Origin of the sequence: Paenibacillus sp. MZ03-122A (genome assembly GCF_024213325.1) — a bacterium.
Lineage (GTDB): Bacteria > Bacillota > Bacilli > Paenibacillales > Paenibacillaceae > Paenibacillus > Paenibacillus polymyxa_B.
The window spans coordinates 115,343-224,018 of the sequence record NZ_JANAVI010000009.1; the positions used below are offsets into that span (position 1 = coordinate 115,343).

Here is a 108,676-nt window from a genome sequence, read left to right on the forward strand (position 1 = left end):
ATAGGCCGGGTTCGGCGTTATTTTGCAAGCTATTGTCAATACTCCTCACGCTTTGATGCTTTTAAGCAAGGTAAGGTATTGAATGCGTTTAATCCGGCCTTTTCCAATGGTTCCTTGATGGACCTTGGAGTGTATTGTTTGTATCCTATGGTGACTTTGTTCGGCAAACCTGAGGAGGTTCGAGCGGTTGGTGTACTTTTATCCTCTGGTGTCGATGGCGAGGGCAGTATCGTGATGAAGTATCCTGATATGGATGCTATCGTCATGTATTCCAAAATTACAGATTCTTATCTGCCTGCTGAAATTCAGGGTGAGAATGGAACGATGGTGATCGATAAAATCAGCCAGCCCTATGAGGTGAAAATTCATTATCGGGACGGCACAATTGAGGATCTAACCAAAGCTCAGACGCGTGAGCCAATGTATTATGAAATTCAGGAATTTATTGATTTGATCAAGAGTGGTGAACGCAACAGTTCCATTAACTCCTTGGAGTGTTCACTTACAGTCGCTGAAGTGATGGAGGAGGCAAGACAACAATTCGGCCTTCGTTATGAAGCAGATTTGAAAAATACTTCCTCACATTAGTTGGTTAGCGATTTAACAAATCCCTTAATAACTTTCTAAGACTCCGTCACTGCTTCTTATATGGGGTCAGTCTAATATTATATGTCAAGAGCACCTAGAACAGGAAGAAGGGCTGCCGGTTTCGCAAACTTTGCAAACATCCGGTAGGCCTTTTTTGGTTTATATACCTAAAGCATAATCTTCGGTGATCAAAGTAGGATAAAAACACACTCATAACTTCATTTTTACAAAGTACTATATTTCCAAAAACAACGTATTAACAATTGATTGTTATGATCATAATTATAACTTTTACATATTTAACCGCAAAGAGGAGTGTACACATGTTTAAGAAGTTTCAAAAATGGTCAGCAATATCTATGTCTATTGCTCTTATGCTAGGTTTGATTACTGGTCCGTCTGCTTCGGCTGTCTATGCTGAATCATCAGGGAACACAGATAGTATTAGTAAAATTACAGCTACATTTTATGGAGACACAAAAGGCTCCAAAGGGTTTACCTGGTATACTTCAAAACTGCTCACGAACAGCACTGTTCAAGTAATAAAGAAAACGGATTCAGAAGCTGATTTTACGAAAGCTATCGCATTTGAAGGCACTTCCTCTCCATCGACCAATTCTGCAGAAGAGCTTGTCCATAAAGCCGTAGCTACAGGTCTTCAAGCGGACACAGCTTATTATTATCGTGTGGGTGATGCAGCGCGCGGGATATGGAGCGAAACAGGTACGTTTCAAACGGCTCCTAAGAGCGGTGAATTTACCTTCATTGATCTAGCTGATACACAAGCAAAAAGCGAAGATGAAGCCATATTGTCTTCACAGACGCTCAAAAAAGCACTTCAAACTGTAGGTAATGCTCAGTTTGTAGTCCACAACGGAGATATTGTAGACACCGGTACCAAAGAAGAGCAGTGGGACTGGTTGTTGGGACATTCACAAAAAAGTCTTTTGAATACAACCATTGTTCCTTCAGCAGGTAATCACGAGGATGAGAACTACGCTTTTTATGATCACTTTAATATTAATGAACCAGCTGGTTCTGCTACTAAAACAGGAGCGTACTACTCCTTTGATTACAGCAATGCTCACTTTATTGTACTGAACTCCAATGAGGACTCAGAGAAATATGCCAATTTTTCTGAAGATCAAGTTGAATGGTTAAAGAAAGATGCTGCGGCAGCCAAAAGGGCAGGTGCAAAGTGGATCATTGTTAACATTCATAAAGGTCCCTATACTACCTCTAATCATGCAACAGACTCTGACATCATAGATAATAACGGAGTTCGTAACCAGATTGCACCTTTAATGGCTGAGCTGGATATCGACTTTGTTGTGCAAGGGCACGATCATATTTATGCACGTACGAAACCAATCAATCAAAAGGGTAAAGCAACAACGCCAACAAAAGTAAAAGATACATTAAATGAAAAGACGATTGAATACAGTGTGAATCCAGACGGAAGTATCTATGTCATCCCAGCAACCGCTGGCCCCAAAGTTTACTACAAGAACCCAAGCGAAAAACTTGGAGATAAGTACTATAATCTCTTTGAACTAGCTGAAGAGAATCATGCGGCAGTATATGGCCCAGATCCGAGTGACAATCGTAGACCTACACGAGGACAGGTACAGAATTTTGTTGGTATCACCATAGACGGAAACAAACTTACAGCCGTAACGTATGAAATTGATCAAAACAAAAATGATGCCAAACCTTTTATTGTGGATCAATTCGGAATCATCAAAAAAGATTGGTATAATTGATTTCATAGTTTCTAAATGATTATAAAAGGATATCCTACAGTCTGGTTGGCTGCATGGGTATCCTTTTTCATTTTCTTAGGGGATATCTACTATTGTACTTGTAATACTTACGCCCTGTTCGGAAGCTGGTAAAACGTACATAATGCAATTAACGACTTTATAAGTGTAATCATGGAGTGACTTACAGGAGGATGAAACGACGATGGCTTATCAAGAAATCAATGGAGTACGAGTATGGGGAGCACCTGATCCAGGGGCATTATCTCAAGCCCGTACATGTGCCGAAAACGGCAATGTGATTCAGGCGCTGCTGATGGCAGATCATCATAAAGGCTACAGTCAGCCGATTGGCGGTGTGATGGTGTATGACGGACAAATTTCGCCTTCAGGTGTCGGGTATGATATCGGTTGCGGGAATAAGGCGGTAAGAACGAAGCTGTTTGCAGCAGATATTATGCCGCGTATTTCAGCCGTGATGGATGAGATTGCACGTCATATTTCGTTTGGCGTAGGCCGTGTGAATGCAATTCAGGTAGACCATGAGCTGTTCGATGATCCGGACTGGGCGGTATATGCAGCGATTGGGAAACAAGAATATGACAAACTGAAGTCCTTGGCGAGAGAACAGCTGGGTACAGTAGGGAGTGGCAATCATTTTGTTGATGTATTCGTGGAGGAAGCGACAGGACAGGTCTGGATTGCCAATCATTTTGGCAGCCGGGGCTTTGGACACAAAACAGCAAGTGGGTTTCTAAACTTGGCCGCTGGACGAGAGTTTCTCGGAAAGGCGCCGGGAGAGCATATGGATCAGCCGCCTGTGCTGCTGGATATGAACAGTGAGCTGGGGGACATGTACTACCGTGCGATGCGCCTTGCTGGACGCTATGCGTATGCGGGACGTGACTATGTGATAGAACAAGTGCTTGGTATTATGGGGACCGAAGTAGACTTTACTGTGCATAACCACCATAATTACGCATGGAAAGAACAGCATGATGGGCGTGACACCATTGTGGTCCGTAAAGGCGCCACTCCCTCGGCACCTGGCCAGATGGGCTTTATTGGAGGAAGCATGGGCGATATTTCGGTAATTGTGCGTGGAAGAGATACGGTAGAAAATCGGGATTCCTACTATAGTACAGTCCATGGCGCAGGTCGTATTATGAGTCGTACCCAGGCAGCCGGTAAAATGAATTGGAAAACCCGAACACGGAGTGGTGGACAAATCACAGACGTACAGATGAAGGAGGCCGTTCGGAACTATGGTGTCGAGCTGCGCGGAGCCGGTACAGATGAAAGCCCGTTCGTCTACCGTAAACTGCGCGAGGTACTGGATGCTCATTCCGAGACTGTAGAAGTTATGCATGAACTGAAGCCTATTGGGGTATGCATGGCTGGGGCCAATGAATTTGACCCTTATAAGGATTAATCAAAAGACTATGCCCGGCAGAAGTGTTCATTCGCCGAGCATAGTCTTTTGAGTACATGCATGAGTATATAATAGAAGGAATTCATTGCTTAGTGCACTTGTTAGCAGCTCTATGTCTACAGCTTATCAGCAAAAAGCTGTTCTTTAATATAAGCGACCGGCATCTCTTGGCCTGTCCACAGTTCGAAGGCTAATGCGCCTTGCCACAGCATCATGCCCAGACCGTTAATGGCGGTTGCACCTACGGATTCTGCTTGCTCCATCAGCTTGGATTTAGCTGGGCTGTACACTACATCGGTTACGATCAGGTCGGAACGAAGCATGGACACATCTTCAATCACACTTTTGCCTTCCAGCGGTTTCATACCAACACCTGTACCGTTAGCGAGAATATGACTTGTGCGGATCTCTTCACGTAGCTGTTCTTGATTTTCCAATGGATAGATATTCGCCTTGACTTGGGTGTGTTTCATATCTTCATTAATAATACGGACATTCTCTTCTGCACGAGCAAAGAACTGATCGTTACGGGCAAAGATTGAAATTTCAGCCAGACCTGCTTGAGCCGCTTCAATAGCAATCGGTGTAGCTGCGCCGCCAGAGCCGACAAGTGTCATTTTCTTACCTTTTAGGTCAATGCCGTGTTCACGCAAGTTACGAACATAACCAGATCCATCTGTACTGTAGCCTTTCAGCTTACCATCTGTGTTTACGACGGTGTTGACGGCACCTGTAAATTTAGCGCTGTCGTCCAGCTCGTCAAGGTACTGTAATATAGCTGTTTTGTTAGGCATGGACACGTTATAACCACGTATGTTCAGAGCGCGCATCCCCCGTACCACTTCTTCAAGTTGTTCATTTCCTACTTCAAAGGCCATATACGCGTTATTTAGACCCAGCTTTTCAAACGCAAGATTATGCATAGCCGGGGACAAAGAGTGTCCGATTGGTGTAGCAAGCAGTCCAATTAATTGTGTTCTTCCGTCAATACGTCCAGCATTTTTCATAATATAAGCCTCCAAGTAATCTGTGTGGTTTAATGAAATACTTTTTTATATCGATAAGCAACAAACACGGCCAGCAAAATACTGACTACAGCAATCGCAATATCCAGAATGAATACCGAGGTAATTCCCAAACTTTTGGACATGCCCCCGGTAGCCAAAGGCATCAGGATGAACGAAAGACTGGCTGCTATGTTCACGAGAGAAGTCGTAGTGCCTTTGTTCTTGCGGAAAAATTCCGTCATAACCGTGAGGGCAATTTGGAATATGCCTGCGGTAGACAAGCCGATCAGGAACGAACTGATCAAAGTAGCGACAGGATTGTGCCATGTAATTAAAGCCAGTAAAGAAAGCAGGGCAATAAGCGGATATACAATCATGACAGTAATCGGTTTAATGAATCTACCAAGTACCACAGCTAACAAGATAACGGAAACCAATGAACCTATACTATAGTAGCTCAGCAATTTAATGGCGCTGGCTTTGTCCATGCCCAGGGCCTCTTGTCCAAAGGTAGGAAGCCATAGCTGCACGATCATGAACAATACAGTAGAAGTAAAACCGATAATAATCAGAGATAAACCTTCTTGCCAAAACTTAGGCTCGCTGCGGAAAGTATCTGTGGATTGGGCAGCCTCCGTTGAAGCCTTTTGTTCCTCTGCTTTGTGGTTGGGGAAAGCTGTTATCGACAAGAAGATACCGTTCAGCAGATAAATCCCTGCTGGAATAAAGAAGGAATAACCATAGAACATGTCGTGATTAATAAAGAAAGCAATCATGAATGGAATCACAATGGCACCGATCGAGATGGATGCTTTGACCAGCACCGTTGCAGACCCGGCTTTTTTTCCAAAGCCTTCAATTAATGCAGGATACGTTCCTGCATCCATCATAGAGTTGCAAAGCCCTGCGATAATAGCAAACACGAATGCCAACGTATAGTTGGGCGCAAGTGGAATGCCGATCAGGAAGATTAAATAAGCAAATGATGCAATAACAATGAGTGGTTTTCTTCCGTATTTGTCTGACATTTTTCCGGCTACCCCGAGAGCGAGCAGCTTACCGATCCCAATCGCGGACACCAGATAGCCGATGGCTGCTTTATCCGTGTTTAATTGAACGGTCAGGAAGCTCATATTCGACGATAGAATAACATTGATCATACCCAGAAGAAAATAGTTGATGTAAAGCCCTGCTGCCATTCTGATATAAGGATTTTTCATAAGTGTAACTCCCAACTTAAATTTTAGATCAATGGCCTAGGTAGGCATCGTCCAGCTGTATTACATTACGCCTACAGATAAGTGAAATTATTCACATTCTTTCTATGTCATTATTATATAAGGAGTGTTATTATAAATCCAATGCATATTTTTATCTTTTTTCATAGTTTGGGTCTATAATTTAAAATATGAATTAAAGAAGGAGAGTACATAATTATGAACCTGAAGCACTTACAATATTTTCGTGTACTTGCGGAGATGGAGCATTTTACCCAGGCAGCTGTGCGACTATGTATTACTCAACCCAGTTTAAGTCATGCGATTTCAGAATTAGAAAAGGATTTGGGAGTTCATCTGTTCGAGAAGCAGGGGAGAAATATTCGGTTAAACAAATACGGACGATTTTTCCTAAAGTATGTGGAGCACGCGATGGATGAATTAGAAAAGGGAGAACACAATTTACGGGAGTTAGTGAGTCCAAGCCATGGAAATATAGATTTGGCGTTCATTTACACGTTAGGATCACACTTCATTCCAGCGATCATTCAAGCCTTTTCAGCTCTAGATGCCCGTAAAGATATCTCCTTTTCGTTTCACCAAGGGAATACGAACGATATTATCCAGGGGCTGAAGCAGGAACATTATGATGTGGCGTTCTGCTCTCACATGGAAAATGAACCAGATGTGGAGTTTATTCCGTTGGCTCAGCAGGAACTGGTTGTCATTGTTTCGCCTGAACATCCACTGGCGACTCTAGACCAAATTGATCTCAAGGATACGGCAGATTATCCGGTGATCTTCTTTAACAAAAAGAGTGGGGTCCGGCCCATTATTGAAAATTTGTTCGCCAAAGCGGGCGTTACGCCACAGATTATTTGCGAGATTGAAGAGGATACAGCAATGGCAGGACTGGTGTCTGTCAATTACGGAATTGGGGTTATGCCTCGCATTTCATCGTTAGATTATTTTAACGTCAAAACAGTGCCTATTGTAAATCCAGAATACGAGCGTTTTATCTACCTAGCCAGCATCAAAAATAGATATTTATCCCCGGCAGTAGTGGACTTTCGGAACTTTGCACTAAGTTACGGCAAGGAGTTCTATCTGAAAACGCATCAGCGCGTCTAGGCTGAGGTCCCGCAATATTTAAACTTGATAAATCTTAAAATGTGTTCTATACTTCATCATCGACACAGGTAATGTGAAATGATTCACATTTTTAATACTACAAGACTTACTTACAAAAGCAGGTGAATTCATGATGAAACGTTCTTCTTTTCCAGTGGCGACAGGCCTTTATGTAAACTATCTTTTGTTCGGCATGTTTAATATTATGCTAGCGTCCCACATGTCTTTTTTAACAGAGCATTTGCATACAGATCAGGCGGGCATCAGTCTCTTGGTTTCTGCGATGGGATTTGGCAGGTTGTTTACGCTGTACATATCCGGGGTGCTCTCCGACCGTTATGGTCGTAAGCCGTTTATTGTGGCAGCAGGGCTACTGATGGCTGTATTCTTGGTCGGTATACCGCTGAGTCCCAGCTTTGAGATGGCGATCATACTGGCAGTGCTGGCAGGTGTAGCGAATTCTTTTCTTGATTCAGGTACTTATCCAGCGCTGATCGAAGCTTTCCCCCAATTCTCTGGTTCGGCTACAGTGTTGGTGAGAGGTTTTATATCCGTCGGGGCGGCATTTTTGCCGTTAATGATTATCTTTTTTATGAATCATGATATTTTCTATGGGTTCTCTTTCTTTTTACCAGCCCTCATATTTGCTTTAAATGCAATTTACTTGTTCAAGTTGAAGTTCCCAGACATGCGGGTTCAGTCACCCCAGGAGCCAGTTGGTGATACTTCTGTATCAAGCGTTGAGCAAACGGGAAAATTGGAGACAAATGACCGGAGTAAGCCGCGGTTTTGGCAGGAGGGGATATGCCTTATCTTGCTCGGATTTACGGGACCTACCTTGCTTTATATTGTGCAATTATGGCTGCCTACTTTTGGACAACAGTTTATCGGTATGACCGAATCAGAGTCTCTCAGATTATTAGTTTATTACAATGTCGGTTCACTGATTTCCGTGTTTGTATTGGTAATTGCGTTAAGAAAATGGGTTAAACCTGTTCACATTATTCTTATTTATCCATGTATTTCCTTGTTGGCTTTTGGAGCGCTTCTTCTTTTCAAGTCAGGGGCGGCGGCCATTATTTGTGCGAGTGTCATTGGGTTTTCAATATCGGGTGTACTCCAGCTGACGTTAACCGTAATGAGTGAATTTTTTAGTCAACGTAAAGGACAGATTACCGGGTTTGTTTATACAGCAACCTCGCTGTCATACACGGTCATTCCTGTGTTTACAGGCTTTCTTTTGAAACATTCTCAGATACCGAGTGTTTTTATGCTAGCTATTATTGTGAATGTGCTAGGGATCGTACTGGCGGTGTTTGTTAATTTTCGGTACAGTTTAGTTTTTCCAGCAAGTCGCAAATTGTCCCCTAAAATCGTACTGGATACCAAATAAATGACGACAGGACCTAATCATCTGCATGCTTATTCAGAATGCGTTATACTATGAATTATTGTACATGTTCGACTTGAAACTGTAATTTGGGAGTGAGATAGAGATGGCTAAAATCGTAAAGGTGAGAGATGTTCTGATCGGTGAAGGAGCGCCAAAAATTTGTGTGCCCATGGTGGGAGAAACGTTGGAGCAGTTGAAGGAAGAGGCTACTTATTTGCGTACGCTCGACCTGGATATCGTGGAGTGGAGAGTCGATTTTTTCGAGCATGTGGAGGATTTGGAAAAGGTGAAAGCTGCCTTACATGAAATTCGGTCTATTTTAGCAAATATTCCGCTCGTATTTACGTTCCGTAGCGCTCGGGAAGGCGGAGAAAAGGAAATCAGTGCGGCGAGTTATGTGGATTTGAACCGTACAGTAGCCGAAACGGGACAAGTTGAACTTATTGATGTAGAGCTTTTTAATGAGGAAGCTGATGTGAAGACGCTGGTAGAAGCAGCACATAAGCATAACGTATATGTGATTATATCTAATCATGATTTTCATAAGACGCCGTCGAAGGAGGAGATTGTGTCCCGGTTACGCAAGGCGCAGGAATTGGGAGGCGATCTGCCTAAGATAGCAGTGATGCCGACCAATACAGCCGATGTTCTCACTTTGCTGGATGCCACACGTACCATGGCAGAAGAGCATGCAGATCGGCCGATTATTACGATGTCGATGGCGGGGAAAGGTGTCGTGAGCCGCCTGACCGGAGAACTGTTTGGTTCGGCTCTGACCTTTGGTGCTGCTAAGAAAGCTTCCGCTCCGGGGCAGATTCCTGTCACTGAACTGAGAGAGATATTGACGGTGCTGCATAGCCATTCTTAAAAGATGGATAGCATTACTCGCCAGTCAGTAATATATCCGTAGTGAACCAAAAAGGAGGGCCCCATGCGGTAAGCATGCTGGAGCCCTCCTTTTTGGTGTAACTCTTAATTCAATCCGCGAGTAGGTTCATATAACTCCCAACCTAGATTCAGCGTTTGAATAATATAGTCTGCGACTTCTTCCGCATCCAACTGATCCGTATCGATCTTGGAGTGATTCACCGCGTAAATGTCCTGTCTGGAACGGAAAAGATCCTCAATTTCCCCTAAAGTCTTGTTTTGTAGATTGGGGCGGGTGTCAATCAGCATCTTAAGCCGATCTTTCCAGGAATCCCAATTCAAATCCAAGAAGAAAACAATCGATGAAGCCAAACAAGCTTGTTTCACCTCTTCCTGTAAAAATGCACCACCGCCAACGGAAATGATTTTAAGGCGTGTGTTGCTGCACAGCTTCAAAATATGCTCTTTTTCAATCTCACGGAAACGTTTCTCTCCATAAGTTTTGAAAATCTCGGTTGTTGGCATGTTGTACTCTTGTTCAATCTCCTGGTCAATATCCACGAAATCGCGATACAGCTTGCGAGCTAGATGGGAACCGATCGTCGTTTTGCCTACACCCATAAAGCCAATGAGCACAATATTTTGTTCTTTTAACGGAATCTCACTATTGTTTTGCACGATAACCACTCTTTTCTCACCAGTAATGTTGAGATGTAACGCTTCAAAGCACTAAATACATTATACGTTCATCAAACGTGTCATTCAATAGTATAGATCACATCAAAAATAAGGTATAGGACGGAAAAGAGCTTGTGAATACCATTATAGTGATCTAGAGTAAGTCAACGAGACTAGATATTCAAGTCTTGTGATGCATAAATTGCTGAAAAACAGCGTTGTACAAGTATAAAAAAGGCAAAATTGTGTACTTAATTGAAAAAGAGCACATATTTTGCCGAAAAAAATATTGAAATTACTGGAAGCAGGATTATAATAGAATTATACAAATTGTAAATGTAATCGCTCTATTTACAATTTGTGTGCACCTGAATTTATAGAATGAATTTACTTTGAACCAAAAACCAAGTATACATATGTAAATAGTATAATAACGCTTTATAGACATGTATCGGTTAATGGGTTCATTGTACGAAGGTGGTGATACGGTCTACGCGTTCTAGTCAACGAAGAATTGGAACAATAAAAAATATCTACGAGAGGGATGAATTGAAATGAAAACAAACACAGCTAAAGTATTGAAAAAGGGAATCAGTCTCGCTTTATCAGGAATGTTGGTCGCTTTATTTGTCGGCAATTATTCTGCACATGCAGCACCAGAAGTCGTTCATAAGACCATACTTGTTAAAGCTGGAGAAGTATACGATGGTAAAGGCAAGACTGTAGTGGCTGATCCCGATACCTTGGGAGACGGAAGCCAGAAAGAGGCTCAAAAGCCTATTTTCAAGCTTGAAAATAATGCAACACTAAAAAATGTGACCATCGCTGCCCCTGCTGCGGATGGTGTGCATGTATATGGCAACGGAACTATTTCCAACGTAACGTGGGAGGATGTAGGTGAAGATGCCTTGACGCTTAAAGAACCAGGCACGGTAAACATTACGGGCGGTGGAGCGTTCCATGCGTACGATAAAGTATTCCAAATTAATGCCGAAGGCACGATTAACATTAAAAACTTTAGAGCCGATGATATCGGAAAGTTGGTTCGCCAACTTGGGGGTTCTACATTCAGAGTGAATATGACTTTGGATAACTCGGATATTTCCAATGTAAAGGACTCGATCCTGAGATCGGATGGTCCTAACAGCAAAGCTAAAATTACGAACACTCGTTATCACAATGTGAAACAATTGTTCAAAGGCTTTAAGTCTGGTAATACGAGCGAGTCCGGCAATACTCAATATTAATCGGTATAGAATAGAGTAAGGATAGGAGTATGGATGTGATAAGGGGCTGCCAACAGGTCGCGTGATCTGCTTGGGCAAGCCCCTTTTTGGGTGCAGCGAGTTACCCCAAGATGATCTGGGCTTCGTTCGGAACGAGGACTGTGATATGATCGTGCTATTACATTTTATACAAAAAAGTTGGGTGGCTATGAATCCTTTTCATCAATATGTGAATGTTGACGGTACCTTAAATGATACGCTGGTGCGGAATCGTGAAATTTTATATACAGGTACGAATGGCCGGCATGTGGAACGTTTTTACGTGTCATCCTCTGAAAGTTATATATTTAAACCGCTAACCAACGATGGTCAGGAGGGGCGTGAGAGATGGGTGTATGAGCATGTGCTTCCTGCGTTATCACCGATCTATCCTCGATTGCTAGCCTGGTCTGATGCAGGTGCGGATGGCGGAGGAGAATGGATGGTTTTTGAGGACCTTGGTTCGTTACATCATCTACACGCAGACGAAACTTTATTGCGAGCTGTTGGCCTTGTTGCATGGTGGCATGCTTTGCCGACGGATCGTTTTGCTGGGATGCCGTTACGGGGACCCAAGCCACTTATTCAGGAGATGGTTTCCGAGCTATATACGCGCAAGCCGGATGTGTTAAAGCTTTGCAGCTCACTGGGTTTATCTAAGCAACAGATGCTGCGTATATATGTACAGCTGGAGCATGTATCTTTTTCACAGCAGGTTGTACTGTCTCATGGTGATCTTCATCCGGGGAACTATGCGCTGAGCGGGGAACGGCTTATGGTATTGGATTGGGAGCATGCTCATCTGAACACACCGCTGTGGGATGTATATCACCTGATCGATATGTCCCATCCGTTGTTTCCCCGACGCATGACGTCCGAATTGCGTATTCGTATGCTGGACACATACGTGGAGCAGCTGGAGCTGTTAGGGAAAAGAGTGGATCGAACGGCATTTATGCTGGAATATGGCATGTTTGCGGTGGTATTTTCGCTCTGGATGCTGTTGTTAATCACAAGTGATTTGCAAAGGATTGGAACGAACCTGCATAGAAACGCCGACAAATGGTCAAAAGAGCAATTAGAGTCCCAGTTGGATGAAACGTTAGCCTGTTTGAACCAATGTGCAGCAATGATGGATTGGGGACAAGCCCAACAATGTAGATAGTAGCTTAAGACATAGACTGTGTTTAGTTAGCCAAAGAAGGTAGGGAATATATTCATGAAAAAAGTCGGTTTAGTCATGAGAAAAATACAATTTGCTGAAGCGCAGGGTCCACGTATTTTTGCAGAACGCCTGAAGCAGATCGGGTTGGAATTGGGGGTGGACATCGTATTTGTATCACCGGAGCGCCATGTGAGCAGCCATGACTGGCTTCCGGGCTATGAGCACGAAAAGGGAGACCTGGTCAACTATGACATCGTACTGGACCAACTCCATGAGCAGCAGATTGAGCACGTTATTTATACGGTATCTGGCTTTACCTATTTGAACATGTTTTTTAAAAACAGCGTGCTTTTTCCGCATAGTTTTCCTGATCCGGCGCTTACAGGCTATGAGATGATGAAGCCTTTTTATCAGATCGTGGACAAGGCTATTGTACAGACTGCGTTTCTCAAGCAGGAGATGGCTTCGAAGTTTGGCGTTACCGATGTGACAGTCATCCCGATCGGATTTAATGAGCGTCTGGTGGAAAAGCATTTTGATCCCTCGCAAGTGGTAGAGAACCGGGTGATGTGGATTGGTAGAGATGAGGAGAACCGACGTCCGGATTTGGTGCTGGAGTATGCGAGGCATAATCCTGACAAGGATGTCTATATGGTATTTGGCGGTGAACGCTACAAGGAAAGTATGAAGAAGTACGATATCCCGGACAATGTTAAACTTCAATTTGCGTTGACGCAAGATGAGGTATTTGCACTGATGAACACGGCGAAGGTGTATTGGAGCTGCTCTAAATTCGATACATTCGCAATGCCGCTGACCGAAGCGCTCGCTATGGGGAAAATTGTCGTGAAGCCAGAGCATCCTTGCTATGGACATATCAGCTCTACGCATTCTTTTTCAGGGAATGAGAAAAACTGGTTCGAGCTGGTCAATATGGCTGCCGCCTCACCGCGTCGGGTTTCTACAGAAAATCAGGCATACGCCATGGAACAGTTTTCAAGTCAGGTGATGAAGCAGGGCTATCGGGACTTTTTTGATCATTGGTTAAGCTGAACGGCGAGGCAAAATACTATGGTTGCAACAAGCGTCTGAATGTCCAGAGTGAAATAAAAATAACCCGCAAGGGGGTCACTTTTTTAAAAAAATGTCCATCTTGCGGGTTGCGGTTCATTGTGTTTTTCAAAGGGGCTTTGTAGTGTTTGCAACCAGGTTGCGCCTTTTATTGGCGAATTCTTTGACTTATCGTTTGGACTTTACTGGAACTGGGGTTCCTTTTTTAAATCGAGTCGGTCTTCTCGGAATTCTGTTAATGCCGGAGTCCTCCGATTTGGAAGGTAACGCTCTGCGAGTTGTCTTTGTTGAGAGTAAGCTTTGGTTGGTTCTGCTAAACTCAACAGTGTAATTTTCTACAGATGAATCAATGGCAAGTCGGCGCATCCCCACTCGTCTGGATGATCCTCTGCTATCGTTCCAACACCAATGAAAATCATGGCTAGTATTTCTCGGAAGCCGTGTGCGGTACGTGCCACGCCATGTATTTCTGGAGTGATCTTCAGCATAATAATAGAATGTGGTTCCCCCTACAGACCCGCTCCATATTTCTCTCGTATCACCAGGCTCTAGCCGATACCAGCCCATTTTAGAATAATTCATGGGATGACAGTCGGAATCAGGATAAGCATAGGCAGCATAGATCGTGTTACTCGTGTTGTTTGTAAAAAAAAGGCTCATCATACACACTTCTTTCCTCGTAAATTTGTATTGCAATGCATACTATGAGGAATTTAGAAGAAGAGAGTGGACAATATCTCTCAATCTATGAAAAATGAACCAATCGTTTACGTCCAACTTGCTGTTTTTAGAGATATGCCGCCATTTATTGTTCTCCGGTTGATAGCTGTACACTGTCCAACAAACAGAACGATTCTATGACTGTATCTCCGCTGTTGCTTTAGTATGAGCCGTCTTACGATCCACAATGTAGCTAACTATCATGAGTAGCAGACCGCCGACAGTGATTAGCGATGCAACCCATGGAATAGCGGCTAACCCCATTTGATTAATAACGACTCCACCGATAAAAGCGCCGCCTGCGTTACCCAGATTCAATGCGGAATGACTGGAGGTAGAAGCAAGCAAAGGAGCCTCATAGGCCAGATTCATGATGCGAACCTGAATACCCGGCATGATGCCGAACGCAGCAATGCCCCAGATAAAGACGGTAATGACGGCCAATACCTGGCTTTGAAGCGTAAATGTCAGAATGGCCAAAATAATAGCCAGTACAGCATAGTTTGCGATCAGAGATGGAAGTAGTCTCCAATCCGCAAGCTTGCCGCCAACGATATTGCCGATCGTTACCCCTAGACCAAACAGGACGAGAATCCAGGTAATGCTATGTTCGGCAAAGCCACTAATGTCCGTAAGCAAAGGCGTAATGTACGTAAAGACAGTGAACAGACTACCACAACCGACTGCACCTGTGAGCAGCATCAGCAGCACTTTTGGATTCAACAGGCTTTTGACTTCTTGTTGGAGACTGGAAGGCTTGTCCTGGTGAATTACCGGAATGTAACGAATGATACCAAAGAGAGAAATCAAGCCGATGACCACAATAGCTCCAAAGGAAGCACGCCAGCCGAGTTGTTGTCCGATAAAGGTTCCAAAGGGCACACCAATAATGTTCGCCACGGTCAAACCGGTCAGCACCATAGAAATGGCACCCGCGCGCTTGTCAGGACGAACCAGTCGGGCAGCGATCAGGGAACCGGCTCCCAAAAAGGTTCCGTGCGATAATGCAGTAGCCATACGGGCCGCAATCAGAAATTCGTAACTGGGAGCAATGACGGAAAAAAGATTGCCTAAAATGAATATGGTCATGAGTAGGCATAGCAGCTTTTTCTGCGGAACCTTATGGGTTAATACAGTAAGCACAGGCGCACCAATGGCTACACCAAGCGCGTAACTGGTGATTAACTGCCCGGCTTGCGGAATCGTAACATGAAGATCATGGGCTACATTGGGCAGTAGTCCCATAATGACGAATTCGGTCATGCCGATGGCGAAGGCACCAAGGGTCAACCATAGCAAGGAGGGGGGAAAGCGATTTGCTGTCATATTTTCTTGATTACTCATAAGTGTCTTGTATCCTCCTGGAAAAATAGTAATGCGAGTATATCATTACAGGCGATATCTGGCGACCCATTTTGCAAGAATTTTACATACTAAGTTGATGAGTTTTATGTAATTTACAAAAGCGACAGGTAGGAAGGAGCCAAGTATGTTATTTTGGTAGTATGATATTAAGATCGTAAATGACGCTGTAAGGAACGATCTAAGGAGGATACAACGATGGCACCTAAAGTGGTACATAGTATTACAGATTTAATAGGAGATACACCTTGTGTAAGACTCCAACGGCTCACAGGGCCGCAGGATGCGGAAGTGTATGTGAAGCTGGAGTATTTTAATCCAAGCGGCAGTGTTAAAGATCGGGCGGCGGGCAACCTGATTGCCGAGGCTGAAAAGGCAGGACATCTAAAGCCGGGAGGCACCATTATTGAGCCGACGAGTGGCAACACGGGAATTGGTCTTGCGATGAATGCGGCAGCCCGAGGTTACCGTGCAATTTTGGTGATGCCCTCGAATATGACGAAGGAACGGATCAATATTCTGAAAGCCTACGGGGCTGAGGTCGTACTGACACCAGCGGAAGAACGGATGCCAGGAGCGATTCGCAAGGCACTCGAACTGGGGGCTGAAATTGAAGGGAGCTTTATCCCGCATCAATTTGAAAATGAGGCCAATCCCGATATCCACCGCACGACGACGGCACTGGAAATTTTGGAACAGACGGAAGGGAAGCTGGATGTGTTCGTCGCTTCTTCGGGAACGGGCGGTACCATTACGGGAACAGGTGAAATGCTACGTCAGCATTTGCCGGATCTGCGGATTGTTGTAGTTGAGCCGAAGGGTTCGCCAGTGCTATCTGGAGGAAAACCCGGTCCACATAAGCTGGTTGGCACCAGTCCAGGCTTTGTTCCCACTGTGCTGAATACGGAAGTGTATGACGAAATCGTGCAGGTTTCCGATGAGGATGCGATAGCAATGACACGAGCGATTGCTGCCCAGGAAGGGATTCTGGTTGGTCCCTCTAGCGGAGCTACGATATGGACGGCGATTCAGGAAGCGCGGCGTTTGGGAGCAGGCAAACGGGTACTTTGCATTGCCCCGGATACCGGAGAACGTTATCTGAGCATGGGGATATTCGGATAAAAGATGTGGATGGGGACCAAAGTGGAACACGACCGTAAGTAAGTGGTAAAATAGGTGTGTGATAGCGGTTCCACGAACTATTCATATGTGGATGAAGCAGAGAATATTTTGAGGGTTGAAGGAGGAGCAGCATGAAGATTATGCCTTTACAGAAACGTGGAATCTCCGATAGTCGGCTGGCGCTCGGTTGTATGCCTTTTGGTGGAGAATGGAGCCATGCACCGTTTACGCAGGAGCATGTCGTTGAAGCGGAAAGAGCTGTAGAAGCTGCACAATCCATTGGGATTACGATGTTCGATCATGCGGATATCTATCGTATGGGGAAAGCGGAAGAGATTTTCGGCCGGATTTTAAAGGGACAGCCGGGCTTGCGTGAACAAATCGTAATTCAGTCCAAATGCGGCATTTTTCTGCCAGATGGTACGCTCCCGGGCCGCTTTGATTTCTCATATGCTCATATTATGGAGTCCGTGGATGGTATCCTGAAGCGTCTGGGTACCGAATATTTGGACATCCTGCTGCTGCATCGCCCTGATCCGCTGGTAGAGCCGGAAGAAGTAGCGAAGGCGTTCAGCGAGCTTAAGACATCTGGCAAAGTACGGCATTTTGGCGTTTCCAATATGAATGTAAGCCAAATTCGGTTTCTGGAACGGAGCCTACCGGAGCCGCTAATCGCTAATCAGCTGGAAATGAGCCTGGCCCATCTGCATTTTGTAGATCAGACAGTACATGTGAACCAGCAGGCAGGGACAAATGTACATTTTGGCGAAGGTTTGATGGAATATTGCCAAACCGAGGATATTCAACTCCAAGCCTGGGGACCGCTGGCGCAGGGACGTTTTAGCGGAGGTCCTTTGGAAGGGCAGCCTGAGCATGTCGTTAAGACGGCAGAACGGGTGCAGAAGCTAGCTTCTGAAAAGGAAACGACACGTGAAGCGATCGTCCTTGGCTGGCTTATGAAACATCCGGCACGGATTCAGCCTGTCATTGGCAGCGCCAATCCTGAACGAATCAAGGCATGTCAGGATGCGGAACGCCAGAGCGAGCTGATGACCCGTGAGGAATGGTATGAATTGTATGTCAGTGCGCGCGGACAAGCCTTGCCATAAACTCGTACTTCGGACCCGTTTGTTACAGCAGGCGTATGTGGATGTAAGTGTATGACCTCGTTTATACGAACTGTAGTTTAATAAGGCCCTCCCTTCGTCTCATTAACAGACGGAGGGAGGGCCTATTTACATGGATACATCTCATATTGCCTCATTAGCTATTCCTCTTCGTAGCGTGCAAGGGCCTTGGACGTTGTTTCCTTCATTCGTGAAATCAGCCGGGAGCCTTGGACGACCTTGACACGTTTGCCAAGGAAACGGATTTTGGATAGCACATATTCACATTCGTCTGCCTGGAAGGTGAGCGTAATACGATAGGTATCTGCTTCCTGAACATATTCGACCTCTTTTTCAAAGCAGGAAAAAGCATATAAAATACGAGACATTTCACCGTTGTATATGGGAATAATTTCGATGATGCCCTGCTCTTTGCGCGACTCCAGTATGCCGAGTATACGTTGGGTGAATTTTTCGGTCTCTTCGGGTAGAAGCTCATCTTCCGTGATGCTCACGATATTAGACAGCTTGGTAGACATGAGCGCACGGTGTCTGCGGTTATACCACAGCAGGCTCCATTCTTTTTTGACCATGGAGAACTCCAGCTTATATGGAAAACCGGACATTCGCTCATGCATGCGTCCGTTGCGCAGTTTGTAGGTCATACAGATGCCTGAACGGGACCGCAGAATGGGACGCAATTCACGCAGGAGTGGATGATATACCGAGACAGCAGGGATACCTGCTTTTTCCCGCAAACTTCCATCGGCCTCCAGCGGCTCGTCGTCTGCGAGCATCTGCCGAAGCTTGTCAAGCGTAGACGGGGTGAAGGCCTCTATTGCTGCCGAGTCTGTCAGCATAGATTGGAGCCAGACTCTTTCCTGCGATGTGGTAGCAAAAGCGCCCGATTCATCCAGCCGAGAGACGATCTGATAGTTAAATATTTTCTCGAACAGGCTCATAATAGGCTTGCAGCTCCTTCCATTCCTGTCTGAATTCCTTACGCAGCTGCTGGGGCTCCAATACCTCACAGCTTGATCCAAAGCTACGAATCCACGGCTTAATCTCGGTGATTCCATTCACTGTGATTTCATAGATAAAGGATTCACTTTCTTCCTCCGCAATCATACCCCACTGTCCCTGTGACAGCACACGTTCCCGAATAAAGTTGCGCTTCGCGCCCTCAGGATTAAAAAAACGTACCCGTACCTTCACAGGACGACCGGTATCAACAAGCCAGCTGTACCGCATTTTTTCTTCCAACACCGCTAGCAGATCGGCATGAAACTGCTCTGGTACAGGCTTGCCCTCCACCAATTGAGTCATGCCCTCCATACGAAACTTCATGATTCCTTTACCGCCTACATGACCAAGAACATACCAACGTCCATATTGATGATCATAGATGACTTGCAGGGGCAGAATGGTATGTTCACGGCCCTCCGTCTCTTTTTCAAACAGCGGGTTTGTGTTCTGTGACCCGTACATGCTTCGTTTGGATGTCGAAAAATATAAAAAAGTTACACAGCGACGTTGCCGAATGGCATGCAGAAGCGGATGAATATGGGCTTCGTCCAGAATGCGTGAATAATAGTGGTATTTATATAAAAAAGGTTCAATCATATCCCGATCTCCGGCTTGACGGCGCATAGCTTTTTTTAGATGATCTCGCAACAGATATCCCTGAACAGAGGGAAGCTGGGTGTTGGCCATAATGTCTACAAAATCATATAAGTCCAGTAATTCCTCGTCCGTCAGTCCTGTCACCAGATCGTTGCGGACAGCATAGCGGTAAGGTCTGCCGCCGGGCTCCTTGCGAACCACGCCCACTTCGACCAGATATTTCAGATCGGAACGAATCGTTTTTTCATCTGGCAGCGAACTGTCGGAAGGCAGCCCGTTGCAGCAAGCATCCAGCAATTCCATAGTGGTCAGAGGCTGTGACTGTAGCGCTGTCAGCAGAAGAGATAAGCGGACGCTTTCTGATTCCTTGAGCGATTTGGCCCGAAACAGGAATAGTAGTAATGGATCAGCGGATTCGTAATAATTAAAGCGCAGCATCCCATTAAAATCATGTCCCTGGTCCTCAGGCAACTGCTGTTGTACGGATTGGACGATTTCCTTGAGACGCCGGATTGTTTTATCAAAGGTATGCACTGAAATGCCCAGTCTGTCTGCAAATTGCTGCCGATTATAAGCGCCGCTGGTCAGTGTGAGCATGCGCAGGAATTGAATTTCTTTATCAAAACTCTCTCTCGCCATGATGCATTCCCCGTTTCTGTTGCCGTTCTCCGAAAGCAAGTATCCCTTTATTCTAACAGGGAAGGGATGCAGGAAAAAGGGAATTTATTCATCTTTGTAATACTTTCACCATGTTCACGACATCCAAAATAAAGCATCATAGGAATATAACATAGCACGATGAAATAAGAAGCAATACATAACAGAAGGGTGATGCAACATGTTTGGACGGGAGAGGAAACGGCTATGCGTCTTCGCCGCTTATTAATAGGTGAAACGGATGAGTCGATTAGAGAACAGATTCGGGAAATACTTTAATGATAAGGGAGGGAACAACATGACAGATGTGAAGCATGGGCAGGGTTTCATTCAACCAGAAATGCGCGAAACGATTTTGCGTGAGCTGCGCGCGTTGGAGCAGGAGGAGCAAATACGTATTATATACGCCTGTGAATCAGGCAGTCGGGCATGGGGGTTTCCTTCACAGGACAGTGACTATGATATACGATTTATCTATGTAAGACCCATAGAATGGTATTTGTCTATTTTTGATAAGCGGGATGTGATTGAGCGGCCAATCAGCAATTTGCTGGATATGAACGGCTGGGATTTGAAAAAGGCACTCCATTTGTTTCGTAAATCCAATCCGCCTTTGCTGGAATGGCTGCAATCTCCGATTCCCTATCTGGAGCAGTATTCAGTGGCTGCCCAGATTCGTGCGATATCGCCGTTAACCTTCTCTCCGAAGTCCTGTATGTACCATTATCTGAATATGGCGCGAGGAAACTATCGGGATTATTTGCAAGGAGAACAGGTGAAAATTAAAAAGTACTTTTATGTACTACGCCCACTTTTGGCCTGTGGCTGGATTGAACGTTACAACAGCATGCCTCTGATTGAATTTGGAGACTTGCTAGAGGAATTAATTCCGTCAGATACAGAACTTTATCAGGTGATCGGGCATTTGCTGCAACGTAAAAAAGCGGGCGAGGAACTGGATATGGAGCCACAGCTTTCGGTGGTGAATGATTTTATCCAGCAGCAAATTGCTTATTTTGAACAAAAGGCGCCCTTGCTTCAGCATGTGGAGAGTGGACGGGATCAGCAGTTGGATGATTTGTTCCGCGCTGCGGTGAATGAAGTATGGAAAGCATAAGCTGGGAAGGAGAAGTCGAGTATGCACATCACGCTAAAAGCAACTGGAACCCATGCAGGGATGATTTCGCATTTGCTTGCTAAGAATCCTTACAATACGTATGATCGCACAGAAAAAGGCGCACGTGTACGCATGGTGTACACCGTTTTTACCGAGGAAGAGGCTGAGATCGTCATTCAGGCCTCGCCAGATTCGATAGATTTGGTCAAAAACAGTCCAGACAGCTATGACATTACACAATATATTAATGACCGGGAGTTTGTAACCAGCAGCTTATTTTGCACTTATATTCGTGGCTCGCTTGGCACGGCCCTGAACGGCAAACCCAAGGAAGACTATGTAGGATGGGTGACGCACCCTTTTGCGCTGGAGTTATCGTTTGGGCCCATTGCTTCGGATTTGCCGGATTCTGTGGTGGAAGGACTATTTGCTCCGCTGGGTTATCAAGTGGCTATAGAACGAGGGGAAGCGGACTATTCTTTTCAGCTGAAAAATCGAAGCACCGTCAGATATGTCACATTAAGTGGTCATCAGACAGTGCAGTATGCGCTTCGTCAGTTATTGCTGTTGATTCCGGTGCTGGATAATTATAAGCACTACTATATTAGTGAAGAAGAGTTTGACAAGCTGAGACGTTACGGAGAAGGCTGGCTGCCAGAGCATCCACTACGCGAGCTGATCATTCGACGCACGCTTCGTTTTACCAATTTGATTGAGCAATTTGAGCAATCTGATTCTGCTGAAACAACAGGTACAAAAAAACACATTGAAAAGGATACTGTCCAAGCTCAAAAGGATAAGCACGAACAGGTTCAACAGCAAGAACAGCCACAGGAGGAAGGGAAGCAGCAGCCTACTGTACGGCTGAATGAACTGCGATATCAAGCCATTATGGACGTGATTCGCAAGCTGCCTCGAAGACAGAAAATCGTAGATTTTGGTTCAGGGGAAGGGAAGCTATCGGCTCGGATGGCCCGAATGACGGGTATTGAAGAGATTTGGGCGGTCGAGCCGTCTGCGTATGCACAAGTGAGAGCCATGGAGCGTTTTGCCAAGCTGGAAAGGCATGCCGACGCGATCAGCCCTACACCCATGATGGGCTCTCTCTTTTATTATGACGAACAATTGCGGGGCAAAGATGTGATGATTCTATGTGAGGTCATTGAGCATGTGGATGAGCATCGTCTGAACCGGGTGATGAAGACAATTGTGACGGAGTATCAGCCGGGCGTGCTGATCGTGACGACTCCCAATCGTGAATATAATGAAGTGTATCGTATGAATCAGCAAGAGCTACGGCATGGCGATCACCGTTTTGAATGGAGTAGAAGCGAGTTTCAGGAACGATGTGAGCAGTGGATTGCGGAAGCTCCTTATTCGGTAGCGCTGAAGGGGATCGGAGAAGAGGTCGAAGGCTTTGGACAACCGACCCAAATGGCTATATTTACGCGCAGAAAGGAGCAGAAGGAAGCATGAGCAATTCATCCAAACATACGATTCATTTACCGCATGCTGGACTGGTTGTGTTGGTTGGGGCCTCCAACAGTGGCAAAACTACATTATTGGACAGGCTGGTGAGCGAAGGGATTCTACTGGAGACAGAAGTGGTATCCTCGGATCATTTTCGCAAGCTGGTCGGAGATACGGAATTTATAGACTGGAGTGGACTTCCAAGGCTGGAATCGGACGTACTGTTCTATGAGTATCAGCAAATGTCAGCTAAGGCGTTTGAGGCGATGGATACGATTCTGGCTATGCGCTGTCGCTTGAATAAACTGACGGTTGTGGATGCCACCCATTTGTATGCTGAGGACCGTCAAAAATATGTTCAGCTGGCAGCCAAGGCGCATGTTCCTGTGATGGCCTGGGTACTGGATGTACCCGAAGCTGTGCTGCTGGAACGGGATTTAGGCAGGGAGCATCCGCGTGGTCGCCAACGGGTCAAGCAGCAGGCACAGCTGTTAAAGCGGAACCTGCGTGGTATCGGTGAGGAAGGCTTTAACGCTTGCTATATCCTTGAGGATATAGAAGAAATGAATTTTGTTCGCCGTGCGCAGCCACTGTTTCATGAGATTGGCTCAGGTATTGACATCATTGGTGATATCCATGGGTGCTACCGTGAGATGCTGGAAGTGATAGAGCAGCTAGGATATACGGAAGATACGGAAGGACTATACCATCATCCAGATGGCAGAAGACTGGTATCTGTCGGGGACGTAATGAGCCGTGGCCCAGAATCGTTACAAGCGGTGCAGTTCTGGAAAAAGCACGTGGATGCCGGACTAGCGTATATGATTGACAGTAATCATGGCTGGAAAATCGGCCGTTATCTCGATGGAAGAAAGGTGACTCTCAGTCATGGGGATGAACGATTTGCAGAGGAACTGGCCCAGTATGAACAAAAAGCGGGCAAGGCAGCGGCGGAACAGCTTAGAAGTGAGTTGAGAGATTTTCTGCTACATGCACCTTCTCATCTTATTTTTGGCAGAAATGGATTGCGACATGTGGTCGTAGCTCATGCCGGGATTAAGGATCATTTTATTGGCAAACAGTCGGCACGTATTTCCGATTATTGCCGCTATGGAGATACGGAAGGGCAGGATGCTAACGGAAAACCGATCCGCAAGGATTGGTTCGTAGACCATGAATCGGGAGAAATAGTAGTATGGGGACATGATCCGAGACCGCAGCCTACCCTTGTGAACCAGACGGTGAATATTGATCAGGGTGTGGTATTTGGCGGTATGCTGACCGCTTATCGTTATCCAGAAAAGGAATTTGTCAGCGTTCCGGCACATGAGAACTATGCGAATGATCCCGATAGCCCACTTGTCCGGTGGCAGAGAAAACGGTTTTCCCCGCCGAATTTACGCAAGCTCATCGCTGGTTACAGTGTGCTGACGGAATCGTATGGCGAAGTGCGCGTACAAGGAGAATGGATCAAATCCGCTATAGATACCGTGTCACATGTGACTGTACCCATGGAGGAGCTGGTGTATATTCCACCGACGATGAGTCCTGCTCCAGCGGTGTCTGCAGAGGCAGGATATCTGGAGCATCCACGTGAGGCGCTGGCTTATTATCGTGGACAAGGAGTACAAACGATGGTTGCCGAGAAAAAACATATGGGTAGCCGGGCTATTTTGCTATTATTCAAAAACGAACAGGCTGCTGTTCAATATGTAGGCTACCCGACATTGGGAACGATCTACAGTCGGAGCGGGAGAGCTTTCTTTGAACAAAGCCTTGGGAAGCAAGTGCTGGAAAAGCTGAATGTGGATCTACAGACGGCTGGATATTTTGAACGGAACCAGACGGATTTTGTGTTGCTGGATGCGGAAATTGTACCGTGGAATCTCAAGGCTCGGGAACTGATTGCTGCACAGTATGCCCATGTGGGGGAAGCAGCTCTGCTGGATCGCAGTAAGCTGGTAGACAAGCTGAAGCAGGCGAAGGTTGCAGGTCGAGAGGTTGGAGACTGGTTGGAGGAAATGGAACAGAAGTACGCGAATGCTGTAACCTTTCAAGAGGCTTTTCAAAAATATTGCTGGGATGTGGACGGTCTGGATGAAATTCGTATCGCACCGTTCCATACGCTGGCACACAGCGGAAAGACTTTTTTCGACTATTCTCATATTTGGCATATGGAGCAAAACCGGGAGCTGGCTGGGCTGTCTTCCCTGTTTATGGAGACAGAGTATCGCGTGATTACGGACGAAGCAAGCGAGGAAGAGGTCATTCGCTGGTGGAACGAGATGACAGAGGATGGTCATGAGGGGATTGTGATCAAACCGGAACGATTTTTGATGAAAAATCGGGACAAGATGATTCAGCCTGCAATCAAGGTGAGAGGCCGGAAATATTTGCACATCATTTACGGTATGGATTATCTTGCCCCTGAGAATTTAAAGCGTCTGAAGCAGCGTCGAACGAACAAAAAGGAGCGTCATGCCCTGATGGAAGGAGCGCTTGGTGTGGAAGGCGTGGAACGTTTTGTCCGCAAGGATACGGTAGATCGTATTCATGAATGCGTCCTTGCCGCGCTATCTCTGGAATCGGAGCCGATTGATCCGAGATTGTAGTTTGCGAAGGAGGGATTGAGATGGAAAGGGGTACACCGTTAATTGATATTGGTGTGAACTTGATGCACCGTTCGTTTCATGCAGATCGGGAACAGGTGGTGGAGAGAGCCGCGGCTGTAGGGATTTCACCGCTGATTATTACCGGGACCAGTGTCCGCAGCAGTCGGGAGGCTTCTCAGTATGCAGCACGTTATCCGGGCAAGCTGTATGCGACAGCTGGCGTGCATCCCCATGATGCCAAAGACTGCAACGCAGACACGATTCAGCAGCTCCGCCAGTTGGCGGGTCAGCCGCAGGTTGTATCCATAGGGGAATGCGGATTGGACTATAACCGTGATTTTTCGCCACGTGATGTGCAGCGTCGATGGTTTGGCGAGCAAATCCAACTGGCGGGTGAGCTGAATATGCCGTTATTTCTGCATGAACGAGATGCACATGAGGACCTTGTCGCTATGCTTCGGGAGTATCAAGGGCTTGTGGATAAAGCGGTAGTGCATTGTTTTACTGGCACTGAACAGGAATTGCATACGTATGTAGAAATGGGACTGTATATCGGGATCACCGGCTGGATTTGCGACGAACGGCGTGGCAAACATCTGCGTGAACTGGTCAGAGATATTCCCTTGGACCGTCTGATGATTGAAACGGATGCTCCATTTTTGACCCCGCGTAATTTGCCCGTGAAGCCCAAAGAAGGGCGTAATGAGCCCGTGTATCTCGCTCATATTGCTGCTACGGTTGCCGAATGTACAGGTCGAAGCATGATGGAGATCGAAATCGCGACGACGGAGACAGCCAAACGTTTCTTCGGATTATAGGATTGTCAAAGCCATAGATGTGGTATATATTATAGTGAATTAAAAAAGCATTGTCGGGAGCTTGAGAAAGTCAGGCTGAGAGGGTGGCCCTTGCCACTGACCGTGAAATCTGATCTGGGTAATGCCAGCGTAGAGAAACCAAGAACACTATACAGGAATGCCGCTTGTTTTGCGGTTGTCGATAGATTCAATGTATGTCCTAACATTTTACCTTGACCCTGGCTTTGGCTTGGTATCAGTGTAGTAGCTTAGACTACTGGTTATATAAGGCATATCGACGAATGATGTTTTGTATGGTGCTTCACCTTTTACTGCGCATAAAGCTTGCCTGGAGATTCAGCTCCAGACAAGCTTTTTTTATGGCCAAGAGGCCAATTATAAGGAAAAAGGGGAGCACGCAATAATGAATACTGCTGTAAGAGCGTCCAAAGGGTTGAAGCTGACTGATATTTTGGTCACGATTGTGATATCTGTTGTGTTCGGGTTGGTCTACAAAATATGGGGACCTGCCTATGACTTGATGAAACCATTTGGTCTACACGCTGAGCAACTGATGTATGGCATGTGGTTTATGGCAGGCACGTTTGCTTATCTCATCATTCGCAAGCCGGGTGTTGCGATTTTGGCAGAGGTGGCAGCGGCAACGGTCAGCGCTTTTTTGGGAAGCGAATGGGGCATGTCCACCTTGTACTATGGCCTACTGCAAGGCCTGGGAGCGGAGCTGTTTTTTGCGGCTTTTCTATATCGGAACGCAAACCTGTGGGTTGCTTCGCTAGCTGCGGCTGGGGCGGCTGTCACTTCTCTGATTTTAGACTTCAGTTACGGGTATATTGATCAGCTATCGACCTGGAACTATGTTTTGTATATTGGATTTCGGATGATTGGCAGTATTGTGATTGCCGGGGTATTCGCGTTCTATCTGGCTAAGGCATTGGAGGTAACCGGAGTTACACGAAGTTTGAGACCTGCAACGGAACAAGATTATAAGGGGCTGGATTGATGAGCCGGGCAACCGAAGATGTGGTGGCTTCGATCACCCGTCTACGGTTGAAATTTCCCGGTGAGCAAGAGCTGCTTTTTCACAATATGTCTTTGTCTGTCCACAAGGGGGAAAAGCTGCTGCTACTGGGACCGAGTGGATGCGGTAAATCAACGCTGCTCCAAGTGTTAAGCGGTCTGATTCCACGCACGATAGAAGTGCCCATGAAATGCGATGCTGCTGTAATCCCAAGTGTCTCAGGTATTGTATTTCAAGATCCTGATACGCAGTTCTGTATGTCATATGCAGACGAGGAACTGGCTTTTGTGTTGGAAAATAATCAGATTCCCCGGGAACAGATGCAATCCCGTATTCGCGAGCGGCTGATACAGGTGGGTCTATCGACGGATGATATACACATGCCCATTGGCAACATGTCACAGGGAATGAAGCAGCGTTTGGCGATTGCGTCTGTGCTGGCTATGGAGCCAGAAGTGCTTTTTCTGGATGAGCCGACGGCTTTGTTGGACGAGGAAGGCACTACACAGGTGTGGGATACCATTCGCAATATTTCGGTAGACCAGACACTGGTGATCGTAGAGCATAAAATTAATGAAATCGTCCATGATGTGGATCGGATTGTGGTGCTTTCTGCTCAAGGGGAGATCATTGCGGATGGAAGGGCAGAAGAAGTATTTCGTGTGCATCGGCAGGCATTGTCTGAGTACGGGGTGTGGTACCCGGGAGTATGGAATGAATCGTCTTCGCCACGTTGGAGTGAATCAGTGACACAACAGAGTGGTGCGGGGACTGATTTGCTGGAGCTGGAACATTTTAGCGGCCTCCGCGGTTTAAGTCCAGTGATTTATGTGGAACATGCGCAGGTGAAGCCTGGCGACTGGATTGGCGTGGTCGGTGAAAACGGGGCTGGCAAAAGCTCGCTGCTGCTCTCCATGATGCGTTTACTTCGCACACAGGGACGTTATAGCGTGTGTGGGATTGAGGCAGGCAGTACGGAACAACTGGCAGAGCGTATCGGGTTTGCATTTCAAAATCCCGAGCTGCAATTCGTAGCGCATACCGTACGAAAGGAACTAGAGTATTCGTTACCCAAGAGCTTGTTTAGTGCTGAACAGTGCCGGGAGCGGGTGGATCGGATGCTCGTACAGTTCGGATTGGAGCGGCTGGACGAGCGTCATCCGTATCAGCTTTCGTTAGGCCAAAAAAGGCGGTTGAGTATTGCTACGGCCATGATCCGTGAGCCGGAAGTGCTGCTGCTGGATGAGCCGACTTTTGGTCAGGATGCGCGTAATACCTTTGTCATGCTGGATATGTTGGAGCAGTTGAGAGCGGCAGGCACGGCCATTGTGATGGTCACACATGACCCGGAAATTGTCCGTCGATATTGTACCGATATATGGCGGATTCAGAAAGGGGAACTACAGTATGAACCTGTCCTTTCCCCATCATAAAACATGGCTGCATCGCGTGAATCCGGGCTTAAAGCTCGTGATGTTTTCCATACTGTTTGTGGTCGTTATAGTCATTCATGATCCGAATGTCATGTTTAATGTTGCGTGTTCTATGCTGTTGCTGCTTGTCTGGTCAGGCCATCCATGGAAGAGGCTGCTGCTGTACGGATCTCCCTTTATATTGGTGTTTCTTTCAACTTCAACGGGCATGATGATGTTCGGCAAAGGGGGGACGACCTGGTGGACATGGGGCTTGATCCATGTGACGCAGGAAAGCTTTTACCGAGGCATGCATCTGGGCTTTCGTGCGCTGAGTATGGCTGCGGTAGGGTTGCTGTTTGGTTTAACGACTCGTCCGGTGGACCTTTTTTATTCACTGATGCAGCAATGGAGGCTCCCTCCGAAGTATGCGTACAGCTTCTTGGCAGCTATGCGGTTGATGCCCATGATGGTGGAGGAATTCCAGGCATTGAGACAAGCTCATCGCATTCGAGGCTTACATCAGCATGTGTCCAAATGGAATATGTATGCCACACTCCGCAGATATGCGATTCCGCTGCTCGCTCAAAGTATCCGGCGTGCGCAGCGCATTGCTATTGCTATGGAAGCTAAGGGTTTTGCTAATGAAACCAAGCGCACGTATTATTATGCGATTGGCTATTCGGCTGTAGATATTTTGTTTATTTTCTATTTTGTGGTGATGCTTACGCTGGCTTGGGGACTCGGTATCCGCTTTCCTTATGTAGGGGTATGGGATGTACGTTAATTGTTGTCAAAATGCTTTGCCCGTTTTCTGCTCTGTGGTATATTAATGCAATGGGAATTGACGGCTCGTACAGACCCGCCCGGGCTGGCGGGCTTATTACATTTTCCCGCAGAAATGGATCATCAGGAGGCCAAGTTTCATGATTACGCTGCATCAGGTAAGCAAGCATTATACCACCTCAAGCGGCCAATTTCATGCGGTTCAATCCGTGTCCCTTCAAGTGGAGGAGGGGGAAATTCACGGTATCATAGGTGCCAGCGGTGCCGGTAAGTCTACGTTGCTCCGGTTGATGAATGTATTGGAAAGGCCGGATGAGGGAAACGTGGTTGTAAACGGGGAAGATCTGACTCGCATGCCGGAAAAACGTCTCCGAGAAGCGCGGCGATCCATAGGGATGATTTTTCAGCATTATCATCTTGTTCACAATCGGACGGTCAGTGGAAATGTGGCAATGCCGTTAGAGCTGGCAGGTGTCGCGAAAAAAGAGAGAGCGGAACGTGTGCGCGAATGCCTGCAATTCGTCGGTTTAGCTGATAAAGTAGAACAGTATCCGGCACAACTGAGCGGAGGCCAAAAGCAACGCGTGGCGATAGCCAGAGCGCTGGCGAATCGACCTGCGGTGCTGCTGTGTGATGAGCCGACCTCGGCGCTTGATCCGCAGACGACCGCCGATATTTTGGGCGTGTTACGGGAGATCAACCGTGAACTGGGAGTTACCATTGTAATCGTAACGCACGATATGGATGTAGTACGCAATATTTGTACCCGTGTATCAGAAATGCGAGATGGGCAGCTACTTTCAACGCAGCGTGTAGCTGACACTGCGGTAGGTTCAACAGCGGGAGCAGGTGAAGCTGATGAATGAAATGCTGAGCATCATTGCGCAATATCAGTCTGAGATATGGAAAGCCATCGGAGAGACGTTTATCATGGTGGGGATTTCTATTGCAGCAGCTGTACTGTTAGGGCTTCCGGCAGGAACGATTTTGTATTTGTGTGGTAAAGGGCAAAAATATGAAAATCGACTGTTGTTCACCCTATTGAACAGTGTGGTCAATGTTATCCGCTCATTCCCGTTTTTGCTGCTCGTCGTGTTTATGATTCCATTTACACGTCTGGTCGTAGGGACGGCGCTGGGCACGATGGCTGCAACGGTTCCCTTGTCAGTGGTGGCCATCGCCTATTATTCGAGGCTGGTGGAGCAATCATTGCTCGAGGTGCCCAAGGGTGTAATTGAAGCCGCTACTTCTATGGGGGCATCCACCCTCCAGCTTATTTTTAAATTTCTGTACGTGGAGGCTCGTTCCGGGCTTGTACTGGGTTTGACCACGTCCACCATTAGCTTCATCTCCTACTCCACGGTGATGGGCATTGTGGGCGGCGGCGGGGTAGGCGATTTTGCCATCCGCTACGGTTACCAGCGTTTTGAAACAGGCTTGATGGCGTTCACCATCGTCGTCATGATTATTTTCGTACAAACAATCCAGTTCACCGGAAGCACCATATCCCGCCGGATCGACAAGCGGTGATGATAGGTTGTATGGTAATACACTTGCACCACCCACTATGGGAAATAAGAATGACTTTACAGTACCTCAAAAGCGGAGCGAAGAATTTGAATCTGAAGAAGCGTCAGCGTTCGCCTTTGAAATGGGATTCTAACCTATAAATTGTGTCATAAATTAGAGAGAATCCTATTTCAACAGCGATCGTAAGATCAAATCATTCGCGAAGCGGCTGTACTGTAACTCATTTTTTATCTTCCCAATCACAATTTACTTGGAGGTTCCTCATCAAATGAGTCGGAAAAACAACATGAAAACGAACTTGAAATTACTTACACTATTTGCTGTCGTTATGCTACTGGTTGCTGGATGCGGTGGTCAAAAGCAGGCTGCTCCAGAAACACAGTCTAAAGAAGCAAATTCCCAAAAAGAAGTGACCTTGAAAGTGGCAACGCTAATCCCACCGATGACAGATGTGCTGGATATCGTGAAGCCGCTGCTTAAACAGGACGGAGTCAATCTGGAAATCGTCGTGCTTTCAGACAATATCCAACCGAACAACGCATTGGCAAGCCGGGAAGTAGATGCTAACTTCTTTCAGCATGCTCCTTTTATGCAACAATATAATGAAAGCAACAAGTCTGATTTGGTGGCGATAAAACCTATTTACAACGCCATTTACGGCGCGTACTCCAAAAAATACAAGAACGTTAAAGACCTGCCGGAAGGTGCGACTATTGCCATTGCCAATGACCCGGCCAATACTGGACGTTCTTTAGTAATGATGGAGCAAAATGGTTTGATCAAGCTTAAAGAAGGTGTAGGCTATAATGCTACACAGGCCGATATTATTGAGAATAAGAAAAAGTTTGTGTTTAAAGAAGTGGATTTGTTGATGCTGGCGCGGTCACTGGATGATGTGGACATGGCTGCCATGTATCCCGCATATGCCAAGCCGCTCGGTCTGACACCGAAGAAGGACGCGCTGATTACCGAAAAAGACGATACGCACTTTGCCATTAATCTGGTAGCGCGTAAGGATAATGCAGATTCCGATGCTATTCAAAAGCTGGCAAAGCGAATGACTGGACCGGAAGTACGTAAATTTTTTGAGGACAATTACAAGGATAGCGTTGTTCCAGCATTTTAAATAAATAAGTATGTTGAAACATCGTTTTATGATGAAATACGACCTGTATAATGGAAGGAAGTCTGTGAAGAGCAGATGGTCTCCCTTGTGCAGGTCTTTTTTTCATCCTTAATATGGAAAGGAATTATCGAAAACAGGGTATAAAGTCTTACTTTTTAAGGTTTTAGGGTGTTGCACCGCTGCGAATTTTGGTCATAAAGGGCGATGGAGTAATGATAAGGAACATATTAAAATAAAAATACGAACAAACATTCGTTTTCGATTTTGTTAACGGTGTTTTTATATGGGTCGAAAAATTCAGCTGACAACGGGCCAAAAGCGTGAATAAAAAGGAAGGGGAACGACATGAAGCTGTTTGTAACTGTAAAAAGTTTGGGGAAGCGCAAGCCAGCACTCGCACGACAGGAAATAGAGCTGAGTCCTGCTCCAGAAACATTGCGAGATTTGATTACTGCAACCGTTGCTCTGAATGTTCAAAAGCTGCGGGAAAAGCAGGAGAGTGTCGCGCTGATTCCGTTCCTTACGGGAGAAGAAGTTCAGGCACAAGGCGAGATAGGCAAAGTGGGATTCGGTTCCATATATAATGATGGTGTCCCGGATATTAAGGATGCCGTGAACACGGCGATGCAGGCATTTGAAGATGGTTTATACAGAGTTTTTGTATGTGACGAGGAAACTATTGAACTCGATACTCCTTTGTCACTTAAGGATGGGAATGAGATTGTATTTATACGCTTCACAATGCTGGCTGGAGGCCTATGGTAGAGGGGGAAACGAAACATGCATCAAGAGAACAATGAGCAAGAATATTTCACCACACTGAAGGAGCGCGCGGCGCAACTGGATGTACCACAACAGGAGTTGGCTCAGTATGTTGTGGAACTAGGTAAGCTTCATTACATACAGGAGAATGAGGAGCCATTTAACGAATGTCAGCGAATATTAAAAGAACGGGCGACAGAAAGCGGAGAACCGCTGTTTAAGCCACTGACAGAGGTATTACATGCTCTAATTGGACAAACAGCGGGCGATGTATTCGCACATCTAACGGAGCATGTGACTGAATATCCATACAGCACAGGGTATGCGCGCAAACCGTTTCGCACTTCGGATATTACGGCCCATACTTCCCGGGTTTATAAAAGAATGGTGCAGTTGATCCGAATGGACTGTATCGGGTTCTCCGTAATGGATTATTTAACAAAAAAGGATTATGAACCAGGCAGAGATTACCGGATTCAGGAAACGATTGGTGACTGGATTGCTTATGAGCTGGATCACGGTAATTCACAGGTGCTTGAGGCGTTAAAAGCTATTATTTATGGGGATAATCAGGCGGCGTTACTTACGCGCAATATGATTAAAGGCATGCTCCTGAGTCATCAGGAGGAGAATTATCGCATGATCGGCGAGCTCTTGGCAGCCGCCAAACTCCAGGAGGGATTGCGCCAAAGTATCGTGGAACAAATGGATGAAGGAACCCCGGAGGCTCTAATATATCTGTTGAAGGTAATCATCGACCAAGGCTTCATTCGTTACAGTTCAGTGGTGCGGGCGCTTGCAGTATGGACGGGAATGGGCTTGGAATCCGCCAACCAGCGGGTCGTTCGTCAACTGATCGAGCAGGCATATGAAGCATTGATTCGTAGTGAACTGCGCCAGGAATGGCTGACCAGCTCAAATGCTAATGAAGTTTATATGAGTTTGTGGGCTACGGCAGTACATGAGGAACGTGATTTGTATGGACAGGTTCGGAAACTCATGGAACAAGGAGTAACTTACCAGAAGATCGTAGCACTGTATGTACTGTCTAACAGTGACAACAAGGATGTGCGCCTCGGAATTGCGAGAGAATATCTGGGTGAAACGGACCAAGAGCTTCAATATTGGATACTGACGAACTATACAAGCAATTATTTTTATGAATGGGTAGAAGGCGGGACGGTCGCGGATCGGATCGTTAAAGTGGTGCGTACTCCTTTGCTGGAGAGCAAAGAGGAGCGGCGTAAGGATTTTGAACGACTTCATAACCTGTTTGTACATATGAAAAAGGGTGAGTCCACCGAGCCCTCCAAGGTGCTGGATTTTGTTAATCTGTATCACCGCTCAGATGCACCTATTCAAAAAATGCTGTATCTCGCTGGTTATGATATGGATGCTTCCTGGATTGGGGAAATCATAGCCTTAAAGGAACAGATTAGCCCTAATCTGCGTGGCGAACTGTTGAACCATTTTGTGCAAAAACCTGAGGATGCGGTACAACGTGATTTTATTTTTTCCAGTTTGTCTGACAAAAGTATGAGTATCCGTGAGTTCGCTGTGGCCAAGGCGCGTAAGCTGACGCTGTCGGAACCAGAAATGCAACAAATGGAAGCCTTATTAAAGCTCAAGACGGGATCATTGCGCCAAAGTGTCATTGGTGTGTTGCTCTCACAATCGGAAGAGCCGCTCGCTGGCTCATTGGAACGCTTGCTGCGTGCTAAGGCGGAGCTGCAACGATTGGGTGGACTGGAAGTATTGACGAAGATATATGCAGACCCGGATCGTGCCGAACAGTATGAAAGCCTGCGGACTTTGGCGGATATCATTCAGCAACCTACAGCCAAAGAGGAGCAACTGCTGTCCAAGCTGGGACAGGAGGATGCTTTTACAGGGGCTAACGGTTTTGGACTGTACGATCCTAATGTCAAGGAAGCTTGGTTGGAAGAGAAAGTTGATCTGGGTGATTTTCGATTGGCCGATATTTTTGTTAGTCCATTGGAGAAGCTCAAGCAGTTCTTGAGTGGACTGGACGAGCTTGTTCATCATCATCGTGATGTGGAATATACTGCGGAGTATTATTCGGGCTACAAAGATACATTGCTTATTGGGACGAACCTTCGCCCTCTACGGCAGGTTCAGGTCGATGAAGAAGTAGATTCCAGACTGTCTTTATATCCTCTCTATGAGGAGTGGGACCGTTATTTGCAGGAAAGCGGCTTGGAAGCGCGTGAACTGCTGGAGCTTGTTTTTTATGACCGATTAGAGCCTATGGACCGAACGCTGGATCGCTATTATCGATACTTTTCTTTTAACATGGACTATTCAGAACAAAGCAAGCACAAGTTGCTGGAAGGATGGCGTAAAGATTTCGCTGAGCAAATGTATCCTTTGGATCGCATTAACGAGGTGCAGAAGTGGATGGCAGAGCTGACCTATTCCGATCAGGTAAGCACACTAGTTAATGCTTATTTTATGGACACATCCGGTGACCAAACATTTGACGTAATTGACCTTGCTTTAAATTCACTAATGCAAGGCATGCCTAAGGACAGACCTGAAGAGGATATGGGAATGCTCCATCTATTGTCTGGCCCGTGGGTGGCACTGGAGAAGGGGCAGGTCCATGATGATGAGTCCTTTAAGCGCTTTTTGCATACCTTTGTGAACTACGCAGAACTGCCAGGAGCGGAAAATCGTTTTTATTCTCCGCTGGATCTGGAGGATTACTTCAAAGCATATGAAAAAGGGTTGATTGGTGTAGGTGAAGTGTATCGGGAGCTGCTGGCTGGTAGTGAAAGCAGAAGACATATGAGTTCCTTAACCAATGCCCGCAATACATGGATTTCTAGCAAACCAGAATTTTTGGAGATACGTCGTACGGTTATTGATCGACTGCTAGAGGTTGAATTGGTTCGAGGTGATTTGCCTACCGAGGCTACGCCAAAGGTTATGGGCTTGAGCCAATTTGAAGGTATGGATTATTTCATCCGTATTCTGGAGGGTCTCGACAAGGAAACGTTTGTGCGTGGTTATGTGTACGGCTACGGTGATCGTATTACCAAAAAGGAATCGTTCAGCCACTTGCTCAAGGCATGTTATCCGAGTGATGGTGAGGATGCCACGTTGCTCAAGGAAAAGCTGAAGAACACTAAAATTACAGATAAACGTCTGCTGGAGGCGGCTATGTATGCCCCGCAGTGGATTGAGATTGTAGCAGACTATCTCGGTTGGGAAGGGCTTCGCAGTGCGGCATGGTATTTCCATGCGCATATCAATGAAGGTTTTTCGGCCGAGAAGGAAACGATTGTAGCTCATTACTCGCCGATTGCTCCGCAAGATTTTAATGATGGTGCCTTCGATATTCACTGGTTTCATGAGGCCTATGAGACGTTGGGCGAGGAACGTTTTGACCTGCTGTACGATTGTGCCAAGTATATTTCGGCTGGAGCCAATCATCGTCGATCCCAGTTGTTTGCAGATGCGACGCTGGGTAAGCTCAAACGGAGTGAAATGGAAAAATCAGTGGAGGACAAGCGAAACAAAGACCATTTGCTGACCTACAGTCTGATTCCACTTGCTCAGCCGCCTGAACCAGATATACGCGAACGTTATGATTTTATCCAGAGGTTTCTGGAACAAAGCAAAAAATTCGGCGCACAGCGTAAGGCCAGTGAGGCACTCGTTTCACGGATTGCGCTCGGGAATTTGGCACGTAACGCAGGCTATGATGACGTAACCCGTCTCGTATGGGATATGGAAGCTCGTAAGCTGGATGATCTTCGGTCTTATTTTGAGCCACATGCTTTGGACGAGACTACAACGGTGCAGCTCGTCATTGATACTGAAGGAGCGGCAGATATTGAAATTGTCAGCAAAGGCAAGACGCTGAAATCCATTCCGGCTCGTTTCAAGAAGGATGAGTATGTTACGTCGCTGAAGGAGCTTAAAGGAGATCTAGTGGATCAGTACCGCAGAGCTCGCAAAGAATTGGAACGCTCTATGGAGTCTGGTACGACCTTTATGGTGAAGGAATTGAGAGGATTGCTGGGTAATCCTGTGCTTGCTCCGTTGGTGCGGACACTGGTGTTCAAGGCTGATGATCACCTCGGATATTTTAATGAGGAAACGTTGGTATTGACGGCTCCTTTTGCTGAACAGCATACTATAGGAGAAGAGGATAAGCTGATTATTGCCCATCCCCTTCATTTGTTCGAAAGTGGTCGTTGGAGCGAATTCCAGAAGGACTTATTCGACCGCCAGATACGCCAGCCATTTAAGCAGGTGTTCCGTGAGCTGTACTTGCTGAATGCTGATGAACGTGCAAATGCGACCGTTTCCCGTCGATATGCAGGACACCAGGTACAGCCGAATAAAACGGTATCCCTATTGAAAGGTCGCCAATGGACAGTCAGCTATGAGGACGGACTTCAGAAGGTGTACTATGCTGAGAATCTGATTGCGAACCTGTATGCCATGGCGGATTGGTTCTCACCAGCGGATACCGAGGCTCCTACACTGGAGACAGTGCAGTTCTTTGATCGGACAACGTATAAGAGCGTACCGTTGAACGAAGTTCCTCCTGTTCTGTTCTCCGAAGTTATGCGGGATGTGGATCTGGTCGTCAGTGTTGCCCATGTAGGTGGCGTTGATCCAGAGGCCAGTCTGACGACCATTGAAATGCGTAGGGTTATTGTGCAGGAATCACTTCGCCTGCTGAAAATTAGCAATGTACGCTTGGATGGGAATTATGCACGTGTAGATGGGACTCTTGGCGAATATGCTGTGCATCTGGGAAGCGGGGGTGTCTACAAGCAAGCGAAGGGAGCACTGCATATTATCCCGGTGCATTCGCAGCATCGTGGACGCATCTTCCTGCCGTTTCTGGACGAGGACCCAAGAACAGCCGAGATTCTATCCAAAGTTGTGCTGTTGGCCGAGGATCAGAAGATCAAGGACCCGCAAATTATTACACAGCTTCAAGCGTAGAATAGAATTCTGATATATATAGATTCATAATTAACTCAACGTTCGCACCTAAACAATGATTTTGCATCCTCGACTGTGTAGGTGGAAACTTAGTTTAGTTGCGGAGGTTGAGTTATTTAATATTGAGCGTTTATCGAGCACGAATAAGGAGATATGGGTAATATTTTAGGTTCTGTGGTTTGATAGGAATCTAACAGTATAACAATCGACGATCATAGGAGAACACAGCGATGAATAATAGTATCTTTCTAAAAGAGTACTCAACCGAGTATCAATCACAAGTTGTCGATTTAATTTTACATATTCAAAAAGATGAATATAATATCGCCATAACCAAAGAAGATCAGCCGGATTTGCTTGATATTGAAAATTTTTATCAGCGTGGTAACGGCAACTTCTGGGTGGCTCTTAGTGAAGGAACCGTAGTAGGGACTATAGCTTTGTTAGATATTAGGAACCGTAAGACAGCACTCAGAAAGATGTTTGTAAAACATAACTATAGAGGTAAAACATTCAATGTTTCGAATCAATTATTGCATCATGCCATAGGATGGGCTAAGGAAAGGTCTATTGAAGAAATCTATCTTGGAACAACACCACAATTCGTAGCAGCTCATCGTTTTTATGAGAAGAACGGCTTTGTTAGTATAGCTCCTGGAGAATTGCCGATTGGTTTTCCAGTCATGAAAGTGGATAAAAAGTTTTACAGATACGTCATTCAATAATGGGTATAAATGAAGATGCTGCTAGGCCACAAAAGAAACCGTCGTCTAGCAAATGTTTCTTTTGTTTAGGACAGGCGTTTGCTAGAATAAAAGGGTATGTTGTAAGTCAACGTTAACCAAATTGCTGGGAGGGACACAAGTATGAGCAAAAAGATTAAATGGGGAATTGTCGGCACAGGCTGGATCTCAGATCAATTTGTGGCGGATTTGGCGCATGTTACGAATGGAGAAGGGTATGCTGTTGGATCACGCACTATTGAAAGCGCTACCGAATTTGCAGCTAAGCATCAAATATCAAGGGCTTACGGGAGCTATGAGGAATTAGCACAAGATCCCGAGATAGATGCTATTTACGTAGGGACTCCTCATCCTTTTCATAAAGAGAATGTTCTGATGGCTCTTCGGGCAGGCAAAGCAGTCTTGTGTGAGAAACCCTTCACCGTCAATAGCAAAGAATTGGAGGAAATGATCGGCTTTGCACGTGAGCGTAAGCTATTCCTGATGGAAGCAATGTGGACACGTTTTTTGCCTCCGATTCGCCAAGTGCGAGAGTGGATACATGCGGGTCTCATTGGCGAGGTAAAGCTGGTTAAGGCGGAATTTGGTTTTCGGGTAGATTGGAACCCGGAGGGGCGGCTTTTGAACCCTGAGCTGGGCGGAGGTGCTCTATTAGATGCAGGGATTTATCCGGTTTCTTTTGCTTCAATGGTCTTCGGCCCTGAACCTGAGCATGTATGGAGCACTGCTCATATCGGTGAGACAGGCGTTGACGAGACATTTTCGATCTTGCTGGATTATGGAAAAGGACGCACGGCTATGCTTAACGGGGCAGTCCGTCTCGGATTGACGAATGAGGCATACATCCATGGAACAAAGGGCTATATCCACATTCCGTCATTCTTGAACAGCACATCGGCTACTTTAGTTGTGGACGGTGAAGAGGCACAAAACTTTCAGGATGACCGATCCTCTACAGGCTATGCCTTTGAAGCAGAAGAAGTCGGGCGTTGCTTGCACGAAGGCTTGCTCGAAAGTTCTACTATTTCTTTGGATGAATCATTAGGAATTATGAAACTGATGGATCAGATTCGTTCACAGTGGGGGCTTCGGTATCCGTTTGAATAATCACGTTAATTCCAGGGACCTTTCAGGTTCTCTGGAATTTTTTGTTTGTGAGCGTTTTTTTATACCAGGATTTTGCAAAATTCGATTCCAATCGCTCCGAAGTGCAATATATAGACGAACTAAACCATTTCGATCATACATAATTATTTCCAATTCCCAAATAGCGACTTTGGTCGCACGGTAGGTAACGCCATATGAGTCAATCAAGAGTGGGACATATGAATCATTTTTTGTGATTTAAATTAGTTAAAAAATAGTCATTAAAAAGTTACAAAAGTGTAATTTTATTATCAGTTAAGTGAATTGTGAGCGCTCTCTTTTTATGGAGCAGAATGAAGGTCCTAGTGCTGTACTTCCAAAAACTTTCAATGAAATTTTCGAAAATGTACGGTAGGGTGGTAAACGTGTCACTTGAGCCATTGCGGCTTTTGCTGACTTGCTTGCTTATCCCGTGGCTCTCGATTCTTGTCGGAGCTCGCAGGATCGAGAGCCTTTGCAAGCCTGTGAGAGTTGAATAGGCATTCACCTCATGACCTAACATCAAGGAGGAGTTACAAACGTGAAAGTGAAATCTACATGGTTGTTCCGTATGGTGATGATGACAGTTATCGCGGCTGTTGTGATCGGACCTATGAATATTGCAGGAGCGGCAGGAAGCCAGACAGATCGGCCTTGGATGAACACGGCCCTGTCGGCTGAGAAACGGACAGCGTTGCTGCTGCAAGAAATGACGCTGGAAGAAAAAATAGATTTGGTGACTGGTAAGGTCAACAATTACTATGGATTTTATAATAATTCGATGGAGCGGTTGGGTATTCCGGCACTGACGATGGCAGATGGACCTGCGGGTGTGCGCATCGCCAATCCAGATGTGCAGGACAAGCAATCTACTGCGTTGCCTGCTCCAATTGCGTTGGCTGCAACGTGGGATACCCAAGCTGCCAAACAGTATGGTGATTTGATCGGAGACGAGGCTTTTAATACAACTCATAATGTTGCGCTTGGACCGGGGATGGATATTGCCCGTATTCCATGGGGATCGCGAAACTTTGAATCTATGGGTGAGGACCCGCTACTGCAATCGCAAATGGCGACCGCTTATGTCAAAGGTATACAAAGCCACCCTGTTTTGGCAACTGCGAAACATTACCTTATGAATAATCAGGAAACGGAGCGCTTCACGACGAATGTCAAAGTCAGTGACCGTGCGTTGCATGAGATTTACATACGCCCGTTCCAAGAAGTCATCGCCAAGGCAGATTTGGGAGGGGCCATGTGCTCCTTTAACAAGGTCAACGGCGAGTCTGCTTGTGAGAACAAAACTCTTTTGACGGACCTCTTGAAGAAGGAGCTGCAATTCAAGGGCTTTGTGATGAGTGATTACGGTGCGAACCTGAGTACAGTCGAATCAGCAAATAGCGGATTGGACCTGGAAACACCGGGTACACCATATGGTAAATGGGGAGATCAGCTGCTGGCGGCTGTTAAGAATGGCAAGGTAAGTGGAAAAACGATTGATGATAAGGCTGGGCGCATTCTGGTGCAAATGTTCAGCAAAGGTTTATTCGATCACCCGGCTCAAAATAATCAAATTGATATCCGTGACCATGGCAAAACAGCCCGTCAATTGGCTGAGGAAAGTATGGTACTGCTTCAAAATAAAAACAATGCATTACCGTTGTCTAAAGATAAACTCAAGTCCATTGCTGTGATTGGCCCCGATGCAGATAACGGCACTGTGGCAGGCGGAGGCAGTTCGTTGGTGAACCCGACGTATACCGTGAGTCCGTTAGAGGGCATCCGCAATCGTGTCGGCAAAGGAGTTACCGTCCAATATGCACCGGGCACAGACCCGATCTCTGCAGGAGACATTATGCCAGGGCCATCTGCTGTTCCGTCTTCACTGTTGACTACGTCTGATCAGAAAGAGGATATCAGTGTTGGATATGCGACTTATGGAGATGGCGAACAGGGGCTTCGAGGCGAATACTGGAAGAATAACAAGATGGAAGGCAATCCGATTCTTGTACGCAATGATGACCAAGTCAATATGAACCTTGGATTTTATAATTATCAGGGCTTCAATGCGAAGTCCCCTAAAGTTCCCAATACACCAACGACACTGAACGGCTTGATATCTGCACGCTGGACAGGGGCAATTGCAGCTCCCAAGGATGGTGACTATGCATTGTCATTAACCAGTTTGGGATCAAGCAAGCTGTATCTCGACGATAAGCTATTCGTGGATAATCAAGGTGAAAAGCTGGGCACTACGAAGAAAAACATCTCCCTTAAAGCGGGTGAAAAGCACAAGATACGTATTGAATACCGCGCTGATTATCCGACAAATGGTCGTGATTCCGGTGGTATGGTTCGTCTGGGCTGGGAACCTCCAGCAGATACGTCAGATAAGTTGATTGATAACGCTGTGAAATTGGCGAAAAAATCGGATGTTGCGATTGTTGTTACGCGTACGTATGAGAGTGAAGGATATGTTGAGCGTTCCGATATGGAACTGCCGAACAATCAGGATCGGCTGATCCGTGCGGTTGCGGCTGCAAATCCGAAAACCATTGTCGTACAAATGAGCGGCAGAGCCGTGCAGATGGATACCTGGCAGGACAAAGTCCCTTCCATCGTACAAGCATGGTTTGCTGGACAAGAGCAAGGAAATGCTATAGCGCGCGTCTTATTCGGTGATGTGAATCCTTCGGGTAAATTGCCGGTAACTTTCCCGGTTAACGAGCAGTCTACACCCGTGTCCTCACCAGAGAAGTTTCCAGGCGTGAACGGTATAGGTGACTATTCAGATGGTATTTTTGTAGGCTATCGTGGGTATGAGAAATCGGGTATTCAACCGGCGTTCTCCTTTGGACACGGTTTATCCTATACGACATTCGGATATAGTGATCTGAAAACAAAACAGCATGCGAGTGGAAAAAAATCCGATCGTACGAGTTCCGTCGAAGTTTCGCTAAAATTGAAGAACACTGGCAAAACAGCCGGAGCTGAGGTTGTACAGGTGTACAGCGGTAAGCTTCCGACAAACGTAGAGACTCCTTCCCGTCAACTGGCAGGCTGGTCCAAGGTCGAGTTGAAGCCGGGTCAAGAGAAGAAGGTACGCATTGAGCTCGACCCGAAAGCTTTCTCTTATTGGGATGAAAAGTCCAAAGCATGGGTTATGCCAGCGGGTGAAGTGCCCATTTATGTGGGTAGCTCCTCACAGGATTTACGACTGACAGGAAGTGTTACGATTCCGGCAACCTCTACAGAAAAAGCAAAAAAGTAATCCCGTTACATTTGTTTTAAAATGGTTATATTCAAGAGAGCGCGGGCACAAGCACCGGCTCTCTTTTTGCTATCGGTATGTAAACGTCCAACAGGTATGCAAAGGGAAACCCAAGTGAAAGCTGAAATAGTAGGGAGGATGGGGACAGGATAATGATGGGGAGAGGAGAATATAGATGAAAAAACTCCAAAAGCAACGACGTACTGACATCTGGCTGCTTATAGCTGCAGTAGCCATTTTGATCTGTGCGGTCCTGGCCAGTATGGTTATACGGAATGTTCCGGGGCCGAAAGCAGAAAATAACGTCAACATATGGCTAACAACCCCCGATCCGGCGAATCGCCTAACCCAACAAACCCCGATCCGTTGGGATAAGGATAACAGTAAAGAAAATGCAGCGAATGCGGATACACTGACGGTTGAGATTAAGCCAGATATTCATTATCAGACGATGGAGGGATTTGGCGCAGCGGTGTCCGGTTCGTCCGCATACCTGATGAATCATGGCATGTCTGCCAATCAGCGTGATCAGCTGCTAAATGATTTGTTTACAGCCAGTGGCATTCAACTAAGTTATATTCGCCATACCATTGGTGCCTCAGATTATTCCGTAGATGAACAGGGACAGCCTGGTAGCTATACCTATGACGATGTGGCAACAGGCAAGGACTATGAGCTGAATCATTTCTCCATCGCCAAGGATCGGGATGTGATCGATGTATTGAAGCAAATTCTGAGAAGAAACCAGGATTTAAAGATTATGGGAACCCCATGGACAGCTCCGCCCTGGATGAAATATGGGGAGCAGATTTATAACGGCTGGTATTTGGACTATACCGATCCGCGTGTCTACCAGGCGTATGCTGACTATTTTGTTCGTTATCTACAGGCTTATGCGAACGAGGGAATTCCGATTCAGGCGATTTCCATTCAAAATGAGCCAGAATTCACGACGCCCAAGTATCCCAGCATGAGTATGGGAGCAGCAGAACAGGCGAATTTTATTAAACAATATCTGGGTCCCACCCTAAATCGAAACCATTTATCTACTCACATTATTGCCTTTGACCATAACTGGGATACAGGGAGCGAATATGCCAAGACCGTGTTAGGAGATGAACAGGCTCGAAACTATACGCACGGAACGGCCTTTCATTGCTACAAAGGAGAGCCCACAGCGATGACAGATGTGCATAATGCATTCCCTGATAAGCCTGTATATATGACAGAATGTAGTGGGGGAGCGTGGAGTCCGGGCTTTGGAGATAATTTGAGCTGGGATATGTCCAAGCTGATCATTGGTGCACCCCGAAACTGGTCGCAAAATGTCCTCTTTTGGAATATCGCACTTGATCCGTCCGGGGGTCCGACCAATGGGGGTTGCGCCAACTGTAGAGGTGTAGTAACCATCGACCCGTTAAGCGGTGCAGTTACGAAAAATGTGGAGTACTATGCGATTGGGCACGCCAGCAAATTCGTCCGTCCAGGTGCGGTACGTATTGATTCTACACATTATAGTGGGAGTATTGAAACGGTCGCCTATCGCAACCCCGACGGTACGCTTGTCCTGATTGCCGCCAATACGGGAGAGAACACAAAGACATTTAAGGTTCGGCAGGGAAATAAGGTTTTCAAATCTACCCTTCCATCCAAGTCCGCGGCTACCTTTCAATGGAATCCTACGGCTTCCTGACACGGCCTGTACATCAACGTTTTAGAGCGCTTAGCCCATCTGGGTGAGCGCTCTTTTTTCATTTGCTACAAAACCCAGACTGCGAAAAAAATTTAATATTGTTCAGAATTGGTTCAGAGGCGGATGATAAGATCTTTTCACTAATAACAAGAATGAACCGTTTACGGGGGATAGTCTGATGAATCAAGAAACGAATAAAGAATGGCAAAAAGTGCTGATGGTGACGTTGCTGGCAGGTATGGCATGGGGACCCCATTATTTTACTTTTTTAAGAGTCCAGCTTAAGTAGGTCGTAGGAGTTGCTGGCAGAGCGACTATATTTCAGGTTCATCAAGAACCACAGGAGGCATCTCTTTTGTTTTTTTCACAATATGTCGATGGTGGAGACGGTCGCATCGTGCTGCAATTGTTTTACAACCGAGAATGTGACTTCTCTCATAAATTAGAAGGATATGAGCTGGAGGTTCACCAATTCATGAAAAACAGGAACCGTATGAACGTATCCAGCATAGCACTATATCCGGTTAATCCAGTAATACCGTATCTGATCATAAATAGCTCCTTTTACGATTTCATGGATGTGACGAATGTTGCCTATTTTAATCAAGAGGGTCATTTCTATAACCCAAATGAATTTAATACGGTCGCATATGTACTCAAATATCATGAAACTGTGGTAGATGTGCTTGGAGAACCTCATTCGCAGGATCAATTGTTTCCTCAAGGAGGGACATTTGTTCGTAAACAAGGTATATCGTGCGGCTCGCCCATTTTTAATCAGCAGGGTGAGTGGATTGCATACCCGAAAGGTACTTATCAATATGTAGGCAGGCATACACCTTAATCGGTGTGTTTGTCTGAGCTCGCTGTCTTTTGAAGACATGCCATAAATTCTTATAAAGGTGTAACCCATCAACTATCATGGGTTACACCTTTTTGTATACTGAGCATTTTGTATTCATCCAAGCCTTTACTGTACAAGGAGATTTTCAACATGAAACCAGGGGCGTGAGGAGTTCTTCCGCAGCAGTATCAATATGCTTGAACAATGTACCCAACTGAATTACAATACAATTGATAATGATTTTTAATATCAATTAGAATGAAAAGGGGGAGTTGGACTACATGTTTGGATTGACCAAAAAGCTACATATTTATACAGCACTTATTCTGTTGATATCGGTGCTGGCTGGTTGTGCCTCGGGTGGAACTACAGGGACAACAGACCCTTCAAGTAAGTCTGCAAGTGGTAATGAGAGCAATGCAGCAGGCAGTGGTGCGGACGAGCAGACCAGAGTTATCAAACATGCCATGGGTGAAACGACAGTTAAGGGAACTCCGAAGAGGATTGTAACCTTGTTCCAGGGTGCCAATGATGTTGTTGTTGCACTTGGTGTTAAGCCAACGGGTGTTGTGGAATCCTGGGTTCAGCAACCCGTATATAAATATTTGAGAGATGATCTGGATGGTGTGACGCAAGTAGGTCAGGAATCACAGCCGAATCTGGAAGAGATCAACAAGTTGAAGCCGGATCTAATCATTGCCACCAAAACAAGACATGAGGATATCTATGATCAACTGTCCCAGATTGCTCCAACGGTAGTTACCGAGACTTTGTTTGACTGGAAAGAGACGGTAAAGACGGCTGGTGAAGCGATGAATATGAAGGAACAGTCGGACAAGTTGCTTGCTGATTGGGATGCAAGGGTAGCGGATTTTAAAGGCAAAATGGGTGACCGTCTTCCCGTTGAAGCGACTATTACGAATTTTAGAGCCGATCAGGTTCGCATTTTCTATATGGGATACGCCGGAAAAATATTGAAAGAGCTTGGATTTACCAGACCGCCTGGACATGATGAAGACACCTGGGGGGTGGAGTTGACCTCGAAAGAGAACATCCCCGATATGAACGCAGATATGATCTTCAACTTTAATTCAGGCACGGAAACAGAAGCTATTGAGAAAAACTATAAGGATTGGACCAGCAGTCCGCTCTGGAAAAATCTCGATGCGGTGAAGAATAATAAGCTAGTACAGGTTGATGAGGTGGCCTGGAACATGGGGGGCGGATACACATCGGCCAACATGATGCTGGACGACCTATACAAGCAGTTCAATCTGAACTAATGGGAGCAAGACCTGCCATGTACCAGGACATTCGTATACGAAGCGTATGGGCAGGCAGGTCTTTTTGCATTTCACGGATGAAAGAGTGAGAATATGTTTCCCCTTTTTACGAAGGCAAGTACGAAAATTTATGGACTATCCGGCTTATTCATTTTGCTATTACTCGCCTGTGTAGCCAGCATGATACTGGGACGTACACACATAACATTTCAAATAGCAGTGAATGCACTACAACACTATGACGAAAGCTCAGTGGAGCACGTCGTACTTCTGACGGAACGTTTGCCACGCACAATTATTGCCGCTGTTGTTGGTGCAAGTTTGGCGGTGGCGGGAGGACTCATGCAAGCGCTAACTCGTAATCCGCTCGCTTCACCAAGTGTGTTTGGGATCAATGCGGGCGCCATCTTTTTTATCGTTATTGCCATCGTGGTGCTGTCGGTGTCCTCGCTCAGTACGATGATGTGGTTTGGTTTTGCCGGGGCAACCATCGCAACAGTGATTGTGTACGCGCTTGGGTCCATCGGTCGTGATGGTCTGACTCCCATCAAGATTGTGCTGGCGGGTACCGCTATCTCTGCACTTTTTGCTTCGTTCACACAGGCAATCCTGGTGCTAGATGGAACGGGATTACAGGACGTGTTGTTCTGGCTTGCAGGTTCAGTGAGCGGTCGAACACTTGACATGCTGTATCCTGTACTGCCATATATGACGGTTGCCGCTGTGATATCCCTGTTTATGGGCCGGGCAATCAATCTGCTTTTGACCGGTGATGATATCGCCAAAGGCATGGGGCAGAACGTGCTACTGGTTAAGGTACTTATGGGAGCCGTTACAGTATTGCTGGCCGGTGGTTCTGTTGCGGTGGCCGGTTCGATTGGTCTGGTAGGATTAGTCGTACCGCATATCATGCGGGCGTTTGTAGGCAACGACTACCGCTGGCTTGTTCCCTACTGTATTCTGGGCGGCGCCATTTTGTTATTGGCGGCGGATGTGGTTGCACGGCTGATCATCATGCCGCAGGAAGTTCCGCTTGGCGTTATGACTGCGCTCATTGGTGGTCCCTTCTTCGTCTATATTGCTCGCAAAGGGGGGACGAGGATATGAGGAAGATGATTACTTTTCGCAATAAAAAAGATACGTTATCCTTGCAAATGGAGCGCAAATCGCTGCTCATTATCGGAATCTGTATGGTTTTGGTATTGATTGCATCCATTGCAGGAACCAGTGTGGGTAATGATTTTATATCTCCGCTGAATGTGCTACAGACGATTTTCGGTCTGGGCACAGGTGATCATGACTTTGTCGTGTTGACGCTAAGGCTGCCGCGTGTGCTGTTATCGTTGCTTGTGGGTGCAGCACTAGGCATGTCCGGTGCCCTCTTGCAGGGGATTATCCGTAATCCGCTCGCTTCACCGGATGTGATCGGGATAACGGGAGGAGCTGCCGTTGCCGCTGTAGGTTTTGTCACCCTGCTGGGTGGAACCATCAGTATCAAGCTGTTGCCGTTGTTTGCCATTATGGGGGCGATGATTACCGCAATCATCATTTATCTTCTTGCCTGGAAAAAAGGAGTTAGCCCGATTCGACTAGTGTTGATCGGAATCGGAGTGTCAGCCATTACGGGGGCCGGGACGACCTTCATGCTGATCCTTAGTCCATTCTATACGGCTGGTCAGGCGTATATCTGGCTGACGGGGAGTGTGTATGGCGCATCGTGGACCGATGTTAGAACGATCATCCCGGTGATTGTAATCGTGCTTCCGTTGGCGATTTGGTTTGCCCGCAGTCTGAACGCACAGGAATTCGGGGATGATCTGGCCACCGGGCTGGGGGTCACTGTACAGCGTCATCGTTCAGCGCTGCTACTGTGCAGTGTACTGCTGGCCGGGGCTGCTGTAGCTGTCGCGGGGACGATTGGTTTTGTCGGTCTGATTGCGCCGCATATTGCCCGGAAGCTGGTAGGGCGCATGTTTGGCAGCATGCTCATCGTTTCGGGACTGGTCGGTGCCCTGCTTGTGTTTGCTGCTGATCTGATTGCCCGTACGGTATTTCTGCCGCTCGATGTTCCGGCAGGGGTATTTACCGCCGGGGTAGGAGCACCGTTTTTCCTGTATCTGTTGTTCAAGAATCGAAATCAGTTTTGAGGAGGAGAATGCTGTGAGTATTCTGGAAGCCAAGGACCTTACGATCGCCTATGGCGCAGAGCCTATTATTGAGAATTTGAACCTGACTATTCCCAAGGGGAAAACTACTGTCCTGATTGGCAGCAACGGTTGCGGGAAGTCCACCTTGCTGCGAACGATGGCGCGACTGCTGAAGTCCAGTTCAGGCTCGGTACTGCTGGATGGCGAGGAGATTGCAAAGTTGCCTACCAAGGAAATTTCAAGACGTATGTCCATTCTGCCGCAAGGTCCTTCTGCTCCAGAGGGACTGACGGTAAACCAACTGGTTCGGCAAGGGAGGTACCCACACCAGACATGGCTGAAACAGTGGTCCGGTGAGGACGAACGCATGGTCAGGCTTGCGCTGGAATCCACACATCTGACTGCTCTGGCTGATCGGCCCGTGGACGCATTATCTGGCGGACAACGCCAGCGCGCCTGGATTGCGATGACACTCGCACAGGGAACAGAAACCCTGCTGCTGGATGAACCAACGACTTATCTGGATATGACCCATCAGATTGATATTCTGGATCTGCTGTTTGATTTGAATGAACAGGAGGGGCGCACCATAGTGATGGTGCTTCATGATCTGAATCTTGCGTGTCGCTATGCTCACCATATTGTGGCTGTCCACAACAAGTCCATCTACGCGGAAGGAAAACCGGAAGACATTGTTACGCAGGACATGGTCCGCACGGTCTTCCAAATGGAGTGCGACATTGCGGTTGATCCGCTGTTTGGCACACCCATGTGCATTCCGCACGGGAAAGGAAGGATGTTAAATGAAACCACACGCTACAGCCACTTGGCTTGATGATCAAGAGATGCAGGCCTTGGCTGCCGAATATCGTCTGACCTGGGAGCTCTCGACAGATCGTACATTTTCGATGCCATTTACGGACTTGCTGGACCCGTCCAAAAGCCTGAACTATTTGCAAGGGGTGAGAGGCATCTTTGAGACGGACTCCGAAACGGCTACTGTATCTCTCTTTGCTAAACGATATGCTTACTTGATCACAGCTTCGGGTCTCTATGCCATGTCACGCTTCAACAAAGGCCTGAATTATGAGATTGCCAACGGCACGATTGAATCCAGTTATCACGGAGAAGCATGGCTTCCCAAGGCTCGGCTGACCGATTGGCAGACGACCTCACCAGAGGCGGATCAGCGTGACGTATGGAGAGATCAGGTGATTGAACAGATGTTCGCCGGCAATCTGGCCAAGGTATGGCAATCGCTGTCCAAGGCAACCCGGATTTCCCGTTCAGTCCTGTGGGAGAACACGGCCATTTACGTATACTGGCTCTATGAGAACAAGTTTGCCGAAGGAGCCACGCCTGAAGAAAAGCAGCGTGTCGAAGAGGACTTCCATTATCTAATTTGTGATGCACCTGCGCATCTCTTTGGTGAATCCCGTAACCCGCTCAAGCAGTTTAATACGCCCAAACGGGCAACAGCTGTCTCAGATACACCTATTCGTGTACGCAAAACTTGTTGTTTCTATTATCTCGCCGCAGATGATCCAGAAGATTACTGCCCCACCTGCCCCAAATTAAAGCATTAATACCGATGATTATCATCCACATCCGCAGCCTATACTTCATTGCATCTCAATACAGCGAATAGCACAGGCAAGCTTATGACATAACGAAATTCAGAGCTTGCCTTATTTGTTGTGTGGGGGTTATATCATCAATTGAGACTAAACCATGCCTAGAATAGCTGTTTTTATAACATTAACCAAAGATATTTATAACATCTAGTAGGATAAACGTACTTTTTCTATAAGATGCAGTGAGACATTATGATTACTTGTTTAATCTTATTTAAGGTATCTGGTAGATTTCGCCATGGAGCACCAATTGAGCCGCCCAAAGCATAGCATTTAGTATGTGTCGATTGTCCACGGAGGTATGTCCTATTTGTGGTTTTCTTTCAGGTGGAAACATCTTGGATTTCGTATCATGTATTCATCTAATTTTTTTAACCTATTTATTCCTCGTTGAGCAGTTTGAGGACACAGCCTAGTTTGAAATATAAAAAAACTTTTTAGGACTCTTATTTTCTCTCCAATAACTCACTATAGTAGTCGGATATTCGATTTACTCCCATTAATTTATGAGCTGGAATACCCGAAATTCTCATAACGGAAGATTTCGAAATAGCTATATCATGATTTTTCAAATATTCGATTGTTTTTTTTGAGTTTTTCTTTGTTCTCTATTGTGACTCAAATTGCTCAGTAGCTTTCCAACACTTAGATATTTTGAGCCTCGTCATCTTTCTCTTGAAAAGACTTTCTTGAAGCAGCAATCAAATGATTTAAACCAGAATCATGTAGTGTTCCAGGAGAAATACCACTCTGAACAAAGAAAACTTCCATAGAACACAATCTATTTTGTTTTTCACAGTCTTTTAGATATTTAGCTAGTAATGTATTTATGTTTTTATGGACGCGTGGTCCTCTCTCACGTTTCGGTAAGTTTATTAGCAAATGTTGAACTTCTTTTTGATAGTAACCGTTTAATTCCTATTTTACTAACGTCCCTGTTAGTTGAATAAGAGTACAATTTGTGATTTATTAGGAGGACAGGAATTGATGCATCAGCACAACGACTTTCGCACATAAGACTTATCGGAGGAATTTATGGATAATAAAAGGTGCTTTTCAATTGGGGAAGTTTCTAGATTAAAAAATGTTACGATAAAAGCCTTACGTTATTATCATAATATTGGCTTGTTGATACCTGCATACATTAATTCCAATAACGGTTATCGCTATTATACAATTGATCAATTCATCTATCTGGATATTATAAAAATTTGTAAGCAAAGTAATGTAAGTGTTAAAGAAATTAAAGCCTTATTTGCTAAAGCCGATACTAATTACCTTAAACTTTACTTAGAACAGAAAAAAGAAGAAATTCATAAAGAAATAAAGAAATTAGAACAACTTAATAAACGAATAGAACTATTAAGGGCAGCTATTCATTCATCTGAAGATGAACTTATGAACAATGGATTTAATATTCAGACATTTGAAGACAGATACTTTTTAAGTTTACCTACACAAGGTGGAGAACTTAATAAGATAAAGTCATTCGATAAATTAGATGAAAAATTAGGCGAATTTACAGCCCATACGTTTCAGTATGGATTAATTTTTTCATGTCACTATGATAATTGGGAAATCAGTGATGTATTTCGTCTAATAACATCAGATGATTATAGATTACTTAAAGATACCTCTAATGTACCTGAATTACCCAAGGGAGAATATTTAACTGTTAATTGTACGAGAGATACTGAAATTGAAACATTTCAATTAGTAAAAGAATATTTGAAGAAAAACAGTTTGACGTGTAATAAGGTTTATATGTTTTATTTAGTGACAGATGTTTTTAATCAATATAATCACTTCTCCCAATTTCAAATAAGTCTAAAGCCCACCCCATAAATGAAGTGGACTGACTTTTAGCTTAAAGTTTGTATTCATAAATAAAATTTGTATTTTCGAGTTTACCGATAGGTAGATTAAATACAGTTGCTTTTTCATCAAGACGGACAAACCCATTATGGTCATAGAATCCATAGTTACACATTGTGTCTGTATACAGATAAATTTTATTTGCTTTTGTATCTCTTAAGTAAGAGATGAGCTCATTAAATAATTTTTTTCCTACCTTTTTTCCTCTAGCTTCTTCAGAAACAGCAAAGAATTCTAAGCAACCCTGAAACTCATTTTCTTTTCCTCTAATTAACTTGCTGTTTGCCTCATTAGTCATGGAGGTGAGTTCAACAAATACTTTTCGTTCTATGTCATTTAGATTTAAGAGTTGTAGCAATTCACTTGTATAATCTTCTTGTAGCAATCTATAAGATGTTGCTTCACCAACTCTTGAACCAAAAATTACACCAATGACTTCTCCATCTAATGTAGCTACTCTTCCAAAAGTACTTCTGTTTAATATTGGACTTATGAACATCATTGTAACTGCTGCATTTATGATGCTCTCATCCTCGATAAAATCTTTTGCGTTCCAAGTATCTGCAATAATTGCTTTAATAGGTTCTATATCCTCTTTTCTAATGTCTCTAATATCTAAGTTCATTTTGACTTCCTCCTTTTAATTGATTAGCTTACAAATTGAGTTTAATGTCTCCTCTAATGGGGAGAGTCAAGTATTTATTGCAATGCTTTTTTTCAACTAACCGTTTATTGAATAAAAAGGCTCTCCTTATTTCAGGAAAGCCGCCGTAAGTATATTAAAAAAGAACAAAATTCTGCCGATGGTTAATACCACAAGTCGATACTCATCTTGTTAAAATATCTTTTTTTATTTTATTCCCGTCTTTACTCGCTTTACGGGCATTTGCGTTGTCTCATTTGGATGTTATAAGCTGTCTCATTCGATAATTTAATTAGTCTCCATTGATGTTATAACCCACATTGTGCCCATTGTTCCATGTACAATCCTTCATTTGGGGATTCTCTCCCTGCAAAAACATCTTTTTTTTCCTAAAAAGCTTATTATTGACAAGGTGAATGAAATTGCCATAAAATAGATTTTGTTTGAAACTGATAATCATTATCAATATTGTTTCTATCAAATCAATCCGATGAAAGCACAACCAGGAGCGAACGCCTTCATTCGGTCGGGGAGGATTTTCATTGTTTCCGAAAGGAATTCATAATCTGCAAAACCGACTCATCATAAGCAAAGCAAGAGAAATGGGAATAACCTGCGAGCCACTTCTCGCAGAATGTGAAGATTTTCTAGAATTGTCCTATGGGGACAAGCGCAGAGTCATTAATAAAACCAGATCGCATCGTCTACCCTTGATCGCTGGACTGCTCGCTAAGAACAAGCAGGTATGTAATATGCTACTGCATGAGCGGGGAATGCCTGTGCCGCCGTTTATCGTTATCGAGGCAATGGGTGACAAGGCAGCGCAGTTTCTGAAACTGCATCGTTCCATTGTAGTGAAGCCGCTGGACGCAAGCGGCAGTGCAGGTGTGACACTGGACGTTCGAACAAACGAGGAACTGGAAGCGGCTATTGCCCGGGCGGGTACCCATAGTAACAGCATCATGCTACAGCAATTCATAACGGGTTTGGATTATAGGGTACTGATCATTAACGGGGAAGTGGCAGCAGTAAATGAGTATCGGCCTGTCTTTGTAGAAGGGGACGGCACCTCAACCATCCGGGCGTTGATTCGAATGTTGAATCGGCAGCGAATCCAGCATACCCGTATAGGGAAGTTCGAGGCCTTTCCCAAGATTGATGAAGACGCAGAGCCTTTGCGAAAGGTTCTGCTTGGACAGGGAATCACGCTGGAGGAGGTACCTGCGGCAGGAAGAGAGATCGAGCTATATGATCTTCGCAATTCGGCCGCCGGAAACATTAGTGAGTTTTATGTGGACTGTACAGAAGCGATTTTTCCTGATAATGCACAAATGGCAATTAAAGCCGCAGAAGCTCTCCAGATTGATGTGGCTGGCATTGATATCCGTTGTGGGGATATCGGCCAGCCGCTGACAGCAGATCAGGGAGGCATTCTGGAAGTCAACGCATTGCCGGACCTGACGCACCATGTCTTTCCCTTTGGGGGAACCACACGTGATGTCGTCCGATTGTACCTGGAATATCTTTTTCAAATGGAACATCATTTCGAAAAGTCGATTACAGAATAAGGGCAATTCATTGCCTGTTATGGCTCAATGTCCCGCTTACTTTGTTCTCGCTCCTATGGTGTGGTCGGTACATTCGAATGTGTGTGCCCACCCGCCGCAAGCGGTGGCATCCATCCAGCATTCTGCTGCTGGTCACCAGTGCAGGTCTCTGGATGATAGGTCTGCTAAAGACTTGCCGGGGTCGGAACACCAGCGAATATGGCCCGATGGGCGGCACTGAAAGAGGTTAGTAGGCTCTCGGCTGTGCCATCCTGTTGGCCTTGTCCCTCGTTTTATTTATAACCCGAAAGAAGGTTGGCAACATTGTTCGAGATGGAAAACAGGCTCAGGTCTGAAGCAGAGCAGCAGGCGAATGTACACTCTTGTAAGCTGCTGCTCAATTGTTATCTCCGGGAGCTTGCGGTGGAGAAGGAAGGCGACATTCGGATTAATCCAGATGCGATGACGTACGCAGTTGCTTTTCAGGCCAGCGGGGTGACGATAACCGGACAATTCGCGTATTACTCGGCTATGGGTGAGCATGAGTACCGAAACATACAACAGCTTCACGGGCAAGCGGTGCATTATCAGGACCTGGTTCGCTGGATCACCCGGGAGCTGAGTGAAGACACGGCGTATGGAAACAGTCGGCATGAGCAAGGTGGGTTGACCCGTGCGGCTGCTGTGCGTGATTTTGTGGAAAAGGTAGATAACAGCGTGAATAATCTTGTGCTGTATATCGAGCAGGCTGCTGGACTTGGCATGTATGATTACTGTACTTCCGAACAGTCTCTGGTGTATGGTCATCCCTTTCACCCGTTTCCAAAAAACTCCAAAGGTTTCACTGAACACGACGTACGGATGTACAGCCCGGAACTGCGTACCTCGTTCCAACTCTGTTACGTTGCTGTGAGGAAGGATGTATACAGGCAGGAATGGGTAGATGATCCCACCAGGATCAATCTGCATGCCAGCCTGCACGGGCATGTGGAACAAGCTTGGGAAGCGGAGTGCGGTGAGCATGGGGATGAGTATGAACTGCTGCCTGTCCATCCCTGGCAGTATACGTACGTGTTGAGCTTGTCCGAGGTCCAGCAGTATATTCTGGACAAGAAACTCATTCCGATAGGCAGCTGTGGACCGAAGGCCTACCCAACCTCCTCGGTACGCACCGTCTATATTCCAGAGCTAAATTGCAATATCAAGCTGTCGCTGAACATACAGATTACCAACATGATTCGCACCAATAGTGCGGAGCAGATGCGAAGGACGCTGGACGCCTCCAGGTACGTCAGGCAGCAGAATTGCTTCGGTGCAGATCAGCATACGCAGATTGCCTATGAGACAGGTGTAGCCACTTGTGATTTTCAGGAGGAAGAATTAACGAGTTTGTTTACTGTCGCATACAGACCGATTGAGTTTGACCCGGAATGTACTTATGTCCTGTCGAGTCTGGTAGAAGCTCCCTTGCCGGGAATGCAATCACGACTCATGACGATGCTGGGTGGCGTACGTGCTGAAGCCGAGCACTGGTTTGCACGTTATCTGACCTTGTCTTTGCTGCCCATTGTACGAGCGGCCGGAGAGCGAGGCATTCACTTTGAAGCTCATTTGCAAAATACTCTCGTGACGCTAAGAGACGGAATGCCTGAGGCATTTATCGTGCGTGACTTGGAAGGAGTCAGTGTCGATGAGGAGCTGATGCATGAGGTGGATACCGATCCCTCTAGATTGTTGTTTTATCCACGGGACAAGGCTTGGGCGAGGACATCCTATTACTTTATCATCAATCATTTGGGTTCCCTCATTCATGCGATGGCAAGGGATGTGAACGTACCGGAGGAGCATTTCTGGACAAAGGTCCGCGAAGTGCTGGTGAAGGAACTAGACCGAACTGGAAACGTATATGTGCAGCATTTGCTGACCGCGGACAGTTTTCTGGCGAAACAAAATCTGGTGAGCTGTCTCAGGGGGATCAGTCAGACCCCGGCGTATGTGCCGGTGAGCAATATAATGAACCGAATAGGGAGTGAAGTGACGTGGGGTTCATAGGGTACAGGGCTGAGAAAGGTCACAAGACGGCAGTATACACGGATGTACAGGAACGGATCATGCGGCAGACGCTGGAAGCCATGTGGTTCGAGGGTATCCTTGACTGTAAGGTGGATGGGAACGAATGGCGCACTGTGGGGCGGAATACGTCAGGGCAGGCTGTGGCATACAGCTGTGAGGCAGAGCAGAAATTTTCATTTGGCCGAGTGAAGGTGGCGAAGGGCTCGATTCGAAGAGAGGGCGTGCCCTGCACTGATCTGGATCTGTTTCTGGAGGAAATGGTACTGAACCTTCTGGAGGGTGCGAATGTGACGGCCTTCATTCAGGAATTGCTGGAGACGATGGCGAAGGACAGTCAGTGCCGGGCTTTGCTGCCTGAGAAGATTCCGGATAAAGACCGACACTATGATGCCCTCGAAAGCCATATGAGCGACGGTCATCTCTACCATCCAAGCTACAAGTCGAGGCTTGGCTTCACCCTAAAAGACAATCTTGCTTACGGTCCAGAGTTTAACTCGGATGTGACCGTATTCTGGATTGCCGTGAAAGAAGAACTTGTGCAAACGGCTCTCTCCACAGGCTACACGTCAGAACAGTTGGTGAGGCAACATCTCACAGAGGCGGATATCAGCCGATTTGATCGGGTGCTTCAGTCGGAAGACACTGAGGGGAATCGCTATATATTCATTCCTGTTCATCCATGGCAATGGGAACACCAGCTGGAATCGGTATTTGCCCGGCAACGAATGAACAGAGATATCGTTTTTCTCGGCCCTTCGGCATCAGCTTATCGCGCCCAGCAGTCCATTCGTTCCCTGTCGAACCGAATGAATCCAGAAGCGCCTTATCTCAAGCTGGCACTGAGTATTACCAATACGTCCAGTACACGTATTCTCGCACAACACACGACCCAGAACGCACCGCTGATCAGCGACTGGCTGGAAGCACTGATTCGGGAGGATGAGTTGCTGCAACGGGAACAGTTTGCCATTCTGAAAGAAATCATGGGACTCTCGCTCCGGTACGAGAACTTGCCTGCAATCCAGTATGGACGAGCGTATGGCACAATCGGGGCGATCTGGCGTGAAAATGTATCTGTTCATCTGCAAGAAGGCGAGACAGCTTGGCCCTTAAATGCACTTATGCTAGTACAGTCGAACGGGGTACCGTTTATCCAGGGTGCAGTTGAGCGTCATGGCATTCAGAAGTGGAGTGAAGCCCTCGTTCGAACGGTATCGCTACCCATTATTCATCTGCTCTATGCACACGGCATTGCGCTGGAATCGCATGCCCAGAATATCATTCTGGTGCTGGAAAATGAACTACCGAAACGGATCATCATCAAGGATCTTCACGATGGTGTCCGCTATGTACCCGAGAAGTTGCTGAACCCAGAAAGAGCCCCGAAGCTGCACCCCGAACCGGAGATCCATCGCAAGTTCAATCGGTATTCCTTTATCTACGCAAGTGATGTGTCGGAAGTCCGGGACTATACGTATGATGCGTTCTTTTTTATCTGCATGACGGATATTGCGCTGACGCTGGAGAAGTTCGGTCTGACGGAAGAAGCGTTCTGGCAACTGTGCGCGGCTACGATTATGGACTACCAGCGGGAGCATCCAGAGTATGAGGAGCGGTTCGAGTGGTTTGATCTTTTTGCCGAGGATGCGCTGATTGAAGAGATGACCAAGCGCCGCCTGTATGGGGACGGAGAGCTGTATTTCCGTAAGGTCAGCAATCCGTTGAAGTTGGCGAAGGACGTTTTCGGATGAGAACCAACACGCTGAAGGAGAAAATTGAACGTAAACAGCCGGTGTTCGGCCTTTTTGTTTCTATCCCGCATCCGGTCATCATCGAGATGATTGGACATGCGGAGTATGATTTTGTAATTATCGACCTGGAACATGCCGCAACGAATATGGAATCGGTGGAAGAGCTGGTTCGTGCTGCGGAACTGGCAGGGATGACCCCGCTGGTACGCATCTCGAAGGTAGAGCGAGCAGAGATTCTAAAGGTATTGGACTGCGGCGCACAAGGCATCGTCATACCTCATGTGGAACAGCGGGAGCAGGTGGAGGAAGCGGTTCGTCATGCGTATTATCATCCGCTTGGCATGCGGAGTCTGAACAGTGGGCGTCCGGGGGTATTCGGCAAGTATCCACTCACTGGGTATATTCAGGAAGCGAATGAACAGGTGATGGTTGTACCGATGATCGAAAGTGTGGAGGGCGTCCGGCAAAGTGCGAGCATTCTATCTCATCCCCAGGTGAGCTGGGTCCTAGAGGGGGCGGCAGACCTGTCGCAATCACTTGGCGTACCGTGGCAGACGGAACATCCAGACGTGCAACGTTCGCTAGGTGCATTACATGAAGCCGCGAAGCAGTGCCAGGTACCGTATGCAACGGTGGCCAGAAGCAAGGAAGGCATGGCGCTGTGGGCGGAACGGGGGGTATACATATACGTGTTGGGCGATGACCGGAATACGGCTTTTCGGGCGTACGAACAGAAACGGAATGACTATGGAAATGCGGGTGGACTGATATGAAATCAAGCGTATGGAATATGATCCATGAACTGCAAAGAGATAGTGAAGACCCGGTATGTGCTTATGTCTACGATCTGGCTGGTATTCAGAAGCAGGTCCGTCACATGCTGCACACGCTGCCCGGAGGCATACGGTTGTTCTATGCCATAAAGGCCAATCCCGATTCTCGAATTATTGAGGCTTTGCTGCCCTGGGTTCACGGGTTCGAGGTAGCTTCCATTGGCGAGTTGCTCAAGGTGAGGAGCGTAAGTAGCGAGGTTCCAATCCTGTTTGGTGGTCCGGGGAAAAAGGAGAATGAGTTGAAGCAGGCTATCGAGCATAAGGTGCGTTTTATTCATGTGGAGAGCCTGCTGGAACTGCGGCGTGTCATCGCCATTGCTACAAGGAGAGGAGAGGAAGTTCGCATTCTGCTGCGGATCAATCTGAGAAGTAGCACATTGCCACGGACCCGGATTGTAATGGGCGGTGGTCCGAGTCCATTCGGCATGGATGAGGAGAGCGTGGAGGAAGCAGTCCGGGTCATTCGTGAGGAAGGTGCGGGTTCGGTGCATTTATGCGGATTTCATTTTCACTCGTTATCGAACAATGTGGACGCAAGACTGCACGCCGAGATGATCGAGCTGTATTTGCAAAAGGCGGAGATGTGGCAGCAGGCATATGACCTGCATCTTGAAGTAATTAACGCTGGAGGCGGGTTTGGTGTCACATATGATGGTAGCCCCGGGTTCGACTGGTCCCTGTTCACATCCCTGATTGAGCGAAGTGAAGCTAGAGGGCGCCTTGCTTCACGCGGCATACAGTTGTATTTCGAGCCGGGTCGCATGCTTGTCGCTGACCACGGTTATTATGCGGCAGAGGTTACGGATATCAAAACATCGCATGGTCAGCATTTTGCCGTGTTAAGAGGAGGTACACATCATAATCGTCTGCCCGCATCATGGGGACACAACCATCCATTTCACATTATGTCTACGGACCGTTGGGGACATTCGTTTGCAAGACCAGAGGTACGGGACAACAAAGTTCACGTGGTCGGAGAACTATGCACACCCAAGGATCGTATGCATTCAGATGCGGAAGTAGAGCGGCTATGTGTAGGCGATGTTGTTGTGTTCGAGAAGTCGGGAGCCTATTGCTGGACCATCTCGCATCATGATTTTCTGGGTCATCCGCACCCGGCATTCCATTATTTGACGGAGGACGACAACCATGTCAACAGTGATGAAGCGTGCCAGTCTGCAAGACGCTGAGCGGCGGATTATGGAGGATCTGATCAATGCATTTCTGGCCGAGCAATTGCTTCCGCTGGAAGGGCATCCGTTCATTGAACTCTCTACTTCACCAGAACCGTTCCGCCGAATGTTTCTGGGGGATGGTAATGGAGGTCCTCCGCAGAGTGGACGAAGAATAGCTGACGGACTCGACGGCAATGTCGCAGGCAAGGATAAGCAGGATGAGAATGGAACAGGTAGGCATAGTGGACAGCTTATGTTGCATCTGAAAGGGATTTTGTTTCTGGTGGAAGCAGGAAAAAGGCAGGGATATCAATGGGTACAAGGTTCACCTGTCTATGGAGAGACACCGGATGGAGGCTGGAAGCTTCTTGAATCTCCAGCAGTCGTAGGACAGGCTGTGCTTCGGATGACGCTTTCCGATGAAGCATACGCGCATCCCGGGGTTGCGGAATTCTTGGCAGGCGTGGAAATAGCCACCGAGCAATTGGCACTGGGACTCCAGCAAGTGCAAGGGCTGGGAGAACAAGTTCCGTTCAATGCCTACGATTGGTTTATCAAGGGAGAGCAGGTTGCAGCGCTACGAGATCGTCCATTTCACCCCACCTCTAAGGCCAAGGTGGGATTCACAGAAGCGGATGTGGCCCGGTATGCAGCGGAATTCAGGAAGGAGATCCCGCTGCGATGGGTGGCGGTGCGTTGGGATGCCGTACAACAGGGATGTGGGGAAGGGCTGTCCACACTGGATGTACTGGATGAAGAACAGCGGAGCAGGCTGGAAGCAGAATTGGCCCGGAAAGGCCTGAATCTGCAAGAATACATGCCCATGCCAGTACATCCATGGCAGATGGAGCATATCATCTTGCCGCGTTTTACTGGAGAGATCGCGGACGGCACCATCATTGTACTGGATATCGAATTGGGAGAGGTGCAGGCGACATCGTCCCTGCGCTCGATGGCTCCGATGGAGGAATCCACACAGATGCTCAAGCTTCCGGTCAGTGTGTTGTCTCTCGGGGCCGCCCGCTATCTCCCGGTGGTGAAGCTGCTGAATGGTTTGGCTGGGGAGAAGATATTACGACAGGCGGTGGCCTGTGATGAATCGCTCACAGGTAAAGTGTGGCTCTGCGAGGAACGGAACTGGTGGGGATACATGCCGGAATCCATGGGATTGTTCGATGATCATCCTCGCCATCTGGCCGCCCAGATTCGCATCTATCCGCCAAAGTTGCTGGAAGAAGGTGTGCAGGTCATTCCCATGGCTGCGCTTGGGGTGACGCTGGAAGGTCGCCATATGTTATCCGACCTGCTGGGCAGAGCGTTAACCAGTGAAGAGGTTATAGAATTCTACACCGATCTGACGGCGTTATTCTATGATGTGGTGATGCGGCTGTTCAAGGTAGGCGTTGTACCTGAAATTCACGGTCAGAACTGCTGCGTGGTCCTGCGGGACGGACAGGTGAACGGCCTGTTATTCCGTGACCACGATTCCGTACGTTTGCATCAGCCGTATCTGGACAAACACGGCATTGCGGATCCAGGTTATCATATCCGGCCAGGATACTCGAACAGCTTGTATAATGAGACGATCCGCAAGCTGATCTTCTACGTGCAGTCGCTGGGCACGCAGGTGAACCTGGCTGCAATTATGGAAGCGCTAAGCGAGGTGTATCCTATCCCGGAAGCGAAGTTATGGGATATTACCGAGCAGGCGTGGAAGGAAGCGCTACGGGTGGTGCCGCTTCCCGAAGCTGACCGGGCCGAGCTGTTCCAAGCGGTATTCGAGAGCAGGGAATGGCCGGTGAAGCTCATTGTCCGTCCGCTGCTTGAAGCGGACGGGGTGCCTGGGGCGATGCCATCGGGCAAAGGCACAGGTCATAATCCTTTTTACAAAGGATAGAGTTGTGGCTAGAATGTTAGTTTAGATAGGGTGAGCGATGACGGAGGTGACCCGGTGTAATCGGGTTGCCTTTTTTAGGTAAGAGTTCATTGATAGCAGTGAGTGCAGTCACATAGACACATACAAAAACATGACTATAATGAACACATAGTTAAAATTTAGTCTTTATGGAGCTGACGGTTCCAAACATCTCATTTACAAAGGAGAGAATTCATCTCATGAGCATACATTTAGAATTGGATTCCTTGTCCGTTGAAAGACTAGAATTGGCCCTTTCAGGACGACCGGGAATGTTCAAGTTGTTTTATGACACCGAGGATTGTGGATGCAATGGCGTACTCGTCATCTTGGTTGTCACTACACCGAATGCAACTGATAAAGTAGTTCAATCTGAGCCTTATTCTTTTTGGGTAGATCAGCAGCAGGAGCAGCAGTTCGATAGCAGAATGCGGCTTGAGGCAGACCCTAGTTACCCGTCATTCAAGCTAAGCAGTGATGCCGGTATGTTTAGTAGCAACATTAGAATTAAAGATGTCCGCATAAAATCGTCTGAGGAGTGATATGGAATGGAAAAGGATAATAGCGATGGGTAAACCATCCATTCAGAACTAGCACCAAACTCCAAAAGACGAACCTGATCCAGTCCAATTGGAAGAGGTTCGTCTTTTGCGTTATATACAATTCGTTCCTCCAAAAAACGAAGTGTTTAGTGGGCTGCTCTGAAGTGGTACAATAACCTTTATGATAATCGGAGAAGGACGTTGAGAAGATGAAAAACTTGCTCGTTTCGGGCTATCGTGCCCATGAGCTGAATATTTTCAGTCAGAAGCACGAAGGCATTCCATATATTAAAAAGGCGATTGCAGGCAGGCTTATTCCCCTGATTGAAGAAGGGCTGGAATGGGTGATTACCCCCGGTCAATACGGGGTGGATTTGTGGGCCTGTGAGGTCGTTACTGCACTAAAACAGCAATATCCCCACCTGAAATGCTCTATTATGATGGCTTATCAAAATATGGAAGAGAAATGGAAAGAGGACAAAAAGGAATATTTTCAGCAGATTTGTGCCGAAGTTGACTATGTGGGAGTAGTCAGCCGCCAGCCTTATCAGGGGATATGGCAACTTAAAGCACGGGATGAACTTCTTTTCCGCAAAACAGACGGTTTATTGCTTGTTTACGATGAGGATGCCGGAGAGGGCAGCCCACGTTTTATGAAGGAACTGGCATTGAAAAAACAACAGGCAGAGGGCTATCAGTATATCAGCATCAGCTCGGAGGATATCCAGAGCATCGCGGATGAAGAACGATTATTCATGGACCTCTGATTTTTAAAGCATTAGCCCGGATTTTTGAACAAAAAGGACGTGCTCGTCCCTTTACATTTATGTAAGCGCTATCATAAGATTTAAACAACAATAACTTATCAGTCACATAAAATAAATTTATTGAAAATACAAACCATGAAAGGAGCTAATGATTCAGATGAACAAAAGGTTTCGATATGCTGCGTTGCTCTGCCTCGGTGTCATGTTGAGTGGAGTGGTCACCCCGATGGATAGCCAGGTCTCTGCTGCCTCTACGAGGCAAATGGAAAAGCTAAACCGTGGAGCCGTCGCTGTTAAGGTGCCTGAGGGTGTACTGGTGAGCTGGCGCTTGCTGGGCACGGAAGCGGATTCGGTCGGCTTTAATTTGTACAGAGGGACAAGCAAGGTGAACGATGCGCCGATTACATCGAGAACCAACTTTTTGGACAAGGCAGGTACGACCTCATCTTCGTATACCGTTCGTGCCGTGGTCAATGGAGCAGAGCAGGCCGCTTCTCCTGCGGTGAAGGTATGGAACAACAACTATCTGGATGTTCCGATCCAGCAGCCCGCGGGAGGCACAACCCCGGATAATGTGAACTACACGTACCACGCCAATGATGCCAGCGTAGGGGATCTCGATGGAGATGGCGAGTATGAGATTGTGTTAAAATGGGACCCTTCCAATGCCAAGGATAATTCGCAATCCGGTTATACGGGAAATGTATTTTTGGATGGCTACGAGCTGGATGGAACACGCAAATGGCGGATCGACCTGGGACGGAACATACGGGCTGGAGCCCACTACACACAATTTCTCGTCTACGATTTTGATGGAGATGGCAAAGCAGAGATCGTATGTAAAACAGCAGACGGCACGGTAGATGGTACAGGTGTAAAGATTGGCGATGCTTCGGCTGATCATCGAAACACGAGCGGATATATTTTAAAAGGTCCCGAGTTTCTAACTGTGTTCTCAGGTGATACAGGCAAGGCTCTTAGTACGATTGACTATGTGCCACCGCGCGGAACGGTATCGAGCTGGGGAGATAATTATGGTAACCGTGTAGATCGTTTTCTCGCCGGGGTTGCTTATCTGGATGGCGTGAGACCCAGCATTGTGATGGCACGTGGTTATTACACCCGCACCGTTCTGGTCGCATATGATTGGCGGAACGGCAACCTGAGCCGACGCTGGACCTTTGACAGCAACAGCTCCACCAATGCTGGAACGGCTGGACAGGGGAACCACAGTTTGAGCGTGGCGGATGTGGATGGAGATGATAAGGATGAGATCGTGTATGGCTCGCTGGTTGTAGACGATAACGGAGCGAAGCTGGCTAACACGGGGATGGGACATGGAGATGCACTTCATGTTGGCGATCTGGACCCCGACCGTTCAGGTTATGAAGTGTTCAAGGTGAACGAGGACAAAAATGCCACCTACGGAGCTGCCATGTACGACCCGCGTAATGGAAATATTTTATGGGGCGTAAATACAGGCAAGGATACCGGAAGAGGCATGTCGGCAGACATTGACCCGCGGACTAAAGGGAATGAGCAGTGGGCACCGGGTATTGGTTTGCGTTCAGCCAAGGGACAGCTCATTACCAACACGCTACCGTCATCCATTAATTTTGGCATCTGGTGGGATGGGGATCTCCTCCGTGAACTGCTGGATCATACCTCATCAAGCGATGGAAAAATAGACAAGTGGAACTATACGAACTCGACTACTTCCAACTTGCTAACGGCAACAGGAACGAGTTCCAATAACGGAACCAAAGGAACGCCGTCCTTGCAGGCCGATCTGTTCGGTGACTGGCGTGAGGAAGTCATTTGGCGCAAAGGTGATAATTCGGCGCTGCGTATCTACACAACACCATACGAGTCAGAACACCGATTCTACACGCTTATGCATGATCCAGTGTATCGCCTGAGTGTTGCCTGGCAGAACGTAGCTTATAATCAGCCGCCGCACACCGGGTTTTATCTGGGAGAAGGGATGTCCAAGCCCCAGCAGCCGAATATATATACTCCTTGATATGTCGTTCGGTAGTGGTCTGAAAGCAGGTAGAATGAACAAGAACAGAGAGGGCTCCAAGCTAATTGGAGCTCTTTTTGTCATGACAGCCCACAAGATAACGTATGCTTTCCAAAAAAAACGGGAACATTAGTTCTTATTGATGGAACATATGTATGAAAAAGGAGGCGGAATCGGTGAGTTCTTTAACGACTGAAGCCATGATCGAGCTCGTAACTAATGTCGGATTCCCTGCTGCATTAAGTCTGATTCTGTTAAAATACATCCTTGTCACTTTGAGTCGCAGATTGGAGGAGCTGGACCGATCTGTTAAGCAACTGTCGCTATCCTTGGAAGAGATGGAGGCAAAGCAGTTGAAACAGTCAGAACAACCGTCCCCGGCAAATACGGACAAACTTCGTGCAGAATGAACAAAAAAAGGCAAATAGAAACAATTTAGCAACCCAATCGAGAAGCGAAATTCTTATAATAGAAACGTGTGCAGTTTATGCAGACATATGATTATGGAGGTGTATATGAGTATGAAAATAAATACGAAGCTATCCGCACTATGCATTGCGGCCACACTTATGAGCGTGGCGCAGGCCGCCGCTGCCGCGCCCGCCGTGACCGCTCCAGCGGAAGCGACGCAACCGAGCGTGGCCAGTCCGGCCGCATCCGTCCCAGCCCAGGTGCCAGCACCCGCAGCGTCTGCGCCGGCTACGATGCCAGCCCCGGCGCAAGCGCCGTCGGTTCCAGCCGCCTCGACCCCGGCCGCAGCCGCAGGTTCTGCCAAAGCCGCTACACCCGCAGCTCCGTCTGCACCAGCACAGCGTCCATCTACATCGGTAGCGCCAGCGGCTGCTCCGTCCGTACCGTCGACTGTGAAGCCGTCTAAGCCGCAACAGCCGTCCACTTCGGCGCCAGCAGCCGCGGCTTCCAGCGTGAAACCGACGCAGCTGGACAAGCTGAATCACGAGAGTGCGGTTCCGCTTGTGCTGGAGGCGCAGTCTCGTTATCAGTATGCGATCAGTGGTGGCAGCCCGGTGGGTGAGTCGTTCCAGTTGAACGGTAAAAGCTACCGCTATCTGTCCGAGGATATCGGCACGAAGACCAAGCTGATCAGCTATTTGACGCAGGCCTATACCAAACAGGCCAGTGAGCAATTTGTCGGCAAATTTTTCGTTGAAGTCAACGGCAGACTAGCTCAGTTGAACGCAGATGGTGGCAATTTGCTAGAGTTCAACCGGGCTACGGCGAAAATGGTGACCATGACTCCGGTGAAGCGCAGCTATCTGCTGACCGTGCCTTATCCGGCAGAAACCAAGCAGGCGAATGCGAAAATCACCGTGAATTTTGAAAAGGTCGGCAACTACTGGAAAATCAGCTCCGCACCGCATGTCATTTTCTAAATTAAGATTTTGCAACAGGCTTCATATGGGGTAATGTGATGTTAAGGCTTGTTTCGTAAGCCCTAATTCAATACAGGGGAGTGCTGTGCAATGATGACACCCATTAAGGTAAAAGACGTTAAGGATATTGAAAAAATCAATCAAATCGTTTCGAATTATACCTATGACATCTGGATTCATGGCAAAAGCGGCATGGCAGATGCCAAATCCATTTTAGGCATGTATGTGCTGAAGCTGGATGAACCGCTAACTCTGGTTGTACCTGACAATGTTAATCCCAAGAAGCTGTTCAAGGAGTTGGAGGAATTTATCCATTTTCCTGCTCAAGAAGAATAAAAGGCAAGAAAGCACCTGCTCTATTACTAAAATAACGCAAAGAAGCCGTGGAACCTAAGTCCCACGGCTTCTTTTTTTAGTGTTCTTCCTCGTCTAAAAACGGGAGATTCACCGAATAGTACATAACCCCCATAAGCAGCACGCCACCAACCAGATTTCCGAGCGTGACCGGAACGAGATTATGGATCACACCAGCGACAGAAACCGTACCCGGATGATCCAGCACGAGCGCAATGGCGAAAGTACACATATTAGCCACACTATGCTCATATCCCGAAATGAAAAAGCAGAACACAAACAGCATCATGGCGAACATCTTTGCGCCATTTTCCTTCATAAACATTGGAACAAAAAAGGCAAGACAGACCAGCCAATTACACAAAATAGCTCGGAAGAATAGCTGCATTGCAGGCGCTTCCATTTTATGCTCAACCACGCTCAGTAGAAAGCTGTTCACGCTGGAGGAGTCAAACAGCCCGGTCAAGTAAATAAGGAGCGCAAATACCCCCGCACCCAGCAAATTACCGCCATAGCTGGCAGCCCATAATCGAAGCACCTGCCCCCAGCGCAGCTTTTTACGGAGCGCAGCATAAGTGTAATAGAAGGTGTTACCTGTAAACAAATCCCCGCCGCCGTAAGCGATCAGAATGATGGCCGCTCCGAACGTGAGTGCCGCCATGGGATAAGTGAATGGAGAATGCTCCATGTAAAAAAAGTTGCCCGTCTTGAAGGCTACAATAACGCCGAACCCGATGAACATACTCGCCAGCATGGAACGTGCCAAATACCGGAGTAGGCTCTGCTTGTAAATTTTGTACTTCTTCATGGCTAGCTGTTCGACATTGCGTAAGCCTTCCGTCTCCATATTTAAGGACAACCTCCTATTTTCTCATATGTAAGTCTTTAAACAGACTTTATTTTTTCCGAAACATGTCCAGTCTGTCAGCAATCCTGTTAGCTTAACAAACCAAGTTTTTGCAGTCCGTACAAAATACCGTCTTCATCTGCGCGTTTTGTGACCATTTTAGCTGCGGCTTTGGCTTCATCACAGCCGTTGCCCATCGCGACGCTGTTATGTATAGCTGTCAGCATCTCCACATCATTTAAACCATCGCCAAAGGCGTATTGATTTTCATCGGCAATGCCCAGTCTGGACGTAATTTCGCGGATGCCCTTCGCTTTGGAGCCAGAATGAGGAACAACGTCCACAGAACTCGGATGCCAGCGCACAAAGTCAAACGCCTTGAATACCGCTTCATAGAAAGGCTCTTCTTCTGCTGTACACATCAACAGCGTCTGATAAATATCTCTTCCTTGGAAATAGAGCGGATCGTATCCAACCGAAATCTTGGCCTTCAGCGTTTGGACCGATCTCTCCACAAGCTCATCGTTAGGAATATTGGCCTTCATGTCCATATGATCCATGTATACGAGAGCATGATTATGTGTGAGAGCCAGATCGGTCATCGCTTGCAACGCTTCTCTGTTCAGCGGATTGGTAGCGACCACTTCCCCGCGAAGCACGACATATTGCCCATTAAAGCTAACGTAGGAATCAATTTCTAACTGCTCGCGAATATCTTTGAACATAAAAGGCGCACGGCCTGTTGCGATGGCCACCTCATGTCCCAGCTCTTTCAAAGCAAAGACGGCCTTTTCTGCCGTTAACGGCATTTTCTTGTCATCGTCCAGTAACGTACCGTCGATATCAAAAAAGATAATTTTTTTGTCTGACATGTCCATACACCTGACTTTCAATAATGTATTGTCGAAATGAACTCATATGGATTCATTATATCAAAGGAACTGCTTCTGAATACACAAATACGTATAAATCCTCATGAATGTCCGACCTCTATAGCTTACAATATGAAATAAGGATTACTGTAAAATATAATTTCTATCTCCTATTTTCTTAGATGGGATGTGATCACCATGACAAAAATCCAAGTCACACCGGAGCAGCTGGACAGCGTGGCTTCCCAATTTGCCAATGCCCACGGCACACTGTATAACCAGTTAAACGGCCTGGATAGCACAATGAACAGCCTTCACAGCCAGTGGGATGGTATGGAGAGGAACCGTTTTTATAATGACTATCGTACGGCTAAATATACACTTTCTTCTGTATTAAATAAGGTTCAATCCATTGAAATTGAGCTGAAAAGCATCGCTTCGAAGTTTAGAAATGTGGATGGTGAAAGCACACGTGGCTTCTGGACGGCCTTGGCAGCGGCGATGAACGCTAGCGCAGCGCTGGCGGGCAGTCGAGAGGCTGGGAATCATGGTGGAGATATCGCCAAGCCTCCAAAAAACATAGACGAATGGGATCAGGCAGACGCGGATAAATATCATCAATATGAGGAACTACTGAAAAACGCCGAGGCCATCGGCGACAAGCAGGTTATGCAGAAAATTCACGATCAGATGAATGTCCTGCGGCTGCAATATGAAGACTCAGTTACCCGTACAGATTACAATACAGGAGAAACCTCCAAGATCACATCCGATTCCCTTGTCGCCGTCACCGAACTGACAGGTAAAGACGGAAGCAAGACGGATATATCTATAGATAAAAAAGGGAATGTTGTGAGTTACGAGCAAAATACGGATAAATACGATTACTGGGTCCAGAAGCATACCCAATCCTCCGGAGAGCACGCTCTAGGTAAAACGGCCCAGACCGTCACCGGATATGGAATAGGTCTTATTTTGTCGCGTGGGGCTGGTGTTAGTGGAGCAGGTTCGGGCCTCGGTTCTGGCGTAGCCTCCGGCTGGGGGGAACACGTCGTCGGCATTGGTGGCGGCATGCTCAGTGACAAAGTACTTTTCTCTGTACCCGATGAGGGCGAAACCCGGACCATGATCTACCGAACGGATAAAGAAACGGGACATATTGAAAATATGGTCGTTGTCACCAAGGGTGAGAATGAAATGGAGTATCGCTATTGGGAGGATTATAACTAGGTCGTGAGCTGTGAACGATGATAACGTGAATAGGAGTATCTATAAAATCTACAGTCTTTTTTTCTGGAACAGGTGAGCGGCAGTTGGAAACTGTCAACTCGCTAGCTGGAGAAGTCTGTAGATTTTTTTGTTTACCAATTTTTTCGGAGTTGGTGAGAGGCACAGTGCTTCTGCTAAATCGGAAGGCTGTGCCTTTCTATCAACTCTACCATTTCACAGACTTGCAATTGGGGTACTAAATGATGGATGATGGAGGAGAGAGTTTTATGTAGAAAATAGGGCTAAAGATAGAGAGGATACCAATAATAAATAGATCGGATTTACCGTATTTTTGTATATTATTGTAGAAAAAGATCGTAATTCAGGTTATAGTAAAGGAAGAAATTAACTAGGATGCCTTTACCCAAATACGTAATTGTGGAGGGAAACATGAGTACATTTAAAAATTGGTTGAATACAACTAAAAAAGGACTTGGAGACCAAGTTAAGAAGTTTAAGAATAAAGATTTTATGGAAGCTGTTGTTGCAGGCTGTGCATTAGTAGCATTTGCTGACGGTACGATTAGTCCGGAAGAGAAAACAAAAATGGCCGGATACATAAATATCAGTGAAGAATTGAAAGTGTTTGATATGGGTGAGGTCATCAACCGTTTCAATCACTATGTAGCGAACTTTGAATTTTCACCTCAAATCGGTAAGCAGGAAGCACTGAAGGCGATTGGTAAATTGAATGGCAAGCCTGAAGTAGGCCGACTCGTCGTTGGCGTATGTAGTGCCATTGGTGCAGCTGATGGTGACTTTGATGCCAATGAGCAGCGAATTGTGGCTGAGATTTGCGGCGCGCTTGGTTTGAATCCGTCTGAATTTAGTCTGTAAATTTTACGGAAGGGAGGTGTGTTAATCAGTGGCTGTAATTAATCTGGTCAAGGGCCAGAAAATTGATTTGACCAAAGGCAACACAGGACTAACCAAGGTTATAGCTGGATTGGGATGGGACCCAGTGCAGTCCAAAGGATTTTTTGGCATCAAGAAGCAACCGAACATTGATTGTGATGCTTCTGCCATTTTGCTGGACGCAAACGGGAAACTGACTCAGTCGGACAATGTAATATGTTTCCACAATAAAAAAAGTCCATGCGGCTCTGTCGTGCATTCCGGTGATAATCTGACCGGACAAGGCGACGGTGATGATGAACAAATTGCGATTGACCTGGCACGTATTCCTGCCAATGTCGACAAAGTGCTTGTGGTTGTGAATATATATGATTGCGTAAACCGGAAACAGGATTTCGGCATGATCGAGAAGGCGTATATCCGTATTCTGGATGGTGCTAATTCCAAGGAACTGGTGACGTTTAATTTATCTGATAATTATGAGGGGCTGACCGCACTGGTCTGTGGAGAACTCTATCGTCATAACAACGAATGGAAGTTTGCTGCAATCGGTGAAGGAACCCATGCCGTACATATTGATGTGCTGGCTCAGCGTTATATGTAATTTTAGTTGCTCATACAAAACTTAATGTGAAAAGGGGTTCTTACTCATGGCAATTAACTTATCCAAAGGTCAAAAAATTGATTTGACGAAAACAAATCCAGGTTTGTCCAAAATCACGGTTGGTCTCGGTTGGGACACAAACAAATATGATGGTGGTAAAGATTTTGACCTGGACGTATCCGTATTTTTGGCTAATGCGGAAGGTAAAGTAGAATCCGATAAGAACTTTGTCTTTTTTAATAACCCACAAAATGAGAACGGTTCTGTCGTTCATACAGGGGATAACCGCACAGGTGATGGCGACGGAGATGACGAGCAAATTAAAATTGATTTGGGTAGCGTGCCAGCTAACGTTGAAAAGATCGCTTTTACGATTACAATCTATGAAGCACAAGAACGCAGCCAAAACTTTGGACAAGTGTCCCGTGCTTATGCTCGTATCGTAAACGAAGCAAACAATGAAGAATTGATCCGCTTTGATCTGGGAGAAGATTTCTCGATCGAAACAGGCGTTGTTGTAGGCGAACTGTATCGTCATAGCGGTGAGTGGAAGTTCAATGCCATTGGTAGCGGCTACCAAGATGGTCTCGCAGGATTGACGCGCGATTACGGTTTGGCATAAAAAAATCTATACAACGAAAGCAGGTATGCGGAATGACCATTAGCCTTTCCAAAGGACAACGTATTGATCTGACCAAAACGAATCCCGGCTTGACTCGTGTCGTTGTAGGTCTTGGATGGGATACGAATAAATACAGTGGTGGCGCAGACTTTGACCTGGATGCTTCGGCTTTCCTACTTTATGAAGACGGTAAAGCCAAAGCAGCGGATGATTTTGTATTTTACAATAACCCGACAGGCGGAGCAGGATCGGTTACTCATACGGGCGATAACCGCACAGGTGAGGGCGATGGGGATGACGAGCAAATCATCGTTGATTTCTCGAAGATTCCTGCGAACATCCACCGTATCGGGATCACGGTTACCATTTATGATTACGAGGCTCGCGCGCAAAACTTTGGTCAAGTGTCCAATGCTTTTGTACGTGTGGTAGATGCGGCAACAGATCGTGAAGTGCTGCGCTACGATTTGGGAGAAGATTTCTCCACCGAAACGGCCGTCGTATTCTGTGAATTTTACCGTCAGAATGCGGACTGGAAATTCCAGGCTATCGGTAGTGGCTTTGCTGGTGGATTGGGTGCGCTTGCTAAAAACTATGGCTTGGACGCTCAATAATATCCACTTGGGGTGGTGTCCATAGGGCGCTACCCTTTCTTTTTAAGCTATTACATTAGCGTACGCTGGCACATGACAAACCGACAGAAAGGTGACACAATCATGGCTGTTATCGTAGTAAAGGGACAGAAGGCGGATTTGACGAAAACAAATCCGGGCCTGACCCATGTCAACGTAGGGATTGGCTGGGAGTCCCCAGCGTCTCTGGAGCTGGATACTTCGGCATTTTTGCTGGGGCCTGGAGGAAAAGTATCGGGCGATGAGGACTTAATTTTTTATAACAATCCGACCACGCCCTTTATCACCTATTCAGACGGACAACAGTCCGGTGACAAAAAGCAATTTGCCCTTGATCTGACGCGAATTCCTGCAAATATTGAGAAGATTGCGTTTACGCTGACGATTTATGATGCGGATCAGAAACGGCAAAATTTTGGACAGGTTCAAGGTGGGTTCATTCGTTTTGCTCATCCGGTTAGCGGAGAGGTTTTGCGGTTTAATTTGGACAGTGGATTTACCGTGGAAACGGCGATTGTCATTGGTGAATTGTATCGTCATAACGGGGAATGGAAATTCAACGCGATTGGCGCAGGCTTTTCCGGTGGATTGGATGCGTTGTGCGTTAATTTTGGGATTGAAGTGGAAAATAATCCGGCTCCTCCCACGCCAGTGCCTACACCTCCGTCTCCAGCGCCTCGGCCAGCACCAACGCCGCCACCAGTACCACCTGCTCCGAAGCCAGAGCCATCTGCAACACCGGTGAATCTGAATCTGCGGAAAATTGAGCTGAAGAAGAAGGGCGATACCATCAACCTGAAAAAAGGCTCAGGCGGATTGGGTGAAATCCTGATCAATCTAAACTGGAACCAGGTGCAGCAAAGCAAGGGCTTTTTCAATCGCGGCTCCAAGGGTGTCGATCTGGATTTGGGCTGCTTGTATGAGATGAAGAACGGAGATAAAGGCGTTGTGCAGGCGCTCGGGGAAGTTTTCGGTTCTCTAGATCGCTTCCCGTACATTGCTTTGGATGGCGACGACCGTACAGGCTCTGTGAAAACAGGGGAAAATCTTCGCATTAATGGTGCTAAAATTTCTGAAATTAAGCGAATTTTGGTGTTTACCTTCATCTATGAAGGAGTCACGAACTGGTCACAAGCGGACGGGGTAGTCACGCTGTACCAGAAGGATGGGCCGGACATTATCGTTCACATGAATGAACATGACAATCGCAAAGGGATGTGTGCAATTGCCATGATTCAAAATGTAAACGATGAAACGTTCAGCATTGAAAGACTCGTGCAGTTCTATGGCGGTCATCGTGAGTTGGATCGGGCATATAACTGGGGCATGCGCTGGTCGCAGGGTAGCAAATAAATTGAATTATCGGAGGCACTCTTTTCATGTTGAATGATTTGTTTAAAAATATCAGCGAAAACTACGGCCATTTCTTTTCATGGAGTGATGTTGTAGCTACGCTTACTGATCCAGTGAGTTGGGGGATTATAGGAACTCTCATTTTGCTGGAAGGACTTTTATCGGCGGATAACGCCTTGGTTCTCGCAGTTATGGTTAAACACTTACCTAAGGAACAACAGAAGAGAGCCTTATTTTACGGGATTTTGGGTGCGTATATATTCAGGTTCTTGGCTATCGGTTTGGGTACATTCCTGATTAAGTTCACCCTGATTAAGGTACTGGGTGCGGCTTATCTGCTCTATATCGCTTATAAGGGCTTATTCAAGTCCGAAGGTGATGGAGAAGTGAAAAACAAACCTACTTCTTTTTGGAAAACCGTATTAATGGTCGAACTGATGGATATTGCCTTCAGTATTGACAGCGTCATTGCCGCTTTCGGTGTGAGCGAGAAAGTATGGGTTCTGTTCCTGGGTGGTATTCTCGGCGTTCTGATGATGCGTGGTGTTGCTCAAGTGTTCCTCAAGCTCATTGATAAATTTCCGGAACTGGAACAGACAGCCTTTATTATGATCGCCATTATCGGGGGTAAAATGCTGGCTGCTGCTTTTGGCTTTCATATGTCGCAGGTTTTATTCTTCGGCATTTTGATTGCTGTCTTTGTAGGCACAATGGTTATCAGCTCGGCGAAAAGAAAGAAAAAGGCCGACAAAGAGGCTTAATGTACAAAGTATAGCGAAATCCCTCCTGAAACTAAGGGGGGATTTCTTTTATACCCGAAGCACAGGGCTTCAGTCAGGCAAGAAAGAGCAAGAGGAGGGGAAGGGCCCTGAAATATTTTAATGATTTAACCTCTGAGGAAGTAGAAGCGATCTTTTATACTCCACCGTTGGAGTTTCATAACCGTTCTCCCAAAAGTATACTGGCTTATGCGATAGGAGCAGCTTTGTACATGCCCGCTACCCGCTCGGAAGTAGCAGAAGAGATCAAAAATGGAAAACATGAAGGGCTAACAACGGTCATTCTGGATCTGGAGGATGCTATAGGGGATCAGCAGGTCGGTCAGGCAGAACAATCGCTGGCACAGCAGCTGCTTCAACTATTGTCCTATGTACGGACGGGGATGATGAGTGAACAGCAATTACCTTTGTTATTTGTGCGTGTGCGCTCTGTGGAGCAGTTGGAACGGCTACTGAACGGTTTGGGTGAATCTTTGCCGCTGCTCACGGGCTTTGTTTTACCCAAGTTCTCTTCGGATAATGGACGGGCGTATTTTGCACTCATTGCCGAATATAACCGGAGTATGCATACAGGGGCAGGAAACGAAAGCAACATGCCTGTGCTGTACGGATTACCGATTCTTGAAAGCTCCAAAATCATTTATCGGGAAACCCGCTGGAAAGAGCTGCTGTCGATTAAGGAAATTTTAGACGAGTACCAGGAATATGTGCTCAATGTACGAATTGGGGCAACCGATTTCTCCAGTCTATATGGCTTGAGACGCAGCCCGGATATTACGATTTATGAAATTGCCGTCATTCGGGATTGCATCGCAGATATTATTAACTTGTTTGGACGCGTGGGCTCAAATTATGTCATTTCCGGTCCTGTATGGGAATATTTCTCTCACCGAGAACGTGTCTTTAAACCTCAATTAAGAGTGTCTCCTTTCGAAGATGCACTTGGAAAGCCGGGACGACACTTGCGGATGGACTTCATCTCAGATGCCGTAGACGGATTGATTCGAGAAGTCATGATGGACAAAGAGAATGGGATTATTGGCAAAACGATTATTCATCCCTCCCATATTAAACCGGTACAGGCCATGTATGCGGTGACACATGAAGAGTATATGGATGCACTTGAAATTGTTGAGCGTAACGACGGTAGTCTGGGTGTATTCAAAAGTACCTATGCCAACAAAATGAATGAAATTAAGCCGCATTTGAATTGGGCTCATCGTATTATCAATAGATCAAAAGTATACGGGGTGTTACATGAACAACAACATTTTGTCAGTCTCTTACCCAACCACGAAAACACATCTGCTGCCAATTTTGGAGCAGTTCAGCGTTAAAATTACGGAGACACATAATCCATTCCGCCTTCCTGTGGACAAGCTGTTTGCGATGGCGGCACGGGTCAACAAAAAACGTTCGTTTTTATTTGTCAGCAAGGTGCTGGGCAAGCATATTCCGGTAAACCCATACACCTCTCTGCTCAGTGGTGCGGCGCTGGCGATTCTACTATATAAGGAGCTTGTCCCACAAGCGGGACAACAAATGGATGAACTGATTGGAGAGGCCGTGAGAGGACTTCTTGACCCGGACTATGCGAAAGAGGCCTACCGAAAGCTGATGGATGAACGTTTAGCTTTTGCTTTTACGGAGCCGATCAAGTTTGTTGGTTTTGCCGAGACGGCTACAGCACTGGGACACAGCATGTATCGGTTGTTTGACGACGGAGCCTCGTATATTCATACGACGCGCGAGGATATTCCGGGCCTTCGGCCTATTATTCGGTTTGAAGAAGAGCATTCGCACGCTGTTGATCATCGTTGCTATGCACTGGATGAAGATGCTTTTGCGGGAGATGGCCCGATTGTGCTGGTAGATGATGAAATTACGACGGGAAAAACAACGCTTAATATCATACGGGATATTCAGGAGCATTTTCCGCGTAAACAGTATGTGATTGCTTCGTTATTGGATTGGCGGACAGACAGCGACGAACAGGCTTTCACTGATCTGGAGGCAGAGCTAGGCATTACCATTACGCCTTTAAGCTTGCTCAAAGGAAAGATTGAGGTACAGGGTGTACCGATCCTAGATCACGCAGCATATGCCGGACAGGCTGGGCACTCAGAACATGCAGCCACTAGCATGGCAGAGGTTAATAAAGACGCTTCTGGAATAATTGACCACCGTTTTGAAAAGGATACTTCCGGTTTTGAGCGGGTAGTACACAGTTCCATGTCAACAGACGGGTATGCCAATACAGCTCCTTATCTAAAATATACAGGCCGTTTTGGTCTACAATCCGCTGACAATTCAGCATTGGATGCAGAAATCACGCGTACAGCTGAACGACTGAACCAACTTCGTTCTGGGCAACGCACGCTGGTTATGGGCACGGGAGAATTCATGTACATCCCAATGCGGATTGCAGCAGAGCTAGGCCCGGATGTGTATTTTCAATCGACGACACGCAGCCCGGTGTATCCCCACAGAGAAGAAGGGTATGGCGTCGCTTGTGGGGTGACATATCCTTCGCCTGAGGACAGTACGGTACGCAATTTTATTTATAATGTAGACCCCGGCCAGTATGACGAAATATTCGTTTTGATGGAAAGGGAGTCAGACCCAGGGCGGATGAAACCCATGCAGGAAGCTTTGACCCGTCTGGGCTGCGATAAAGTGCATGTTGTTTATTTTAATGGGTTAACTAGTCAGGAGAGTAAAGGAGCGCGGATATGAAGCAAGCACTTATGGAGCAAATACAGCAGAAGAACATTCATCCGCCCGAACCGCTGGGCAGTTATCCTGCCTCGGATGTCACTTTTTTATTGAAGGATTTGAGCCGGGTTACGTTGGAAAAAGGGACGGAGGATCGTGAAGAGGCGATTCAGTCGGGAGTCCATTATTCAGAAATGCTGCCAGTGGAATATGAGCCGACAGCAGAGTATATTGCATTGTTTCACGAAACGCTTGCCCAATCTGCCAAAAAGGTTGCATTAGCGGCAGCTTCTGTGGCTGAGATGATTGTCAGGAAAAGAGGTCTGAACACGGCGATTGTTTCTCTGGCTAGAGCAGGGACGCCCATTGGTATCCTGATCAAGCGTTATATTGACTGGAAGTATAGCGTATCCTTGCCGCATTACAGCATTTCTATTATTCGTGGCAAAGGCATTGACCGGAATGCGATTTTATACATTTTACAGCAGCATGGGCTGGAGATTGAACTTCAGTTTGTCGATGGCTGGACGGGGAAAGGGGCGATTCGGCAGGTATTGATTGAGGCCTGTCGTGAGATGAACACGGATTATGGGTTGCGTCTAAATGATGATCTGGCGGTGTTGGCCGATCCGGGCAGATGTTCGGAGACCTTCGGTACACGAGAAGATTATTTGATCCCAAGTGCTTGTCTGAATTCGACTGTATCCGGTTTGATGAGTCGGACGGTATTACGCGACGATCTTATAGGCCCGGACGATTTCCATGGAGCCAAATATTATGAATCCTGGCGGTCAGTGGATCAGTCTAATACGTTTGTGGATACGATATCCGGGTACTTTCAAGACGTGGCTGAAACAGCAGTTGCATATGCAGAACAAATGACATTGAATCCGCCTGCGGTGACATGGCAGGGCTTACGGGATATAGAGGCGATTCAGCAAGCATTTGGTATTCGGGATATCAATCTGGTCAAGCCCGGAGTGGGGGAGACGACTCGTGTACTGCTGCGCAGGGTGCCGTGGAAAATTCTGATTGACCGCGAAGATAATCCGAATCTTCAGCATATTATGCTGCTGGCCAAGGACCGTGGAGTGCCTGTAGAGGTATTTGAAGGATTGACTTATTCCTGCTGCGGAATTATCAAGCCGCTCAAGGGGGGACAAGAATGATCTACGCAAGTGATTTGGATCAGACACTGATTTACTCCAAACGTTCGCTTGGCGTGCCGCTGGAGTCCCCTGGGCTGTTGCCTGCGGAACAGATAGACGGGGCAACGTCGGCTTTTATTTCTGAACAAGCCCTGCAATGGCTAAAGACACTGCCTGAAGATGTGATGTTTATGCCCGTGACGACTCGGACGATAGAACAGTATAGACGAATCACTGTGTTTCAGACGGAGTTGGTTCCTGCATATGCCGTGACGAGTAATGGTGGAAACATCATCGTCGGAGGCGAGGTGGATCGAGAGTGGAATCGGCGTATTCATGAACAAGTACGCCGTGATGGTGCTCATGCGGAAGAAGCACGTCAGGTGTTCGGACAGGTGCTGCATGAAGACTGGGTCGTAAACGAGCGCTTTTGCGATGAGTTATTCTATGCTTTCATGATAGAACGGGATCGTATGCCGCTGGAACAGGTGCTGGAGAAGGCGCGAATCATGCGTGAAATGGGCTGGGAGGTATCCATTCAAGGTCGTAAGGTGTATTTGGTACCTGCGGCCGTGAATAAACAGGCAGCCGTGGAGCACATCCGCAATCTCACGAATGGAGGGGCCGTGGTTGCGTCCGGTGACTCTTTGCTAGACCGTTGTTTGCTGGACTATGCCGATTATGCGATTGCTCCGCGTCATGGTGAATTGTATCGGGAACAGCTGCGGGATAAGCTGGAGGTCAATTACCGTTTTACAGAAGTGTCGGGGGTTTATGCAGCGGACGAAATCATGGCGTATGTTCATGCAATACACCAGAGTGTGTTCGCAGCTCAAACTTCATTTTCAGAATAGATAGGGGACGTGGCTCTGTGAAGAAGGTTAAGGTGTATTTTAACCGCTGGTTTTCAGTGGCGTATCATTATATGAATGCTATTCGTAACAATGAGGACGGTATTCCGTTCGATATCTATGCGACGCACTCTGATCCGCAGCACATGGCGCTACAGGCCAGTGATATAGCTGAAGTAGAGCCTCGCATCAGTGGTGTGGAGTACGCACGGTTTTGCGCTGATTTTTGCAGGCGGCACGGAATTGATGTCTTTATCCCACGGTGGAATATGCTCGATATTAGCAAGCATCTTTATTTGTTCGATGATATTGGGACAAAAGTAATGGTATGCCAAGATACCGAACTGCTGGAGCAACTGATGGAAAAGGATCTGTTTTATGAATCCATTCGTCAAAAGAATATTGTCACGATTCCCGACTATGCCATTGCCAGCAATGCCGAGCAGTTTAAACAGGCTTATGAGTCGTTAATAGCACTTGGGCATAAGGTATGCTTCAAGCCATGTAATGCAGAAGGTGGGATGGGCTTTCGTATCATTAACAATGAACGTAATCCGCTGGAGGAGCTGTTCGGCCATGCGCTGAATCATGTTTCGTTCGAGGAAGCACATCGCGTATTGTCATCCACAGAATCATTTCCCAATCTGATGGTGATGGAGCTGCTGGAGGGATACGAATACAGTATTGACTGCCTGGCTGACCGGAACGGAAAGCTGCTAGCGGCAGTTCCACGTAGGAAGGCAGGAGGACGATTACGGCTGCTGGAGCAGCATCCCGAGCTGTTGGAGGTGGCACAGAAGGTCGCTGAGGCGTATCACATTCCGTACAATTATAACATTCAGGTAAAATATAACGGCGAGCATGCCAAGTTGCTAGAGATCAATCCGCGGATGTCCGGAGGACTTCATGTATCATGTTTGTCGGGTATCAATTTTCCTTATCTAGCGGTGAAATCGGCTTTGGGTCATGAGATCTGTTCACTTCATCCACAATACGACATTTTAGCCAGTCATATCGAGCAGCCAATCACCATACGTAAATCCGTACATTGACACACACAAATATTGTTTTCTACAATATGGTAAGGGTTTACGTCAGGAGGTACAAGCTATGACGTCAAAAATGTGGGGTGCCACGATTGCTGTGGTTAGCTACCTGATTGCGCTTTTACTAAGTTTTTGGTTGCCATTGTTTGTGTGTTTGGCGATTCCAATCATTGGTTTGGGAGGATACAGCGCCATCATAGCTGTTCGCCATCCTCGCCCCAATCTGACCGGTTCCGTGATTCCGGTGGTGCAGGAGCAGGTCGGTGAGACACAGCAGCATGAAAAGGAAGCTGCCGTTCGACCGGAGTCTATGACAGGACAAGTTCGTCAACCAGATCAGGTGAGTAGTGAATTTGCTCAGGTGATGGAGTATTTAGAGGTACTGGAGGATATGGTGATCTCCGAGGGACAGAAGGATGCGCTTGATAACGAGATTGTCGAGAAGGCGCTGGCTCTATTTGCACGTTTGCAGCGGGTCATTCCGCTTTTGCATGAACTGAACAACAGCGAAGTGAATCATACGGTTCGGAGATTGATTTTGAAGGATTTGAACGGAATGATTAACCCGTTTCTTCGGCTCAGTGGCGATGCGAAGCGGACCAACCGGAGGACGTTATTAAACGGATTACGGGATGTAGACAGCAAAATATCGGTAATTGTGTCCACGGTGGAGCACAAGGATCTGCTGGAATTACAGAGCAAAGCGGAGCTTATTCACCAGCGATATAGCAGTTCCGAATTGTAGGCGATTTTTTGAGAAAATAAAAAAAGTAGCAGAATAGCTGCTCTGAATAACAACGATTAGACTTGGGTAACAGTTGTTTTCAGAATAGGAGGTAGCGTATGGTGACCCCATGGGCTGAATTGAAAAAAGAGGATGAACAAAAGGTGACTGAGGAGGCTTCACAGCTGATTCAGAAGGTATCACAAAGCGATGTCATGAGCCTGGATACCTTAATGGATGATATCGGTAAGCTGGGGGTTAAAACGCAGGAACGTGCGGGGCAGACCCTTAAAATGCTGGATCGTCCGGTAAACGACCTCATGTCCGGTGATCGGGCTGAGGTATCCAATATGATCTTAAAGCTACGTGATGAATGCGAAACGCTCCAGCAGAGCAAAAATATGAGTTTTTTTGGCAAGCTGCTGCGTAAAAGCCCGTTAAAAAACTACATTTACAAGTATCAGTCGGTGAAGACGAACATCGAGAGAATCATTACTGCCTTGAGAGATGGTAAGGATAATCTGGAAGAAAACATCGTCAGCATGAGACAGTTGAAGAAGGCTTCCATTGAAGAAATCTACAATTTACAGACGAAGATTGCCTTTGGTAATCGCTTGAAAGAACTGTTTGAGACCGAGATTGCCAAGCCGGAAAACGAAAACCGTAAGCCTCATCTGGAGCGGGGATTACGCAAGGTGGTTACTCGTACGCAGTCAATGACTGAAATGATTTTATTATACAATCAGGCGATTGCAGCAACGGATATTATTAATGATAATAATGATAAACTGATTGATTCTGTAAATAATGCGATTGATAAAACATCGAATCTGATCACTGTATCGGCTATGATCGCGATGGCGCTGGCAGATCAGGATAAAATCATTTCAGCCGTCGATGCGACCAACCGTACCATTGAAGATCAATTCAAGGAAAATGCGAAGCTTCTCAAAACGACGACCGAGAGAACGACAGATCTGCTTAGCAAGCCTTCTATGTCACTGGAGGCTGTGAATCAGGCGATTGGTGATTTGGTATCTGCTTTGGATCTGTCTGAAAAATCAAACCGTCGGATTATTGAAAGCTGCCACGATTATACAAGTAAAATGACAGCAATCAATGCCAACCTTAGCCAACGTCTGGGGATCGAAGGGAAAGAACCATCCAAACCGCTGAAGGATAGCAATTCCTCTGAGGGTCTAAGCTCGTTTTTGAACTGATGACAATGTAGAATAATAGACCCAATCTATGAAAAAGACGCCAGGATGACTCCGAAAGGCGTCTTTTTTTGGTTTGGCAGCAGCTAATAAAGGACATGATGAACATACATAGCATTCTCGTGCATAAACTCTTAAAAAGCGAATGACAAAAGGAGAGAGCGAGCGTATGATGTCCTTTATTTTAGGGTGTGTGATTGTCTATTTACTCGTGGCTGTCAGTAGCGAAAAAGCAGATTCAATTGTGGAGTTAAATGATTCTGTGAAATAAAATTTTTTATTGAAAATCATGCATTTTCTGATAGGATAGAGTTAAATATTGGAATCCCAAAGGAGAATGCATGCTGGAATTTTCATTTGAAATCATCGACGAATCGAAAATCAACATTGTATATCAGTATGGAAGCAGTAGCTTCAATTTTAATTTATTTTTTAACTACGGTGTGTGGACGCTGCATCCTTTTGACGGGATTCTACTGCAGAACAAGGAAATGTGCCGTCTGATCGTTACGGATCTGTTTAAGAACAAAGATTTTCATGTCATGCTGGCGCGCGAAAATATTTTATTATCAACCTTGCGTACCTCTATTGATCTCAATCCCGAAACTCGGGGAGATCGATATCAGGAACAGGAATTTGATGAGCTGTCTGATTTTGCTGAGACACACAGCTTTGAAGAGGTACTGCAAATCGAGCAGGATTCCGTCCGCGAGCGTATAGATTTCTTCCAAAACATCATTCAAAAAATGTATATGGAAGGATTCGGCCCGGAAGACAATGATTTTAACAAGGTACAAGCTATTCTTCGCATTTATAAGGCTGCACATGACCAACTCGGAGAATTGAGCGACTTTCCCCTGAGAGGCGACGAACGACGCAGATGGTAGACTAGACGGGCTAGGGTATACATCATAGAGGAGCGTGGGGAACATGAGCAGTATTTCTATAACAAAAAAAAGTATAAAAATCAGATTATCTGCATAAACACTGGATTTACAAATGCTATTCAAAGATTAGTTAATCCATTTTACCACTAATTTACTACTTTTGGATGAGTCTTGATACGACGAAATATCCTAGAAAAGTGAAGAACAGTAAAAGATACTTCCATTACGAAAATTGAATATGTAATAGATGGACACTTCAAAATTGGGGTGTCTATTTTTGTGTTCACCATTAAAACAAAGGAAAGGAGATTTGTTTCATTGAATGAACAGGAAATATACGAAGATAAGGTAATGGAATGGATTGACGATCATTTTGTACTAAATGAGATTGAAATTGAAGACTATCCATTTTTTCTTCATGGGAAATTAATTCGTGATAAAAAAGGAGAAACAATGATTGTGTTTTGGTGTGTGATTTATGGACGTGTCGATTATCGTTTTCAAGACACATAAGGAGTGATTGCTCAAGCAGATGTTTTACTCTCGTTCCGCTCTCTGCTACCTGTGTTTCTCTATTGATTTATAAGGAAAATTAAAAACAAGAAAAGAGGTCTGTATTATGGAATTAAAATATGTCATTCCCAACATGGAAAAAACATTTGGCAACTTAGAATATGCAGGAGAAGGAAAGGTTGAACAGCGACGAATCAATGGTCGCATGACGACACTATCTCGCAGTTATAATCTGTATTCTGATATTCAACGAGCAGATGATATTGAGGTCGTTCTCCCTAACGAAGCTGGCGAAAAATTTTTCGAGCATGAGGATAGAATTAAATTAGTTAATGCAAAAATTATCGCAGAAGGCTATAAAATTGGGGATCGTGGTTTTACAAATTATATCTTACATGCTGATGACATGGTAAAAGGATAGGAGGAAAAAAATATGAGATTGGCACAAGGCATTGTTATTGATAAAGCTCTGACATTTGGATTATTAAAGTTTTCCGCCTTACGAAGAGAAGTTTTTCTTCAAAATGAAGATGGTACGGTGTCAACAGAAGTGAAAGAACGAACCTATGATTTAAAATCAAGGGAACAAGGACGCATGATACAAGTAAGCATTCCTGCTTCTGTTCCACTAAAGGATTTTGATTATAACGCAGAAGTAGAATTAATTAATCCAGTGGCAGATACCGTATCTACCGCAACTTTTCGAGGGGCAGACGTAGACTGGTATATAAAGGCTGACGATGTTGTATTGAAAGGACAACAAAAAACCTCCTCAAAAGCCGAAAAAAGAGCCACTGGAAAATGAAAAATAGGAATCACTTATGAAAAAAATGCAGCTTATTATCAAAGAAGTATCGAAAGAAGAAGCCATTTGTTTTATTCGACAATATCATTACTCTAAAATTATCCCTAAGTTGTATAAATACTTCTTAGGGATTTTTTCAGAAGAAAAGCTGTTAGGTGTTGTGGAGTTAGGTTGGGGTACACAGCCCTTACAAACCATCCGCAAACTCTTTCCAAACACCAACCTGAAAACGAAAGATTATTTAGAGGTTGGCAAAATGTGTTTTCTACCTGAAATGAATCAAAATAATTATTTTGGCAGTCGCACTCTTTCGGCACCGATGAAGTGGTTGAAACAAACAACATATAGATTTATGTATACATGCCTTCGAAAACGATATATGCGAACAAAAAATCTTTACAGATAGTATGTCTGTTGATGAAATTGTCGAAACCATTTCTAAAATGTCTAACATAGGGCTTGAAAGCGATAAAAGAAAAAGGCTGAAAAAGTGGATTGATAGAACAGCAATCACAATTCGTCATATTCGGAAATAATACTATATTTTTAACGGAGGCTATAATGCAAAAAGTAGATTGGGTGTTATGTCCTGTTTGTAATAACAAGACCCGAATTAGGGTTCGCGATGATACGATACTTGAAAACTTCCCACTATTTTGCCCAAAGTGCAAACAGGAAACACTAATCAATATTAGACAATTAAATGTGTCAGTTATCAAAGAGCCAGACGCAAAGACGCAGAGCCGATAATTTGAGGTTAATATATCTCATATTATCGGCTCCTTTTATAAACAGTATTGCGATAGAAGTTTTTCTCATTCCTTTATAGTCGGCTTAAATTTGCTTCACTAATAATGCCTTTTTCTAGAACAGTAGCTTTATCGCCATACTCTTTAATTAAATGTTTTCCGCCCCAATCACATAGAGAATCTAAAATTGGCTTTAAGCTCCAGCCGTACTCACTTAACTCATATTCTACTTTGGGAGGAATTTGATTATAGATAATACGATTAATAATACCGTCATCCTCTAGTTCACGTAATTGCTGCGTAAGCATTTTCTGAGTAATTTTTGGCATAAGCCGTTTTAATTCACTAGTTCGTTTCTTCCCACGTACTAGGTGGGTTAAGATTACACATTTCCATTTACCGCCAATGACTTCTAATGTTGTCTCGATGGTTATATTGTAATTTTTTTCTTGCAATAGAATCATCTCCTTTTATAGGTGCTTTAAAGTACCTATAGTACTTTGAAGTGTCTATAGTACTTTGAAGTGTCTATATTACTTTAAAGTGCGTTCTTCCTTTTGGTGAACCTTTCTATCATAATAACATCTATAAATGGAAGTTCCCAGCATTCATTTTTCATTTATTTAATTATAGAAAATGGAAAGGAAGATATATCATGTCACAGAAAGAAAAAAATAAAAAAGGGAGTTTTATTACGTTATTGGCACTAGCTATTACCGCTTTTGCCATCGGAACAACAGAATTCATTAGTGTGGGGCTTCTACCACTTATATCAGAAGATTTGAATGTCCCTATTACAACTGCTGGGTTAACTGTTTCGCTATATGCTCTCGGAATTACAGTCGGTGCACCAATCCTTACTTCAATCACCTCAGGGATGTCTCGTAAAACGATACTCACTTGGGTGATGGTTGTATTCATTATTGGAAATTTAGTTGCAGGACTATCCACAAGTATTGGTATGTTATTAACAGCACGAATTATCACAGCATTTTCTCATGGGGTGTTTATGTCCATCGGTACATTAATTGCAGCCGACTTAGTAGCACCAAACCGTAAGGCAGGTGCGATTTCTATTGTATTAGCAGGTTTGTCCATTGCGACAGCAACAGGCGTACCTCTTGGAACATTTTTTGGACTTCAATTAGGTTGGAGAACCGCGTTCATGTTTATCGTCGTCATAGGGATTATTGCTTTAGTAGCAAACAGTATTCTTGTACCATCCAACATGGCAAAAGGTGAAAAAGCGAGTATGAAATCTCAATTTCAATTGATTACAAATCCAAGACTTATTTTGGTCTTTACAATCTCAATATTGGGATACGGTGGGACATTTGTTGCGTTTACTTATTTAACACCATTACTCACTGATATTACAGGCTATATGCCAGAAACTGTCGTCATTATCTTAATTATATACGGAATTGCGACTGCTATTGGAAATCTCATTGGTGGGAAATTAGCCAATCAAAATCAAATTAAAGCATTATTTTATATATTCTTGGTGCAATCTGTGATTTTACTTGTCATGTACTTTACCATTCCATTTAAAGTGGCTGGCTTAATCACTGTATTATGCATGGGGCTACTGGCTTTTATGAGTATTTCGGGGTTGCAATCTTATGTCATGATATTAGCCGAACGCTTTGTTCCGTCTGCTGTAAATGTTGCTTCAGCAATTAATATAGCAGCTTTTCAAGCAGGAATAGCTTTAGGTTCATACTTAGGCGGCGTAGTTACGGACTCGATTGGACTTGTTCATACAACTTGGATTGGTGCCGCTATGATTCTTTGTGGTGTTGTTTTATCTGCATGGGGACGTTCTTTGGAGAGTAAAGAAGGCAGGTTAAAAGCAACTTAATATCTTACTACTAGAGATTTTTATTCATAGATGTACTAACCTTGCTTACTAGAACAACCTTATATAGAAGATGTACTTCCATCTTTAAATAACCAATAAGAAGAAACAGCAAATAGTTTAGATAACTTTGATTAATAAGGATAAAAACAACTGAGACAACAAGAGTTTACAGTATGCTAAATATTAGATTTATCTCTATTATGATAGCTTCGACTGGTACATGATTCTTGATGTCTCAGTTAATCGTTCAGAATATACTGATATACAATTTCACTCCTAATATATTTATAATACTTGGAGTGGATTTCAATTAACTATTAAGCATTATATGTATGCAATTACAATCTTTCTTGCATTATTTATACGCTTTATTAAGAACTGGTATTTTGATATTACGTCATAAAAGAATAGTATGGATTGAAAAAATTAGTTATTCATTTCATTAGATTTCTTAATTCCGTCTGTTAAAGATTCTATTAATATTAAGTCTCTTTCTGTAAAGCTATCCATCTGTTCTTCTATCCATCTACGTCTTGCACCTTTAACTGTATTTTTATTAGGCAAGAAAAACTCATCAACAGAAACATTTAATAACGATACAAGATCGTATAATACCTGTATGCTAGGATGCTGCCCTTTATTCTCAATATTCGTTAAATAACGGGAGTCAATTTCTATCAATGTGCCCACCTGTTCTCGGGTTAAACCTTGTTTTTTACGAGCTTCTTTTATCGCAAGTCCGAACGCTCTAAAATCATATTTATCTTCTTTTTTACGCATAATAAATCACCTCTATACATTTTACTGTTCCTGTTAAACAAGAAACAGGTATAGAAAAACGTATAATGTGGTTAATTAATTCCTGTTATGAATATTATTCAAAGAAAATTTACTGGCAGATAGTTTAAAAAAACCGTTATCTGGCAGTACCCTTTTCATGCCTTTTTAAAAGTATATGTCATTCCCAGACGATGGTTTAAATAGCTGTCGTCTCTTTTTTTGTACAGAATTGATAGCTGGTGTATTAATCTTCATTTTTCAAAGAGATGACGGCTTCTAGGAGGTAGTCGTCATGCTACAATATATTATTCGGCAACAATATTTATTATTGGAGATTTTGTCAAAAAAGGTTATTCACTTATATTGGCTAAAAATAGTCTAAAATGTGGTTTTTTAGGACACATAAGGAGAATAAGTAAAACACATGTACAGATTGAACTATCTGTTTATGTGTTTTTTTGTTTACTTAAAAAGAATGCGCAACTAGTACTGACTAAAAAGAATCTAACAAATGTAACTGCAAGAGTTGGATTGGTGCTCGATATTTCAGGATCTATGAGAAGCTTGTACAAAAATGGTACTGTTCAAAAGGTGTTGGAACGAATTGTTGCAGTTGCGAGTTCTTTGGATGATGATGGTGTACTGGACGTATGGGTGTATGATCACCGTTTTTCGCGTTTGCCGTCCGTTACCGAAAATGACGTTGACAACTATGTTGAAAGACATATTCTGTCCAATGATTATTTGCCCAAGTTCGGTCGTAATGATGAGCCGCCTGTGATGCGCGATGTTATCGCCAAATACACCAAGGAAGAACCTTCTTCTGATCCGGCCTTTGTTATTTTTATTAATGATGGCGGTGTGAAGCGTGGAAAAGGAGATAATATCGACAACGCAGTCATTGATTCGTCAGGAGAGCCGATTTTCTGGCAATTTATCGGTGTGGGTGAATCCGATTTTGGCGTATTAAAGAAGCTGGACAATATAGAAGGCCGTGTGGTAGATAACGCCAACTTCTTCCAAATTCAAGATATCGAATCTATGAAAGACAATGAATTGTACGAACTATTGCTTAACGAGTTCCCATCATGGTTACAGGAAGCGAAGGAAAAGCAGATTTATTAAGGCTACTAAGTGTTGTACTATGAGCCCTTCTCAAAGCTTAATATATAAAAAATGCAAAAGAGAGAGTTCCGCTAGCAGACGCTTTGCGAAACTCTCTCTTTTCTTTACACACCTCTAAAACGTATAGAAGCTCTACGGCGGTTGCCAGCGGAGCGGGCAGAATTGTTCTGAAGAAGCGAAGCGTTCGCCTTTATCCCCGGATTTTACCCTTACAGGTTCTATTCAATAGAAATCCGGGGATAACAGCGATCGGAAGAACAATCTGCACGCGCAGCGCCCACCAACCGACCAAAGGCTTCTAATCGTTTTAACCTATCTCATCCCCATTAATATCATCGAGCAAAGGATAAGCCCCGTCCCGCACCCCGAAGTATATACCTTGAGGTGGCGGAACATGGATGTTTTCCAGGCTGACAGAGATTCATCGGAACGTAAACGTTCATTTTCCTCCCGTAATGCCTTGGATTGACGAATGAACAACTGTCTGATGTCGGCAAATCCCCGCAGGAAGAGGGTTAGAAAACCGCTTTGCAGAACGTGGAAGATTGCACCGATCACCAAGCCCAGCAACCCCAACAGGAATAGCAGATTTGCAGTAGCCATGTTTTCACGACCATACAAGAGATGGGGGATGGCGTACAGAAATCCTAAAGTACCGACAATCAGGGCAGTGAGCCCGAAACGTAAAATCATTATTTTTCGACCCGTTTCGCAAAGCGCAGGTCTGGGTTCGAACGAGCATCAAATACGATACCTTGAATCTTAGGGCTGATTAATGCAGTGTCCGCAGAGAACTGGATCGGAATAATCGGCAGATCTTCCATCAATACGTCTTCTGCCTGATGGAGCTGTTCAAAGCGTTTTGCCGGATCAAGCTCAAAGGTTGAGGATTCGATCAGTTTGTCATACTCCGGGTTGCTCCAGTTGGTAAAGTTGTTCGAATTTTTGGAAGTATAATGCCCCAATACGCCAAGTGGATCCAGGAAGTTTCCTTCCCAGCCCATACGGGCGATCTGGAAGTTCTTTTGTTTAAAGGTATCAATGTACGTTTTCCATTCCTGATTCTCCAGCGTCACTGCAACGCCCAGGTTCGTTTTCAGCATTTCCTGAATCGCTTCAGCTACTTTTTTATGCTTGTCCGAAGTGTTGTATTTAAAGGTGATCGGTGGCAGCTGGGTCAAACCTTCTTCTTTCAGACCTTCGGCCAGCAATTGTTTCGCTTTCGCAGCGTCAAACTCATAGTATTTTTTTTTCGGTGCTTCATCACGGAAGTCCTTGCCGGATGGCGTTGTTGTTCCGTATGGAACATAACCGTAAGCCGGAGTTTCGCCACCTTTGGTTACGCTTGTAGCCAGTGCTTCGCGGTCAATCGCGTAGGCAATAGCCTGTCTGATTTTTTTATTGTCAAACGGCTTTTGTTTTACGTTAAAAGAATAGGTATACACACTGAAAGATGGATGCGACAGGAATTCCTTGTTGCTCTTTTCCTGATCCAGGGTATCTACGGGAAGGCTCAAAATCAGATCCAGATCGCCCGTTTTGTACATTTGATAATAAGTTGTGGAGTCTTGAACCATTTTAAAATTAATTGTTGCCATTGTAATGGCATCTTTGTTCCAGAATTGATCATTTTTCGCCAGCGTAATTTGTTCGTTATGTTTCCATTCCTTGGCTACATATGCACCGTTGCCGACCATTGTGCCCGCTTCTGCTGCCCATTTGTCATTTTTCTCAACAACCGATTGGTTTACTGGCAGATAGGCATGACCCACTGCGATCGTTGGGAAGAAGCTCAGCGGTGATTTCAGCTCAACTACCAGAGTTTTATCATCTTTGGCTGTAACACCCACGTCTTCAATTTTACCTTTGCCTGTGTTGTAAGCTTCGGCACCTTTGATGTAGTAGAGGGCAGAAGGATCGTAGGCAGCTGTTTTCGGATTCAGTACCCGTTTCCAGGAGTATTCAAAATCCTTAGCTGTCAGTGGGTCACCATTCGACCATTTTGCGCCGTCACGGATCGTAAAGGTGTAGGTTTTACCGTCAGGAGATACGTCTACTTTGCTGGCAGCGCCTTCTACGATTTTACCGGCCTTATCGTATGTATATAGCCCTTCGTACAAGTTATCAATTACATAGTAGGACGTTGTATCTGATGCGAAAGCAGGGTCTAGCGTATAAGGCTCTCCACCTGCCAGGTTGGCAGTAATTTCTTGCGGGATATCTGCTTGAGGCGCAGCGGACGGGTCGTTGCTTGCTGTTTCGTCCGTGGTGCCAGAGCATCCAGCCAAAGCCGTTACGGCCAAAAGTAAGATGATCGTCATCCAATGCATTTTTTTCATCGTGGTTTTCCTCCATTACTGTGATTAGTTATGCCAAAAATAAGGTACACCGTACCGGGGGTTATTCATCCTCCTTTCCCGCAGGTATGCCGCGTGTGCGCACTTCGATAAAGGAATTGCCGTTTTTCCTGCGGTTAGGCAAGAAGCTGCGGATCATGGTGACACCCCTCCTTGTCCAATTTCGATCTCTACATTGTTAATGTTGTGAGCGCGGGTCAAGTGCATCCTGAAGCCCGTCTCCAAGTGTATTGAACGCCAGCATGGTGAGCGATATCATCAGCCCGGGGAAAAATAGGCGCCACCATTGACCGCTTAAAATAACGCCAAGTGAATCGTTAGCCATCGTCCCCCAGCTGGCCGAAGGAGACTGAATCCCCAGACCGAGAAAGCTCAGGAATGATTCGGCAAAAATAGCCGACGGAATAGTGAACGTCAAATTTACGATAATGATTGCCGCTGCGTTTGGTAGCAAATGTCTGAAGATAATACGCGAATGAGATGTCCCCAAGCTACGGGCTGCTAACACATATTCTTGCTGCTTCAGCTGTAAGATTTGCCCACGCACTACACGGGCCATACCGACCCAGCCAGTAATGGATAATGCAATAATCATTGTGAGCAGTCCCGGCTTCATAATGACCAGCAGCAGAATGATGACCAGCAGATAAGGAATGCTATACAAAATTTCAATAATACGCATGAGAATGCTGTCGATCCTGTCGCCCGTTTTGCCGTGCCCGGCACAATAGCCAGCAATGCAGCCGACGAGAATACCAAGTACCAAATCAATGGCGGCAGCGGCAAAGCCGATCATGAGTGAAATTCTAGCTCCGGCCCATGTCCGTGCCCATACGTCCCTCCCCAGATCATCCGTGCCAAACCAATGCTCTTTCGAAGGAGAGAGATTCGTTTTCAAAAGGGATTGATCACTGGGTGCATAGGGAACCATGGAGGGTCCAACAATCGCCAGCACAATAATCATGATCAGTAGGGAAAGCCCCAACAGAGCAAGCTTGTTGTTAAAAAGTCTGCGTAGCCGATCCCGCCAGGGTGATTCTTTGGGTCTGGTCAACGTGGGGGTGGGGATTTGGCTACGATCTACAAGACTGAACAGGCTGTCCTTTTCGACAGTAGGTGCTGCTTTCATGTTAATCTCCTTTGCTGACTAATTTAATTCGCGGATCGACAAGGCGATAGGAAATATCAATTAAAAATAAAGTGACGACCAGAATGGCACTGTAGAAAATAGTCGTACCCATAATCACTGGATAATCCCGGTTAAAGATACTATCTACGAAGTATTTACCGATGCCGGGAATGGCGAATATTTTTTCAACGACAAAGGTACCTGTAATGACGGAAGCGAATAGCGGTCCGATAAAGGAAAGCACCGGAATCAACGCATTGCGTAATCCGTGGCGAAGGACTACTGCCCAAGAGGACAACCCTTTCGCTTTGGCGGTGCGTATGTACTCCTCATGCATGACTTCCAGCATACTCGTCCGCATAAAGCGGGCGATAACGGCAAGCGGTGAAACAGCGAGAGCCAGCGACGGGAGCACCGTATGCTGCCAGGTTCCCCATGAGGCGACCGGAAGCAGATGCCATTGGACGGCGACATATTTGATTAACAGCGGTGCCAATATGAAGCTGGGTACGGAAATACCAACAATCGCGATAAACATCGAGATATAATCCAGTGGTCGATTATGGTGTAGAGCAGCTAGCGTTCCGAGCGAAATACCGGCAATAATTGCGACCACGATGGATTGAATACCCAGCAATGCAGAAGGTGGAAAACCTCGGGCAATGAGCATATTGACGTCCGTCGTTTTCGATTGAATAGACGGGCCCATGTCCAGCACTAGCAGATTTTTGAGATACAACACATACTGCACAGCGAGCGGCTTGTCCAGATTGTACCTGGCACGCATATTTTGCAATACCGCTTCCGGAATGGTTTTGGAATCGTTCGAGAACGGATCACCCGGAATGATGTGCATGATGATAAACGTTAAAGTGACGATAATCCACAATGTAATGAACATCGTAAAGAGACGTTTTAAAATGTACATGGGGCTTTATTTCTCCTGTCTATCAAGCTGATTTACATACTATGGCTGTTGAAATTTTAAAATAAATAAAAGTATATAAGAATACTAGGAAATGATAAGACGGTTTAGGTGACATGTCAAGGTAAGGTTTTACATTATAGAACGCAGGTCAAATTTTCGTCACAGGTTTTCCATTTATATAAGGCTAAGATTCCGCTTATTCCTCTCGACGAGTATCCTGCGGTATGTTATGATGATACTCTGATAACGTGTTAACGAACTAAAGCGTCTGCCGCCTGTTCTTGGATACGGGGGTCACCATTGTTGGAGGGGAATAAGATGAGAAAAGCAGCCATGTTTACGATGTTGATTGGATTGATGATGATCGTGTTAGCCGGATGTTCCGGCGGTAAGGATGACAGTAAATTGATTATTGGAATTGATGATAAATTCGCCCCGATGGGCTTTAGAGATGAAAATAACGAGCTGACCGGCTTTGATATTGATTATGCGAAAGCGGCCGGGGAACAAATGGGTAAACAGGTGGAATTTCAGCCGATTGACTGGTCTGCCAAAGAATCCGAGCTGAACAGCGGACGTATTGATCTCATTTGGAATGGATACACCATTACGGATGAGCGTAAGGAAAAAGTGCTGTTCACGAAGCCATATCTGAAAAACAGTCAGGTGATTGTCATTCCGGCTACTTCCAGTCTTTCCAAGCTATCTGATCTGGCGGGCAAAACGGTGGGACTCCAGACGCTGTCTTCAGCAGCCGATGCATTGGATGCAAATCCGATCAAAAGTAAATTGAAGCCTGTGTCTGAGTATCCGGATAATGTTCTCGCTTTGACAGACCTGAAAACCGGACGTCTGGATGCGGTTGTCATTGATGAAGTCGTTGCCAAGTATTATATGTCGAAGGAACAAGGGACGTATAAGCTGCTTGATGAATCATTGGCCCCTGAGGAATACGGCATCGGCGTGAAAAAAGGAAATGAAGAGTTGTTGACGCAGCTGCAATCCGCTTTGGATGAGCTGCACAAGAACGGAAAAGCTGCTGAAATTTCGAAAAAGTGGTTTGGTGAAGATAAAGTATTAAATTAATATGTAGTGTATTGAACTAAGGGTTTAGGAGTCGAAGGTTATGAGTATGGAATATATTTTGCGAATTATGAAGCCTATGCTTGAAGGGGCACAGATGACGGTTATTTTATTTTTCATCACGCTCATCTTGTCTATTCCATTGGGTTTTATCGTTACGTTGCTGGCCAAAAGCCGGATTAAGCCAATCGCCTGGCTGATGCATACGTACATTTATGTTATACGCGGCACGCCGCTTTTGCTGCAATTATTGTTCTTTTGTTTTGGTCTGCCGATGTTGCCTGTCATTGGGGAGTATCTGGTATTGGACCGGACAACGGCAGCGGTGCTGGCATTTGTACTGAATTATGCGGCTTATTTTGCAGAAATTTTCAGAGGCGGGATGTTGTCGATTGACAAAGGGCAATACGAGGCTTCACAAGTGCTGGGCTTGAGCAAGTCGCAGACGCTGATTAGAGTCATTGTGCCGCAAATGGTACGGATTGCTTTGCCTGCGGTGACCAATGAAGCGACAACACTGGTAAAAGATACGGCACTACTGTATGCAGTAGCGGTACCGGAACTGCTGCATTTTGCCAATACGGCTGTAAACCGTGATTTCTCGATTGTACCTTATGTTGTAGCGGCGGTTATTTATTTGTTGTTAGCTTTGGTACTGACGCTATTCTTCAGAGCGCTGGAAAAACGTTTTAAATTCGAGTAAAAGGAATGTCGGGATATGAATACTAACGCAATAGAAGTAACCGATTTGAAAAAATCGTTCGGCAAGCTCGACGTTCTGAAAAGAGTGAGCTTTAACGTTAAAGCCGGCGAGGTTGTAGCCGTCATCGGTCCTTCAGGTTCAGGAAAAAGTACCATGCTCCGTAGTTTGGTACACCTGGAAGATGTGACAGGCGGGACGATCCGCATTCATGATAAAGCACTGGTGGAAAACGGTCAGTACGCTCCGGCAGGTGACATTAAGGGCATTACCACCGGTATGGGCATGGTGTTCCAGCATTTTAATCTGTTCCCTCACTTGACGGTGCAGGATAATCTGGAGCTGGCTCCGAAGCTGGTGAAGAAGGTGAGCAAGGCTGAGCTACGCCGCCAAAGCGCTGAGTTGCTGGCTAAAGTCGGTTTGGCAGATAAAGCAGATGCGTATCCATCCCGACTGTCGGGAGGACAGAAGCAGCGCGTGGCGATTGCCCGGGCAATGATGATGAACCCTGATATTTTACTGTTTGATGAGCCGACCTCGGCCCTTGATCCCGAGCTGACGGGTGAGGTGCTGCGAGTTATCAAAAAGCTGGCTGAGGAACATATGACGATGGTCATTGTGACCCACGAGATGAACTTTGCGAGAGATGTGGCGGATCGTGTCATTTTTATGGATAATGGCGAAATTGCAGAATCTGGTACACCAGAGCAGATTTTTGGCAATCCTCAGCTGGAGCGGACGAAGGTATTTTTGAATCGGGTGGAGGCTTAAAAAAATAGTTGCTTGTTAGAGTGTGTGTCTGTGAGCAAAATGTTTTTAAGCAGGAAGTATGAGGGAAGAATAAAAGCAAGGGAGATGGCAAACGCCATCTCCTTTTTGTAGTTATAGCGTATGCGAACTGTGTAGCCACATTTGGGCAATATGTAGATTGAGGTTCGTATACAGATTATTATTTTTAATCTTTACATACCTACCGAAGGTATGTAGAATGAAAGATACCTACCGAAGGTAGGTTTTGAATGATGAGAGGATGAGTCGATCATGAATAAATCTCGCAACGAAATCCTATTTACGCTAATCATTAATATCGTATTACCTTATTTGGCTTATCGCCTGCTAATTCCGCATACGAGCAGTGTGGTGGCTCTGTCTATCGCTGCTCTTGTACCACTATGCGACTCGCTCTACAATCTTATAAGGACGCGCAAAGCAGATGTGTTCTCTAGTTTTATCTTTCTTGGTCTGATTCTGGGCGTCGTGGCCGTTCTCTTGGGCGGTGACGAACGCTTCATTTTGCTACGGGAGTCTTATGTAACCGGTATTATGGGGTTGGTGTTTCTAGGCTCGCTGCTCTTTGGTCGACCATTAATTTATTATTTTGCCGAAAGATTCACAGGCCATAATCCTCAGATGAACGATAAATGGGAGAAACTTCCGCGCTATCGCTTTAACTTCCGCCTAATAACGGCGGTGTGGGGACTCAGCCTGCTGCTGGAAGCCTTCATCAAAGTAGTGCTGGTATATTCGCTGTCCATACCGACCTTTCTGGTCGTATCGCCGTTCTTCACCTACGGGCTTATTGGTTTGACGATCTGGTGGAATATAGGTTTCATTAAACGAATAAAAAGACAGACAAATGGGAGGTAAAAGATTATGCAAGACAAAGCGATGAACGACAGTCTAAAAAAGCTGCTTGAGATTGCCGAAAAGATGATTATGGAGAAAGGCTGTCGGGCGACGACACTACAGGATATTGCGGATCGCAGCGGACTGACTAAAGGAGCCATTTACCATTATGTCAAAAGCAAAGATGAATTGTTCGGTATGATTCTGGAGGCGGGAATGGAGAAAACCAATCAGCGCTTTTTTGAATCTGTCGCCCGGACTCCCGCAGGACCAGAAGGAATCAAGTCCCCGCTTAACACCTTAAATGAACGGCTTCGTAACATCGGTAGTGGGGACAGCGCTGCCAGCCTGATTTTTATTTATCTACTCAGCCAACAGGATAAGCCCGCCGTGGCTGGCATTCTGAAACGTTATCACGAAGCATCTATCCTCACTGCCAAAACGTGGATCGAAGTCGGACAGCAGAATGGAGCTATCCCTGTTTCAATCGATGCGGACAGGACAGCTCGGATGTTCACCGTGTTCAAGAACGGACTGCAAGTTCAGCATAATATAGTGACCGATGGCGATAAAATCAACGAACTGGAAATTTATGAGTTCTTGATGAATGCGCTGGGCGCAGGAAGAGGATAGGCAGCCCCTCCATTCGTCTGAAATTCTCTTAAAATAATTCATTCGTTCAGCTATCCCTGGATTTTACCTTTAAGTTTATATTCTACTGAGGAGAAATCTAGGGATAACAGCGATCGGAAGAACAATCTGCATGCGTAGCGGGCTCACCACCATAACTCCTCCATTATCTATCTATTAGGATCAACAATTTCTTTGTCCTCGCTAAATACTTCAATCATCGTTAATGCCCCCGCCCGGTACCCGTGAATGAATGCTGCTGGTAATTTGCTTTTCAACATCTCCATGAGATCACTAATTTTTTGATTCACTTTTTGCGATTCAGGGTCGGTTGAATTTATTTGTTCACTAGGACGCCATTTCCCATAATACATATCCTCTAAAATCATTTTTTATCAAACCTCCTATGAAAAGTTAAGTGTTTGTCCTCACGTGAATCGAGATTTCCCATTATGCACTGCTAATCACCCAAGCACATTTTACTGCATGTGATAGATGCATATTGATATTTATGCGTTATTTGCATAAATTTTTTTTAGTATATAAGCTGAGTTAAAAATGTACATGAGGCGCCACTAGGCTGTCGGGTGGTGCTTCCCATCGCTGTAATATTGGAATTATTCTATAAAATTCAAAGAAAGCTAAACATAATAGAGTTAAAGCTTTAATTTGCTAGGTTTATATGCAAACGCTATTATTCTATAATTTCACTCAGAAAGGGGATTAAAGTAAAAAAAAATTACGGAATATGGAACGTATAGGTGATATACTGCAAAGAGAATCAACCAACAAGCAAGTGTATGGGACAAACACAAAATTTTAGGAGGTAGAGTATGTTTAATTTTAGTAAGAAAATGATGACGGTAGTTCTTGCAGCTTCCATGAGTTTTGGGTTGTTTGCAACAACCTCAAGTGCAGCGACAGACTATTGGCAAAATTGGACCGATGGCGGTGGGACAGTCAATGCTGTTAATGGATCAGGCGGTAATTACAGCGTAACATGGAAGGATACCGGGAATTTTGTCGTCGGCAAAGGCTGGACTACTGGATCGCCAAACAGAACGATCAACTACAATGCCGGTGTCTGGGCGCCGTCCGGTAATGGATATTTGGCTCTCTACGGATGGACGAGAAACTCACTCATCGAATATTACGTCGTTGATAGCTGGGGTACTTATCGACCTACCGGAACGTATAAAGGTACGGTGACCAGTGATGGGGGCACATATGACATCTACACAACAATGCGATACGACGCACCTTCCATTGAAGGCGAAAAAACGACGTTTATTCAGTACTGGAGTGTTCGACAGTCGAAGAGACCGACCGGGGGCAACTCCACAATCACTTTCAGCAACCACGTGAAAGCATGGGCGAGCAAAGGAATGAATCTGGGAAGTAACTGGTCTTACCAGATGTTGGCGACAGAGGGGCTTCAGAGTAGCGGGAGCTCTAACGTAACGGTGTGGTAACCACTCAACTGCAAGCTGTTCAACGAACAGGCGCGGTTGGGACTGTCTCACGGGATAAGCGGGTTTTGAGAGCTGTCTGTATAGATAGGGTTTAAATGAATCGATCATGGAGGACTCACCGAGCCCTAAGTATTGTAGACAGGCCGATGACCGTTCCCCTCCAGTCTATCCGTCAGTGCGGATGCGTTGAAGGCCGTTTCCTGCCAGGCGAACGGCCTTCGACGCTGCTGGAGGCGAGTTGCAGGCCATCACGGCCTACTATTTTTCCTATCAGCTTAAAGGATATCTATCCATGAGAAAGCTATTAATATTTATTTTAATAGCGACAATAAGAATGATAACGATAATATAAAATGGACAGCAACGATCAACGAGGGAGCTAACAGTTACCGATTGCCTACAGAAGTAAAGTGGGAATATGCAGCAGGCGGAGGTCAGGCGAGCAAGGGCTACACATACAGCGGAAGCAATAATGACGACGAGGTCGCATGGTATTGGAAAAATGCCGGAGACAAGTACTTATCTGGAGACTGGAACTGGCCTATCATCGAGAGCAACAATAATAAAACAAAATCAATAGGTACCCAGAAACCCAACGAGTTAGGAATATACGATATGTCCGGCAACGTCAGCAACAACGAGATATCATTCCGAGGCAAGTTCGATGCGAATGGCTTTGGTCCCGATCAAGGGTTTCGTATAGCTCGCAGAGAATAGTCGAATAAGGCACTACAAATGAAGGTTAAACTAACGGGCAGTTTAGGTTAATACAGTTCTACCCCACCGAGAAGACAGGGTCGGGGAGTGTCCTTATCCTGCCTTCTTGCATGTTATATGTTTTCTACTGTACTAAATTATCCAAATCCGGCTGCAATTTGGTCCGCAGAACATACAGCATGGTGGCACCAACAAGGAACGCAACGGCATCCGAAATGACAAGCGACCAGACCACCCCGTGGAATCCGTTCATTCGATTAGCAATATACAACACAGGAATCAGAGTAACTCCTTGAATAACTGACATAATAAACGCGGCGGTTCCTTGCGCTGTTGCTTGAAAGATACCGGTAAACAGCGAGGTCATTCCTGTAATGAACAAGGATAAGAACGTCACATGTAGAATGTAGCTACCCATTTCAATTAATTGCGGGTCACTCGTAAATAAACCAATTAAGTGGTCGGAAATCAGATAGACGATAACACCGAACACGATTGCTAACGTCACAATAGCTTTGATTGTAAATCCAATGGTATGCTTCATGCGTAATTTATTCGCTGTAAAAGAGAAGGCAATCAACGGCACAACTCCCTCGCATAAGCCCATCAGAATAAACTCAGGAAATTGCAATAGGCGCGATGAAATTCCGTAAGCCGCTACGGCCTGATCCCCATAATCGACAAGAAAATGGTTAAAGATGAGCGACATTGCACCCAAGAAGATACTCATAACAAAGACGGGAACTCCGATTTTGAATACATTGCTCAGAATATCCGTGGTAGCCTTAAACCATTTTACGGAGACAGTTAAGAATTGGCTCTTATATCCCATATGGAAGGCGTAGAATGCACTCGCAACCAAATTAGAGATGACCGTAGCAGACGCAACGCCGATCACGCTCCAATGGAAGACGAAGATGACTAGCGCATCGAGAATAATATTCACGACAACACTGAGAATCATACCGATCATCGACGTGATTGCTGCACCCTCGGAGCGCACAATATTCTCCAGCGTGAAGAATAATACGACGAATGGTGAACCAATAAGCATAATCGTGACATAGTCCTTCGTGAATCCGAAGGAGCTAGTTGTTGCCCCGAGGCCATGAACGATTGGATCGATCAACGGGAGACCGACCGCCATCACGATAAGACCGAGAACTAAACTGCTGTAAAAGGCGAATGAAGACACATGCTTCACATCGTCATATTTTTTTTCTCCCAGCAAACGGGAGATGAATGTGCCACTACCCATGCCTATCAAGTTGCCTAGTGCCATAATGATCGCGAATAACGGCAAGGTTAGTGCGAGTGCGGTTAACATGGCAGTATTGCCCAGTGTACCAAGGAAATAGGCATTTAAGATGGAATAGATGACATTCATTGACGTACCTAGCATCATCGGTACAGCGAAGTGAGCTACGGCTTTTGCGACCGGTGCTTTTTCAAAGTAATGGAGGTTTTCTGCATCCATGCGAGTCACTACTTTCTTTATTTATTTTGTCCTTCAGTCTAACAGTGTTAGGTTGTGCCTTACAGTGTTAGATGATATCATGAACCTATGAACCTGTAAAGCATAAACTTACACTGTTAGATAAAAGGGCGGATACCGATGAAAAAAAAGCAGCCTCAAATTTCGGAGGATAAGATTTTGGAAGCCTCGTGGGAGCTTCTTGGAGAGGAGGGTATCGAGAAATTCAGTATGAGACGATTGGCCGACCGGCTAGGGATTCAGGCTCCCTCTTTGTACTGGTACTTCAAGAGCAAGCAGAATCTCTATCAGCGCTTGGCCAACCAGGTATCGAAAATGATTCTGGAGGAGTTTCATTCCGAGGGGGACTGGAAGGAGCAGCTGACGGGGCTTGCGGTAACGATGCGGAGTGTGCTCTACCGGTACCCCTGCTCCACGCAACTCATGATGATGACGCTGCCCCACGAACCGGACATCATCCGGTTCACCAACCGTATGCTACTCTGCGTGGAGTCGACGCCGCTTGAGCAAGAGCAGAAAATACAAGTGGTTACTACGCTTGTGAACTATGTCTCCTACTTCGTCCTAGACGATTATCAGCATGAGCGTAATGTCTCCGCTATCCTCAAGGACCAGGGAGCGCTTCCGGGTGAGGAGATGATTCACCTTCTGAATTCCATGAGCGAGACAGAAGTGGGACTATTCCGGAGGATGTTCACGAACGGGCTGTTCGAGCTGATGGGGACCGACGGAGCGTTTGAGTTCGGATTGAAGCTGATTCTGTTGGGGGTTGAGCAGGTGATAAAGGAGCAGGAAAGTAGTATGTAAAAACCGCCCATCCGGTTATTGGATGGGCGGTTTCAATTAGGTTACGTTTACCCTAAATTGTTAGTGAATTTATAATCTTCTGTCTGTCTTTTGTCCTTTGTAAACGTGATTTACTTGTATTAATCATCAAGACAGGAAATATGTATCTTCAACTCAATTACTAAGCATAAAATCAAAAGAAGCATTTATAAAGTTGATGTTATTGTCATATAAAATAATGATAGATTAACTAGTATTGGAGTACATTACAGAAAAGAGAACTTTATCACCGATTTTTTTAGCACGTAATAGCGAAGAATTCGCTTTTGATATCCGCCGCTATTCAACTAAAGGGCAGTTATTCAAAGTGACTTCATATCAATGTAAGTTTTACCCGCTCAAGGATTTCGGTGTTTTAAGTCTTGTAAGAACTTCTGATTTACGTAAAGTAGCTCTCCAAGCCGCAAATCACGCGGCATTCAATGAGATATTGTTTTTTTTCGATGTGGATATCTTTTTTTAATATAGACTGTATGTTCAGTCATGATTAAAATGCTAATCAAGAAAATATTACCTCACTGGGGAGGGGAATAAGGTGGAACTTTTTTACGAAATCGAAGGGAATGGAGTCCCTATAGTCATGATTCACTCGGGAGGTGTCGACTCAAGGGTATGGAGATATATGGTGCCTGAATTGGCAAAATCATTCAAGGTCATTACCTTCGATGGTCGAGGAACCGGCCGCTCGCCTGCTATGCAAGAGCCGACTTCACTTGTGGAGGATTTGCGCAAACTTCTCGAATATCTCGGACTGGATCTTGTCACACTTGTTGGTCATTCCATCGGTGGGCAAGTCGCGACTGATTTTGCGTTATCATATCCTTCTATGGTTGAGCGGCTAGTGGTGATTGCCCCTTCATTAACGGGATTTGCATATTCGCAAGAATTTACCAATTATATAGCATCGGTGAATGCGGCCGCTCCCAATATTTCAAAACTTGTAGAGTTGTCTTTAGCCGGACCGATCTATCGGGCTACGATGGCTAGCCCCCACCGGAGATTTCTGAGTGAAATGCATACTCACTACATGACAAGGGTATTTACCGAGTGGAGGAGCTTTGATGTCCTTTGGTCAGAGCCGCCTTCGATTGAACGTTTAGAGAACATTACAGCGAGTACGTTATTTATACAAGGAACCATAGAATGGCCGGATATGTATAATATCGCCGAGCACTTCAAGCGTGTACCTGAGATTAGGTTTGCCGAAATCAAAGGAGCTGATCATATGCTTGTCCTTACTCATGCGGAAGAACTAGCAACTAGCATCCGACAGTTTTGTCACAGGTGAGAACCATACATGAATAGATTGGGTCTCTCTTGAATCAAAGTATTATAATGGGGTGATAAGAAATTTCCACTTCTGAAACTGGATTCTTTGCTCGAATCATTTTAAAGAAGGAAAACGCAGCACCAGATGAATTGGACGCAACCCTCATTCAAGGGGATCTCAAGGAGGAAGTTTTGAACCTTAAAGAGCAACCCGGAAGTAACATCTTGGTGCTTGGAAGCGGCGAGTTAGTTAGGACGCTGATGAAGCATGATCTCGTCGAACGAGTTTTTCGGCATGATCTTTCCGTTTATACGGGTAAGTGGAAAGCGTTTGTTTACAGATAACATCAACACGATGTCTCTTAAGTATGTATACCAAGACCTTATATTCGGGAGTAGTTGAACTGACGTACCGCCCATCAAAAGAAGATAACGTTTTTCACCAAGGCTCAGACTAATAAAAACAAAGTCCGAGCCTGCCGCCGTTTTATATTGGAGCCAGTCTTATAATTATAATCCGGAGCCTGACGGTAAACTATACCCAGCTACCCTGCATCCCACAGACGGTTCTTGCGAGCTGTTATTCTGAAAATAAAGCATCCGTTGCAACCGGCTGAAGGATAGGCAGTGGCTGAAGGGAGATGGTCCGGTCGAGATGAACAAACGCATCATAACGATTCGCCATGCTGGAAGGCACGTAATTGCCGAATCGCTCATGAGCAGGCTCATATACAACACCGATGGCACGGTGGCCAATGACCGTATGCAGCATGGAAGATGCATCGGAGAGCATTACCACGCCATTCCGGCCGCCTCCCGCCCGGTGCATGCAATACTCCCAGCTTCCTGGCTGTCCGGGTGGCACGGTCATTTTCTCAACCGGAGCTCCCCAAGCTCTTCCGGCCAGTACCTCGCCCTGATAGGTCCCGAAGCCAACGGCAAACACACGATGTTCCGGATCCTCCCGCAGCAGCTGACCCACATTGACCATGCCATCAGCCATCATATCCGTTGCCCGCGCATCACCGATATGCGTATTATGCTCCCAGACAATGGCCTTTGCCGAGGCGCCGTAATAGGACATGATTCGCTTCAGTGATTCAACCATATGTCTGTCCCGTATATTCCAGGACTGCGGGCCTCCCTGGACCATCGTACGATAATAGGCCTCCGAACTGGAAGTGACGAGCATGTTCACCTCCGCATTCAGTTCTTCCTCACTTCCCGGATACGTCATGCGCCGGCTCTGAATCTGCTTCAGTAGCTCAACCACTTCTTTCTCACAGCTCTCCGAGAGCAATCCTGCCGCAATGCCATAAGCCTGATGGTCCCTGCTATATAGATCAAAACAGGTATATGTCCTGCGGGCCTGTTCCAGCTGGGGAGACTTGGTCTCCTCCAAATAACCGATGATTGCCTCCATCGATTCCCATAACGAGTACATATCGATGCCATAAAATCCAACCTTGGGACAGCCACTGCCGCCCCCTTGATTCACTTCATTGTAATCCTTCAGCCATTCCGCGAAATCACGAATATCCGTATTCGCCCACATCCAGGTCGGCCAGCGAGTAAAATCACCCAGTGCATCGGTTGCCGAAGAATCGGCCCCCTCCATCCCTTTAACATACCGGTTCAATCGATAAGCAGAGGGCCAGTCTCCTTCCACGCCGATAATGTTAAATCCCTTGCTTGCAATTAGCTTCTTCGAAAGCTCGGCCCGAACTCGGTAAAAATCAGACGTCCCATGGCTCGCCTCGCCAAGCAGCACAATATCTGCCTCACCGATGGCCTTAACTATGCGGTCTAGATTCTCCATTCCGTCCAATGGGATAAATAAGGCATTCAGCTCTTTCAAATATGCATTCTGCTCTGATAGATTATCATTAGAATTCATGAATTTGTTCCCTCCTTTAGACGGTATGAGTGAATTATTTCCGATTTGTCCATTCATTAACCCAAAACAGGCCTTCCTTAGTGATAGCCCGGGTAAGTCTGGTCGGGGCGAAATTTGAATTGATCTAACGGGACACGATAGCTTAATAAACAACTAAGACACAGCTACCGGCATGGATCGGCCATGTTGTACTAACGGGCAAGATATCGTGACGAAGTAATCTCGATAAATAAATAGAGGCACAGCTGATTCAGAAGATCGGCTGCCATTTACATTAGTCTAAAAACCATTCAAATAAAATCGGAGCGCTTCGGAAAGTGTTATGGTGTTGGGAAATTGGAAGTCATAACAAAAGGCTGAAGTAATTAAGATAATTGTAAAATGTTGAGGATAAGGAAGGTTACTAAAGTCCTCCACGGCGAAAAAAATGTCCGATTTTTAGCATAGTACCACAGCAGTTCAAGGGATATCATTAAGATGTGCGCAAAAAAGGAGGAGAAATATAATGTCCGTTGAACGTTTTCATATTCACATTGCAGATGAAGTCCTTGATGATTTGAAAAGAAGATTACACCACATCCGCTGGCCGGATCAATTGGAAAACTCAGGCTGGGATCGAGGTGTTGATTTAACTTATTTAAAATCCCTTGTTTCGTATTGGCGAGAACAGTATGATTGGCGCGAACAAGAATCTCAGTTAAACCGTTTTTCCCAGTTTCGCTGCAACATCAATGGAATTGATGTGCACTTTGTTCATGAGTACGGAAAGGGTCCCAATCCCATGCCCATTATTCTAACCCACGGATGGCCAGATAGTTACCTTAGATATCAGAAAATTATTCCTCTTCTTACAGATCCAGCTAGCTATGGAGGTGATCCTAAGGATTCTTTCGATGTCATTGTCCCTTCATTACCTGGTTTTGCGTTCTCTAGCTCTCCTGACCATCCTGGTGTCAACAATTATCAGGTTTCCGAGATGTGGGCTAAATTAATGACAAAAGAATTAGGATACGATAAGTTTGCTGCAGCAGGTGGGGATATAGGTTCCGGTGTTACGAGATATCTGGCATCGAATCATCCTGAACTTTTATTCGGGATTCACCTAACAGATATTGGTATCATAAGAGATCTACTTACGTCCCATGAGCAGGTAAAACTTTCAGAGGAAGAACTTCAATACAAGAAAAGAGCATTAGAATGGCTTTCTCTAGAGGGAGGGTACATGTCGATACAATCGACACGTCCACAGACTCTTGCGTACGGACTTTCTGATTCACCAGCAGGCTTAGCCGGTTGGATTATTGAAAAATTCCGAGCTTGGAGTGATTGTGGAGGTGACCTCCGTCAAAGATTTAGCGAAGATGAACTCATTACGCATATCATGGTTTATTGGCTTACTAACACAATCGGGTCGTCAACGCAGATGTATTACGAAAATTCACATTCTCTGCCGTCATTAGGTTATATAAAAGTACCAACTGGGGTTGCATTATTCCCAGCAGATATAGTATTACCACCAAAAGACTGGGCAGTACGCAATTTAAATATAACTCGCTGGACTAACATGGCTCGTGGTGGACATTTTACGGCCATGGAAGAGCCAGAGCTTTTAGCCCAAGAAATTCGTACCTTCTACAAGCCTTATAGAGTGGAATAGTGAGTGTTTATGATGGAGCAGATACCTTAGAATAATATTCAAGAGCGAAAAGACTTTTTGAGTATGTGCGAACAACCAATTGATTCAGCGTTTGTTTGATGAAAAAGCTACGGATAAAATCTTTTATTCGAATGCTATTAAAAGGTATTTCAAATAATTTTTAAAATGCGCACTGATACGCTAACGGGTACATTAAGTTGAAACAAAAAGGTTGCCGTGGCAGCTATTTTATGTTAGGTCTAGTAGGACCAACTTACCAGTTGAGGCCGATTGGATCAATAAATCTACCTTAAATGATGTGGGTTAGTATCCATTATTAAAGGCGGATTCACGAAATTCAATATAAGGCTCCTTAACGTTGTAAAACCGTGTTTGCTGGCGATACCTCAATAATGTGAAAAATTACAATTCATTATCGTTCCCAAAAGCATGCTTATAGGAACGATAATGAATTAGTCTATTTCACGTCCCCAAATGTGTATAAATAATTATTGGAACGTTTCAGTATTAATGGTCCCTTTTTTGGAACTGAAAGGGGGATGCATCATATAGTAGATATGGCTTATGTTTGTGTGTCGGCCGGCCAAATACCAAGCTACTTTCGACGCTACTGTTGAACAAGAGCATGATGCCCAAAAAGTCGTCACAAGATATCTAACTGCTATTCATGAAATGCATTTATCGGATGGAGTAGATATGGTCAAAGATTCACGGTACCTTTTAATGAAGAAAAACAAATTCGGAAGTATAAGCAGTACAGTAATAGAACTGATTTTGATAACTTGGTTATCAATTGGTATAATTTACATGTAGTAATCAGCAAACTTAAATGATATATTATGTATCCGGCCGTAAGATAGGCTGTGATGTAATAGTTAGATGGACTTCAAAAATTCAAAGGATTACCTGCGAGGTATTATTTACCAGTAGTATGAATCGTCGAAGTATGATATATTATTATTCCCGGTGTTGATATGGCCGGAAATGATTGATCTTTGAAAACTGAACAACGAGTGAGTGAAACGATTTTGTTCGCAAAATCAAACAAGAGATATTTTTATCTCGTCAGTTTCAAAATGAGCTTATCGCTCTTTCTATAAACCAACTTTGGTTGGTCTTTAATGGAGAGTTTGATCCTGGCTCAGGACGAACGCTGGCGGCGTGCCTAATACATGCAAGTCGAGCG

Annotated in this window: 97 protein-coding genes, 1 rRNA gene, 3 pseudogenes and 1 riboswitch (1 of these 102 only partly in view); of the genes and pseudogenes, 81 read left to right on the forward strand and 20 right to left on the reverse strand. The window is 45.6% G+C overall.

The genetic code is table 11. The features are described from left to right. The 3 genes from NLX74_RS18870 to NLX74_RS18880 all read left to right on the forward strand — a co-directional run. Nucleotides 1-588, forward strand: partial view of a Gfo/Idh/MocA family protein gene (locus NLX74_RS18870; RefSeq protein ID WP_302058656.1) — the 3' portion only. The gene continues 414 nt to the left of window position 1, outside the view; only the last 588 of its 1,002 coding nucleotides appear in the window; its start codon lies beyond the left edge, outside the window; its stop codon occupies nucleotides 586-588. Between the two features lie 323 nt (nucleotides 589-911). Beyond that, nucleotides 912-2,351, forward strand: coding sequence for a purple acid phosphatase family protein (locus tag NLX74_RS18875; RefSeq protein WP_254329628.1), 1,440 nt, complete (start codon nucleotides 912-914; stop codon nucleotides 2,349-2,351). A gap of 202 nt (nucleotides 2,352-2,553) precedes the next feature. Continuing rightward, nucleotides 2,554-3,780 carry an RtcB family protein gene (locus NLX74_RS18880; RefSeq protein ID WP_254329629.1) on the forward strand — a complete coding sequence of 409 codons (1,227 nt, stop codon included), beginning with the start codon at nucleotides 2,554-2,556 and terminating at the stop codon, nucleotides 3,778-3,780. Nucleotides 3,781-3,896: 116 nt separating this feature from the next. On the opposite strand, the gene NLX74_RS18885 is transcribed toward NLX74_RS18880, so the two are convergent. Both NLX74_RS18885 and NLX74_RS18890 read right to left on the reverse strand, forming a co-directional pair. Next, nucleotides 3,897-4,787 (reverse strand): shikimate dehydrogenase, encoded by an 891-nt coding sequence (locus tag NLX74_RS18885; RefSeq protein ID WP_023987138.1) that lies wholly within the window; start codon nucleotides 4,785-4,787, stop codon nucleotides 3,897-3,899. A gap of 29 nt (nucleotides 4,788-4,816) precedes the next feature. Further along, nucleotides 4,817-6,007 carry an MFS transporter gene (locus tag NLX74_RS18890; RefSeq protein WP_254329630.1) on the reverse strand — a complete coding sequence of 397 codons (1,191 nt, stop codon included), beginning with the start codon at nucleotides 6,005-6,007 and terminating at the stop codon, nucleotides 4,817-4,819. Between the two features lie 216 nt (nucleotides 6,008-6,223). On the opposite strand from NLX74_RS18890, the gene NLX74_RS18895 reads away from it, so the two are divergent. The 3 genes from NLX74_RS18895 to aroD all read left to right on the forward strand — a co-directional run bounded on the left by NLX74_RS18895 (nucleotide 6,224) and on the right by aroD (nucleotide 9,396). Next, nucleotides 6,224-7,135, forward strand: coding sequence for a LysR family transcriptional regulator (locus tag NLX74_RS18895; protein ID WP_254329631.1), 912 nt, complete (start codon nucleotides 6,224-6,226; stop codon nucleotides 7,133-7,135). A gap of 130 nt (nucleotides 7,136-7,265) precedes the next feature. Then, entirely contained in the window at nucleotides 7,266-8,528 is a 1,263-nt protein-coding gene (locus tag NLX74_RS18900; protein ID WP_254329632.1) for an MFS transporter, read from the forward strand. 103 nt (nucleotides 8,529-8,631) lie between these two features. Then, nucleotides 8,632-9,396, forward strand: coding sequence for a type I 3-dehydroquinate dehydratase (gene aroD / locus NLX74_RS18905; protein WP_254329633.1), 765 nt, complete (start codon nucleotides 8,632-8,634; stop codon nucleotides 9,394-9,396). 104 nt (nucleotides 9,397-9,500) lie between these two features. Here the strand turns inward: aroD and NLX74_RS18910 are convergent, their stop codons facing one another. Further along, nucleotides 9,501-10,073: a shikimate kinase gene (locus NLX74_RS18910; protein WP_029517614.1), complete on the reverse strand. Its 573-nt coding sequence runs from the start codon at nucleotides 10,071-10,073 to the stop codon at nucleotides 9,501-9,503. Between the two features lie 554 nt (nucleotides 10,074-10,627). Between NLX74_RS18910 and NLX74_RS18915 the strand changes: the two genes are divergently transcribed. From NLX74_RS18915 to NLX74_RS18925, 3 genes are all read left to right on the forward strand, one after another. Beyond that, the gene (locus NLX74_RS18915; protein WP_235307372.1) at nucleotides 10,628-11,320 is read left to right on the forward strand and encodes a pectate lyase; all 693 of its coding nucleotides are present in this window, start codon (nucleotides 10,628-10,630) and stop codon (nucleotides 11,318-11,320) included. Nucleotides 11,321-11,465: 145 nt separating this feature from the next. Further along, complete coding sequence (locus NLX74_RS18920; RefSeq protein WP_254329634.1) at nucleotides 11,466-12,503, forward strand: aminoglycoside phosphotransferase family protein; 1,038 nt, start codon at nucleotides 11,466-11,468, stop codon at nucleotides 12,501-12,503. A 54-nt stretch (nucleotides 12,504-12,557) separates the two neighbouring features. Continuing rightward, the gene (locus NLX74_RS18925) at nucleotides 12,558-13,556 is read left to right on the forward strand and encodes a glycosyltransferase (protein ID WP_235307374.1); all 999 of its coding nucleotides are present in this window, start codon (nucleotides 12,558-12,560) and stop codon (nucleotides 13,554-13,556) included. Between the two features lie 186 nt (nucleotides 13,557-13,742). On the opposite strand, the gene NLX74_RS18930 is transcribed toward NLX74_RS18925, so the two are convergent. Together NLX74_RS18930 and NLX74_RS18935 are read right to left on the reverse strand one after the other, a co-directional pair. Then, on the reverse strand, nucleotides 13,743-14,237 hold the full coding sequence (locus NLX74_RS18930; RefSeq protein WP_254329635.1) for a DUF1036 domain-containing protein: 495 nt from the start codon (nucleotides 14,235-14,237) through the stop codon (nucleotides 13,743-13,745). A 192-nt stretch (nucleotides 14,238-14,429) separates the two neighbouring features. Further along, nucleotides 14,430-15,638 carry an MFS transporter gene (locus NLX74_RS18935; RefSeq protein ID WP_254329636.1) on the reverse strand — a complete coding sequence of 403 codons (1,209 nt, stop codon included), beginning with the start codon at nucleotides 15,636-15,638 and terminating at the stop codon, nucleotides 14,430-14,432. A 216-nt stretch (nucleotides 15,639-15,854) separates the two neighbouring features. Between NLX74_RS18935 and cysK the strand changes: the two genes are divergently transcribed. Both cysK and NLX74_RS18945 read left to right on the forward strand, forming a co-directional pair. Next, nucleotides 15,855-16,778, forward strand: a complete 924-nt coding sequence (cysK, locus tag NLX74_RS18940; RefSeq protein WP_254329637.1) for a cysteine synthase A — start codon at nucleotides 15,855-15,857, stop codon at nucleotides 16,776-16,778. Nucleotides 16,779-16,909: 131 nt separating this feature from the next. Further along, nucleotides 16,910-17,887, forward strand: coding sequence for an aldo/keto reductase (locus tag NLX74_RS18945; protein ID WP_254329638.1), 978 nt, complete (start codon nucleotides 16,910-16,912; stop codon nucleotides 17,885-17,887). A 158-nt stretch (nucleotides 17,888-18,045) separates the two neighbouring features. Here the strand turns inward: NLX74_RS18945 and NLX74_RS18950 are convergent, their stop codons facing one another. After that, entirely contained in the window at nucleotides 18,046-18,846 is an 801-nt protein-coding gene (locus NLX74_RS18950; protein WP_254329639.1) for a WYL domain-containing protein, read from the reverse strand. Next, nucleotides 18,821-20,146 (reverse strand): helix-turn-helix transcriptional regulator, encoded by a 1,326-nt coding sequence (locus tag NLX74_RS18955; protein WP_254329640.1) that lies wholly within the window; start codon nucleotides 20,144-20,146, stop codon nucleotides 18,821-18,823. The genes NLX74_RS18950 and NLX74_RS18955 overlap by 26 nt, the downstream gene beginning before the upstream one ends. A 316-nt stretch (nucleotides 20,147-20,462) precedes the next feature. On the opposite strand from NLX74_RS18955, the gene NLX74_RS18960 reads away from it, so the two are divergent. The 23 genes from NLX74_RS18960 to NLX74_RS19070 all read left to right on the forward strand — a co-directional run bounded on the left by NLX74_RS18960 (nucleotide 20,463) and on the right by NLX74_RS19070 (nucleotide 52,386). After that, complete coding sequence (locus tag NLX74_RS18960) at nucleotides 20,463-21,281, forward strand: nucleotidyltransferase domain-containing protein (RefSeq protein ID WP_254329641.1); 819 nt, start codon at nucleotides 20,463-20,465, stop codon at nucleotides 21,279-21,281. A gap of 21 nt (nucleotides 21,282-21,302) precedes the next feature. Then, nucleotides 21,303-22,757, forward strand: a complete 1,455-nt coding sequence (locus NLX74_RS18965) for a 3' terminal RNA ribose 2'-O-methyltransferase Hen1 (protein ID WP_235307389.1) — start codon at nucleotides 21,303-21,305, stop codon at nucleotides 22,755-22,757. Beyond that, complete coding sequence (locus tag NLX74_RS18970; protein ID WP_254329642.1) at nucleotides 22,754-25,363, forward strand: polynucleotide kinase-phosphatase; 2,610 nt, start codon at nucleotides 22,754-22,756, stop codon at nucleotides 25,361-25,363. Before NLX74_RS18965 ends, NLX74_RS18970 begins: the two co-directional genes overlap by 4 nt. A gap of 20 nt (nucleotides 25,364-25,383) precedes the next feature. Then, nucleotides 25,384-26,181 carry a TatD family hydrolase gene (locus tag NLX74_RS18975; protein WP_250259307.1) on the forward strand — a complete coding sequence of 266 codons (798 nt, stop codon included), beginning with the start codon at nucleotides 25,384-25,386 and terminating at the stop codon, nucleotides 26,179-26,181. A gap of 44 nt (nucleotides 26,182-26,225) precedes the next feature. After that, nucleotides 26,226-26,335, forward strand: a riboswitch (TPP riboswitch). Between the two features lie 249 nt (nucleotides 26,336-26,584). Then, on the forward strand, nucleotides 26,585-27,181 hold the full coding sequence (locus NLX74_RS18980; protein ID WP_061830613.1) for an ECF transporter S component: 597 nt from the start codon (nucleotides 26,585-26,587) through the stop codon (nucleotides 27,179-27,181). Next, nucleotides 27,181-28,632, forward strand: a complete 1,452-nt coding sequence (locus NLX74_RS18985) for an ABC transporter ATP-binding protein (RefSeq protein ID WP_254329643.1) — start codon at nucleotides 27,181-27,183, stop codon at nucleotides 28,630-28,632. Before NLX74_RS18980 ends, NLX74_RS18985 begins: the two co-directional genes overlap by 1 nt. After that, nucleotides 28,607-29,398, forward strand: coding sequence for an energy-coupling factor transporter transmembrane component T family protein (locus tag NLX74_RS18990; protein WP_254329644.1), 792 nt, complete (start codon nucleotides 28,607-28,609; stop codon nucleotides 29,396-29,398). Before NLX74_RS18985 ends, NLX74_RS18990 begins: the two co-directional genes overlap by 26 nt. A gap of 139 nt (nucleotides 29,399-29,537) precedes the next feature. Beyond that, nucleotides 29,538-30,263, forward strand: coding sequence for a methionine ABC transporter ATP-binding protein (locus tag NLX74_RS18995; protein WP_254329645.1), 726 nt, complete (start codon nucleotides 29,538-29,540; stop codon nucleotides 30,261-30,263). Then, entirely contained in the window at nucleotides 30,256-30,927 is a 672-nt protein-coding gene (locus NLX74_RS19000; RefSeq protein WP_013308947.1) for a methionine ABC transporter permease, read from the forward strand. The genes NLX74_RS18995 and NLX74_RS19000 overlap by 8 nt, the downstream gene beginning before the upstream one ends. A 268-nt stretch (nucleotides 30,928-31,195) precedes the next feature. Continuing rightward, nucleotides 31,196-32,053, forward strand: a complete 858-nt coding sequence (locus tag NLX74_RS19005; protein ID WP_061830605.1) for a MetQ/NlpA family ABC transporter substrate-binding protein — start codon at nucleotides 31,196-31,198, stop codon at nucleotides 32,051-32,053. 345 nt (nucleotides 32,054-32,398) lie between these two features. Continuing rightward, nucleotides 32,399-32,818 carry a hypothetical protein gene (locus NLX74_RS19010; protein ID WP_254329646.1) on the forward strand — a complete coding sequence of 140 codons (420 nt, stop codon included), beginning with the start codon at nucleotides 32,399-32,401 and terminating at the stop codon, nucleotides 32,816-32,818. Nucleotides 32,819-32,833: 15 nt separating this feature from the next. Next, nucleotides 32,834-37,801: a DUF4132 domain-containing protein gene (locus NLX74_RS19015; RefSeq protein ID WP_254329647.1), complete on the forward strand. Its 4,968-nt coding sequence runs from the start codon at nucleotides 32,834-32,836 to the stop codon at nucleotides 37,799-37,801. Nucleotides 37,802-38,031: 230 nt separating this feature from the next. After that, nucleotides 38,032-38,526, forward strand: coding sequence for a GNAT family N-acetyltransferase (locus NLX74_RS19020; protein WP_254329648.1), 495 nt, complete (start codon nucleotides 38,032-38,034; stop codon nucleotides 38,524-38,526). A gap of 141 nt (nucleotides 38,527-38,667) precedes the next feature. Next, complete coding sequence (locus NLX74_RS19025; protein ID WP_235307398.1) at nucleotides 38,668-39,651, forward strand: Gfo/Idh/MocA family protein; 984 nt, start codon at nucleotides 38,668-38,670, stop codon at nucleotides 39,649-39,651. 559 nt (nucleotides 39,652-40,210) lie between these two features. Further along, complete coding sequence (locus tag NLX74_RS19030) at nucleotides 40,211-42,940, forward strand: glycoside hydrolase family 3 C-terminal domain-containing protein (protein WP_254329649.1); 2,730 nt, start codon at nucleotides 40,211-40,213, stop codon at nucleotides 42,938-42,940. A gap of 175 nt (nucleotides 42,941-43,115) precedes the next feature. Then, complete coding sequence (locus tag NLX74_RS19035) at nucleotides 43,116-44,633, forward strand: glycoside hydrolase family 30 protein (protein WP_254329650.1); 1,518 nt, start codon at nucleotides 43,116-43,118, stop codon at nucleotides 44,631-44,633. Between the two features lie 355 nt (nucleotides 44,634-44,988). Beyond that, the gene (locus NLX74_RS19040; RefSeq protein ID WP_254329651.1) at nucleotides 44,989-45,477 is read left to right on the forward strand and encodes an RTX toxin; all 489 of its coding nucleotides are present in this window, start codon (nucleotides 44,989-44,991) and stop codon (nucleotides 45,475-45,477) included. Nucleotides 45,478-45,758: 281 nt separating this feature from the next. Continuing rightward, a complete protein-coding gene (locus NLX74_RS19045; RefSeq protein ID WP_235307401.1) occupies nucleotides 45,759-46,760 on the forward strand; it encodes an ABC transporter substrate-binding protein in 1,002 nt (333 codons plus the stop codon). A gap of 93 nt (nucleotides 46,761-46,853) precedes the next feature. After that, on the forward strand, nucleotides 46,854-47,867 hold the full coding sequence (locus NLX74_RS19050; protein ID WP_254329652.1) for a FecCD family ABC transporter permease: 1,014 nt from the start codon (nucleotides 46,854-46,856) through the stop codon (nucleotides 47,865-47,867). Beyond that, on the forward strand, nucleotides 47,864-48,907 hold the full coding sequence (locus NLX74_RS19055) for a FecCD family ABC transporter permease (protein ID WP_235307403.1): 1,044 nt from the start codon (nucleotides 47,864-47,866) through the stop codon (nucleotides 48,905-48,907). The genes NLX74_RS19050 and NLX74_RS19055 overlap by 4 nt, the downstream gene beginning before the upstream one ends. Nucleotides 48,908-48,920: 13 nt before the next feature. Further along, nucleotides 48,921-49,742 (forward strand): ABC transporter ATP-binding protein, encoded by an 822-nt coding sequence (locus NLX74_RS19060; protein WP_254329653.1) that lies wholly within the window; start codon nucleotides 48,921-48,923, stop codon nucleotides 49,740-49,742. Then, a complete protein-coding gene (locus NLX74_RS19065) occupies nucleotides 49,711-50,493 on the forward strand; it encodes an IucA/IucC family C-terminal-domain containing protein (protein ID WP_254329654.1) in 783 nt (260 codons plus the stop codon). Before NLX74_RS19060 ends, NLX74_RS19065 begins: the two co-directional genes overlap by 32 nt. 1,083 nt (nucleotides 50,494-51,576) lie before the next feature. Beyond that, nucleotides 51,577-52,386 (forward strand): MerR family transcriptional regulator, encoded by an 810-nt coding sequence (locus NLX74_RS19070; protein WP_254329655.1) that lies wholly within the window; start codon nucleotides 51,577-51,579, stop codon nucleotides 52,384-52,386. A gap of 22 nt (nucleotides 52,387-52,408) precedes the next feature. On the opposite strand, the gene NLX74_RS19075 is transcribed toward NLX74_RS19070, so the two are convergent. Beyond that, nucleotides 52,409-53,041, reverse strand: a complete 633-nt coding sequence (locus tag NLX74_RS19075; RefSeq protein WP_254329656.1) for a GNAT family N-acetyltransferase — start codon at nucleotides 53,039-53,041, stop codon at nucleotides 52,409-52,411. A 560-nt stretch (nucleotides 53,042-53,601) separates the two neighbouring features. On the opposite strand from NLX74_RS19075, the gene NLX74_RS19080 reads away from it, so the two are divergent. From NLX74_RS19080 to NLX74_RS19125, 10 genes are all read left to right on the forward strand, one after another. After that, entirely contained in the window at nucleotides 53,602-54,627 is a 1,026-nt protein-coding gene (locus NLX74_RS19080) for an ATP-grasp domain-containing protein (protein WP_254329657.1), read from the forward strand. 312 nt (nucleotides 54,628-54,939) lie between these two features. Continuing rightward, the gene (locus NLX74_RS19085; RefSeq protein ID WP_254329688.1) at nucleotides 54,940-56,658 is read left to right on the forward strand and encodes an IucA/IucC family protein; all 1,719 of its coding nucleotides are present in this window, start codon (nucleotides 54,940-54,942) and stop codon (nucleotides 56,656-56,658) included. Beyond that, entirely contained in the window at nucleotides 56,646-58,430 is a 1,785-nt protein-coding gene (locus NLX74_RS19090; RefSeq protein ID WP_254329658.1) for an IucA/IucC family protein, read from the forward strand. Before NLX74_RS19085 ends, NLX74_RS19090 begins: the two co-directional genes overlap by 13 nt. Then, a complete protein-coding gene (locus NLX74_RS19095) occupies nucleotides 58,427-59,203 on the forward strand; it encodes an HpcH/HpaI aldolase family protein (protein WP_254329659.1) in 777 nt (258 codons plus the stop codon). The genes NLX74_RS19090 and NLX74_RS19095 overlap by 4 nt, the downstream gene beginning before the upstream one ends. Beyond that, nucleotides 59,200-60,453, forward strand: a complete 1,254-nt coding sequence (locus NLX74_RS19100; protein ID WP_254329660.1) for a type III PLP-dependent enzyme — start codon at nucleotides 59,200-59,202, stop codon at nucleotides 60,451-60,453. Before NLX74_RS19095 ends, NLX74_RS19100 begins: the two co-directional genes overlap by 4 nt. Further along, complete coding sequence (locus NLX74_RS19105; RefSeq protein ID WP_254329661.1) at nucleotides 60,413-62,335, forward strand: IucA/IucC family protein; 1,923 nt, start codon at nucleotides 60,413-60,415, stop codon at nucleotides 62,333-62,335. The genes NLX74_RS19100 and NLX74_RS19105 overlap by 41 nt, the downstream gene beginning before the upstream one ends. A gap of 218 nt (nucleotides 62,336-62,553) precedes the next feature. Then, nucleotides 62,554-62,895, forward strand: coding sequence for an iron-sulfur cluster biosynthesis family protein (locus tag NLX74_RS19110; protein WP_254329662.1), 342 nt, complete (start codon nucleotides 62,554-62,556; stop codon nucleotides 62,893-62,895). 209 nt (nucleotides 62,896-63,104) lie between these two features. Continuing rightward, nucleotides 63,105-63,662 (forward strand): SLOG family protein, encoded by a 558-nt coding sequence (locus NLX74_RS19115; protein ID WP_039272489.1) that lies wholly within the window; start codon nucleotides 63,105-63,107, stop codon nucleotides 63,660-63,662. A 157-nt stretch (nucleotides 63,663-63,819) separates the two neighbouring features. Further along, nucleotides 63,820-65,685 carry a rhamnogalacturonan lyase gene (locus NLX74_RS19120; protein WP_483311658.1) on the forward strand — a complete coding sequence of 622 codons (1,866 nt, stop codon included), beginning with the start codon at nucleotides 63,820-63,822 and terminating at the stop codon, nucleotides 65,683-65,685. 176 nt (nucleotides 65,686-65,861) lie between these two features. Next, complete coding sequence (locus NLX74_RS19125) at nucleotides 65,862-66,095, forward strand: YvrJ family protein (protein ID WP_254329663.1); 234 nt, start codon at nucleotides 65,862-65,864, stop codon at nucleotides 66,093-66,095. A 53-nt stretch (nucleotides 66,096-66,148) separates the two neighbouring features. Here the strand turns inward: NLX74_RS19125 and NLX74_RS19130 are convergent, their stop codons facing one another. Further along, nucleotides 66,149-66,631 (reverse strand): hypothetical protein, encoded by a 483-nt coding sequence (locus tag NLX74_RS19130; protein ID WP_254329664.1) that lies wholly within the window; start codon nucleotides 66,629-66,631, stop codon nucleotides 66,149-66,151. Between NLX74_RS19130 and NLX74_RS19135 the strand changes: the two genes are divergently transcribed. Next, nucleotides 66,609-67,076 (forward strand): IseA DL-endopeptidase inhibitor family protein, encoded by a 468-nt coding sequence (locus tag NLX74_RS19135; protein ID WP_254329665.1) that lies wholly within the window; start codon nucleotides 66,609-66,611, stop codon nucleotides 67,074-67,076. The two genes, NLX74_RS19130 and NLX74_RS19135, sit on opposite strands and share 23 nt — an antisense overlap. A gap of 90 nt (nucleotides 67,077-67,166) precedes the next feature. After that, nucleotides 67,167-67,412, forward strand: a complete 246-nt coding sequence (locus tag NLX74_RS19140; protein WP_071639720.1) for an HPr family phosphocarrier protein — start codon at nucleotides 67,167-67,169, stop codon at nucleotides 67,410-67,412. 76 nt (nucleotides 67,413-67,488) lie between these two features. Here NLX74_RS19140 and NLX74_RS19145 read toward each other — a convergent pair whose 3' ends face one another. Together NLX74_RS19145 and NLX74_RS19150 are read right to left on the reverse strand one after the other, a co-directional pair. Further along, nucleotides 67,489-68,277: a formate/nitrite transporter family protein gene (locus tag NLX74_RS19145; RefSeq protein WP_039272492.1), complete on the reverse strand. Its 789-nt coding sequence runs from the start codon at nucleotides 68,275-68,277 to the stop codon at nucleotides 67,489-67,491. A gap of 89 nt (nucleotides 68,278-68,366) precedes the next feature. After that, the gene (locus NLX74_RS19150) at nucleotides 68,367-69,149 is read right to left on the reverse strand and encodes a Cof-type HAD-IIB family hydrolase (RefSeq protein WP_254327137.1); all 783 of its coding nucleotides are present in this window, start codon (nucleotides 69,147-69,149) and stop codon (nucleotides 68,367-68,369) included. A gap of 198 nt (nucleotides 69,150-69,347) precedes the next feature. Here NLX74_RS19150 and NLX74_RS19155 point away from each other — a divergent pair, with 198 nt between their 5' ends. From NLX74_RS19155 to NLX74_RS19250, 20 genes and pseudogenes are all read left to right on the forward strand, one after another. Further along, nucleotides 69,348-70,379, forward strand: coding sequence for a WXG100 family type VII secretion target (locus NLX74_RS19155; RefSeq protein ID WP_254329666.1), 1,032 nt, complete (start codon nucleotides 69,348-69,350; stop codon nucleotides 70,377-70,379). Between the two features lie 429 nt (nucleotides 70,380-70,808). Then, nucleotides 70,809-71,255, forward strand: coding sequence for a tellurite resistance TerB family protein (locus tag NLX74_RS19160; RefSeq protein WP_013308968.1), 447 nt, complete (start codon nucleotides 70,809-70,811; stop codon nucleotides 71,253-71,255). Nucleotides 71,256-71,283: 28 nt separating this feature from the next. Continuing rightward, a complete protein-coding gene (locus NLX74_RS19165) occupies nucleotides 71,284-71,877 on the forward strand; it encodes a TerD family protein (protein ID WP_235307414.1) in 594 nt (197 codons plus the stop codon). A 46-nt stretch (nucleotides 71,878-71,923) separates the two neighbouring features. Then, nucleotides 71,924-72,499, forward strand: coding sequence for a TerD family protein (locus NLX74_RS19170; RefSeq protein WP_044646587.1), 576 nt, complete (start codon nucleotides 71,924-71,926; stop codon nucleotides 72,497-72,499). A gap of 32 nt (nucleotides 72,500-72,531) precedes the next feature. Then, entirely contained in the window at nucleotides 72,532-73,113 is a 582-nt protein-coding gene (locus NLX74_RS19175; protein ID WP_023987194.1) for a TerD family protein, read from the forward strand. Between the two features lie 102 nt (nucleotides 73,114-73,215). After that, nucleotides 73,216-74,484, forward strand: coding sequence for a TerD family protein (locus NLX74_RS19180; RefSeq protein WP_254329667.1), 1,269 nt, complete (start codon nucleotides 73,216-73,218; stop codon nucleotides 74,482-74,484). Between the two features lie 26 nt (nucleotides 74,485-74,510). Beyond that, nucleotides 74,511-75,245 carry a TerC family protein gene (locus NLX74_RS19185; RefSeq protein WP_023987196.1) on the forward strand — a complete coding sequence of 245 codons (735 nt, stop codon included), beginning with the start codon at nucleotides 74,511-74,513 and terminating at the stop codon, nucleotides 75,243-75,245. Nucleotides 75,246-75,412: 167 nt separating this feature from the next. Further along, complete coding sequence (locus NLX74_RS19190) at nucleotides 75,413-76,600, forward strand: HpcH/HpaI aldolase/citrate lyase family protein (protein WP_254329668.1); 1,188 nt, start codon at nucleotides 75,413-75,415, stop codon at nucleotides 76,598-76,600. A gap of 52 nt (nucleotides 76,601-76,652) precedes the next feature. Continuing rightward, entirely contained in the window at nucleotides 76,653-77,999 is a 1,347-nt protein-coding gene (locus tag NLX74_RS19195; protein WP_254329690.1) for a phosphoribosyltransferase family protein, read from the forward strand. Continuing rightward, complete coding sequence (locus NLX74_RS19200) at nucleotides 77,996-79,147, forward strand: cysteine protease StiP family protein (RefSeq protein WP_254329669.1); 1,152 nt, start codon at nucleotides 77,996-77,998, stop codon at nucleotides 79,145-79,147. The genes NLX74_RS19195 and NLX74_RS19200 overlap by 4 nt, the downstream gene beginning before the upstream one ends. Next, nucleotides 79,144-79,980 (forward strand): HAD family hydrolase, encoded by an 837-nt coding sequence (locus NLX74_RS19205; RefSeq protein WP_250267543.1) that lies wholly within the window; start codon nucleotides 79,144-79,146, stop codon nucleotides 79,978-79,980. Before NLX74_RS19200 ends, NLX74_RS19205 begins: the two co-directional genes overlap by 4 nt. 17 nt (nucleotides 79,981-79,997) lie before the next feature. Further along, nucleotides 79,998-81,029 carry an ATP-grasp domain-containing protein gene (locus tag NLX74_RS19210; RefSeq protein ID WP_254329670.1) on the forward strand — a complete coding sequence of 344 codons (1,032 nt, stop codon included), beginning with the start codon at nucleotides 79,998-80,000 and terminating at the stop codon, nucleotides 81,027-81,029. Nucleotides 81,030-81,087: 58 nt separating this feature from the next. Further along, nucleotides 81,088-81,768 (forward strand): hypothetical protein, encoded by a 681-nt coding sequence (locus NLX74_RS19215; protein ID WP_254329671.1) that lies wholly within the window; start codon nucleotides 81,088-81,090, stop codon nucleotides 81,766-81,768. A gap of 98 nt (nucleotides 81,769-81,866) precedes the next feature. After that, nucleotides 81,867-82,967 (forward strand): toxic anion resistance protein, encoded by a 1,101-nt coding sequence (locus tag NLX74_RS19220; protein WP_235307421.1) that lies wholly within the window; start codon nucleotides 81,867-81,869, stop codon nucleotides 82,965-82,967. 338 nt (nucleotides 82,968-83,305) lie between these two features. Next, on the forward strand, nucleotides 83,306-83,851 hold the full coding sequence (locus NLX74_RS19225) for a hypothetical protein (RefSeq protein ID WP_061831749.1): 546 nt from the start codon (nucleotides 83,306-83,308) through the stop codon (nucleotides 83,849-83,851). Between the two features lie 318 nt (nucleotides 83,852-84,169). Further along, nucleotides 84,170-84,364, forward strand: coding sequence for a hypothetical protein (locus NLX74_RS19230; RefSeq protein ID WP_254329672.1), 195 nt, complete (start codon nucleotides 84,170-84,172; stop codon nucleotides 84,362-84,364). A gap of 106 nt (nucleotides 84,365-84,470) precedes the next feature. Continuing rightward, entirely contained in the window at nucleotides 84,471-84,785 is a 315-nt protein-coding gene (locus tag NLX74_RS19235; protein WP_254329673.1) for a YdcP family protein, read from the forward strand. Between the two features lie 12 nt (nucleotides 84,786-84,797). Next, nucleotides 84,798-85,169 carry a YdcP family protein gene (locus tag NLX74_RS19240; protein ID WP_254329674.1) on the forward strand — a complete coding sequence of 124 codons (372 nt, stop codon included), beginning with the start codon at nucleotides 84,798-84,800 and terminating at the stop codon, nucleotides 85,167-85,169. 16 nt (nucleotides 85,170-85,185) lie between these two features. Continuing rightward, a pseudogene (locus NLX74_RS19245) lies at nucleotides 85,186-85,530 on the forward strand (Mom family adenine methylcarbamoylation protein); the annotation flags it as partial. Between the two features lie 200 nt (nucleotides 85,531-85,730). After that, nucleotides 85,731-85,919 carry a cysteine-rich KTR domain-containing protein gene (locus tag NLX74_RS19250; RefSeq protein ID WP_254329675.1) on the forward strand — a complete coding sequence of 63 codons (189 nt, stop codon included), beginning with the start codon at nucleotides 85,731-85,733 and terminating at the stop codon, nucleotides 85,917-85,919. A 73-nt stretch (nucleotides 85,920-85,992) separates the two neighbouring features. Here the strand turns inward: NLX74_RS19250 and NLX74_RS19255 are convergent, their stop codons facing one another. Then, nucleotides 85,993-86,373, reverse strand: a complete 381-nt coding sequence (locus NLX74_RS19255) for a winged helix-turn-helix transcriptional regulator (RefSeq protein WP_302057573.1) — start codon at nucleotides 86,371-86,373, stop codon at nucleotides 85,993-85,995. Between the two features lie 200 nt (nucleotides 86,374-86,573). Between NLX74_RS19255 and NLX74_RS19260 the strand changes: the two genes are divergently transcribed. After that, nucleotides 86,574-87,779: an MFS transporter gene (locus NLX74_RS19260; protein WP_254329677.1), complete on the forward strand. Its 1,206-nt coding sequence runs from the start codon at nucleotides 86,574-86,576 to the stop codon at nucleotides 87,777-87,779. Nucleotides 87,780-88,205: 426 nt separating this feature from the next. Here the strand turns inward: NLX74_RS19260 and NLX74_RS19265 are convergent, their stop codons facing one another. Next, nucleotides 88,206-88,559, reverse strand: a complete 354-nt coding sequence (locus NLX74_RS19265) for a helix-turn-helix domain-containing protein (RefSeq protein ID WP_254329678.1) — start codon at nucleotides 88,557-88,559, stop codon at nucleotides 88,206-88,208. Nucleotides 88,560-89,009: 450 nt separating this feature from the next. Between NLX74_RS19265 and NLX74_RS19270 the strand changes: the two genes are divergently transcribed. Continuing rightward, a complete protein-coding gene (locus NLX74_RS19270) occupies nucleotides 89,010-89,684 on the forward strand; it encodes a vWA domain-containing protein (RefSeq protein ID WP_367997049.1) in 675 nt (224 codons plus the stop codon). Nucleotides 89,685-89,996: 312 nt separating this feature from the next. Here NLX74_RS19270 and NLX74_RS19275 read toward each other — a convergent pair whose 3' ends face one another. The 4 genes from NLX74_RS19275 to NLX74_RS19290 all read right to left on the reverse strand — a co-directional run bounded on the left by NLX74_RS19275 (nucleotide 89,997) and on the right by NLX74_RS19290 (nucleotide 94,098). Further along, a complete protein-coding gene (locus tag NLX74_RS19275; protein WP_061831747.1) occupies nucleotides 89,997-90,377 on the reverse strand; it encodes a DUF3899 domain-containing protein in 381 nt (126 codons plus the stop codon). Continuing rightward, complete coding sequence (locus tag NLX74_RS19280) at nucleotides 90,377-92,023, reverse strand: peptide ABC transporter substrate-binding protein (RefSeq protein ID WP_254329680.1); 1,647 nt, start codon at nucleotides 92,021-92,023, stop codon at nucleotides 90,377-90,379. Before NLX74_RS19280 ends, NLX74_RS19275 begins: the two co-directional genes overlap by 1 nt. Nucleotides 92,024-92,219: 196 nt before the next feature. After that, a complete protein-coding gene (locus NLX74_RS19285; protein WP_250259273.1) occupies nucleotides 92,220-93,170 on the reverse strand; it encodes an ABC transporter permease in 951 nt (316 codons plus the stop codon). A gap of 1 nt (nucleotide 93,171) precedes the next feature. Next, nucleotides 93,172-94,098, reverse strand: coding sequence for an ABC transporter permease (locus tag NLX74_RS19290; protein WP_061831744.1), 927 nt, complete (start codon nucleotides 94,096-94,098; stop codon nucleotides 93,172-93,174). Between the two features lie 318 nt (nucleotides 94,099-94,416). On the opposite strand from NLX74_RS19290, the gene NLX74_RS19295 reads away from it, so the two are divergent. From NLX74_RS19295 to NLX74_RS19315, 5 genes are all read left to right on the forward strand, one after another. Continuing rightward, on the forward strand, nucleotides 94,417-95,184 hold the full coding sequence (locus tag NLX74_RS19295) for an amino acid ABC transporter substrate-binding protein (protein WP_235307425.1): 768 nt from the start codon (nucleotides 94,417-94,419) through the stop codon (nucleotides 95,182-95,184). Between the two features lie 40 nt (nucleotides 95,185-95,224). Then, nucleotides 95,225-95,884 (forward strand): amino acid ABC transporter permease, encoded by a 660-nt coding sequence (locus tag NLX74_RS19300; RefSeq protein ID WP_023987212.1) that lies wholly within the window; start codon nucleotides 95,225-95,227, stop codon nucleotides 95,882-95,884. A 15-nt stretch (nucleotides 95,885-95,899) separates the two neighbouring features. Further along, a complete protein-coding gene (locus NLX74_RS19305) occupies nucleotides 95,900-96,652 on the forward strand; it encodes an amino acid ABC transporter ATP-binding protein (RefSeq protein ID WP_025683111.1) in 753 nt (250 codons plus the stop codon). Nucleotides 96,653-96,922: 270 nt separating this feature from the next. Continuing rightward, complete coding sequence (locus NLX74_RS19310) at nucleotides 96,923-97,528, forward strand: VC0807 family protein (protein ID WP_254329681.1); 606 nt, start codon at nucleotides 96,923-96,925, stop codon at nucleotides 97,526-97,528. Nucleotides 97,529-97,534: 6 nt separating this feature from the next. Next, nucleotides 97,535-98,140: a TetR/AcrR family transcriptional regulator gene (locus tag NLX74_RS19315; RefSeq protein WP_254329682.1), complete on the forward strand. Its 606-nt coding sequence runs from the start codon at nucleotides 97,535-97,537 to the stop codon at nucleotides 98,138-98,140. A gap of 167 nt (nucleotides 98,141-98,307) precedes the next feature. Here the strand turns inward: NLX74_RS19315 and NLX74_RS19320 are convergent, their stop codons facing one another. After that, nucleotides 98,308-98,526 carry a DUF6809 family protein gene (locus NLX74_RS19320; RefSeq protein WP_254327123.1) on the reverse strand — a complete coding sequence of 73 codons (219 nt, stop codon included), beginning with the start codon at nucleotides 98,524-98,526 and terminating at the stop codon, nucleotides 98,308-98,310. A gap of 444 nt (nucleotides 98,527-98,970) precedes the next feature. Between NLX74_RS19320 and NLX74_RS19325 the strand changes: the two genes are divergently transcribed. Next, nucleotides 98,971-99,609: a glycoside hydrolase family 11 protein gene (locus NLX74_RS19325; protein WP_039272535.1), complete on the forward strand. Its 639-nt coding sequence runs from the start codon at nucleotides 98,971-98,973 to the stop codon at nucleotides 99,607-99,609. 324 nt (nucleotides 99,610-99,933) lie between these two features. Beyond that, nucleotides 99,934-100,326, forward strand: a pseudogene (locus NLX74_RS19330) (SUMF1/EgtB/PvdO family nonheme iron enzyme); the annotation flags it as partial. A gap of 124 nt (nucleotides 100,327-100,450) precedes the next feature. On the opposite strand, the gene NLX74_RS19335 reads toward NLX74_RS19330, so the two are convergent. Next, nucleotides 100,451-101,803: an MATE family efflux transporter gene (locus NLX74_RS19335; protein WP_254329683.1), complete on the reverse strand. Its 1,353-nt coding sequence runs from the start codon at nucleotides 101,801-101,803 to the stop codon at nucleotides 100,451-100,453. Nucleotides 101,804-101,941: 138 nt separating this feature from the next. Here NLX74_RS19335 and NLX74_RS19340 point away from each other — a divergent pair, with 138 nt between their 5' ends. The 3 genes from NLX74_RS19340 (at nucleotide 101,942) to NLX74_RS19350 (ending at nucleotide 104,281) form a co-directional block, all read left to right on the forward strand. Further along, the gene (locus tag NLX74_RS19340) at nucleotides 101,942-102,628 is read left to right on the forward strand and encodes a TetR/AcrR family transcriptional regulator (protein WP_235307428.1); all 687 of its coding nucleotides are present in this window, start codon (nucleotides 101,942-101,944) and stop codon (nucleotides 102,626-102,628) included. A gap of 574 nt (nucleotides 102,629-103,202) precedes the next feature. Beyond that, nucleotides 103,203-103,955 (forward strand): alpha/beta fold hydrolase, encoded by a 753-nt coding sequence (locus NLX74_RS19345; RefSeq protein WP_254329684.1) that lies wholly within the window; start codon nucleotides 103,203-103,205, stop codon nucleotides 103,953-103,955. A 131-nt stretch (nucleotides 103,956-104,086) separates the two neighbouring features. Beyond that, nucleotides 104,087-104,281, forward strand: coding sequence for a dihydrofolate reductase family protein (locus tag NLX74_RS19350; RefSeq protein ID WP_254329685.1), 195 nt, complete (start codon nucleotides 104,087-104,089; stop codon nucleotides 104,279-104,281). A gap of 235 nt (nucleotides 104,282-104,516) precedes the next feature. On the opposite strand, the gene NLX74_RS19355 is transcribed toward NLX74_RS19350, so the two are convergent. After that, entirely contained in the window at nucleotides 104,517-105,833 is a 1,317-nt protein-coding gene (locus NLX74_RS19355; RefSeq protein ID WP_254329686.1) for an erythromycin esterase family protein, read from the reverse strand. Between the two features lie 505 nt (nucleotides 105,834-106,338). Between NLX74_RS19355 and NLX74_RS19360 the strand changes: the two genes are divergently transcribed. The 3 genes and pseudogenes from NLX74_RS19360 to NLX74_RS19365 all read left to right on the forward strand — a co-directional run. Continuing rightward, entirely contained in the window at nucleotides 106,339-107,490 is a 1,152-nt protein-coding gene (locus NLX74_RS19360; protein ID WP_254329687.1) for an epoxide hydrolase family protein, read from the forward strand. Nucleotides 107,491-107,528: 38 nt separating this feature from the next. Beyond that, nucleotides 107,529-107,647: pseudogene (locus tag NLX74_RS26040) on the forward strand (amidohydrolase family protein); the annotation flags it as partial. Between the two features lie 961 nt (nucleotides 107,648-108,608). Then, a 16S ribosomal RNA gene (locus NLX74_RS19365) occupies nucleotides 108,609-108,676 on the forward strand; the annotation flags it as partial.

Bases quoted from the DNA above. Each gene is read 5' to 3' on its own strand.
- NLX74_RS18875 (WP_254329628.1), top strand. From the start codon at position 912: ATGTTTAAGAAGTTTCAAAAATGGTCAGCAATATCTATGTCTATTGCT.
- NLX74_RS18880 (WP_254329629.1), top strand. From the start codon at position 2,554: ATGGCTTATCAAGAAATCAATGGAGTACGAGTATGGGGAGCACCTGAT.
- NLX74_RS18885 (WP_023987138.1), bottom strand. From the start codon at position 4,787: ATGAAAAATGCTGGACGTATTGACGGAAGAACACAATTAATTGGACTG.
- NLX74_RS18890 (WP_254329630.1), bottom strand. From the start codon at position 6,007: ATGAAAAATCCTTATATCAGAATGGCAGCAGGGCTTTACATCAACTAT.
- NLX74_RS18895 (WP_254329631.1), top strand. From the start codon at position 6,224: ATGAACCTGAAGCACTTACAATATTTTCGTGTACTTGCGGAGATGGAG.
- NLX74_RS18900 (WP_254329632.1), top strand. From the start codon at position 7,266: ATGATGAAACGTTCTTCTTTTCCAGTGGCGACAGGCCTTTATGTAAAC.
- aroD (WP_254329633.1), top strand. From the start codon at position 8,632: ATGGCTAAAATCGTAAAGGTGAGAGATGTTCTGATCGGTGAAGGAGCG.
- NLX74_RS18915 (WP_235307372.1), top strand. From the start codon at position 10,628: ATGAAAACAAACACAGCTAAAGTATTGAAAAAGGGAATCAGTCTCGCT.
- NLX74_RS18920 (WP_254329634.1), top strand. From the start codon at position 11,466: ATGATCGTGCTATTACATTTTATACAAAAAAGTTGGGTGGCTATGAAT.
- NLX74_RS18925 (WP_235307374.1), top strand. From the start codon at position 12,558: ATGAAAAAAGTCGGTTTAGTCATGAGAAAAATACAATTTGCTGAAGCG.
- NLX74_RS18930 (WP_254329635.1), bottom strand. From the start codon at position 14,237: ATGATGAGCCTTTTTTTTACAAACAACACGAGTAACACGATCTATGCT.
- NLX74_RS18935 (WP_254329636.1), bottom strand. From the start codon at position 15,638: ATGAGTAATCAAGAAAATATGACAGCAAATCGCTTTCCCCCCTCCTTG.
- cysK (WP_254329637.1), top strand. From the start codon at position 15,855: ATGGCACCTAAAGTGGTACATAGTATTACAGATTTAATAGGAGATACA.
- NLX74_RS18945 (WP_254329638.1), top strand. From the start codon at position 16,910: ATGAAGATTATGCCTTTACAGAAACGTGGAATCTCCGATAGTCGGCTG.
- NLX74_RS18950 (WP_254329639.1), bottom strand. From the start codon at position 18,846: ATGAGCCTGTTCGAGAAAATATTTAACTATCAGATCGTCTCTCGGCTG.
- NLX74_RS18955 (WP_254329640.1), bottom strand. From the start codon at position 20,146: ATGGCGAGAGAGAGTTTTGATAAAGAAATTCAATTCCTGCGCATGCTC.
- NLX74_RS18960 (WP_254329641.1), top strand. From the start codon at position 20,463: ATGACAGATGTGAAGCATGGGCAGGGTTTCATTCAACCAGAAATGCGC.
- NLX74_RS18965 (WP_235307389.1), top strand. From the start codon at position 21,303: ATGCACATCACGCTAAAAGCAACTGGAACCCATGCAGGGATGATTTCG.
- NLX74_RS18970 (WP_254329642.1), top strand. From the start codon at position 22,754: ATGAGCAATTCATCCAAACATACGATTCATTTACCGCATGCTGGACTG.
- NLX74_RS18975 (WP_250259307.1), top strand. From the start codon at position 25,384: ATGGAAAGGGGTACACCGTTAATTGATATTGGTGTGAACTTGATGCAC.
- NLX74_RS18980 (WP_061830613.1), top strand. From the start codon at position 26,585: ATGAATACTGCTGTAAGAGCGTCCAAAGGGTTGAAGCTGACTGATATT.
- NLX74_RS18985 (WP_254329643.1), top strand. From the start codon at position 27,181: ATGAGCCGGGCAACCGAAGATGTGGTGGCTTCGATCACCCGTCTACGG.
- NLX74_RS18990 (WP_254329644.1), top strand. From the start codon at position 28,607: ATGAACCTGTCCTTTCCCCATCATAAAACATGGCTGCATCGCGTGAAT.
- NLX74_RS18995 (WP_254329645.1), top strand. From the start codon at position 29,538: ATGATTACGCTGCATCAGGTAAGCAAGCATTATACCACCTCAAGCGGC.
- NLX74_RS19000 (WP_013308947.1), top strand. From the start codon at position 30,256: ATGAATGAAATGCTGAGCATCATTGCGCAATATCAGTCTGAGATATGG.
- NLX74_RS19005 (WP_061830605.1), top strand. From the start codon at position 31,196: ATGAGTCGGAAAAACAACATGAAAACGAACTTGAAATTACTTACACTA.
- NLX74_RS19010 (WP_254329646.1), top strand. From the start codon at position 32,399: ATGAAGCTGTTTGTAACTGTAAAAAGTTTGGGGAAGCGCAAGCCAGCA.
- NLX74_RS19015 (WP_254329647.1), top strand. From the start codon at position 32,834: ATGCATCAAGAGAACAATGAGCAAGAATATTTCACCACACTGAAGGAG.
- NLX74_RS19020 (WP_254329648.1), top strand. From the start codon at position 38,032: ATGAATAATAGTATCTTTCTAAAAGAGTACTCAACCGAGTATCAATCA.
- NLX74_RS19025 (WP_235307398.1), top strand. From the start codon at position 38,668: ATGAGCAAAAAGATTAAATGGGGAATTGTCGGCACAGGCTGGATCTCA.
- NLX74_RS19035 (WP_254329650.1), top strand. From the start codon at position 43,116: ATGAAAAAACTCCAAAAGCAACGACGTACTGACATCTGGCTGCTTATA.
- NLX74_RS19045 (WP_235307401.1), top strand. From the start codon at position 45,759: ATGTTTGGATTGACCAAAAAGCTACATATTTATACAGCACTTATTCTG.
- NLX74_RS19050 (WP_254329652.1), top strand. From the start codon at position 46,854: ATGTTTCCCCTTTTTACGAAGGCAAGTACGAAAATTTATGGACTATCC.
- NLX74_RS19055 (WP_235307403.1), top strand. From the start codon at position 47,864: ATGAGGAAGATGATTACTTTTCGCAATAAAAAAGATACGTTATCCTTG.
- NLX74_RS19065 (WP_254329654.1), top strand. From the start codon at position 49,711: ATGAAACCACACGCTACAGCCACTTGGCTTGATGATCAAGAGATGCAG.
- NLX74_RS19070 (WP_254329655.1), top strand. From the start codon at position 51,577: ATGGATAATAAAAGGTGCTTTTCAATTGGGGAAGTTTCTAGATTAAAA.
- NLX74_RS19075 (WP_254329656.1), bottom strand. From the start codon at position 53,041: ATGAACTTAGATATTAGAGACATTAGAAAAGAGGATATAGAACCTATT.
- NLX74_RS19085 (WP_254329688.1), top strand. From the start codon at position 54,940: ATGGAAAACAGGCTCAGGTCTGAAGCAGAGCAGCAGGCGAATGTACAC.
- NLX74_RS19095 (WP_254329659.1), top strand. From the start codon at position 58,427: ATGAGAACCAACACGCTGAAGGAGAAAATTGAACGTAAACAGCCGGTG.
- NLX74_RS19100 (WP_254329660.1), top strand. From the start codon at position 59,200: ATGAAATCAAGCGTATGGAATATGATCCATGAACTGCAAAGAGATAGT.
- NLX74_RS19105 (WP_254329661.1), top strand. From the start codon at position 60,413: ATGTCAACAGTGATGAAGCGTGCCAGTCTGCAAGACGCTGAGCGGCGG.
- NLX74_RS19110 (WP_254329662.1), top strand. From the start codon at position 62,554: ATGAGCATACATTTAGAATTGGATTCCTTGTCCGTTGAAAGACTAGAA.
- NLX74_RS19115 (WP_039272489.1), top strand. From the start codon at position 63,105: ATGAAAAACTTGCTCGTTTCGGGCTATCGTGCCCATGAGCTGAATATT.
- NLX74_RS19120 (WP_483311658.1), top strand. From the start codon at position 63,820: ATGAACAAAAGGTTTCGATATGCTGCGTTGCTCTGCCTCGGTGTCATG.
- NLX74_RS19140 (WP_071639720.1), top strand. From the start codon at position 67,167: ATGATGACACCCATTAAGGTAAAAGACGTTAAGGATATTGAAAAAATC.
- NLX74_RS19145 (WP_039272492.1), bottom strand. From the start codon at position 68,277: ATGGAGACGGAAGGCTTACGCAATGTCGAACAGCTAGCCATGAAGAAG.
- NLX74_RS19150 (WP_254327137.1), bottom strand. From the start codon at position 69,149: ATGTCAGACAAAAAAATTATCTTTTTTGATATCGACGGTACGTTACTG.
- NLX74_RS19155 (WP_254329666.1), top strand. From the start codon at position 69,348: ATGACAAAAATCCAAGTCACACCGGAGCAGCTGGACAGCGTGGCTTCC.
- NLX74_RS19160 (WP_013308968.1), top strand. From the start codon at position 70,809: ATGAGTACATTTAAAAATTGGTTGAATACAACTAAAAAAGGACTTGGA.
- NLX74_RS19170 (WP_044646587.1), top strand. From the start codon at position 71,924: ATGGCAATTAACTTATCCAAAGGTCAAAAAATTGATTTGACGAAAACA.
- NLX74_RS19175 (WP_023987194.1), top strand. From the start codon at position 72,532: ATGACCATTAGCCTTTCCAAAGGACAACGTATTGATCTGACCAAAACG.
- NLX74_RS19180 (WP_254329667.1), top strand. From the start codon at position 73,216: ATGGCTGTTATCGTAGTAAAGGGACAGAAGGCGGATTTGACGAAAACA.
- NLX74_RS19185 (WP_023987196.1), top strand. From the start codon at position 74,511: ATGTTGAATGATTTGTTTAAAAATATCAGCGAAAACTACGGCCATTTC.
- NLX74_RS19195 (WP_254329690.1), top strand. From the start codon at position 76,653: ATGGCGGCACGGGTCAACAAAAAACGTTCGTTTTTATTTGTCAGCAAG.
- NLX74_RS19200 (WP_254329669.1), top strand. From the start codon at position 77,996: ATGAAGCAAGCACTTATGGAGCAAATACAGCAGAAGAACATTCATCCG.
- NLX74_RS19205 (WP_250267543.1), top strand. From the start codon at position 79,144: ATGATCTACGCAAGTGATTTGGATCAGACACTGATTTACTCCAAACGT.
- NLX74_RS19215 (WP_254329671.1), top strand. From the start codon at position 81,088: ATGACGTCAAAAATGTGGGGTGCCACGATTGCTGTGGTTAGCTACCTG.
- NLX74_RS19220 (WP_235307421.1), top strand. From the start codon at position 81,867: ATGGTGACCCCATGGGCTGAATTGAAAAAAGAGGATGAACAAAAGGTG.
- NLX74_RS19225 (WP_061831749.1), top strand. From the start codon at position 83,306: ATGCTGGAATTTTCATTTGAAATCATCGACGAATCGAAAATCAACATT.
- NLX74_RS19235 (WP_254329673.1), top strand. From the start codon at position 84,471: ATGGAATTAAAATATGTCATTCCCAACATGGAAAAAACATTTGGCAAC.
- NLX74_RS19240 (WP_254329674.1), top strand. From the start codon at position 84,798: ATGAGATTGGCACAAGGCATTGTTATTGATAAAGCTCTGACATTTGGA.
- NLX74_RS19250 (WP_254329675.1), top strand. From the start codon at position 85,731: ATGCAAAAAGTAGATTGGGTGTTATGTCCTGTTTGTAATAACAAGACC.
- NLX74_RS19260 (WP_254329677.1), top strand. From the start codon at position 86,574: ATGTCACAGAAAGAAAAAAATAAAAAAGGGAGTTTTATTACGTTATTG.
- NLX74_RS19265 (WP_254329678.1), bottom strand. From the start codon at position 88,559: ATGCGTAAAAAAGAAGATAAATATGATTTTAGAGCGTTCGGACTTGCG.
- NLX74_RS19275 (WP_061831747.1), bottom strand. From the start codon at position 90,377: ATGATTTTACGTTTCGGGCTCACTGCCCTGATTGTCGGTACTTTAGGA.
- NLX74_RS19280 (WP_254329680.1), bottom strand. From the start codon at position 92,023: ATGAAAAAAATGCATTGGATGACGATCATCTTACTTTTGGCCGTAACG.
- NLX74_RS19285 (WP_250259273.1), bottom strand. From the start codon at position 93,170: ATGAAAGCAGCACCTACTGTCGAAAAGGACAGCCTGTTCAGTCTTGTA.
- NLX74_RS19290 (WP_061831744.1), bottom strand. From the start codon at position 94,098: ATGTACATTTTAAAACGTCTCTTTACGATGTTCATTACATTGTGGATT.
- NLX74_RS19295 (WP_235307425.1), top strand. From the start codon at position 94,417: ATGAGAAAAGCAGCCATGTTTACGATGTTGATTGGATTGATGATGATC.
- NLX74_RS19300 (WP_023987212.1), top strand. From the start codon at position 95,225: ATGAGTATGGAATATATTTTGCGAATTATGAAGCCTATGCTTGAAGGG.
- NLX74_RS19305 (WP_025683111.1), top strand. From the start codon at position 95,900: ATGAATACTAACGCAATAGAAGTAACCGATTTGAAAAAATCGTTCGGC.
- NLX74_RS19310 (WP_254329681.1), top strand. From the start codon at position 96,923: ATGAATAAATCTCGCAACGAAATCCTATTTACGCTAATCATTAATATC.
- NLX74_RS19315 (WP_254329682.1), top strand. From the start codon at position 97,535: ATGCAAGACAAAGCGATGAACGACAGTCTAAAAAAGCTGCTTGAGATT.
- NLX74_RS19320 (WP_254327123.1), bottom strand. From the start codon at position 98,526: ATGATTTTAGAGGATATGTATTATGGGAAATGGCGTCCTAGTGAACAA.
- NLX74_RS19325 (WP_039272535.1), top strand. From the start codon at position 98,971: ATGTTTAATTTTAGTAAGAAAATGATGACGGTAGTTCTTGCAGCTTCC.
- NLX74_RS19335 (WP_254329683.1), bottom strand. From the start codon at position 101,803: ATGGATGCAGAAAACCTCCATTACTTTGAAAAAGCACCGGTCGCAAAA.
- NLX74_RS19340 (WP_235307428.1), top strand. From the start codon at position 101,942: ATGAAAAAAAAGCAGCCTCAAATTTCGGAGGATAAGATTTTGGAAGCC.
- NLX74_RS19355 (WP_254329686.1), bottom strand. From the start codon at position 105,833: ATGAATTCTAATGATAATCTATCAGAGCAGAATGCATATTTGAAAGAG.
- NLX74_RS19360 (WP_254329687.1), top strand. From the start codon at position 106,339: ATGTCCGTTGAACGTTTTCATATTCACATTGCAGATGAAGTCCTTGAT.